The organism is Dactylosporangium sp. NPDC049140, from assembly GCF_040648435.1.
The window spans coordinates 1-115,343 of the sequence record NZ_JBEZDS010000040.1; the positions used below are offsets into that span (position 1 = coordinate 1).

Sequence of the window (115,343 nt, forward strand, 5' to 3'; positions counted from 1 at the left end):
ATGGTGGTGTACGTCGAGTCGCCGAGCCGGCCCGCCGCGATCGCGGTGCCGAAGTACCGTCCCGACTGCGCGGCCGCCGCACCCAGCGTGCTCGCTGCCGCGTTCGCCGACGGCATCATCGTCGCGGCCGTGGCTATCGCCACGACACCGACCACGCCGGCGATCAACGCTCTGACGGTGAGTGGTCTCACCTTGGCCTCCCTACCTCCGGTAATAAATGCGTCGCGTTAGCGCTAACATGTTCGGCCGCGCCTAAGTAGGCGAGGCTGCCAGACCCCCGCAAAACATTCAAGTGAGTCGACGTCAGAATCCGGCCCGGTCGAGCCCAGCGGATGCGCTGGTGACGTATACACGCAGGTAGAGGCGTCACGGAAGGCGAGGAAAACCGAATCCAATTCCCGGTACATCCCCGAAAATTTCGCGCTCGACTCGGCGACAGACCCGTTCATAACGGTTTCTCGAATGCAATTTTCGCCGCTGTTTCGAAAATGACCGTGGACTCGCCATACCGACGATTGCCGACGACGACGTCAGCCCACTCCGGGCGGCACCGAGCGCCCACCGCTCCGGCAAACATCTGATGTATCTATAGTTGGGCCGTGGCACTGACCGACGAGGCGATCGCGAAGATTCGAAGCATGATCCAGAGCGGAGAGCTGCCGCCGGGCGCCCGGCTACCCCCCCGAGCCGCAGCTCGCCGCGCAGATCGGTCTCTCGCGCAGCGGCGTACGTGAGGCCGTGAAGGTGCTGGAGTCGGCCCGCGTGCTCGACGTCCGCCGCGGCGACGGCACCTATGTCACGAGCCTTGCCCCCCGGCTGCTGCTGGAGGGGCTCGGCCTCGCCGTGGAGCTGCTGCAGGACGACACCCTGCCATTGGTAGCCGCGTTCCGGGCGCCACAGGTGGTGGTGCGCGTCGACGATCACGCCGTCGCCCACTCCGGACCGTCCGGGAAGCGGTAGGCCGCCAGCGAGGCCGGGACCATCTCGGCGCTCATGCCCGGCGCCGCCGGGGCGAGGTACCGCCCGCCGCGGATGCGGACCGGGTCGGCAAAGTGCTCGTGCAGGTGGTCGACGTACTCGATGTACCGGTCCTCGGTGGTCCCGCTGACCACCAGGTAGTCGAACATGGCCAGGTGCTGCACCAGCTCGCACAGCCCGACGCCGCCCGCGTGCGGGCAGACCGGCACGCCGAACTTGGCCGCGAGCAGCAGGATGGCGAGGTTTTCGTTGACGCCGCCGACCCTGCAGGCGTCGATCTGCACCACGTCGACGGCGCCCGCCTGCAGCAGTTGCTTGAACATCACCGCGTTGTGCACATGTTCGCCGGTGGCCACCTTGATCGGGGCGAGCGCACGGCGGACCGAGGCGTGCCCGAGCACGTCGTCCGGCGACGTAGGTTCCTCGATCCAGTACGGATCGAAGGTGCTCAGCTCGCGCATCCAGTCGGTGGCGTCCGGAACGCCCCAGACCTGGTTGGCGTCCACGGCGATACGCACCTGCGGGCCGACGGCATCGCGGGCGATGCCCAGGCGGCGCACATCGTCGGCCAGGTCCGCGCCGACCTTGAGCTTGATGAGGTGGTAGCCGTCCGCCACGGCCTCCTTGCACAGGCGGGCCAGCTTCTCGTCGTCGTACCCGAGCCAGCCGGGCGTGGTGGTGTACGCCGGATAGCCCTCGCCGAGGAGGTGTTCCTCGCGCTCGGCCCGGCCGCCGGCGGCGGACCGCAGCAGCGCCAGAGCCTCGCCCTCGGTGAGCGCGTCGCGGAGGTAGCGGAAGTCGATCTGCGCCACCACCTGCTCCGGCGTGAGGTCCGCCAGGTGCTTCCACAGCGGCCGGCCCGCACGGCGCGCGGCGAGGTCCCACGCGGCGTTGACCAGGCCGCCCGCGGCCATGTGCACGACGCCCTTGGCCGGGCCGAGCCAGCGGATCTGGCTGTCGCCGATGAGCTGGCGGGCCAGCGCCCCCGGATCGGCCACGAGCTCGTCGACCGGCCGGCCGACGACCATGCCGGCCAGGGAGCGCAGGGCGGCGACCTGGATCTCGGTGCCGCGCCCGACGGTGAACACCAATCCGTACCCCTCCGCGCCCGCGGTGGTGCGCAGCACGACATAGGCGGCCGAGTAGTCCGGGAAGGGGTTCATCGCGTCGGACCCGTCGCGGTGCCGCGAAGTGGGGAACCGCACGTCGACGGCGTCCACGGACAAGATTCGCTCAGTCACCGATGCTCCTCGGAGTTGGCGCCGCTCCGGAATGGGACGTTGGGGTGGGATCACGCCTGTGGACACTGACAGCCCGAGACATCTGACGTTAGGACGAGGTTCCGGCGGCCGTCAATACGATGTCTCGGTCGTTATGGGGCGTTTTCTGCGTATTACAGCGGGGTATCTGGTCGTCGACGTTGACGAATGAGTCCGACCGGCGTATCAAACATCTCATCACTGGCGTCCCGCCCGACGCATGACGAAGGAGTAGCCGATGGCGCTCCGCACCGCTCCCGACCCCCTCGCCACCACCGGACCACCGCGGCCGGGGCGAGCCGACGGGGCAAGGGCCGCCCTCGCCCTGATCCGCACCGGCCCGCTGTTGATGCTCGTCGCGATCGTCGCCGTGGCCGCGGCGCTGTCGCCGGTCTTCCTCACCACCCGCAATCTCGGCAACGTGCTCGCCCAGAGCGCCGTCATCGCCTTGCTGGCGATCGCGCAGCTGCTGGTCATCATCACGCGCGGCATCGACCTGTCGGTCGGCTCGACCGTCGCGCTCGCCGCGGTCGTCGGCGCGCTGGTGTTCGAGGCGGCGCCGTCGGCGACGCTCGTCGTGCTGGCGATGCTCGGCACGGGGCTGGCCGTCGGCACCGTCAACGGTGTGGCGCTGGTCTGGGGCCGGCTGCCGCACCCGTTCATCGTCACGCTGGCCACGCTCAGCATCGCCCACGGCTTGGCGCTGTGGCTCGCCGGCGGCCAGCCGCACCGGGGCATGCCGCGGGTCATCCAGCTGATCGGCGGCGAGTCGCTCGGCTGGCTGCCTTACTCGACCCTGCTGGTCGCCGCGCTCGCCCTCGCGGTACTGCTGCTGACGACCCGGCTCGTGTGGGGCCGGTGGATCTACGCGGTCGGCGGTAACCCCGACGCCGCGCGACGGGCCGCGATCCCGGTCAACGGCGTGCTGGTCTCGGTATACGTCATGAGCGGCCTGGCCGCCGGCGTCGCCGCGTTCATCACGGCCGGCCGGCTCAACGCCGGCTCGCCGACGTTCGGCGAGCTGGCCGAGCTCGACGCCATCGCCGCAGTGGTCATCGGCGGGGCGAGCTTCCTCGGCGGCCGCGGCTCGGTGGCCAACGCGCTGATCGGCGCGCTCATGATCGGCGTGATCCGCAACGCGATGAACCTGCTCAACGTCGACGCGTTCATCCAGCCGATCGTCATCGGCGCGGTGATCCTGCTGGCGGTCGAGCTCGACGTGATCCGCGGCTCGCTGGAGCGCCGCTTCCAGGTGATACGTGCGGTGCGGGCATGAACGGGGCCGACGCCGGCACGGTACCGGCCTTACGCATCACCGGGGCCACCAAGCGCTTCGGCGCCGTGCTGGCGCTGGACTCGGTCGACCTCGACGTCGCGCACGGGGAGGTCGTCGCCCTGCTCGGCGACAACGGCGCGGGCAAGTCGACGCTCATCAAATGCATCAGCGGGGTACATCGGCTCGACGACGGCACCGTCGAGATCGACGGCTCGGTGGTCGAGATCGGCACCCCGGCGGACGCCCGCGCGGCCGGTATCGAGACCGTCTACCAGGACCTCGCGCTCTTCGACAACCTCGACCCGGCGGCTAACTTCTACGCCGGCCGCGAGGACGCCCGGCCGCGCTGGCTGCCGCGCGGCCTGCGGGTGCTGCGGCGGCGATCCATGGCCGACGCCACCGCCGAGGTGCTCAACCGGCTGCAGGTCAGCCTGCCCGACCGGCACGCCGGCGTCGGGCTGCTCTCCGGCGGCCAGCGGCAGGCCATCGCGGTCGCCCGGGCCGCCGCGTTCGCCGCCGGGATCGTCATCCTCGACGAACCCACCGCGGCGCTGGGGCTGCGGGAGTCCCGCCGCGTGCTCGACCTGATCCTGCGGCTGCGCGACGAGGGCCGGGCGGTCGTCGTCGTGTCGCACGCGATGGACCACGTCATGGAGATCGCCGACCGTGCCGTCGTGCTGCGTCGGGGCCGCAAGGCCGGCGAGGCCGTCCCGACGCCGCAGCACCAGCAGCTGATCGTCTCCCTCATCGTCGGCGGGTCCTGACCCGCCCGCCAGAGGCACACCGAAGGGACCCCCCATGCAACGCACCGTTGGCTTTGCCGTGCTCGCGGCGGCGCTCCTGGTACCGCTGGCCGCGTGTGGCGACGACGACGCCCCCGGCGGAACGTCCGCCGTGAAGGTCGGGCTCATCACGAAGTTTCCCGTCGACTTCTACGACACGATGGTCGACGCGGTGAAGCAGTACGACGCCGCGCACGCCGACGTCGAGGTCATCTACGGCCAGGGCAAGAGCGGCACCGATGACGAGGGCGAGATCGCCATCATCGAGAACATGATCACGCAGGGCGTGAAGGCGATCGCGATCACCCCGAGCAGCCCGAACGTGCAGGGCGCGCTGGACAAGGCGGTGAAGGCCGGCATCAAGGTCGTACTCGTCGACAACGACATCCCCGGCTGGTCGGGCAAGTCGTCCGTCGTGGCGACGGACAACCTCGCCGGCGGCAAGCTCGCCGGGCAGTGGCTGGCCAAGCACTTGCCGCCGGGCGCCACCATCGCCATCCTGCAGGGCCGGCTCGGCAACCCGTCACTCGACGACCGGGTCAAGGGGCTGAAGGACGGCCTCGGCGGCGCCGCGAAGGTGGTCGCGGACCCGGCGACGGACTGCGACGAGACCAAGGGCCTCAACGCCGCGCAGGACATCCTCACCGCGAACCCGGACGTCACCGCCATCTACGGCGCGTGCGGCCCGCCCATCACCGGGGCCCTGCAGGCGGTCAAGGCGGCCGGCAAGAAGCCCGTCGTCGTCGGCTTCGACGCCTCCCCGGGCGAGCTCAAGGCCATCGAGGCCGGCGACCAGGCCGCGTCGGTGGCGCAGTTCCCGGCCAAGATGGGCTCGCTGGGCATCGAGACCGCCGTCGCCGCGGCCAAGGGCCAGCCGGTCCAGCCGACCGTCGACACCGGCACGGAGATGGTGACGAAGGACAACGTCGCCAAGTTCAAGTAGCCGTTCGCGGGCCCGGCCGTGGCCGGGCCCGCGGGCGCCGAGACTACGCACTGATCAGCGAGGCGATCAGCGCGGCGTGAAGTCCTGGTTGGTGGCGGAGGCGTTCTTGCACTGCCACTGGTCGAGTTGCTGTCCGAGCGTGCTGTTGGCGCCGTACACGTCCAGGCACAGGCCGCTGTTGCGGTTCTTGAAGGAGTACGAGCCGTCGGACTGCTGGACCGGGAGCCAGAGGCTGTTCGGCGCGCTGTTGGGTACCTGCTGGATGGCGTTCGGGACGCCGGCGGCGGTTGAGCTGTTGGCCACGGCCACGTCGTAGCCCGAGTGCTGCGCCTGCAGCCGGCCGTAGCCGTCCGCAACCGGCACGAACTGGAACTGCTGGTTGGGCTGACCGTTGCAGGTCCACTGGGTGACCGCCGCGCCGGCCGCCGTGGACGCGCCGCTCACGTCGAGGCAGAGGCCGTTGTTGGCGATCGCGAGCCGGTGATAGCCGGTCGGGTAGCCCACCGGCTGGGTGGACCCGGCCGCGAACTGCCACCAGTTGAGGTTGAACAGCGACCCGCTGCCGCCCGCGAACCGAAGGTACAGATCGTGGGTTCCGGTCGCGTTGCTGACCGGGCACGAGACCGTGGTCCACGTCTGCCAGCCGCCGGTGCCGGACACGTTGCACGTGCCGACGAGGGTGCCGGTCGCACTGTCCAGATGCGCCTCGATCCGGCCGCCGGCGGCACCGGAAGCCACTCTGGCGCTGAGCGAGCCGGCACCGGTACCGAACGCGACGCCCTTGACCTTGACGTAGTCGCCGTTCTCGATCCAGCCGACGTTCATCCCGCCCTCGCTGGCGGGCTCGGTCTCGATGCCGCTGCCCCAGGCGATGGTCTCGGCCTCCTGGCGCACGTACGGGTCCAGCGTGCCGACCTGCGGCGCCCCGGTCGTGGTCATGTTGATGGTCGGGAAGGTGCCGTCGGCGTTGTAGTTGAACTTCTCCACGGCGACCGAGCGGGTGTAGCCGCCGCCGCCCGGCAAGGCGCCGTTGTGGTAGAAGAAGTACGAGCCGCCGTTGAAGTCGATGACGCCGGGGTGGTTGGTGAAGCTGCTGCCCTGCGTCGGCATGATGGTGCCGCGATAGGTCCATGGCCCCGTGGGTGACGGCGCCGTGGAGTAGGCGATGAACTCTGAGCAGCACTTCGCCGCGAACACCATGTAGTACAAGTTGTTGCGCTTGTAGAACCAGGGCCCCTCCTCATACAGCGTCGGCCGGTTGGCGTCCCCGGCGCGGGTCCCGAACCCCGCGGTGGTGAGCGGAATCTGCGTCGGGCTGCCCGAGTACGACGTCATGTCGGCGTTGAGCTTCACGTACCACAGGTGGGGGTTGCCGTAGAACAGGTACGCCTGCCCGTCGTCGTCGATGTACACGGTGGGGTCGATCTCGGCGTTCTGGATCAGTGGCCGGCCGAGCGCGTCGTGGAAGGGCCCGGTGGGGCTGTCGGCGACCCCCACGCCGATCGCCTGGGCGCCGTTGGCCATCCGCACCGGGACGTACCAGTAGAACTTGCCGTTGCGTTGCACGGCCTGCCCGGCCCACGCGTCCGAGCTCGCCCAGCTGAACGTGGCCAGGCTCATCGGCGAGCCGTGGTCGGTCCAGTTCACCATGTCGGCCGACGACCAGACCCGCCAGTCGCGCATCGTGAAGTAGGTCGAGCCGTCTTCGTCGTGGCCGGTGTACAGGTACACCCGGCCGTCGTAGACCAGCGGCGCCGGGTCGGCGGTGTAGATGTGTTGCACGATCGGGTTGTCCGCCTTGGCGACGCCCGGCAGCAACGCCGTGAGACAGAACAGGACAGTCGCCAACGCGAGCGCGCGCCTCGAGCGACGTCGAGATGTGGATGTCATGGTGCCGCTCCCCTATCCGGCCGGGACATGAACAGTGGTGTCGCCGGCGCCGCCGGTCCTCCAGCTGACCGGAGGACCGGCGCCGCCGGTCCTCCGGTCAGCTGCGCAGGTTCCATTGCTGGTTGGAACCGCCGTGGCAGGTCCAGAGTTGAAGCTTGGTGCCGTTGGCGGTTCCGGCGCCGGCGGCGTCCACACACAGTCCGGACTGGACGCCGGTGATGGAGCCGTTGGCGCCCAGGTTCCACTGCTGGTTGGCCTGGCCGTTGCAGTCCCAGATGACGACGGCGGTGCCCGTGCCCGTGCCTTGGCCGCTGGCGTCCAGGCACTTGTTGCCGTACACCATCAGCTGCCGGCCGGTGGTGTAGGTCCAGCGCTGGTTGATCCCGCCGTGGCAGTCCCACAGCTGCACCTGCGTGCCGTTCGTCGTGGTGGAGCCGGGCACGTCGATGCAGCGACCCGACGCCGCACCCGCGATCATGACGTTCGACTGGCCGACCGGCGGGCTGCTGCTCGACGAGGGCGAGCTCGACGGGGGCGAGCTCGACGGCGGGGTGCTGGCGAACGAGGAGATGAACCGCCAGGCCTCGCCCTTGGTCCACGTCCGGACGCCGTCCTCACAGCCGGAGCATCCGTCGACCGGGCCGGGCCCGTGGCCGCCGTCGAACGCGGCCCACTGCACCGGATAGCCGGCCCGGCATGAGTAGGCGGTGGTGATGTGCCGGCCGCTGCCCGGCGCCGGCTCCGCGGGAGTCTGCGGTGTGCAGCCGTTGTTGCGCACGAACGTGTCGCGCAGCGCCCGTCCGTTGCTGATGTTGAGGACGTTGTCGGAGACGCCGTGGATCCCGAAGTACCCGATCGGCTGGGTGCCGCCGCTGCAGCCGGACAGGTTCGCGCCGGAGTACACGACGACCGCCCGGAAGACCGTGGCCCGGCCGCACGCGATGGCGTAGCTCATCCCGCCGCCGTAGCTGAACCCCATGGCGAACAGCTGCGTGGTGTCGACGCAGAGATCGTTCTCGATCATCCGCACCATGTCGTCGGTGAAGGTGATGTCCTGGCCGTTGGTGTTGGCCCAGCCGTTGCCGATGCCCTGCGGGGCGACCAGGATCGCGCTGTTGCTGGACTGCTCCTGCATGCCGTAGTAGGACCACGCGGCGCCGCTGGTCCCACCGGAGGAGACGTCCTGCATGGTGCCGCCCCGCCAGTGGTACCCGAAGATCAGGCGGTACGGGCGCGTGGTGCTGTAGCCGTCGGGAATCCGCAGGATGAAGCTGCGGCTCTGGCCACTGCTCTGGATGGTGTACGAACCGCTGTGCAGTGTGGGGGTCTTGCCGCAACCGGCTGTCGTCGCCGCGGAGGCGGACGGAACCGTCGCCGTCATGACGGCGAGCGTTCCCGCGGCGACCATGGCGACCGCGCCGAGCACCGCGACCCACCGGGGAACCAGACGTCTTCTCACAACTGTGACTCCTTGTTTGGGAGCGAATGACCCGCCCTTCGGAGGTGCGCGAAATCGGAACATAGGTCGTATGACGTATGGTGTCAACCGATGAAGCCCATCGATGGCTGGATGGGGCCACGACTTCGGTAAGTTTCACGACCGCGGACACCGGCGAATCGCAAATTGCGCACCGGAGCGCCACACCACGCGCCGGGTGCGAGCGGAAGAGCGGCTCAGCCGGCGGCGGCCTGCAGGACCAGGTCGCGGGCGTCGTTCAGGCCGACCGCCAGTGCGCCCAGCAGGACCGCGTCCGTACCGAGCCTGGACACCTCGATGCGGGGCGGGCGCAGGGCGACCAGGTCGCGCAGACGTTCCGCGATCGGGGTCGTGAGCAGGTCGCCCGGCTGGCCGCCGACGCCGCCGCCCAGGACGACGAGCTCCGGGTCCAGGACCGCGGTGATGCCGGCCAGGGCGTGGCTGAGGTGATCGACCTCGCGGGCCACCGCGCGGCGGGCCGTCTCGTTGCCGGCGCGGGCGGCGTCGAAGACGTCCTTCGCGGTCTCCACGCTCGACAGGCCGAGGCGGCGGGCCATCGCCACCACGCCGTCGGCCGAGGCGACGGACTCGAACAGGCCGCGGCGGCGGGCCGCGGGCTGGTCGGCGAGCGGGTCGTCCTCGCCCACCGGGAGGTAGCCGATCTCGCCGGCCGCGCCACGGAAGCCGCGGTACAGCTTGCCGTCGATGATGATGCCCATGCCCGTGCCGGTGCCGACCGACACGTAGACGAAGTGGCGCACGCCGCGGCCCAGACCATAGGTGGCCTCGCCGACCGCGGCGAGGTCGATGTCGTTCTCCACCACGTAGGTGTGGCCCGCGATGCCGGCCAGGCGTTCGACGCTGCCGCGGCGGTTCCAGCCGGGCAGGTTCGGCGCCAGGTGCAGGGCGCCGGTGGCCTTGTCGTGGATGCCCGGGGTACCGAAGACGGAAAGGATGATGTCGTCGCGGCGGATGCCGGCCGCGGACGCCAGTTCGTCGGCCAGGCCGGTCAGCTGGGCGACGAGGTCCTTGGCGCGCAGGCTGCGCGACGGGGAGTCCTGGCGAGCGACGATCCGGCCGACGAGGTCGGCGAGGGCGACGCGGACATAGGAGCGGCCGACGTCGACCGCGTACACCCAGCCGGCCTCGGGGCGCACCTCGTAGAGCACCGCGGAACGGCCGGCCGACCCGGCGCGCAGGCCGACCTGGCGCAGCAGCCCGGCGCGCTCCAGGTTGGCCAGGGCGCCGGCCACGGTCGGCTTGGACAGGCCGGTGTACTGGGCCAGCTCGGGGCGCGAGACGGCGCCGCGCCGGAAGGTCTCGGCGAACACGGCGCGCTCGTTCATCACCCGCAGCACGCTGGTCGTGCTGGCGGTGGCGGCCTGCCTGTCGGTAATGCTCTGCACGGTGTACAGCCTGCCACAGGCCTTCAGAAAGGTCCTTTATCAATTTCGTAAAGGTCCTTGCCAAGCGTGGCGGACAGGGTCGACGATTTCCAGCCATGAGAACCAGATGGTTCGTGGCCGTGCTGACCGCCGCGGCGGTCCTGGCCGGCGGTTGCGGAGGCAACGCCGGCGACCAGCAGTCGAAGGACGCGCCGACGATCGCGCTGTTCCTGCCCGAGTCCAAGACGACCCGCTACGAGGCGTTCGACCGGCCGCTGTTCGAGGCCAAGGTCAAGACCCTCTGCGCCGCGTGCAAGGTGCTGTACTTCAACGCCGACCAGGACGCCGCCAAGCAGCAGCAGCAGGTCGAGGCCGCGCTCACCCAGGGCGCGGACGTGCTGGTCCTCGACGCCGTCGACGCCGGCGCGGTGGCCTCGCTGGTCAACCAGGCCAAGCAGAAGAAGATCCCGGTCCTCGCCTACGACCGGCTCATCTCCGGCATCACGTACGAGTACTACGTCTCGTTCGACAACGTCCGCGTCGGCGAGATGCAGGGGCAGGCCCTGCTGGACGCGATGGCCAAGACCGGCAAGACGGGCCAGATCGTCATGATCAACGGGGCGCCGACCGACCCCAGCTCCGCCGACTACAAGAAGGGCGCGCACAACGTCCTGGACGGCAAGGCGCAGATCGGCCGCGAGTACGACACCCCCGACTGGAGCCCCGACAAGGCCCAGCAGGAGATGGAGCAGGCCATCACGGCCCTCGGCCGCGACACGGTCGTCGGGGTCCTGTCGGCCAACGACGGCATGGCCGGCGGCGCCATCGCCGCGATGAAGCGTGCCGGCTACGCCACCCTGCCGCCGATCACCGGGCAGGACGCCGAGCTCGCCGCGGTGCAGCGAATCCTCACCGGCGAGCAGTACATGACCATCTATCTCGACATCCGCCAGGAGGCCGAGAAGTCCGCCGAGCTCGCCGTCGCGCTCGGCCGCGGCGAGCGTCCGGCCGCGCCGACGAAGGTGAACAACGGCACGGGCGACATCCCCACCGTCCTGCTGTCCCCGACCGCGGTCACCGCCGACAAGGTCAAGGACACGATCGTCAAGGACGGGTTCTACAAGGCGTCGGAGATCTGCACCGGTGCCGTCGCGACCGCCTGCACCAAGGCGGGAATTCAGTAGTGCTCGCCGCCACCGACGTCAGCAAGCGCTACGGCGCGGTCCAGGCTCTCGACAGCGTGAGCCTGGACCTGCCGGCCGGGCAGGTCGTCGCGCTCGTCGGCGACAACGGCGCCGGCAAGTCGACCCTCGTCAAGGTGCTGTCCGGCGTCGTCGCCCCGGACGGCGGGGCCCTCGAGCTCGACGGCCACCCGGCCCGCATCGCCAACCCGCACGACGCCCAACGCCTCGGCGTGTCGACCGTCCACCAGGACCTCGCGCTGTGCGAGAACCTCGACGTCGTCGGCAACCTGTTCCTCGGCGCCGAGCGGCACCGGTTCAGCCTGCTGTCGCACATCCGGATGGAACGCGCCGCCCGCGACCTGCTGGCGTCGCTCGACGTGCGCATCCGCGACATCCGGGTGCCGGTCGCGTCGCTGTCCGGCGGCCAGCGCCAGTCGGTGGCGATCGCCCGCGCGCTGATCGGCGAACCCCGGGTCGTCATCCTCGACGAGCCCACCGCCGCGCTCGGCGTCGAGCAGACCGCTCAGGTCCTCGGCCTCATCCGGCGGCTGCGCGAGCGGGGCCTCGCCGTGCTCGTCATCTCGCACAACCTCGCCGACGTCCGCGCCGTCAGCGACCGCATCGCGGTGCTGCGCCTCGGCCGCAACGCCGGCGAGTTCGTCACCGCCGACACCACGCCCGAGGCCGTCGTCGCCGCGATCACCGGGAGCGCCGCATGAACCGTCTCCGGACGACCGACCTCGGGTCCTGGCCCGTCGCCGGCGGCCTCGTCCTCATCGCGATCGTCTTCGGCTCGCTCAACGAGCACTTCCTGTCCGCCGAGAACCTCGCCAACCTCGCCCTGCAGATGGCCGCCACCGGCACCATCGCGCTCGGGGTCATCATGGTGATCCTGCTCGGCGAGATCGACCTGTCGGCCGGCTCCGTCAGCGGCCTCTGCGCGGTCGTCATGACGATCCTGTCGGTCCGCCACGGCTGGAACCCGGCCGCCGCGGTCGCCGTCGCCCTCGCCGTGGCCGCCGGCATCGGACTGCTGCACGGGTGGATGTTCACCCGGCTGCGGATGCCGTCCTTCGTCGTCACCCTGGCCGGACTCATCGGATGGCAAGGGCTGATGTTGTACCTGCTGGGCCGCGGCGGCACCATCAACCTCCCGTTCGACGGTTTCATCGCCGGGCTCGCCGACACCTGGCTGCCCCCGTGGGCGGCGTGGACGCTCGCCGCCGCGATCGTCGGCGGCTGGACGGCCGGCTCGCTCCTCCAGCGCCGCAATCGCCGCGCCGCGGACCTGCCGGTCGGCCCGGCCGGGTGGCTGGCGCTGCGGCTGGGCGGCCTGGCCGCCGCCCTCGCCGTCGCGGTGACGGTGCTGTCGGCCGATCGCGGGGTACCGCTGCTGCTGGTGCTCTTCGGCGCCCTCGTCGTTGCGCTCGACCTGATGCTGTGCCACACCGTCTTCGGCCGGCACATGTACGCCGTCGGCGGCAACGCCGAGGCGGCCCGCCGCGCCGGCATCGGCGTCACCCGCATCCGGGTGCTCGCCTTCACCGCCTCCGCGATGCTCGCCGCGGCCGGCGGCATCCTCGCCGCCAGCCGGCTCGCCGCCGTCAACCAGAGCTCCGGCGGCAGCGACACCCTGCTCATGGCGATCGCCGCCGCGGTCATCGGCGGCGCGTCGCTCTTCGGCGGGCGCGGCCGCGCCTACGCCGCGCTGCTCGGCATCCTCGTCATCCAGTCGATCACCAACGGCATGCTGCTGCTCAACGTCGACTCCTCGGTGCGGTACATGGTGACCGCCGGCGTCCTCGCCGTCGCCGTCGCGATCGACTCGCTCGCCCGGCCGGGCCGCCCGCGGTGACGGAACAGGTTCTCGCCATCGACTTCGGCGGCACCAAGGTCGCCCTCGCCGTGGCGGACGCCGGCACGGCCGAGGCCCGCCCCCACAACACCGTGCGCCTCGACACCCGGGCCGCGGAGGGCACCGCCCAGGTCGTCGCCCGGGCCCTGGCCGCCGCCCGGGACCTCGTCGCCGACCCGGTCGCCGTCGGCGTCTCCACGTTCGGCGTCGTCCGCGACGGCGCCGTCCGTCTCGCCCCCAACGTCCCCGGCTGGGACGGGCTGCGGCTGCCGGGCCTGCTGGCGGCCGCGTTCGGCGGCGTGCCGCTCGCGGTCGACAACGACGTCAACGCGGGCGCCGCCGCCGAGCTGCGGTGGGGGGCGCTGCGGGGCGTCGACACGGCGCTGTACGTCAACGTCGGCACCGGCCTCGCCGCCGCCCTCGTCGCCGGCGGCCGGGTGCTGCCGGGCGCCAACGGCGCCGCCGGTGAGATCGGCTACCTGCGCGACGCGCCCGGCGCCGCCGCGTTCGCCGACGGCCGCGCGCCGCTCGAGGAGGCCGTGTCCGGCAGCGCCCTGGCCCGCCGCGGCTCGGCCCTGCTCGGCCGGCCGGTCACCGCCGCGGAACTGTTCGCGCTGTACTCCGACCCGGCCGTCGCCGCCCTGCTCGACGACGCCCTGGAGGTGCTCGCCCGGACCGTCGCCAACCTCAGCGTCGTCCTCGACCCGCAGCGGGTCATCCTGGCCGGCGGCCTCATGGGCGCGGCCGAGCACATCCTGCCCCGAGTCTCGGCCGCCCTGGCCCGCGCGGTGCCGTTCCCGCCGGCGCTGGCCGCCGCCCGCTTCGTCGACGATGCGCCGCTGCTCGGCGCGCTGTCCGCGGCCCTGGACCTCGCCGCGGCGTGACCCCGGTGGGCTAGGCCGAGGGTTCCGACTCGCTGTGGGCGCGGAGCCCGTCCAGCAGACCCTCACGATCGCTGAGGAGGGAGCCGAGGATACGTCGCCCGACGGCGAGCAGTTCGGCCAGGTCGGTGGTGCTCAGCGCGTACATCACCAGGGAGCCGTCGCGGTAGGAGGTGACGACCCCGGCCCGCCGCAGGACCGCCAGCTGCTGCGAGAGGTTCGACGCCTCGACGTCGATCGCGTCCAACAGGTCGCGGACGGGCCGCGGACCGTGCTGCAACAGCTCCAGCACCCGGATCCGCACCGGGTGGCCGAGGGTGCGGAACAGCTCCGCCTTCGCCTGATACAGCGGTACCGACATATCTCGTCCACCCCGGCCCCGCGTCATCGCAGCAACGCTAGCAGCCCGTGCAGGCAGGTTCCGCCGGCACGAGTGCGGCGTCACGGCTCCGCCCATTGACTTGAAGACTTTTGCAACTGCTAAGTCTTCATTTGAGAAGACCGGTGCGGCGGAGGTGATGGCATGGCGGTCCGCCCGCCGGCTGTGCGTCGCGCCGCCGTCCGGGTCGGCGGCCTGTTGCCGCGGCCCTCGGACTGGACGATGGCGCGCCGCACGCTGCGCCGGGACCTGCCGGCCGGGCTTGCGGTAGCCGTGGTGGCGTTGCCACTCGCCCTCGCCTTCGGTGTCTCCTCGGGGCTCGGCGCCGGGGCGGGTCTCGTGACCGCCGTCGTCGCCGGAGCGGTGGCCGCCGTCTTCGGCGGTTCGAATCTGCAGGTGTCCGGGCCTACCGGCGCGATGACCGTCGTACTCGTGCCGGTGGTCGCAGCCTTCGGGCCGACCGGCGTACTCATGGTCGGGGCGATGGCCGGCGCGATCCTGATCGTCCTGGCACTGGCGCGGGTCGGGCGATACGTGCGGTACCTGCCGGCCCCGGTGATCGAAGGGTTCACCGCGGGGATCGCCGTGGTGATCGCGCTGCAGCAGGTGCCGGCCGCGCTCGGGGTCGCCGGCGCGCACGGCGCCAAGGTCTGGGCCGTCGCCGCCGACGCTGTGGTGCGCTTCGTGGCCGATCCCGCGCCCGCACCGGTACTGACGGCTCTCGGCGTTGCCGCCGCGATGCTGATCGGCGGTCGCTGGCGTCCGCAGCTGCCGTGGTCGCTCATCGCCGTCGCCGCGGCGACAGCCCTCGCCGCGCTCCTGCATGCCGACGTCGCCCGCATCGGCGCGCTGCCGGGCCTGCCCGGCCCGTCGCTGAGCTTCCTCGACCTGCACGCCGTGTCCCGGCTGGCCCCGTCCGCGCTGGCGGTGGCCGCCCTCGCCGCGCTGGAGAGCCTGCTGTGCGCCACGGTCGCCGACGCCATGAGCGTCGGTCAGCGTCACGATCCCGACCGGGAACTCTTCGGTCAGGGCCTGGCCAATCTCGTCGTCCCGATCTTCGGCGGGGTTCCGGCCACCGCGGCGATCGCGCGGACCGCGGTAAACGTCCGGGCGGGTGCCGCCTCGAGGCTGGCGGCCCTCACCCATGCCGCCGTACTGGCCGGCATCGTCCTCGCCGCCGCGCCCCTCGTCGCCGGTATTCCGCTGGCGGCGCTCGCCGGGGTGCTGCTCGCCACCGCGATCCGGATGGTCGAGGCCAGCGCGCTGCTGGCGCTTGCCCGCTCGACCCGCGGCGACGCCCTGGTGCTGGGCCTCACCTTCGTGGTCACCGTCGCCGTCGACCTCGTCAGCGCGGTCGCGGTCGGGCTCGGTGTGGCCGTCGTGCTGGCGTTGCGTGCCGTGGCCCGCACCGCGCCGATCGTCACCACCGCCCCGAGCAGTAACGCTGCCGGTTCGCCCGGACGTAACGTGCCGGACTGCGCGCCGATGGTCGCCGCGGCCACCGGCACCCCGAGTTGTGCACTCGTGAGCCCGGTCAGAGGGAGCGGCTGCCCGGTCAGGCGCATCGCCGCGTGGATGAGCGCTGCGCCCGCGCCGAGTGCCACCCCAAGACCGATCAGCGCCGGATGTCGTCCCAACGCTCGCATATCCAACGATGCGCCCAACCACACGAAGAACACCGGCCCGAAAAAGCCCTCGGTGACGGCAAACAGCTGCTTGGCCAGCCGGCGCGGCTCACCCACGGCCGCGACCACCAGACCGAAGCTGAATCCGGCCAACATGACCGATACGTGAGTGCGGGTGGCGAGTGCCGCCAGCGAGAAGAGAACCATCAGGTTGATGCGCAGCTCGAGGGCAAACTTCCGGCGCTCGGATACTCGATGCACCTGCTTGCGGATCCCGGAACGCTCCAGGTAACGCAAGATCCAAAATAGCAGCGCTGCGACGGCCAGTACCACGAGCGCCCCGGCAGCAGCACGCTCGGCGTGCCCGGGGTCGACGGCCAGCGGCAACGCCACCACGCATGCGGCGTCAGCGACCGCCACCTGCGGCAACATCTGCAACACCGGTCTGCCGGTGAGGCGTAACGAGTCCACGATCGGCAACACCAATGCGGCTGACGAGGATGCCAGCAACACGCTGTACAGCGCGGCATGTCCGGTGCCGAACAGGTGCGCAAGCAGCCCCCCGGCGCCCGCTGCCAGCGCCCCGACCGCAAGCGCACGCAGCACCCCGCCGGGCAGGGCCGCCCGCAAACGGGTGTCCCGGACGGGTACATGCGATCCGGCCACGAACATCACCAATGCGAACCCGACGTCGGCGAGCAGCGTGAACGCCGGGTCCTGTGCGTGCAGCACGCGCAGGACGGTCGGCCCGAGCAGAATCCCACCCGCCAGTTCCCCCAGCACTACCGGCAGGCGCCATGCGGGCGAAAGCGCCAGCAGCGGCCCAGCCAGCGCCACCATGGTGACCAACGCCAACGTCCCAAAACCCACACCCCACCGTATTCGGCGCCGGACGGACTTTTGTCCGCAACGCGACTGCGGTTACGAGCGGATCCTCGCGCTGGCGGTCATCTTGAAGTACGACAGCGTTTCTGATCGGGTAGGCGGGACCACCGGCCGACGCATGCGGGGTCCCCCGACCCCGATGCACACGGGCCATCGGACGCCCAGCGGCCGGGACCTTCGGCACTGCCGCGTGCCCGAACGCTCGGGCAAGGTCATGGCAGTGAACCGACCGGAGGTGTGTCATGTTGCGCAACCTGTTCATCCCCACCGGCGTCTCTTGCCTCGCGACGTTCGACGCGCCGGCCGCAACACACCCGAGGCCAAGGACGCGCCAACCGGTGCGCCCCGTGGCGCCCGCCGTGCGCGGAGGGCACCTCCGTGGCTGACCGGCTCTCCGGGGCGTTGCGCTCGTTGCGCCGAACCGAGCCGGCGACGCAACCACCTTTGCGTCTACATCTCTCGCCGTCGCCCAGGCAGGCGGCCGAGCGGCCCATCGACGCGACGGTCTATCGGGATGGCCATCCCGTGCACACCTCGGCGACCCTGGCCGACACGCACCAGCATCTGCACGGGCGGACCGACACGATGGCCTGGATCGGCCTGCACCAACCGGCCGACGCCCAGTTGCAGGCGGCCGCGGAGGAATTCGGCCTGCACCGGCTGGCCGTGGACGACGCGATCGCCGCCCATCAGCGGCCCAAGCTCGAGCGCTACGGCGAGACGTTGTTCGTGGTGTTGCGGGCAGCCCGCTACCTCGACGAGGCCGAAGAGGTCGAGTTCGGCGAGATCCACCTGTTCGTCGGGCCCGGGTTCGTGCTGACCGTCGGGCACGGCTCAACCCCGGACGTGGCCGCGGTCCGGCAGCGAATGGAGGGCGACCCCCAGCTGCTGGCTCACGGCCCCGAGGCGGTGTTGTACGGCGTACTGGACAGCGTCGTCGACGGCTACGCGCCCGTCGTCGCCGGGCTGCAGAACGACATCGACGAGATCGAGACCGAGGTCTTCCGCGGCGACGCACGCGTGTCACGGCGCATCTATGAACTGTCCCGTGAGGTGATCGAGTTCCAGCGGGCCACCCATCCCCTGCGCGACGTGCTCCAAGGGCTCATGGCCGGATTCGAGAAGTACAGGATCGATGAGGAGCTCCAGCAGTACCTGCGGGACGTGGCCGATCACGCGACCACCGTGGCCGAGCGGGTGGACGGGTTCCGGCAGATGCTCGGCGACATCCTCGCGGTTAACGCCACGCTGGTCTCCCAGGCGCAGAACGACGAGATGAAACGGCTGACCGAGGCCAGTTACGCCCAGAACGAACAGGTCAAGAGGATCTCGGCCTGGGCTGCCATCCTGTTCGCCCCGACTCTCATCGGCACCGTCTACGGCATGAATTTCACTCACATGCCGGAAATTCGATGGACCCTCGGCTACCCGATGGCGCTCGTCCTCATGGCACTCGTGTGCGTCGCCCTCTACGGCTTGTTCAAGAACCGCGACTGGTTGTGAGACACGCGTTGCGCGTCATGCCGAACCTGCTAAGTGCGGCACAGCCCTGCAAAGAATCGCGACTCGTCGGCGAAGAACGGGTCTTCCCGCTCGGCCTGCTCACGCCGCAGCGCCACCAGTTCGCCGGGGAGATCGTGCGGTGCGGCGCTCGCGTGATCGCGCCGAGGAGGTCGAACAGGTGCGCGCCGGAATGCGACATCGTGCGAGCTCCAGGATCGCCGATGGACGGGCTTGCGTGCGATGCTCACGAGCACTCGCCGCGCCGCTGCCCGGCCGCCGCGAAAGCCGGCAGCGAGGCGACGGCGCAAGGCCCGGAGCCGGTGGCTCCGGGCCTTGTCAGTGTCCTGACGCGCGGGCCTGGTTCGTGCCGTCGGTCAGGGGCTGGTGCACGAGATGTTGCTGGGCGCCGCGTTGGTGCTCCCGTTGACCAGGAAGCCGAAGCTCGTCGAGGCGTTCGCGCCGAGGGAGCCGTTGTACGTGGCATTGCGGACGCTGATCGTGCCGGTGGTGCCGGTGTTGACGCCGCTCCAGATGTTGGCCAGGGTCTGCCCGCCGGCCAGCGTCAGGCGCACGGTCCAGCCGTTGAGCGTGGCGGAGCCGTTGTTGGCCACGGTCACCTCGCCCTGGAAGCCGCCGCCCCAGCTGTTGATCATGCGGAACGTCGCGGTGCAGGCGCCCGGCTGGCCGGAGGCGGGCGGCGAGCTGCTCGGCGGAGAACTGCTCGGCGGGGAACTGCTCGGCGGGCTGCTGCTCGGCGGGCTGCTGCTCGGCGGGGAACTGCTCGGCGACGTGTTCGTGCCCGGCACCGTGGTCGAGGCGGCGTTCAGGGCGTTGAGGACGGCGGTGTACGCGGGCTTGGGGCTGCTGTTGCGGTCGAACAGCAGCGGGTTCTCGCTGCCGCGCCAGGAGTCGCTGTCCCGGATGCCCCACGTCGTGATGCCGACGCAGCGGGGGACGTTCGCGCAGGCCTGGGTCAGGCCCTGGTACTGGCTGGTCGAGGCGTTGGTGACGTCGGCCTCGGTCAGCGCCACGTCCACGCCCAGGGCCGCGAAGCTCGACAGCGTCGTCTGGAAGTTGCCCGGCAGCGAGCTACCACCGGTGAAGTGCGTCTGCAGCCCCACACAGTCGATCGGCACGCCCCGGGACTTGAAGTCCTGGATCATGCGGTACACGCCCTGCGTCTTGCCGTACGACCAGTTCTCGATGTTGTAGTCGTTGTAGCACAGCTTCACCGACGGATCCGCGTTGCGCGCCGTGCGGAACGCGACCTCGATCCAGTCGTTGCCGGTGCCCTGCAGGTTGGACTGCCGGCGGCTGCCGTCCTCGTTGAACGCCTCGTTCACCACGTCCCAGTAGGCGAGCTTGCCCTTGTAGTGCGCCATGACCCCGTTGATGTGCTCGATCATCGCGGCGCGCAGGCTGCTGCCGCTGAGGCTCCCCCAGAACCTCGGCTGCTGTGCGTGCCAGGCGAGGGTGTGGCCCCGCACCCGCATGCCGTGCTGGGTGGCCCAGTTGTAGATCGCATCGCCGGCGGCGAACGTGAACTGGCCGCTGTTGGGTTCGGTCGCGTCGGGCTTCATCTCGTTGACGGCCGTCATCATGTCGAACTCGCGGTTGGCGATCGCGAGGAAGCCCGAGTCGCTGAGGCGGTCTCCACCCATGGCGGCGCCGAAGTACCGGCCGCTGCGCTCGGCGGCCGCCTTCAAGGTGGTCCCGGGCGGGTCGTTGAGGTCGGCGTGGGCGAATGTGGCGATGGCCACCGAGGACACGGCGATCACCACGCCGCAGACACCGCCGAGAAGTAGTCTGGCGCGACCGCCCTTATGGCGTTTCGGTCGATCGGGAACGTCTTTCATCGGAGCGCTTCCTCCTCGAGGTTCTGTCTGAACCGTTGCCGCGCGAGGCTCACGCTTGGACGGTCACCCGGGAGGCAATGCCGTGGGTCCGTTGCGTTGAGCGCTCCCTCGTCGGAACGGCGCGAATGGCGAAGGATCTTGGCCAGTCCGACAGAACGTATTTCGTATGATGTCTGCTGTCAATGTCCAGATATCGAGGGCTATCGAATAGGCGGCCGGGCGCTTGTAAGTTCCACGCGCCACGCGGGAGCCCGGGCGTTCAGGCGTTGCGGACGAGTCGCCACCGGTTGTCGGCGGTCCCGTTGTCCGAGTCCTGAACCGCGAAAGCGCCGTTGGCGGTGGAGTTGTTCTGGATGGCGAGCAGCTTGCCGCTGTTGACGTTGCGAATCTTGTACGTCCCGTCGCCCTGGTCGAGCAGCGTCCATCGGTGGTCGGCGGTGCCGTTGTCGGCCCATTGCAGGACGGTGGCGTTATCGGCGGTGGACATGTTCTGCACGCCCAGGACCTTGCCGCTGTTGACGTTGCGGAACCGGACCGCAGTGCCGTCGGTGATCATTTCCCAGTTGTGGTCGGCGGTACCGTTGTCGGCCCACTGCAACGCCAGGCCGCCGTCGGCGGTGGACATGTTCTGCACGCCCAGCACGAGCCCGCTGGCCGCGTTGACGAGCCGGTAGCTGCCACCTCCGGACCCCTGGCCGTTCGTGGCCCAGTAGACGGTGTAGTTGAAGCCCTGCGCGTCGTAGAACGGGCCCAGGTTGACGGACGAGCTGTTCGCGGTGGCGGTGAAGGCCAGTGTGCTGTTCGAGGTGCGGACGACCGACGATGCAGCAAGCGCCGGCAGCGACGAGAGCGTGCTGTTGCCGTAGTTGCCGGCGAGCACGGCCGGGCCGTAGGTGAGGGCTACGACGTTGGGGTTGTCGTTGGTGGGGCGGGCGACCACCTGCATGGGCAGCCGCACGGTGACCGTGTCGCCGGACGACCACGAGCGGGTGATCGTGGCGTAGCCACCGGCAGTGGCGACGCTCTGGGCGACGCCGTTGACGCTGATCGTGGCGCCGGTGGCCCAGGCGGGGATACGGATGCGGATCGACCACGCCTCGCTCATGTCGCCGGTGATCTGCAGCGTGGTGGTGTCGGTCACCGGGTACGAGGTGGTCTGGGTGACGGTGATCCCGCGTTGGCTCCAGTTCAGTACCGATGGCATGAACAGGTTCACCGTCAGCGTGGTGCCGTTGTAGAAGTAGATCGAGTCCATCAGCTTGGTGTTGATCTCGATGCCTGTGCCCTGGCAGCACCAGAAGCTGTTGTAGTCGGTGCTCCACGTGCCGCCGCCCCACGCCGGGCCCACGCCGCGCCGGCCGCCGGGTTTGAGCGGCGTGAAGTAGGTGATGTGCCCGTGGGCGTCGGCCGGGTTCTGCGCGCCGATGACGTGGTTGAGCAGCGCCCGTTCGTAGAAGTCGAAGTAGGCGGCGTTGTCGGGGTTGAGCAGCCACAGCTCGCGGGTCAGTTTCAGCATGTTGTAGGAGTTGCAGTGCTCGCACGTGTCGTTGGCGAGGTAGCCGGCGATCGCGTTGGGCGGCCGGAAGTGCTCGGCCTGGCTGTTGCCGCCGATCACGTATGTGTGGGCGCTGACGGTGAAGTTCCACGCGTTGGCGGCGATGTCGCGGTAGCGCGTGGTGCCGGTGGCCTTGTACTCGCGGGCCGCGCCCACCCACTTGGGGATGTTGGTGTTCGCGTGCTGCCCGTTGAGCTGGTCCTGATTGGACGCCAGCGGGTTGAACGCCGCGGCGTGGTCGAACCGCTGGGCGGTGGCGAGCCAACGGGCATCGCCGGTCTGCTGGTAGAGGTCCGTCAGCACCGCGTTCATCCCGCCGAATTCGGTGTTCAGGACCGTCTGCATCTGGCTGTAGCTCAGCCGGCCCGTACGCCAGTCGACCCAGCCGGCGAGCCGCAGCAGCACGTCGCGGGCCTGCGTGCTGCCCACGTAGCGCCATACGTCCAGCAGGCCCGCCAGCGTCTTGTGGACGCAGTAGTACGACACGCTGACCGCTTGACCGGCCTCGAGACCGTTGAAGTCGGACTCCGGGAAGCCGGACAGATAGCCGGTGTTGAACCCGGCGGCGCTGTTGTTGGCCTGACACTTCGCCAGCTCGGCGACCATGGAGTTGGCCTTGTCCCGGCACACCGTGTCACCGAGCACGGCGTAGGCCTGGGCCCAGGCGGACAAGAAGTGGCCCTGCATGTGGGTGCGGAATGGAAAGTTCGGGGCGTCCCAGCCACCGTTCGCCGCGGCGCCGTTCGTTGACAGCCGGTGGTTGGCCCGGAAGTTGTACAGCAACCGGTCCACATCGACGAACCGCAGGTACGACAGCGTCCGGTTCTGATTGTCCAGCCATCGGCTGGCCGTCAACCGCACCTGCCCCAGGTCGAACGCGTAGGCCGACACGCCGATGTCAGCGCGGACCGGCGCCACTGACGCCTCCGCGCTCCGGACATCCACGACGCCGGCCGTCGCGGCGAGACCAGCCACCACGCCTCCGCCGGTCGCCTGCAACAACCGACGGCGGCTCAGGGGTATCGAAAACACATGAACCTCCTGGAAAGAACGGGAACGTACCGACGCGGCGATTGTTAGCGCTCACATAGCGGTGTTCAAAAGGTTGCCAAACAACATGGCAAGGCTCAAAGCGCCGGACAACGAAAACCATCCCGTGTACCCCGCGAAATGATCGGCTGGCCGCATATGTGCAGCTCACGTCGGTTATCGAGTAATCCGTGACGTCCGCCGACGGGACGGCTCCGGATGTGAAAGTTTCGACGCCGCCTTTACTCGACGGCGCCGTAACGCTTTTTTCCACAACAACCGATTTCGTTATGAGACCGACACCCGGAGCATTGCGATCACATCGCCAGAAGGACCCGCCGGCCGTCGGCGAGCAGGTCGAGGTCGACCTGCTCGCCCGAGTTCGGGGACCTCCGCGCGCCGGCCGCCCGGCCGGGGTGCGGAGCCCGGTCAGCCGAAGCTGTGGGTCGCCACCGCCTGGACGGCCGGGAGCGTGGGTGGCTGGGCCGGGTCGCCCGTCGGCACCAGGCGGGTGACCGCCTCCGGCATCGCACCGACCGTGAAGGCGCGGACGGTCGCTCCGGCGGACACGGTGACGAACGACGCCACGGCCGGCACCGCGTCGGGCAGCGGGACGACGTGCTCCCCGGCGTCGAACCGGGCGTCGAGCACGCGCAGCGAGGTGCTCGTCGGCTCGGGCGGCGCGAACGAGGTGCCCCACCAGGCCTCGACGACCACCCGGGCCGGCTCGGGCAGGGTGAGGCGTACCGACCGCCGTGCCGCGTCGTACGCCACCGCGTCGTCGTCCCCGGACCCCGGCACGGCCGCCTCGACCTGGGCGGCGATGAGGCCCGCGATGCCGGCGAGTCCCTGCACGAACGCGACGTGCCCGTTGTCCTTGGCGATTTCCTCCCGGAGGTACTGCTTGGTGCCGGGCGGCACCATCCCGCCGAAGACGACGATGTCGAGACTCGCGGTGTCGTACTGCGACAGGACCTCGTCGAACTGGTTGGTCGCGTCGGCGTGGAAGCCCCGGCCGCGAAGGATCTCGGCGACGTCGAGAATGACGCCGGGGCTGCGGCCGATGATGAGGACTCGTCGGGACATGCGGTGGCCTCCTGCTGGTGTTGATGTTGGCAATGCCAACAACTGGTAAAATCTGGTCATGGAACATCCGCCGAGCCTCCCCGCCCGCATCGGGGACCGTCCGACCTGGCTCATCAGCCGGACCTTCGCCCGCTCGTCGGGCCTGCTGGCCGCCGGGTTCGAGGCGTCCGGCCACGGCCTGCGCAGTTACCACTACCGCCTCCTGGCCGCGCTCGAGGAGTTCGGCCCGGCCAGCCAGGCGGACCTGGGCCGCGGGACCGGGATCGATCGCAGCGACGTCACGGGCGCACTGTCGGAGCTCGAGTCGCGCGGGCTCGTCGAGCGCTCGGTCGACCCGGAGCACAAGCGGCGCAACGTCGTCACCATCACGCCGGCCGGCCTCGAACAGCTCCTGGAGCTCGACCAGGTCATCGACGACGTCCAGGAGCAGGTCCTGAGGCCGCTGACGGACGCTCAGCGGCGCCAGTTCATCGCCCTGATGACGACGCTGCTCACGGCCGAGGACCAGTCGCCGCACGGATGAACCCCGGCGACGTGGCAATCGCCCCGGCGATGGCCCGCATGCCCGCGTCGTTGGGATGCACGCCGTCCCCGCTGTCGAACTCCGCCCGCATCCGGTCCGGATCAGCCGGATCGGCGAACACGTGGTCCAGGTCGACGACGGCGTCGAAGCCCCCGCCGCCGCGGATCCATTCGTTGACGGCCGTGCGGACCGCCTCGCCGCGCTCGGTGTAGTAGGCCGGGATCGCGGCCCCCTTGGTCGGCATGAGCGTCGCGCCGACGACGCGGATGCCGCGCCGGTGAGCGGCGTCGATCAGGGTCCGGTATCCGTCGATGAGCGCCGCCGCGCTCACCGGCTCGCCTGTGGTCAGCGTGCTGATGGCGATGTCGTTGATGCCCTCCAGGAGGATCACGCACCGCACGCCCGGCTGTTCGAGCGCGTCGCGGCGGAACCGGTCGAGGGCGCTCGCGCCACCGCCCGGGAAGGTGCCGAGCACCTGGTTGGTCGCGATGCCCGCGTTGAGCACGCCGATCGGGCGCCCCGCGGCGACCAGCCGGTCGGCGAGCTCGTCCGGGTAGCGGTGGTCGGCGTCCGTCGTCGAAACGGCCCCGTCCGTGATCGAGTCGCCGAACGCGACGACCGCGCCGCCGCCGTTTCGATCCGTGGCCCCGGCCACGTCCACGCCGGTCAGGTAGTACCAGGAGGTCGTCGTCTCCGCGAACGCGGCCGCGCCCTCGTCGCGCCGGTGGTCGCCGGCGGCCTTGTAGGACGTCGCGAACGAGCGCAGGTGGAAGGTCGCCGGCCCGGTCGGCCGGGCGAAGTACAGCGTGACGGACAGGCGCTGCAGCGGCGCGACCCGCATGCGGACGGCGTCCGACGCCGCCTCCCCGCCGGGCGGCACCACCGTCGAGCGCGACCGGTCGAAGGTCAGCGCGCGCATCGTCTCCGGCCGCACCGTCGCCCCGTCGCCCGCAAGGCCGATCGAGGCACCGGCGAGGAGCAGGGGCGTTGTGCCGTACACATTGGACAGTCGGATCCGCACGTCCGATCCGCCCCGGCTGACGCGAACGACCTGCCGGACGGACTGGTCGGCGAATCCGTCCATGGACCAGTTGGCCGGCCCCTGTCCGAACGGCGGGGGTGCCGCGGCGATCATCGAGGCCGCCCACACACCGCTCCAGCGGGTGTCGGACCCGGGCGGGGCCGCGCCGGCGGCCGAGGCGGTCAGGACCGTCGACGCCACGATGACGGCCCCGGCGATCGCGGTCTTCTGCCGGAATCGCACGTCAGCTCCTGCTCAGCGCGTTGATGAAGGTGTACTCGTTGGTCAGGCCCTGCGCGAACGTGTACCCGGACCGGAAGCCGCTGAGGTGCCGTCCGTCGTCGGTGACCAGCGCCCAGTAGCGCAGCGACCGCGTGTTCTCGCCGACCTGGCAGCTTTGGGTGGCCGGGTCGAGCAGCTCCGCGGTGTTGCCCTGCACGCGTAGCTCCCAGCGGCAGCCGTCAGGGGTGTGCGCGACGATCCGGTCGCCGCCCGCGCGCTCGATCCGCACCACGCCGGTCTCCTGCGCGGCGCCGCCCTTGTCGGTGACGGTGACGTTGGTCAGCGTCCGGAAGCTGAACGGGTCGTGGGCGAACGAGCCGGTGAACCGGTTCACCGGGGCGCCGGTGGCGCGGTGCCGCGAGGGCCGGCCCTTGGTGTTGAAGTTCATCGTGGTGTAGAGGATGTCGCCGTTGGGCTGGATGCTCTGCGAGACGATCTGCTCGCGTTCGGCGTCGCCGTCGACCTGGACCGACCACTGCTTGATGCTGTAGTACTGGCCGATGGTCGCGTTGAAACACAGCTGGGTCGGCGACGACAGCTCCAGGCCCGCACCCGACACCGAGAAGTTCCAGGTGCACCCCTGGTCGGTGTGCCCGTAGACCGTCCCGCGCGGGCCCGGGGTGAAGTCGATCCAGCCGACCTGGGGGATGCTCAGCGGCAGCGGCAGGTCCGGGTTGTGGTTGCAGGCGACCCCGCCGCCCGGGCACGCCAGGACGGCGACGTTGTTTCCGGTGGCCGAGTCCGGCTGGTCGTAGTTCCACCGGCCGAGGTACTTGTCCCGCGGCGGCGATGCCGTGGCCACGCCGACCGGGACGGCGACGGCGAGCAGGGCGGCCGGGGCGAGCAGCAGGGCCGTCCAGAGCCGGGTGCGGCGCCTCATCGTGACTCCGCCGGCGGAGTACTCGATGCGTTGAGGATGTCGAGGAATGCCACGACGCAGAGCGTGAGCAGGATCGCCCGGCCCTTCGTCGTGGCCGGCGCGATGCGCGCGTCCACTGCCTGCATGTTCTGAACCCTCCGACAAGTGTTGGTCTAGCCAACATAGCACGAATGTTGGCAGCGCCAACACTTGTCGGAGCCGGGCCGAGCCTGGGACACGGGTCGGATCAGCGGACCTCCGCGGACGGTTGCTCCACGAAGCGGTACAAGCGTGGTTATCGGCTCTCCTGAAGGGATGTCAGGTAGGCGCGCCAGCCGCCGTGGGCGGTGATGTCGGGGGCGTCATCGACGGCCACGGCTTCGCAGAGGAAGCCGGTGACGGTCGATCCGTCGTCAAGACGCACCTTTCCCAGGACCATGGGGGTGGGCAGGGCGGCCAGGAACGGGCCGACGGCGGCCGGCGGCAGTTCCCACAGCTCGCCTTCGATGGCGGCGCCCCCGTTGGTGACGCGGAGCAGTCCCGGTTTCGGTGGATCGGTAACCAGGGCGTGCAGGCGATAGTCCGGTGCGGTACGGACCTGGCGGAGCAGGCGGCCACCCGCCTGGGTGAGCTGGTGGTTGAGCGGCTGTCCGGTCAGGTGCCCGCCGACCACCATCATCGGCAGTCCCCGGTTGTCCGCGGCCGCCGGGGCCTCGCCGGCCAGCAGCGCGGCGACGTCGCGGGCGACCGCATCGGCGAAGCCGCGCGCGATGACCTGGACGCCGAAGTTGGTGGCGTCGGCCTCGCCGGCCGGCACGGCGACGGCGCTGAGGCCGAAGAGGTTGCAGAAGTTGGTGTAGGTGCCGACGGTGGCGTTGACACCGATCGGATCGGCGGTGACCTCGGCGATCGTCGGGTGGATCGGGGCGGTCGGCAGCAGGAGCGCGTCCGCGTCGCCCCATGCGGTCATGGCCTCACGGCGCAGGTGCGCCAGCTTTTCGGTGTCGGCGACGAGGACGTGGGCGGGGATGTCGCGGGCGGCACTGATGATCGCCCGGACGGTCGGGTCGACCTCGCCGGGGTGCCCGTCGATGAAGGCGCCGACGGCGGCGTACCGTTCGGCGACGAACCCGCCGTTGTAGAGCAGTTTCGCGGCGGCGAGGAACGGCGCCAGCCGGATCGGCCGCAGCCGGGCGCCGTGGGTCTCGAGGGCCTTCGCGGCCTGCTCGAACGCGTCGAGCCACGCCGGCGACAGGCCGGTCAGCTCGTCGCGGTCCGGCACCGCGACGATCGGGTGCGGCGGCGCCGCGAGCGGTGCGTCCGCCGGGTACACCGGATCGCCCATGAGGGCGATGGCCCGGGCTCCTTCGGCGACGGTACGGGCGAAGACGGTGACGCAGTCGAAGCTGCGGCAGGCCGGCACCACCCCGTCGGTGGGGACGAGCCCGGGTGTCGGCTTGATCCCGACGATGCCCTGGAACGCGGCCGGCACCCGGCCGGAGCCGGCGGTGTCGGTACCGAGAGCCAGGTCGGCGATGCCGAGCGCCACGGCCACCGCGGAGCCGGAGCTGGAACCGCCGGCGACCCGGGCGGGGTCGCGCACGTCGCGGACCGCGCCGTACGGGCTGCGCGTGCCGACCAGGCCGGTGGCGAACTGGTCCAGATTGGTCTTGCCCAGGATCAGCGCACCGGCGTCGACGAGCCGCTGCACGGCCGGGGCGCTGCGTTCGGGCCGGTAGGTGTACGCCGGACAGGCCGCCGTGGTGGGCAGGCCCGCGACGTCGATGTTGTCCTTGACCCCGACGAGCCTCCCGGCCAGCGGCAGGTGCTCTCCAGCGGCGAGACGGGCCTCCACGGCGGCGGCGTCGGCGAGCACGTCGCGCTCAGGGCGCAGTGTGATCCACGCTTCGGGTCGTTCGCCGAGGGCGAGGCGTGCGTAGGCGGCGCGGACGCGGTCGGTCGGTTTCACGCAAGCACCACCAGGGGACTGCCCGGAGCGACCTGGGCTCCGGGATTGACGAGGATGTCGGTGACCGTACCCGCCTGCGGTGCGGTGATGACGCTCTCCAGTTTCATCGCTTCCAGGGCGACCAGCGGCTGTCCCGCGGCCACGCGGTCGCCGGGGCGCACGTCGACACGCCACACGCTGGCGACGAACGGGGCCTGCACCAGCGCGCCGCCCTCCGGCACGGACACTGCTCCGGCGGCGGGCGGCGCCTCCGGTTCGGGGCGGGGGTCGAACTCACCGGCCGCTGCCCAGGCTTCGCGTTCGGTACCGAACGCGGCGGCCTGCTTCGCGCGGAAGGCGGCGATCGAGGCGGCGTTGCCGGCCAGGAAGGCTTCGTGGTCGGCGAGACGGAAGGTGCCGTCGTCGATGCGCAGCCGGTGCCGCCCGGCGGCGACGTCGGCGCGCAGGTCGAGCAGCTCCTCGGCGCCGACCGGGTACCACTGGATGCGGTCGAAGTGGCGCAGCAGCCACGGGTCACCGGCTTCTCGCTGCCAGCGGGACCAGACCTGCACGGTACGGCCGACGAACTGGTAGCCGCCGGGGCCTTCCATGCCGTAGATGCACAGGTAGGCACCGCCGATGCCGACGGCGTTCTCCGGGGTCCAGGTGCGGGCCGGGTTGTACTTGGTCGTGACGAGCCGGTGTCGCGGGTCGAGCGGGGTGGCGACCGGTGCGCCGAGGTAGACGTCACCGAGGCCGAGGACCAGGTAGCTGGCGTCGTAGACGGTGCGGTACACGTCGTCGACCGACGCCAGGCCGTTGACCCGGCGAATGAACTCGATGTTCCACGGGCACCACGGGGCGTCGTCGCGGACACCGTTGATGTAGCGGGCGATGGCCTCCCGGGTGGCCGGGTCGTCCCAGGACAGCGGGAGGTGCACGGTCCGGCTGGGCACGGCCAGGTCGCGGGTGGCGGGCAGGTCGGCCTGCAGCGCGCGGACCAGTCCGAGAAGCTTGCGCACCGGCAGCCGGGCCGGGTCGACGTGGACCTGCAGCGAGCGGATGCCCGGGGTGAGGTCGACGATGCCGTCGAGGCCCTCGGCGCGCAGCCGGTCCATCAGGGCGTGGGCGCGCATCCGCAGGCCGAGGTCCAGGGTCATCGGGCCGTACTCGATGAGCAGGTTGTCGTCGCCGGAGCGCCGGTAGGTGACATCCTCGTCGCGGGCCAGGACGCCGTCGTCGGCTGGTTTCAGCAGCGGTGTGAAGTCGAGGTCGGACACGGGCACGAAGCGCACGGTGTCGCCGGGGGCGAGCTGGCCGAGCTTCCACCGGTCGGCGGTGATGACGGTGGCCGGGCAGACGAACCCGCCGAGGCTCGGGCCGTCCGGACCGAGCAGGATCGGTACGTCGCCGGTGAAGTCGACGGCGCCGACCGAGTACGGGGTGTCGTGAATGTTCGACGGGTGCAGCCCCGCCTCCGCGCCGTCGGTGCGCGCCCACCGCGGCTTCGGGCCGACGAGCCGGACGCCGGTGCGCGCGGAGTTGAAGTGCACCTGCCACTGCGCGGCGTAGAACGCGTCGATGTCCTCGCGGGTGAAGAACTCGGGGGCGGCGTGCGGCCCTTCGGTCACCTTGATCTGCCAGTCACGGCGGATCACCGGTCGCTGCGCCGCCGCAACGGCAGCGGCGGCTGCTCCGGTCGGCGGTGCGGTGCGCAGGACGTCGCCCAGGCGCAGGGCCCGGCCGCCGTGCCCGCCGAACTGCCCGAGGGTGAACGTCGCCGCACTGCCCAGGTACGCCGGGACGTCGAGCCCACCGGCGAAGAGCACATAGGCGCGCAGGCCGCCGTCGGTCGCCCGACCCACGTCGAGGACCGAGCCGGCGGGCACCCGTACCGGCTCCCAGCGGGGCACCGCGACGCCGTCGACGGTGACCGGCATCGCCGCTCCGGTGACGCAGATGGTGGTGTCGGCCGTGCATCGCAGCGCCGGCCCGTCGACGGTGCACTCCAGGCCGGGGGCGCCTTCAGGATTGCCGAGCGCCTCGTTGCCGAGCCGGAACGACAGGTCGTCCATCGGCCCGGACGGTGGCACGCCGACCTCCCACAGCCCGGTGCGACCCGGCCAGTCCTGCACGGTCGTCAGCGTGCCGGCCCGTTCCACGACGACGCGCGGCTCCGTGTCGTGCACGCCGGCGAGGGTCGCGGTCGAGTGCCGGGCGGCGAGTACATCGCCGTGGCCGGTCGCCGCCCGCAACAGGCCGAGGTTCGTTTCGATGCCATCGACGCGAGTGGCGGCCAGGGCGCTGCGCAGGTTGGCGAACGCCTCGTCGCGGGTCGACCCGGTCACGACCACCTTGGCGAGCATCGGGTCGTACGCCGTGCTCACCTCGGTGCCGGCCTCGACCCAGCCGTCGACCCGCACGCCCGCCGGGAACTCCACGTTGGTGATGAGGCCCGCGCTGGGCCGGTGGTCCTGGGTGGGGTCCTCGGCGTAGACGCGGGCCTCCACAGCCGCGCCGGCACCGGCCCGGCGGGGGGTGTCCAGGACGGTGTCGTCGCCCTGGGCCAGGCGCAGCATCCACTCGACCAGGTCGACGCCGAGGACTTCCTCGGTGACCGGGTGCTCGACCTGGAGGCGCGCGTTGACCTCGAGGAAGGATGCCTGTTCGCGCTCGGCGTCGTAGACGAACTCGACGGTACCCGCCGACCGGTAGCTCACGGACGCGCACAGGGCCGCCGCCGAGGTGTGCAGCCGCTCGCGTACCTCGTCGGACAGTCCCGGCGCGGGCGCCTCCTCGATCACCTTCTGGTTGCGGCGTTGCAGGCTGCAGTCGCGGTCGCCGAGCGCGACGACGCGGCCGTGGCCGTCGCCGAAGACCTGTACCTCGACGTGGCGGGCGCGCTGGACGAAGCGCTCCAGGAAGACGCCGCCGCTGCCGAAACTGGCCACGGCGAGGCGTTCCACGCGATCGTAGGCGGCGGTGAGCTCGGCCGGCGTGTGGCACGCCTGCATGCCGATGCCGCCGCCGCCACCGGTCGCCTTGACCATCACCGGGTAGCCGATCCGGTCGGCGGCGGCGAGGGCCTCCTCGAGGCCGGACAGCAGACCGGTGCCCTCGATCATCGGTACGCCGGCCGCGCGGGCCAGCTCGCGCGCGGTGTGCTTGGCGCCGAAGGCGGTGAGCTGAGCGGGTGTCGGCCCGACGAAGGCGAGCCCGGCCGCTTCCACGGCGGTGGCGAAGGGCGCGTCCTCGGAGAGGAATCCGTAACCGGGGTGCACCGCACCGGCGCCGCTGGCCAGCGCCGCGTCGAGAACGCGGTCGACCACCAGGTAGCTCTGCCGGGCCGGGGCCGGCCCGAGCCGTACGGCCTGGTCGGCCAGGCGCACGTGCGGGGCGCCGCGGTCCGGGTCGGAGAAGACCGCGACCGTCTTGAGGCCGAGCCTGGCGGCGGTGCGGATGATGCGGCAGGCGATCTCGCCGCGGTTGGCGACCAGAAGGGTGTCGAACACGCGGCTACTCCCCGGTGACGATCATGCGGACCGGCGTCGGATCGAAGCCGTTGCACGGGTTGTTGATCTGCGGGCAGTTCGACACCAGGACCAGCACGTCCAGCTCGGCGCGCAGCGCGACACGCAGGCCGGGGGCGGAGATGCCGTCGACGATGCCGAGGCTGCCGTCCGGGTCGACCGGCACGTTCATGTACCAGTTGATATTGCTGACCAGGTCGCGTTTGCCGAGTCCCCAGCGGGCCCCCTCGATCAGGAAGTTCTCCACGCAGGCGTGCTGGTGCTTGGTGTGTTGCCCGTAGCGCAGGGTGTTCGACTCGCGGCTGCAGGCGCCGCCGACGGTGTCGTGCCGGCCCACCTCGTCGCCGACGACGGTCATCAGCGCCCGGCCTTCGTTGGAGCGCAGCACGCTGCCGGTGGTCAGGAAGATGCCGCCCTGCGCGGCGATCGTGTCCGGCGCCGAATAGCGTTCGACGGTGTCGTCGGCGTTGTAGAGCAGGCAGTCGACGGCCTGGTTGCCGTGCAGGTCCACAATGGTCAGGACCTGGCCGCGGCGCACGATCGCCGACCAGGGCGCGCGGGCCGCGACGGTCTCGTCCAGCACGATCCGGCCGGCGACCAGAGCCGGTGATGCGGCGGCGGTGGCGGTCATGCGATCCCCCGGGCGGTGAGGTATTCCGCGGTGTTGAGCAACGCGCGCTCGCCTTCGGGCGACCGCGACCACAAGGCGTCGGTGGGCGCGGTGGCCGGGCCGGGCCTGGCCTCAATGCGTGCGGGCGTGCAGGTGTACGCCTCGCGCGGATCGAGCGGGTGTGGCACGTTGGCCAGCAGCACGATCAACGGCATCTCGGCGCGCAGCTCGACCGTCGCCCCGGCCCCGGACGACCCGAGCCAGGTGAACGCGCCGTCGTCGCCGACGCGCACCCCCTGGAAGAACGAGATGCTCGGCGGCAGGTCCCGGCGGGTCAGGCCGTGTTTGGCGGCGGCCAGGGTGAACAGCTCCCGCCCGGCCGGTGTCGGGCTGTGCGGCGAACCGTCGCCGTACCTGCCGGTGTTGCCGGCGAGTGTCGAGGTACCGCAGAAGGTGTCCGAACGGTCCTGGGCGCCCGCCGTCACCGAGGCGAGGACTCGGCCCTGGTCGGACAGCAGCAGGTGACCCTCGCCGACGTACGCCTGCCACAGGACTTTGACGGTGTCGGCGACGTTGAGGCGCTCCCACGGCTCGTCGGCGTTGAACAGCAGTACCGACACGCAGGCGTCGCCGTACAGGTCGGTCAGTCGCAGCGTGGTGCCGCGGGCCAGCCGCTTGCCGGCGTAGCCGCCGCCCGGGACGGTCTCGGCCCAGCTGAGGCCGTCACCGGCCGGGACGGTGGGCATGCATTCCACGACGGTACCGCCCTGGGCGCGCGCGTGTTCGCGCGCGCCGGCCGTGGTGGCGGTGCTCATGCGGTCTCGCCCGCGGCGACGGGCGTGGCGAAGTTCAGCTGCGGGTGGGGGGCCGTGCTCCGGGCGCGGTAGCGCAGGTAGGCCGCGGCTCCGGCGAGCAGGGTGGCGCCGACGAACAGCAGCGAGAAGTAGTGCAGGTACCAGTGGGCGCCGGCCGGGTCGTAGACCTCCGGCCGGGGCCAGCCGAGGTTGAGGATCATGCCGATGCCGTAGAGGACGGCCAGGGCGTTGACGACGATGCCGAACCGGCCGAGGGAGAACAGCTTGCCGCCGCGCTCGGTGGCGGCGGCTTCCTCGCTGCTCGGCCAGCCTTTGCTGCGCCGGACGAGCAGCGGGATCGTCACCAGGGCGTAGGCGATGTAGAGCATGACGATGCAGACGCTCGTCAGAGCGGTGAACAGGGCGGGCTGGCCGATGTTGACCAGCAGGACCGCGGCCGCGCCGACACCGACGACGATCGCCGGCAACGCCGGGGTACCGGTGCGGGGGTTGACCTTGCTGAGCGCGCCGGAGAACGGCAGGACGCCGTCACGCGCCATCGAGAAGATCATCCGGCTGCCGGCGGTCTGGATCGCCAGGGTGCAGACCGCGACCGCGATCGCCACGTCGATCAGCAGGATCCGGCCGCCGGTCGCACCGAGGCGGCTCGTCAGCACGTACGGCAGGCCCTCGGTGGCCAGCCGGCCATCGGTCAGGCTCGGCGCGGCCATCAATGCGACGAGCAGCATCAGGCCGCCGCCGATACCGGAGGCGGCGAGCGCCCGCAGGATCGTCCGCGGTGCGACGTGCCGGGGGTCGCGGGTCTCCTCGCTGAGCTCGCCGGCGCTGTCGAAACCGACCACCACGTACGCCGCCATCAGCGCCGACACCAGGAACGGACCGACGTAGGACAGGCCGCTGCCCAAACCGCCGGTGTTGAAGACAACGCCCGGTCCCCGCTCGATGTTGAACAGCAACAGGATCACGACGGCCGCCACACCGATGATCTCCAGGGTCACGCCGGCGCTGTTGATGATCGCCATGAACCGGACGCCGATGATGTTCACCAACGTGGTCAACGCGATCAGGATGGACCCGAGGACGACGGCGTTTGTCGCACCGCTGGTGGAGGTGAGCGCGGGATCGCCGCCGACGAGCTGGAATCCGGACCAGATCTGCGGAAGCACGACCTGCAGGGCGATCGCGGCGGCGGCGACCGTGACGATCTGCGCGACGATCATGACCCAGCCGGCGAACCAGCCGATCATGGCGTTCGACAGCCGCCGCGACCACTGGTAGATGCAGCCGGAGAGCGGATAGCGGGCGGCCAGCTCGGCGAAGTTGAGCGCCACCATGAACTGGCCGGCGAAGACCAGGGGCCAGGTCCAGAAGAAGGCCGGGCCGCCGAAGGAGAAACCGAACGCGAAGAGCTGGAAGACCGTCGTGAGGATCGAGACGAAGGAGAACCCGGCGGCGAACGACGCGTAGCTGCCGATACTGCGGCGCAGTTCGGGTACGTAGCCGAAACCACGCAGGTCCACGGCGTCGGCTCGGTCGCTCGCCGGCGGTGTCGCCAGGGTGGGGGTAGTGGACAAGACCGCCTCCTCGATGCAGGCGGCGGCGGGTGCTGACCGACCCGCCGCCCGAATACCTGTCGGCTGACAGATTTGTTGACGTGAGATCGACGGTCGTTTCTCGCCCGTAAACCTTCGATTGCCGGATGTGTCGGCGCGGTTACGTCGCGGCCGGTCGACCGGGACGTCGACGGCGTGGGACGATGCGAGCGTGAGCTCCGCACCTTCAGTCGGTCGTCCCCGCTCCGGAGCCCGGCGCCTGCCTGTCGGTACGGCGCGGGAAGAAATTCTCGACGCCGCAGCCGAGCTCTTCGCCGAACGCGGGTACGCCGCCACCTCGACCCGCATGATCGCCGAGATGGTAGGGGTGCGGCAGGCCTCGCTCTACTACCACTTCAGCACCAAGGAACAGATCCTCGCCGAGCTGCTCGAGTCCACCGTCCGCCCGTCGCTCGCCTACGCCGGGCAGCTCGCCCTGGAAGCGCTGAGCCCCGCCGAAGCGCTGCAGGCGCTCGTCCGGTACGACGTCGGGATTCTGCTCGGTGCACGATGGAACGTCGGCATCCTGTACGCCCTGCCCGAGATCGCGACCGAACCGTTCACCCGCTTCCGCGCCGAGCGCGAGCAGCTCAGGATCGTGTACCGCCGGCTGGTCGCCGCCGTCGCGGGCGCGGCTCCGGCGCACGCCGACGTGACCGGCGACCTGGTCTTCGGGATGGTGGAGAGCGTCATCGGCATGCGCCGGGACCTGCCGGCGCTGCCGCCGCCGGAGCAGCTCGAACAATCGGTGGCCGAGGCAGCACTGCGCCTCGCCACCACCTCCTGAGCCGAGCCGGAGGGCGGGACGCCCGGGCCGCGGAGGTGGATGTTTCACGCGTTTGCCCCGGCCGCACGCTCGCGCCGGTCGCCGGAGTAGACCATGCGCGGGCCGGTGGCGATGATGGCGCCATCCCCAATCGCTAAACGCGAATCGCTGTCATGTACTGAAGGAGCCTCTGTGTCCATACGTCGCCTCCGCCGGCGCCGAGTTGTAGCCGTCGCGGCAGCGTCGGCATGTGTCGCCTTCGCCGCTGGCTGGTTCGTGAGCGGCTCAGCCTCGGCGGGCACGCTGTCCGGCGCCCTCTACCGCGACCCTGACTCGCAGGTCGTTCGCTGGGTCTCGGCGAATCCGAACGACTCGCGCATGCCCGTCATCCGCGACAAGGTCGCCAGTCAGTCGCAGGCGCGCTGGATGTCGAACTTCAACCTGTCCACCGTGCAGTCCGAGGTGTCCGCGTTCGTGAGCGCGGCCAACGCCGTGAACCAGGTACCCGTGCTGACGTCCTACGCGATCCCGAACCGCGACTGCGGCGGGGCGAGCGCCGGCGGCGCCCCCGACCTCAACCAGTACCAGCAGTGGATCTCCGGGTACGCGCGGGGCCTCGGCAGCCGGACCGTCATCGTGATCATGGAGACCGACGCGCTGGCCCTGCAGACCTGCCTGAGCGCCACCGAGATCCAGCAGCGCGACCAGGCGATCAGTACCGCGGTGCAGACGCTGAAGGCGGCGAACCCGAACGCCAAGGTGTACCTCGACGGCGGCCATTCCGCCTGGAACTCCGCGTCGGAACAGGGATCGCGGCTGGCCGCCGCCGGCGTCCAGTACGCCGACGGATTCTTCACGAACGTCTCGAACTTCCAGCCGCTCGGAAACGAACTCTCCTACGGCCGGTCGATCATCTCGAACCTGCAGGGCCGTGGCATCAGCGGCAAGCACCAGGTCATCGACACCAGCCGCAACGGCGGCGCGGCCGGCGACTGGTGCGCCGACGACAACACCGACCGCCGGATCGGCAACTACCCGACGCTGAACACGGGCGACGCCAACGTCGACGGATATCTGTGGATCAAGCCTCCGGGCGAGGCCGACGGCTGCAGCTACGCCGCCGGCAGCTTCCAGGCCGGCCTTGCCTACAGCCTGGCCGCCAGCGCGCCGTACCCACCGACCGGGTCCCCGACCGCCTCGCCGTCGGCCAGCCGCTCCAGTTCCCCATCGGCGTCGCCGTCGAGCTCCCCGTCGGCGTCGCCGTCGGGCTCGCCGTCGGCGTCCCGCTCGCCGAGCGCCTCACCGTCGCCGAGTCGCTCGTCCGGCGGTGGTGGCGGTGCGTGCAGCGCGACGTACCAGACCATCGGCTCCTGGCAGGGCGGATTCCAGGGCAACGTCACCGTCACCGCCGGGGCGTCCCCGATCAGCAACTGGACAGTGACCTGGACGCTCGCGAGCGGTCAGTCGATCACCCAGCTCTGGAACGGCACGCTCACCACCAGCGGCTCCAGCGTCACGGTGCGCAACGTGTCGTACAACGGCTCGCTCGGCGCGGGCAGCTCGACGCAGTTCGGCTTCACCGGAACCGGCAACGTCACGACGCCGACGCTGAGCTGCACCGCCTCCTGACCGATTGCCCGGGGCGCGGACCGAACACGGTCGGCGCCCCGGCCCGCAGGATGCCATAGCGGCCGCCGACGCCTTCGGCTCGTAGACGCGGCTCGCACGGGCTCATCGATCCGGCTGCCCGCCGAACCGCCGGCCGACCCGCCATGGGCCAGGACGGCCGGAGGGACACATCAGTCGAGGTCAAGACCCACTTCCGCCCCTCAGCCGAAGGGTCGATCGTCCTCGACATTTCCGGCCGATAACCCGCCGGTACCATCGACCTCCCTCAGCACCCGAACGTTCCTTCCGAGGAACTGCCAAGCTCCTTACGATGCAGACGAACGTGCATCCGAACGCGCCAGGCCGGGTCGGGAGGAGGACGCCGATGGCTGGCGACGAATCCTGGGGCCGCGTGGAAGCGGGGACGGCCGGAGCAGCCGGACGCGTCGCACCGCCCACCGTCGATGTGGCCCGGCCATGACGGACGCCTTCGTCATCCTCACCCTGGCCGAGAACGACTACCTGTACGGCACCGGGACGATCACCATCCGGGTGCGGCAGATGCACAGCGGAGAACTGATCTCGTACCACGACGAAACCTGGTACGAGATCCACGGCGTGCAACTGGGCCCCACCGGCCGGGAGCTCGGCGAGCGCACCGTGCTGGTCCGCGCCGCCCGGCTGCGCTGATACTGCCGAGGACGCATCCGAGGTCGGAGTGCGCCGCATCGAAGCCCGCCCGCTGCTCGATCGAGGCTCGGCCGGCGAGGTCGCCGTTCGATGGGCCGATCGCCGCGAGCCCGGAAAGTTTCACGATCGCGCGACGGCGTACAACCGCCACACCCAATCGAAATTGACCGATGAAACGCGGCCACCTAACGTAAGACGTCTGATGTATCCGGGACGACGGAGAGGCTAGATCAGATGTTGCAAAGAGCGAATCGCCGGCGCGGGCGCGTAGCGGTCGCGATCGGCATTGCGCTGACGGCCGCGAGCGTGCTGGTCGGATTCCCGTCCGCCGCACAGGCCGCGACGTCGATCACGATCAACGGCTCGTCGGGCGGCCGGGTGTTCGACGGCGTCGGCGCGGTCAGCGGCGGCGGTGGCAACAGCCGGCTGCTGGTCGACTACCCGGAGCCCCAGCGCAGCGACATCCTCGACTACCTGTTCAAGCCCGGCTACGGCGCGGCGATGCAGGTCCTCAAGGTGGAGATCGGCGGGGACACCAACTCGACGTCGGGCGCCGAGCCGAGCCACGAACACACGCGGGGCAGTGTCAACTGCAACCGGGGCTACGAGTGGTGGTTGATGGAGCAGGCCAAGGCCCGCAATCCCAACATCAACCTGGTGGGCCTGGCGTGGGGCGCCCCCGGCTGGATCGGCAACGGCAACTTCTGGTCCAACGACTCGATCGACTACCTGCTGGCGTGGCTGGACTGCGCCGGCACGCACGGGCTGACGATCAACTACCTCGGTGGCTGGAACGAGAAGGGCTACAACGCCACCTGGTACAAGAACCTGCGCTCCGCCTTGAACTCGCGCGGGTACACCGGCGTGAAGCTCGTGGCGTCGGACGACTTCGGGTGGGCGGCCGCCGACGAGTCGCTGCGCGACCCGGCGTTCGCCAGCGCCGTGTCGGTCTTCGGCAGCCACTACGTCTGCGGGTACCGCAGCTCGCAGGCCAGCTGCCCGAGCTCCGGCAACGCCGTTGCGACCGGCAAGGCGCTGTGGGCCAGCGAGAACGGCTCCGACGACTACAACGCCGGCGCGCCGGCACTCGCCCGCGGTGTCAACCGCGGCTACATCGACGGGAAGATGACCGCCTACATCAACTGGCCCGTCATCGCCGCCATCACCCCCAACATTCCCTGGGCCACCACCGGCGTGGCCGTGGCGCAGCAGCCGTGGTCGGGTTACTACTCCCTCGGCAAGAGCGCCTGGGTGATGGCGCAGACCACCCAGTTCACCGCCCCGGGCTGGCGTTACCTCGACAGTTCGAGCGGCTACATCGGTGGCAACCGCAACAACGGCAGCTACGTCTCGCTCAGGTCGGCCGGCAATGGCGACTACAGCACCATCGTCGAGACCATGGACGCCACCGCGGCGCAGACGCTCAACTTCAGCGTCGCCGGCGGGCTGTCGACCGGCACCGTGCACGTATGGTCCACCAACGTCCGGTCCAGCAACCCGGCCGACAACTTCGTGCGCGGCGCCGACATCACGCCGTCCGGCGGCGCCTTCTCGCTCACCGTCCAGCCCGGCTACGTGTACAGCATCACGACCACCAGCGGGCAGGGCAAGGGCTCCGCGGCCAGTCCCGCGCAGGGCAACCTGCGGCTGCCGTACAGCGACAACTTCGACGGCTACGCGACCGGCCGCGAGGCGAAGTACCTCATGGATCAGCAGGGCTCCTTCGAAATCACCGGGTGCGGGGGCGGGCACACCGGACAGTGCGTCCGCCAGATGTCGGACCAGGCGCCCATCTACTGGACGTCCGGCCACGCCGAGCCCTTCGCCCTGCTGGGCGACCTGACCTGGCGCAACTACACCGTCTCGTCGGACGTCATGCTGGAGAAGTCCGGCTACGCACAGCTCATCGGCCGCGGCAACACCTACAACCATCAGGGCCCGCAGAACCTCAACGGCTACTACTTCCGCGTCTCCGACACCGGCGCGTGGTCCATCCTGAGCAACAACACCAGCGGCAACTGGCGGACGTTGGCCAGCGGTACGACGTCGGCGTTGGGCATCGGGCGCTGGCACACGCTGTCGCTCACGCTGAACGGAAGCGCCCTCAGCGCCGCCATCGACGGCACCACCGTCGGCAGCGTCTCGGACTCCACCTGGGTGGCCGGCCAGATCGGCTACGGCACCGGCCAGGGCGTGACCGCACAGTTCGACAACCTGTCCGTCACCGCGGCCGGCGGCTCGAGCGGCCCCACCGGCGAGCTGCGCGGCGCCGGCGCCAACCGATGCCTGGACGTCAACGCGGCCAGCCAGGCCGACGGTGCCGTCGTGCAGATCTGGGACTGCAACGGCGGGGCCAACCAGCAGTGGACGCTCACGTCGAGCAACCAGCTGACGGTGTACGGCAACAAGTGCCTGGAAGTGCCCGGTACCACGTCGGGCACGCGCGCCCGGATCTGGACCTGCAACGGCGGCACCAACCAGCAGTGGCGGCTGAACGCCGACGGCACCATCGTGGCCGTCGGCTCGGGGCTGTGCCTGGACGTCAACGGCGCCGGCACGGCCAATGGCTCCGCCGTGCAGATCTGGACCTGCAACGGCGGTACCAACCAGCAGTGGATCCGCGGCTGACACCCTGAAGGCAATCCGGCGCACGGGATGCGCCCCTGGGGTCGGCCGGCAGTCGCCGGCCCCGTGACCATCACGCCCGCCGGCCGCAGCGCACGCTCGGCCGGCGGGCACCCGCATCCCCGCTCCCCCGTCGGCCGGCGCGCGACCGGATTGCCTGCAGCCGGATCGTCCATACACTGATCCGGTGAATCGGAGGCAGCACGGCGAATGCTCGCGCTGATCTGTCGGGCGCTCGTCGCCCGCCGAGTGGTGTCCGCGGCCATGTTCCTGCTCGCCACGCTCGTCACCACCGGGCTGAGCCTCGCGCCGTGGTACACGTCGCGGGCGGTCGACACCGCCACCGCCGCGCGCATCGCCGCCACCCCGCAGGCGCAGCGCACCGTCTCCGCGAACAGCACCGTCTCGGTCGACCTGGCCGGAACGACAGTGCTGCAGACGTTCGCGGCCTCCGCCCAGCGCGCCCTGGCGCTGCCGGTCGAGGGCCAAGCGGCCGGCATCGAGCTGGCCGCAACGGTCACCGCCGGTGACCGGCGACTGCTCATCCCGCTGCGGTACCGCGAGGAGCTGTGCGCCAACGCCGTCGTCGACGGGCACTGTCCGCAGGCGACCGGCGACGTGGTCCTCAGCGGGCAGAGCGCCGAGCGGCTCGGCGTACGCGTCGGCGACACCCTCGAGGTGTCCACCGGGCCGGCCTCGCCGCCGCGGTCGCTCCGGCTGGTCGGCATCTACCGGCCGGCCGACCCGCTGTCGTGGTACTGGGCCACGGCCACCGACGCCGCCTGGACGACGTTCGACACGGTGGCCGCCGCCGGTGCCACCGTCCGGGCCACCTTCGACGCGATGCTCAGTCCACCGGTGTTCAGCCACGACGGTGACCTCGCGCCCGCGATCGACCGCATCCATCGCGTACCGCTCCAGGTCAGCACCACCGGCGGGGCGCTCGCCGAGCGGATCGCCGCCGACCGGCGGGCCGTCGAGCGCGGCGTGCTCGTCGCCGCCGTGCAGCTGGCCGTCATCGGCTGGCTGGCGATGACGGTCGCCGCACGGTATGCCGCGGAGGAGCGCCGGTTCGACGCCGCGCAGCTCGCGCTGCGGGGCGCGCGGCGCTGGCGGGTGCTGGTGGCCACGAGCGGGCAGAGCGGCGTGCCGCTTGCGGCCGGGGCCGTGGTCGGCGGGCTCGTCGGAGCCCTCACCGGCGGCCCGGACCGGCTGCCGATCGCCGGCGGCGTCCTGGCGGCCGCGCTGGCCGGCGCGGTGCTCGCTGACTGGCGGACCACCCGGCTGCCGGTCGAGCGGCTCCTGCACACCGCGACCCCGAAACCGCCGCGGCTGGGCGCGGCCGTCGTCGAGGTGTGCGTGCTCGCGCTCGCCGGGGCGAGCACCTACCAGAGCCTCGCGACGAGCGACACGATCGGCGTGCAACTGTTCGCCCCGGCGCTGCTGGCCGCGTCGGCGGCGATCCTCGTGGGCCGGCTCCTGGTGCCCGCCGCGACGGCCGTCGGCCGCTCGGCGCTCGTGACCGGACGGCTCGCGGCCGGTTTTGGCGCGCTGCTGCTGGCGCGGCGCTCGTCGGCGTACCGCATGCTGCCCCTGCTCGCCGCGGCCAGCTGCCTGTTCATGCTCGCCGCCCAGGACTGGGCCGAGGCGCGCGACGCCCGGCACCAGCGCTCTCAGGTCGAGGTCGGCGGCCGGCGGGTACTCACAGTCGCCTCGGGCGACCGGGTCCGCCTGCTCAATGCGGTCCGCTCGGCCGACCCGGGCGGCCAGGAGGCGATGGCCGTCGTCGCCGGAGCCGGCCCGGGTGGCGAGCCGGTGCTCGCGGTCGACTCGCCCCGGCTGCCGTATGTGCTCGCCGCGCCGGCGGCCCTGGACAGCCGCCGGCTGCGGCCGGCGGTCCCGGAGCCGATCACGTTCGCCGGCACCAGCCTCACGCTGACGGCGAGCGTGCCGGCCGCGGACGCGCTGCCCGACGTCGGCGCCCACCCACCGACCGGACCACCGGTGTTGCTGGCCACGCTCGTCGTCGCCGCCACCGGCCTGCCGGTGACCGCCCGGTTCGCGCCCGTCGACGGTGCGGGCGGCACGGTCGGCGCGAGCGTGCCGGACTGCCGTCCCGGGTGCCGGCTCGTCTCGTTCGAGCTCGTCGGTGGCCGAGCGGTCGAACTGCGCCAGCTCGACGCCGACGGCCGGGCCGTGATCACGCCGGCCGTCTTCGCCGACCCCGGCCGCTGGCGCACCGGTGCCGGCAACATCGCCGCGACCGTCAGCATGCGCTCGTACGACGGGCGGCTCGCCCTCGCCGCCGTCACGGCCGGCCTGTCGAAGCTGCCGATCGACGACCGGCTCTACGTCGTCGACGCGCCCGTGCCGCTGCCGGTCGCGGTGGCCGGACGGCTGCCCGAGCCCGACGGGCGGGGCAACGGCACGCTCGATCCCTTCGGGAGCCGGGCCGTGCCCGTCGAACCATTCGCCGTGCCGCTCCTGCCGGGCATCGGCACGCGCGGGATCCTCGTCGACCTCGAGTACGCCGAGCGGGTCGCCGGCGGCGCCCCGAGCGCCGAACGGCAGCAGGTGTGGCTCGCCCCCGGCGCGCCGGCCGACCTCACCGACCGGCTCCGCGCCGCGGGGCTGACCATCGTCGGCGAGGACTCGGTCGACGCGGCCGATGCCCGGCAGGCGCGGTTCGGCCCGGCGGCAGCGGCGCGCTTCGGCCTGCTGATGGGCCTGCTCGGGCTGATTGCCGCCGCGATCGCGCTCGTGGTCATCGCGGCCGTCCAGCGCCGTGCCCGCAGCGACGAGTTCGTGGCCCTGCGCCGCCAGGGTGTGCCGGCCCGGGCGCTGAGCGCCGCCGGTCGCTGGGCCGCGCTGGTCCCGACCGTGCTGGCTGCGCTGATGGCCGCGCTCATCGCCACCGTGGCGCGCGTGCTGACCCATTCGCCGGTGCCGGTGTTCACCGATGGCTGGCCCGACCGGGCCGCCGCCCCGGGCGTGCGCGCGCTCGCGCTGCTCGTCGGCGTGGCGGTCATCGCCGCGTTGTTCTCCGTCTGCGCGCTGGCCCCCCAGTACCACAGAAGCGGGCGGCAATGGCGGCGCTGATGCTGGCGATGCTGCGTGCCCGGCGCGGCCAGGCTCTGACCCTGTGGCTCCTCGCGGTGCTGGCCACGGCCGCCGCGGTGGCGGCGCCGATCTACCTCACCGCGATCGACCGGGCGGTGGTCGCCGGAGAGGTCGAGCACGCCAGCAACGCCGAGCGCACGGTGTGGGTGTCGGCACCGGTCGAGCGTGCCTCGGGTGGTGCGATGCCCGACGAGTTCGAGCGGCTCGCCGCCGAGAAGGTGCAGCTGAACGGGTTCGTCAGCGTGTTCAACACGGAGTTCCTGGCGATGCCGGCCGGCCGGGACACCGCCGGCAGCGACCAGGTCCGCCGCATCGCCTTCCGCGAGGACCTGTGCGCGCATGTGGTCGTCGTGGCCGGGCGGTGCCTGATGGGCGGCGGCGAGACGGTCCTCACCAAGGCGGCCGCCGCGCGACTCGGGCTCGCCGTCGGCGACCGGGTGAACAACCAGGCCACCACGTTCAACAGCGCGCTCAACACGTTCGTCCCCGCCGGCCAGTCGTGGACGATGACGATCGTCGGGCTGGTCGCGGCCCGCGACCCGGCCGAGCTGTACTGGGGACGGGCCATCCGCAGCGAGCAGGACTACCAGAACGACCCGATGTACGTCGCGCGCAACACGCTCGCCGGCACCGACCACCCGCGCGAACTGCAGTCGTTCGAAGCCTCCGCGACCGACGGCGCCATCACCATCGACCGGCTGGCGGCGCTGCGCGGGTGGCTCGCCGCCGCGGCCGAGGACGACGACAACGGACGCGTCAGCGTCAGCACGGCGCTGCCTGACCTGCTCGACCGCATCGACCGGAGCCGCGAGCAGGCCCACCGCGTCATGCCGCTGGCCGCGATCCCCGTCGTGGTCCTCGCCTGGGCGGTGATCCTCTTCGCGGTCGCCAACGCCGCCCGCGCGCACCGCCACGAGTACGGCGTCGTCGCGTTGCGGGGCGTACCGAGGCCGGTCCTGTGGTGGCTCGCGGCCGGGGAGACGATCCTCGCCGTGCTCGCCGGTGCGCCGGTCGGCCTGCTCGTGGGCCGGCTGCTCGTCGGCGCGGCCGCACCAGCCCCGGCCCACCTGGACGCGGCCGTGCTCCCCTACGCCGGGATCGCCGTCCTCGGGGCGCTGCTCGCCGGCCTCGCCGTCCAGCTGCGGACGGTCAGCGCGCCCGTCGTCACGCTGCTGCGCGAGGTGGACCGCGGCTCCGCCCGGGTGCCGACACTGGCCCTGGAGACCCTTGTCCTCCTGCTCGCCGCGGCCGCGGTGTTCCAGCGCCGCAGCGGCGTGCTGACCGGGGTCACGCTCGTCGCCCCGGCTTTGGTCATCGCCGCGCTCGCGCTGGTCGCGGCGCGTCTGCTGCGGCCGCTGTCGTCCCGGCTGGCCGGGCGCAGCCTGCGCCGCGGCGCCCTCGTCCGCTCGCTCACCGCGTTCCGGCTGGCCCGGCGGCCGGCCGCGCAACGGCTCCTGGTCCTGCTCGTCGTGGCGTTCGGCTCGCTCGGCTTCGCCGGCCTCGAAACCGTTGTCGCCGACCGCGACCAGCAGTACCGGGCCGAGCTGACGGTTGGCGCGCCAACCGTGCTCTCGATCGGCCAGACCACCCGGACCGAGCTGCTGAAGGCCACCCGGACGGCCGACCCGGACGGCCGCTATGCGATGGCGGCCGTCCCGATCCAGGCCGTGAGTGCGAACCTGCCGTCGTCCCTCGCCGTCGACTCGACGCGGCTCGCCGCGGTGGCCTACTGGCGCGCCGACTACTCGTCCGAGCCGGTGTCGGCGCTCGCCTCGCGGCTCCGGCCGGCGGCCGGTACCGGCCTGACGCTCACCGGTGCCACCGTGGACCTCGACCTGACCGCCGTTGACCTCGCGGGCCGGCCGGCGACGGTGACGGCGCTCGTCGCGCCGGCCGGCGGCGTCCAGCGGGCCGAGGTCAACTTCGGGTCCCTGTCGCTCGGCCGGCACGTGTACACCGCACCGTCGCCGGCCTGCACCGCCGGCTGCCGGCTCGTCTCGTTGCAGTTCGGGCTGCCGAACTATCTCGGCCCGCCGGTCCGGCTCACGCTGCACGCGATCCAGGGAACGCCGTTCAGCGTCGACTGGCGGATGCCGTCCGGGGCGACCGCCACCGCCGCCGGCGACGGGCTCGGGGTCACACTGCCGCCGTCACCGCGCCGCGAGGCCGGCAGCCTGCTGCCGCCCGACGTACCGCCCGCCCTCCCGCTGGTGTCGACGGGCCCGCTGCCGCCGGACGGCGCCTACGCCTCCTTCGACGGAGCGGTCGGCGCCGCCGTGGTCGGGCACGCCGAGCGGCTGCCCCGGCTCGGCCGGCGCGGCACGCTCGTCGACCTGGAGGCCGCCGACCGGGCGGCGCCCGGCTCGGAGCTCACCGGCCTCGGCGAGGTGTGGCTCGCCCGCGACGCCCCGCCGTCGATCGCCGCGGCGCTCACCGCCGCCGGGCTGACCATCGTCGGGCGGCGCGCCGTCGCCGACGAACGCGCCGTCCTGGCCCGGGCCGGTTCGGCGCTGGCCCTGCGTTTCTTCGTCCTCGCCGGAATGCTTTCGGTGCTGCTCGGCGTTGCGGGGCTGGCCGTCACGACCATCACCGCGCCGCGCGGCGAGCTCGCACCGCTGCGCATCCAGGGCCTGCCGGCCCGCGTAACCCGCCGGGTCGCGTGGTGGTCCCCGGCGGCACTCGTCATCGCCGCGTTGCCCCTCGGCGCCGTCTGCGCCGTTGCGGCGTGGCTGCTCCTCGGCACCGCCGTACCGCAATAGCGTGAGGTACCTCCCGACCGGCAGCGTCACACCTGGTTCTGCCCGCCGTCGACATACAGGTTCGATCCGGTCACGAACGAGCTCTGATCCGAGGCGAGGAACGCCACCATGTCGGCGACCTCTTCCGGCCGTCCCATCCGGCCCATCGGTACCTGATCCGTCAGGTCGGACTTGAGCTGGCCGACGCGTTCCGCGCTGGGGGCCAGACCCTCGATGCCGGGAGTGTCGATCGGGCCCGGCGCGACGGCGTTGACCCGGATGTTGCGGGCCCTGAGTTCGTTGGCCCATGTGCGTACAAAGGAGCGCAGAGCAGCCTTCGACGCGGCGTACACCCCGAACGACGCCTCGCCCCGGTCGGCCGCTGTCGAAGCGTTCACGATGACCGACGCGCCGTCGTTGAGCAACGGGAGCGCCTTCTGCACGGTGAACAGCACGCCCTTGACGTTGATGTCGAAAATCTTGTCGATGTGCTGCTCGTCGACCTGCTCCAGCGTGGCGAACGAGCCGACACCGGCATTCGCGAAGAGCACGTCCACCCGGCGACCCTGCTCGCCGACCGTTGCGTAGAGCCGGTCGAGGTCGGCCAGATTCGACACGTCCGCCTGAACACCTGTCGCGTTGGCGCCGATGTCCGAAACGGCATCGTGGAGTTGCTCCTCGCGCCGTCCGACGACGAAGACGTGGGCGCCGTCCGCGGCGAGGCGCCGCGCCGACGCGAGACCGATGCCCGTGGTGCCACCGGTGACGACCGCGGTCTTGCCGACAAGCTTGGCCATGAGTACTCCCTGCGGCGAATCTGTACCGTCCGGAATCGGGACAACGCGACGACCGGACGGCTCCCGCGACCAGTACCCGTGAGGGCCCGGCCTATGCCACCGCCGCCCCGGCCCTTCCGGTGGGCCCACCGTCGGCCGAGGAAGGTGTTCACCACGCGGGATGAGGTGGCTTCCCGGCGATCGGCCTAGCGTAAGACCATGCGACTGGTGGTCGATCTGACCCGGTGCCAGGGGTACGGGCAGTGTGTCTTTGCCGCGCCCGGGGTGTTCCAGATGCACGGCGACGAAGCACTGCTCTACGAGCCGAACCCGGACGACGCACAGCGGGAGAAGGTCCTGCGAGCCGCAGCGGCATGTCCGGTGCGGGCAATCGTGCTGGATCCGCGACCGCAGGAGGCGACCCCGGCCGCCGCCGGGACGCGACCCGCCAAGACGCCCACCGGCGTAGAACGGATCGTGATCGTCGGTGCGTCCCTGGCCGGACTGCGCGCTGCGGACACCCTTCGCCGCGAAGGCTTCACTGGGTCGTTGACGCTGATCGGCGACGAGCCCGACAAGGCGTACGACCGGGTGCCGCTGTCCAAACAGGTGCTGACCGGATGGGTGTCGGCACAGCACACGGCGCTGCCCCGCGGCGAAGGGCTGGACGCGGAATGGCGGCTCGGGCAGCCGGCCGTCGGGCTGGACCGGCGCAACAAGCGGGTGCTGCTCGCCGACGGCGAGGCGGTGCCCTTCGACCGGCTGCTGATCGCGACCGGGGTGCGGGCCCGGCCCTGGCACAACGCCGACGAGGCGAAGCTGGACGGCGTGTTCACGGTACGCGCCCGCGCAGACGCGGCCGGGCTGCGGCAGCGGCTGGCGGCCGGACCGGGGCACGTGCTGGTCATCGGCGCCGGGTTCATCGGCAGCGAGGTCGCCTCGGACTGCCGTGAGCTGGGGCTCCCCGTCACCGTCGTCGACCGTGGACCGGCACCGCTGGCCGGCGCGCTGGGCGCCGCGGTCGGCCGGGTCGCGGCCCAGATGCAGCGGGACGCCGGCGTCGACCTCCGCAGCGGCACGTCGGTGCTCGCGATCGAAGGCGACGGGGACGGGCGTGTTCGCCGGGCGCGGCTGTCGGACGGCAGCACGCTGGACGTCGACGTGGCCGTCGCGGCCTTGGGTAGCGAACGAAACGTCGAATGGCTCCAGGGGTCGGGCCTGGCCGCCGGTCACTGGGGTGTGGCCTGTGACGCGGGCTGTCGTGTGTTTGACGTCAACGGCGTGGTGACCGACGACATCTTCGTCGCCGGCGACGTGGCCCGATTCCCACACCCGCTCTACGAGTATCAGTTCATGGCCCTGGAGCATTGGGGGAACGCCGTCGACCAGGCCGAGATCGCGGCGCACAACATGACCGGCACCGGGCCGGACCGCTGGGCGCACCTCGCCCTGCCGGTGTTCTGGTCCACCCAGTTCGGCACCGAGATCAAGTCGATCGGGGTTCCCACGTTCGCCGACGAGATCGTCGTCGCGCAAGGCTCCGCGGCCGATCGCCGGTTCGTGGCCGCGTACGGCCGCCGCGGCCGTATCACCGCCGCGGTCGCCTTCGACCACGGGATGTGGCTCGACTTCTACCGCGACCTGATCGAGCAGGCCGCACCGTTCCCGCCGCGGATGCGCACCGTCGACCCGTCGCCCACTCGGCAGCCGGTTCCCGTGGAGATGCGGCCGGAGCCGTCCTTCCAGGCCACGGTGGTGCTCACCGGCCACCAACCGAGCGAGCGCCGCGCGGTGCTCGTGCACAGCGGCTGAGCGTTGCCGGGATCGTCGATCAAAGGACGGGAAGGAAACCGTGATGGCAGCGGCCAGCGTATTCGAACAGATCCTGGACCCCATGCACCGGGCGGATCCGTACCCCTTGTACCGGGAGTTGCGCAAGACCCCGGTCGTCCGCGAGACCGACGGCAGTTTCGTGGTCAGCAGATACCGCGACATCGTCGCGTTGCTGCACGACCCTCGCACCAGCTCGCGCGAGGTCGTCACGCTGCCGGGTTTCATCTCGAAGGATTCGCCGGAGCATGACCGCATCCGCAGGGTGATCGGCCGGCACTACGGCCCGCCGCACACACCCGAGCGCATCGACGGCATGGCGCCCGACCTGCTCGACGTGGTGACCGGGCTGATCGACCGTCTGGCCGGCAGGACCGAGGTCGACCTGGTGGACGACTTCGCGTACCCACTGCCCGTGACGGCGATCTGCCGCCTGCTCGGTGTGCCGCTGGAGGACGAACCCCGGTTCCACGCCTGGGCCGACGCCATCGTCGAGGGAGTCGATCCGCAAGCCAGGGACGAGCCGGCACGTCGTAAGGGTGCTGCCGCCGTTGCCGAAATGAGCGGCTACTTCGACACATTGGTCGACGCTCATCGCGCGATGCCGGGCCAGGATCTGCTCTCGGCGATGATCACCGACGCGCACACCTGGGAAGGAATGTCGCGGTCGGAGTTGCTGTCCAACGCCTGCCTGCTGCTTGTTGCCGGGCACGAAACCACAGTCAACCTCATCGCCAACGGGATGCTGACATTGCTGCGCCATCCGGAGATGCTCGACCGGATCCGCCGGGAACCCGACTTCGTCATCCTCACGGTCGAGGAGCTGCTGCGCTATGAACCGCCGGTGCACATCCTGATCCGCAAGGCACTGGACGACATCGACACCACCGGCACCACAATCCCGGCCGGCGCGACGATCCGGCTGGTCCTTGCTTCCGGCAGCCGGGATCCCGACCATGTACGCGAGCCGGACCGGTTCGATCCGGACCGCCACGATCTGGAGCGGGTGGAGTTCCGCCCCGACGAGAGCCAGCATCTGGGCTTCGGCGGCGGCGTCCACCACTGCTTCGGTGCGCCGCTGGCCCGGCTGGAGACCCAGATCGCGCTCACCGAATTGGCCCGGCGGCTGGAGCATCCCCGCCTGCTCGCCGACCCGCCGCCGTACCGGCCCAATCCCGTCCTCCGCGGTCCGCGACACCTGCCCGTCGCCCTCGACGGGGTCCGCACGGCCGAGGATCGCCGCACGCGAGGCACTACCGGGCTCGTGGAGTCGGTCTCCTGAGGAGGCCGGGCCGCAAGACTGACTCGGACCCTATGGAACCCACGCCGGAACGCAGCGCCGACGAGCTGAGGTGGCTCGCCGACGAACAGGCGTCGATGGGGCGGATCGCGATGCTCATCGCGCGGGGATCGCCGTCGCCGGTGGTGTTCGCGACAGTCGCCAAAGAGGTGGGCCGCCTAATGGACGCCGAGTCCGCGGCCGTGGCCCGGTACGACGCCGACGGCGCTGTGCCGGTCGGCGTTTGGGACCCGGCCGGGAACGCCGCAGCGACCGGCGAGCGGATCCCGCTCGGCGGGCAGGACGTTACCACGCGGGTCCACGAGACCGGCCGACCGGCGCGGATCGACCGGCGCTGCGCCGACGACGCCCACGCCGCCCGGTCGGAGCTCGGCGCGCCGATCACCGTCGAGGGCCGCCTCTGGGGAACGGTGGTCGCGTGGTCGCCGCGCGAGGCGGGCATTCCCGCCGACGCGGAGGGCACCCTGACGGATTTCGCCGACCTCATCGCGGTCACGATCGCCAGAACCGAAGCGCACGACAAGCTCCTCCAAGTCGCCGAAGAGCAGGCCGCGCTGCGCCGGGTGGCGACACTTGTCGCCCAGGGAGTGGGCCCGGAGCTGGTGTTCGCCGCGGTGGCCGAGGAGGTCGGCGCGCTCTTCGACGCCGACACTACGGTGATCGTGCGGTTCGAGCCGGACGGGGAGGCGACCCTGATGGGACGCGCCGGCTGCATCAACCTCGAACCGGGAGCGCGCCGGAAGCTCGACGAGCGCGCCCCTCAAACGCCCGTGCGCGAGACCGGCCACCCCGTCCGCTTCGATGTGGACGACCCGGCGTCGCCGGGCGTTCCCGCAAGCGCCCGCGCAGAAGGAATCCGCTCCGCCGTCGACGTACCGATACCGGTCGAGGGTCGCATCTGGGGCACGATCGGCGTCGGCTCCCGAGGTCGGCAGTTTCCTGCAGACACCGAGCACCGGCTGCACGAATACACCGAACTGATCGCACAGGCGATCGCGAACGCCGAGGCGCGCAGCGAACTGGCACAGACACGCGCGCGTCTCGTCGCCACCGCCGACGCAACACGCCGACGCATCGAGCGGGACCTGCACGACGGAGCCCAGCAACGGCTGGTATCGCTGGGGCTGCAGGTGCGGGCGGCGCAGTCCGCGTTCGGTGCGGAGCTCGACGGCATCGCGACCGGGCTGACCGAGGCGCTGGACGAGCTGCGCGAGATCGCGCACGGAATCCACCCCACGATCCTCGCCGAAGGCGGTCTGGTTTCCGCCCTCAAGGCGCTCGCCCGCCGATCGTCCGTGCCTGTGGAGCTGAACATGCAGACGTCAGTGCGGCTGCCTGAGCCGCTCGAGGCCAGCGCGTACTACGTGGTCGCCGAGGGGCTGACCAATGTGGCCAAGCACGCGCAGGCCTCCGTCGCCACGGTCACCGTCGAGGTCGTCGGCCAGCAGGTACGTGTTTCGGTCCGCGACGACGGTACCGGCGGGGCGACCTTCACCGGCAGCGGCCTTGCCGGCCTCAAGCAACGCGTCGAGATGCTCGGCGGACGGATCTCCCTTGACAGTCAGCCCGGGGCCGGGACGACCCTGCAGGCAGAGCTACCACTCACTGTGGCCGACGGCGGCATCGGCACGAGTTCCGCATGACCCTCTCAACGGCAGGGCGGCGCACAGGCCCCGCAGGTCGCGCCGAGCACGCATCACCGTGCCGTCCGGGCGCACGACGGCGGCGCATGCGCCGCCTTGCATCAGCCACCGGTGCAGTTGACTGCCGGGTGGGGCGGCGACCATCACCGCGCCGCGCCGTTCGATCTCGGCTCGTTGCGCAACGGACGGCACGATGGACGTGACCAATGCAAACCGGCCTGCTGCCACGTCGTCGAAGCGGCCGGCGCCGTCGACGACCGCGTTCGGGCACAGCGTGCCCGCCAGGCTGCGGCGCAGCCGTTGCCGCAGCACCAGGGCGGATCGGCGCAGCGCCGGTGTCGCGCTGTGCATGACCTGCTGCCTGAGGCCGGGTATGAGGCGCCACCGCGGCGTCACCACGCGGCGGATGATGTTGCCCAGCCGGCCGCCGCCCGTCATCGCGGTGCCGAGCAGTATCGCCAGCCTGATCATGGCGCGAGCGTGGGCCTTGCGTTCGATCTGGTAGGTGTCGAGCACAGTGTCCGGCAGGGTCCCGTCGAGCACCCCGGCCAGTTTCCAGGCAAGGTTCATCGCGTCGCGCAGCCCGGCGGACATGCCTTGACCGATGAACGGCGGGGTGAGGTGGGCGGCGTCGCCGAGCAGAAACACTCGCCGGTCGCGCCACCGGTCGGCAACCTGCCCGCGGAAGGTGTACTCGGCCACTCGCAGGATGTGCAGCGCCTCGGCCGGGATGTCCCTGGTCCACGGCATGATCAGCGGACGCAGGTGGGTGATGTCGCGGAAGTCCTCGTCCGTCTCACCCGGCGTCAGGCGGAACTCCCATCGGTAGCGGGTGCTCCCGACACGCATGTACGTGGCCGCGCGGGCGGGATCGCAGACCTGATGGACGCCTTCCCAATGGCCAAGGTCGACGTCGGTGGCCACGTCGACGACGAGCCACCGCTGCGTGAAGCGCAGATCCTGCATCCTGGCGCCGACCGCGGCCCTGGTGAGGCTGTTGGCGCCGTCGCAGCCCAGGACATAGTCGGCGACGACGTGGTACCGCGTGCCGGTGATCCGGTCGGTGACGTCGACCCGCACGCCGCCGGCCCCCTGGGTGAGCGCGGTGACCTCGGTGCCGCCGCGCAGGGTCACACTGCCGTACCGCCTCAGGTTCCCGCGCAGGATCGCTTCCAGCTCAGGCTGGTCGAACATGCTTCCCTCGGGATAGCCGTGCCGACCGTGCTCGCCGTCGCGCCGGAACTCGGCCAGCACCCGCATGCTGCGGTCGACGAGCCGCAGCCCTCGGTGCGGCCTGGAGATCGCGGCGAACTCCTCGCGCAGCCCGAGGCGCGCGAGGATACGGTGGACCTCGTCGTCGAGGGCGACCGCACGCGGCTGCGGGTAGACCGACTCCCACCGCTCCAGCAGCAGGCACTCGACGCCGTACTGGCCCAGCAGCGTCGCGGCGGTGAGCCCCGTCGGGCCCGCGCCGACGATGACCACGCACACCGCGCTCACCGCGTCACACCGAAGTGGAGCGCGAGAGCGGCATCCGTCCGTGTCATGACAGCACCACCAATCGCCATCCGACGGCATAACGATCAACGACGGCCTTGACGGCCGCAACGTCGGCGGACGCAGAGACCTTCACGGTGGCGACGATGGCGCTGCCCTCGATCATGGCTTCGACGTCGCGCACCCCGGCGATCTCGTCGAGCGCGGCGAGGAGCTCCCTACGGGTGGCGTCCGTCCGCAGCGCGAGCCTGTACAGCTTGCCCACGGCGGTGACGGGTAACGCGTCGAGGACCGTCACGGCCTTGGGTGCTGCGGCAGGGTCTGATACCCGCTCGCGTGCCCACTCACGCAGGTCGTCCTCGGTGACCGCAGCACCGGGCGCAAGGGTGACGTAGGCGACGGGTACCTCGCCGGCGTAGGCGTCGGGGCGCCCGACCGCGCCGGCCGCGGTGACCTCGGCGTGGGCCAGCAGCGCGTCCTCGATGACGGCGGGGTCGATGTTGTGCCCGCCGCGGATGATGAGGTCCTTGGCCCGGCCGGCGAGGTAGACGAAGCCTTCGCCGTCGATGCCCGCGAGGTCACCGGTGTCCAGCCAGCCGTCGACCAGCTTGCCGAGCCCGTCCAGGACGTGGCCGTGCTCGCCGCGGCCGATCACGTAGCCGGGGAAGACGCAGGGGCCGCCGATCGCCAGCAGGCCGGTCTCGCCGGCGGGCAGGTCCTCCCAGGACCCGTCCGCCGCGGGACGGACCACCCGCATCTGCTGGTACGGCAGGCGCTGCCCGACCGCCCGCGGCCGCGGCGCGTCCGGGAAGCTGCGCGCGCTCGCGCAGGTCGCCTCGGTCAGCCCGTATCCCTCGACCAGGCTCGCCCTGGTGTGGGCCTGGAAGCCGTTGCGCACCGCGGTGGGCAGCGGCGCGGCCCCCACCATCGGCCACCGCAAGCTGCTGATGTCGGCGTCGACCGGGCACTGCGCCAGCGTGGTGTACACGGTGGGCACGGCGCTCATGGCGGCGATCCGATAGTGCTCGACGATCTTCCAGAACTCGCCGTACAGGGCAGGATCCCGATAGCCGGGCGGCCCGGCCCACACCACCGTCTGCCCCTTGAACAGCGGCGCGAGCAGGGTGACGACGAGTGCGTTGACATGGAACAGCGGAAGGGCCGCGAAGACCACCGTCTCCGGGTCGAACAGGTTGCTGGCGGCCAACATCCACGCGTCGACGACCTCGTTGGCGTGCGTGTGCGCGGCCAGTTTCGGGGCACCGGTGGTGCCGCCGGTGTGGAACATCGCGGCAAGATCCGATGAGCGGGGCGAGTCACCCTCGAACACCGACGGGTCCATGGCTGCGGCGAGCTCGCTGAGGTAGCCGCTGCGTACGCCCTCGACGGCGGGCAGCGGCGCGGGCGTGCCGGCGGCGCCCGTGGGCCGCAGTACGAGGATCGTGTCGAGCAGGCCGTCGCGGGCGAGCGCCAGCGCGGTGTCCCAGGTGTCCGGCGCGAGGTCGGGCCCGGCCGTGACCAGCACCCGGGCACCGGACTGCCGGAACAGTTCGGCGAGGTGGTGCCGGGACAGGCCACCGCTCAGCGGCGCCGCGATCCCGGCGAGCTGCGCGGCCAGCGTCCCGATGATCAGCTCGGCGCAGTTCGGTGCCATCAGGGCGACCGCGTCACCGCGCCGCACCCCGAAGTTGCGCAGCAGGTTGGCGTATTGGTGGACGTCGCGCAGAAGCTCGGCGAAGGTGCGGCGCAACGGTTCCCGCCAGCGGGTGGCGTCGGGCAGGACGTTGACCGCCGTACGGTCGGGCCAGTGTGTCGCTGCTCGCGCGAGCAGCGCATACGTCGATTCGGGCAGGCCCCGTGCCTCGAGCGGTACGGCTTCGATCGTGGCCAGGTCGTCGGGCGTGGCGTAGTCGGGCCACAGCAGGTCTTCGGTCATCGGGCGTACTTCACGACCGTGCGCTGCCGGCCGAGGTCGATCGCGTCGTCGTCGGTGGCGATCGCGGTCTCGACGACATCGCCGTCCTGAAGATACCGAGAGTTGCGGGCCTGGCCGCGGAAGAAGAGCTTCCATTTCACCGCGGGTGGCAGCAGCGAGACGACGAACATGACCGGCTTCGGCGGGGCACTCAGGGCGGTCCCGACGGGCGTGCCGGTCAGCAGCAGGTCGCCGGGGTCGAGTCGCTGGAAGCGGGTCAGCGCCTGCAGCGTCTGGACGGGCTGGTAGATCATGTCGGCGGCCGTCATGTCCTGCCGGAGTTCGCCGTTGACCCGCAGCTGCAGCCGCAGGTCGGTGAACCGCTTGAGCTCGTCGGCGTCGAGCAGCACCAGCGCGGGGCCGACCGGGGTGAAGGTCGGGTACGACTTGGCCTCGTAGAACTGGGTCTGCGGAAGCTGGACGTCCCGTGCCGAGATGTCGTTGGTGATCACCAGGCCCGCGACGTAGTCGGCGATGTTGTCCGCGGTGACGGTCGTGCCGACGGGCATCTGCCGGCCGAGGACGAGCCCGATCTCCGCCTCGTAGTCCAGCAGCCGCACGTGGCCGGGGCGGACCACGTCGTCGAACGGGCCGCTGATCGAGCCCGACGTTTTGCGGAAGAATGTCAACGGGACCGTCTCGGGATTACCGTTCGTGTCCCGGACGTGCGAGGCGAAGTTCGTCATCTGGGCGACGACGCGGCAGGGTGCCGTCACCGGGGAGACCAGGTCGAGGCCGTCGACCGGGACAGTGTCCCTGCTCGTCGTGGCCGCGAGGATTGCCGGCCGGTCGGCCAGCAGCCCGGCGGTGGTCGTGGCCATGGTGTTCACCTTGGCGGCGCCGGTGGGGGTGAGCACCCACCAGGCGTCGGCGGTACGGAGGACGGAAATGCTCATGAGGTGGCTACTTTCAGCAGGCCGCGGAGGCGGTCGAGGTCGAACTCGTTGTCCTGGCGCAGCGCGCCGATGACGGCGCGAAGCTCGCGAAACGCCTCCCGGCCCGGTTTGAGGCCGAGGAAGTCCCTGGTCACGGGCGGCCCCCACTGGGCAAGCCCGGAGGCGCTCATCGGCGCCCAGCCCGGCTCGAGCGTGCAGTCGAACAGGTCGCCGTCGCTGAAGTGCTCGACGAGGAAGCCGTCCGGGTCGCGCCAGTAGTCGAAGAGCTGGCTGCCCTGGATATGCCGGCCGATCCCCCAGGACCGCTGGTAGCCCCGTTCGAGCAGGTACTGCCCGCCGCCGGCCAGCGCGTCGAGGTCGGCGACTTGATAGGCCGAGTGCACGTAACGGTTGGCCGGTCCGAGGACCATCGCGAGTGTGTGGTGATCGGTGGGCGTGCTGCCGCGGTCGCAGCGGATGAAGCTCATGACCGGGCCGCGCTCGCGCTGCCCCTGGTAGTGGAGGAAGTCGCTGACGATCAGGCCCAGGTGCTCGAGATACCAGTCGAGCGTCTGGAGGTACTTCGTGGTCTGCAGCACGACGTGACCGAGCCGCTGCACCGCAGCCGGCTCCCGCGGCGGCCGTTGGGTGGCGTTCACGCGCGCTACGTCGTGCCCGACGTTGAACGTCAGCGGCAGCTGGGCGGGTAGCGCGGGGAGTTCGTGCGTGTCCGCGACGACGCGGACCCGCACGCCGCTCGGGTCGAGCAGCTCCACACCCACCCCACCCAGGCTCTCCGGCAGCGCGGCGACCGTCCTGCTCGTGGCGTCCGCGAGCCGTAGTACGTCGGTGGGGTCGGCGGCCTGGAAGGCGGCGCCGGCGAACCGCGACCGGGCGCCCCGGCGGATGAGTACACAGGGGGCACCCGCGTCGGTACCCCGCAGATGCAGCTCATCGGCGGTCCGTAGCGACGCGGTGAAGCCGAAGGCCCGGGCGAACACCTCAGCCCGGCCAAGATCGGGCTTCTCGAACTCCAGCCAGGCCAGGTCGTGCACCTTGACGACCGGGTTACGAGCTCTCCCCGGGTGCTCGCTCCGCAGGGCGCCGTGCTCGCTGTGCAGACCGGCGTGCGGGTCATGTTTGTCGATCACCGTGACCTCCCCCTTCGCGAAACTGACGAAATCTTCACTTCCGAAGGTAGCGTCAGTCAAGTGCCTCTTTCCGGACCCGGGAAGCGCAGTAGCCGATCCCGTACGCGCCCACGCCGCGGATGCGCCGCCACACGAGCAACGGCGCTCAGGTGATCATCTGGGTCTGCGACGGCCGGGCCGGCCCAGCACGGGAACGCCAACGCACGAAGCACGATCACCGGGCGCGCAGCCCGGGCACGGTGCCGCGACGGCCAGCGGCGACCGTTATCTGGTTGAGCAGTGGCGGCACTCACCGCAACGGAGCCGCCGCCGGTGACCCCAGCACCGCGCCGGATGACGGGGGGCTGCCCATGCCACCCGCGGGGGCTGGTCCGGCGCGCAGGCCCAACCGCGGTGCGCGCTCAGGTGAGGTCGGGTAGCGGTCGCCGGCAGATGTCGTGGGCCTGGTCGGCGGGCAGGCCCAGCATGCGGAGCAGGTCTTCGGTGACCTGGTCGGTGGCTTGCGCGTCGTCGCGTTCCGGGTGGTCGTGCAGCAGTTGGCCGAGGCACAGCGCGGCGCCGGCCACGATGGTCATGGCCAGTTCCGGGTCGCGCACGCTGAAGCGTCCAGCGCGCACGCCGTCTTCGATGTCGCGGCGGGCCCGTGGCGCGAGTCCCCGGTCAGAGGCTGCCAAGACCAGGCCGTTGGCGAGCAGGACCTTGCTCAGCTCGGGACTGCGCCGGTGGAGGCGCCCGGTCAGGCGGAAGCTCTGGGCAAAGACGTGGGCCGGGTCGTCGAGATCCTGGGTCAACTCGTCGAGCAGGGCACCGTGGCGTTCGAAGGCGTCCTCCACGGCGGCGTTGAAGAGCTGTTCCCTGCTGTCGAAGTGGTTGTAGAACGAGCCCATGCCTACGTCCGCGGTCTGCGTGAGCTCGAGGATCGGCACGTTGAGCTTCCCGGCGGCCATGAAGGTCTGGGCGGCGCGCACCAGCGCGGCCCGGGTGCGGGCCTTGCGCCGCTCCAGCCGGTTCGGCGTACTGCTGGTCGGCTGAGCCATGCGGCGTACTCCCGTGCAGGTCGTCGTCGCCCGCCACCTTACCAGCGATCTTCAGCGGTGAGGAAATCGTCAGGAAGGCCAGACTGACGCTAGGCTCGTGAGTGACGATTTCGTCAGCAACGTTTGATCGAACGGAGCCCCACTATGTACGCGGCCGTCGTCCACGAATTCGCCTCGCCGCCACACCACAAGGAGATTCCCGATCCGCAGCCCGCCGACGGTACGGTGCTCGCCCGCGTGGAGGCGAGCGCCGTGCACCAGATCGTCCGGTTGATCGCGTCCGGCAGGCACTACAGCGGCGCGGCGCGGCCACCGTTCGTGCCCGGCATCGACGGCGTCGTGCGGCTGCCCGACGGCCGTCGCGTCTACACCGGCGGATTGCCGCCGCCGTACGGCATGCTCGCCGAGCTCGCCGCCGTACGGCCGCAGGGCATCGCGGTCCCCGACGGGCTGAGCTCCGCCGTGGCGGCGGCGATCGTGAACCCGGCGCAGTCGTCGTGGCTGCCGCTCACCGCCCACCTCGCGCCCGGCGCCACCGTGCTCGTGCTCGGCGCCACGGGCGTCTCCGGTTCCCTCGCGGTACAGGCAGCCCGCCTCAAAGGCGCCGCAAGGGTGATCGCCGCCGGCCGCAACGCCGCGGGGCTGCAGCGCTGCCGCGAACTCGGCGCCGACGCGGCCGTCGAACTCGGCGACGGATTCGCCGACCGCCTGCGCCACGCCGCACCCGACGGCGTCGACCTGGTGCTGGACTACCTGTGGGGCCCCGCCGCCCTCGCCGCACTCGCCGCACTCGACAAGCTCGTCGCCCCGTCGTGGCGCGAGACGCGGTGGCTGCAGATCGGATCGGCCGCAGGCGCGTCGATCGAGTTCGATGCGGCCCTGGTACGCAGCCGTAACCTCCGACTCAGCGGACACGGCATCGGCAGCGGCGATCCGGCCGCCGCGCTTCCGGCGATCGCGGAGGTGCTGCAGGCCGCGGCCGAGGGACGGCTCACGATTGACCTCGAGTCCGTTCCCCTGCGCGACATCGAGCAGACCTGGGACCGTCGCGCCCGCCTGGTGTACGAGCCGTGATGCACAGACCGGTTCCCGGGTCAGGCGATGGCGGGTGCGCGGGCGCTGCCCAGGCGTCACGGATGCCGGTAGCGCTGAGGGCGACGATCCGCTGAACCCCGGCGGCGGCTTCGCTCGCGGGCGCCGGGCGCCGCCCGCGCGTTCCCCGCCCAGCAGTCGAGCACGGCGGGCGTGGCGAACCACGACCTCACCCGGCGTGCGCGAACGGTTGGTGGGCGCCACCACGGGTATGCATGCGGGGTTTGCCGTACCGAGGCGAGGGGGAAACGCGATGAGCGAGCAAGCTCCGCCGGTACTGTTGCTGGTCGGCGGCGACCGCGAGCGAATCGGCACGATGCAGCAGGCACTCGATCGGCGCTTCGGCGCCGACTACCGCGTCCTCACTGAGACCGCCCCAGAGCGGGCGCTGTCCGCGCTGGCCCAGTTGAGAGACCGCGACGAGCAGGTCGCGGTGCTGGTCGCGGACCTGGCTCTGCCCGGCATGACCGGCGAGGAGTTCCTGCGGCGAGCCCACGAGCTGCACCCCTTCGCCCGCCGGGCGCTGGCGGCGCCGATCTTCGACCGCCCGGCCGAACAGGCGATCTTCCGCGCGATGGCGCTCGGGCGGGTGGACATGATCCTGGTCCGACCGTGGGACCCGGCCGAGCATTGGCTGTACCCCCGCATCGGCATGATGCTCGACGAGTGGGTCCAGGAGACCCAGCCTTCCGGGGTCAACGCGATGCGGATCGTCGCGGAACCGGGCGCGCCGCGCAGCCATGCGTTGCACGACCTGCTGTACCGCAACGCGGTCCCGTTCCAGACGTTCTCGCCCAGCTCGCCGGAGGGCCGGCGGCTGCTCGACACGGCCGGCCGGGACGAGCAGCGGCTGCCGGTCTGCGTCTACTTCGACGGGCGGGTGCAGGCCGACCCGTCGGTGCCGCAGATCGCCGAGATGCTGGGGTTCCACAGCCGACCCCAGGCCGACCACTACGACATGATCGTCATCGGAGCCGGCCCCGCCGGACTGTCAGCCGCCCTGTCCGGTGCCTCGGAGGGACTGCGCACCTTGCTGGTCGAGCCACAAACGGTCGGCGGGCAGGCCGGCGCCACGTCGCTGATCCGCAACTTCCTCGGCTTTCCGTTCGGCGTCAGCGGCAAGATGCTCACCATCCTCGCCCGCGGCCAGGCGCTGCTGTTCGGCGCCGAGCTGGTCTTTGACCGCGCCGTAGGCCTCCACACACCCGGCCGACAGCACCTGGTCACCCTGGCATGTGGCAGTGAGGTGACCGGCGACGCCGTCGTGCTGAGCATGGGCGTGCGGTACCGCCGGCTGGACGCGCCCGGCGTCGAGGACCTGCTCGGTGCCGGCGTCTTCTACGGCGCCGCGCTGTGCGAGGCACCGGCCGCTCGGGGCCAGTCCATCTACATCGTCGGCGCCGGCAACTCGGCCGGCCAAGCCGCCGTCCATCTCGCGCGGTTCGCCGAACACGTCACCCTCCTGACCCGCGGGAAGTCGCTGTCCACCAGCATGTCGACGTACCTCATCGAGCAGATCAGCGCGCGTCCGAACATCACGGTCCGCGCCAACATGCAGGTCGTCGGCGCCGCGGGCGCCGGGAGGCTGGAGCAGCTCACCCTGTACGACGCGGCCGTCCGGCGCACCGAGGCGGTCGCCGCATCGGCGCTGTTCATCCTCATCGGCTCCCAGCCCACTACCGACTGGCTGCCCGCCGCACTCATGCGAGACCCAGCCGGCTTCCTCCTCACCGGGCCGGACCTCGTGGCCTACCGGCAACTCTCCACCAGTTGGCCGTTGACCCGCCCTCCGCTGCCGATGGAGACCAGCGTTCCCGGTGTATTCGCCGCCGGCGACACGCGCCACGGATCCACGAAACGCGTGGCGGCGGCCGTCGGTGAGGGTGTCGCCGCCGTGCAATTCGCCCACCGGCACTTCGAGGACCTCGCCGAGCAGCGGCCGGCAAGGCGGTAGGTGCGCCGGCTACCTGGTTGAGACGCAGCTGCGGCCGAGTCAGACTCGTGTTGTAGGGACGATGATCGGAGGCGGCGATGTGTCGGTGGCTCGCGTACTCGGGCTCGCCAATTCTGCTCGAGGAGATCCTCTACAAGCCGGACCATTCGCTGATCGACCAGAGCCGCCACGCCCGCCTCGGCGTGGACACCACCAACGGCGACGGGTTCGGCGTCGGTTGGTACGGCGTGGGCGATGTCCCCGGGCTGTTCCGCGCCGTCGGCCCGGCGTGGAGCGACCGCAACCTCCACGAGCTGGCCGCCCATGTCAGATCGCCGCTGTTCCTGGCGCACGTCCGCTCCTCGACCGGAACGTCGGTCCAGCAGACGAACTGCCACCCGTTCCGGTTCGAGCGATGGCTCTGGATGCACAACGGCTCCATCGCCCAGTTCGCCACGTTGAGACGCGACCTCATGCTGGCCGTCGACTCCGGGCTCTTCCCCGCGATCGAAGGATCCACCGACTCCGAGCTGATGTTCCTCCTGGCGCTCACCTTCGGCCTGCGCGACGACCCACCCAGCGCGGTGGCCCGCATGGTCGGGTTCGTCGAGGCCGTCGCGCGCCGGCACGACGTCGCGAACCCGGTACAGATGACCGTCGCCACGTCCGACGGATCGACGGTCTGGGCGTTCCGGTACTCCACGCGGCACGAATCCCGGTCGCTGTTCTACAGCACCGAGACCCGGTGCCTGCGCATGCTCCACCCGGAAATTCCCACGCTCCGGCTGGTATCGGACGAGTCCCGGCTGATCGTCTCCGAACCGTGGGGCGACCTGCCGGGCGTCTGGAACGAGGTGCCGGAATCGACGTGCAGCGTTATCAGGGACGGACAGGACGTGATCCACGCCTTCCACCCGGAGTCGCCGAAATGACGCCGGCAATTTCACCGCGATGCGGCAGGACGACACCGGAAGCGCACTTCGAATTCAAAGCAAGTACGATCATGGGGTGGTTGACCCGGCGCCCGGCCTGAGCTCGGAGCAACTCTGGGCGTACTTCGCGCTGATGGAGGTCAGCAGCCTCCTGCAGTACGCGGTGGACGAGCACCTGCGCGCGGACGGCGACCTCAGCTATGTGCAGTTCCAGATCCTGGCCCGGCTGGTTGACGCGCCCGAGGGCAGACTGCGAATGACGGACCTGGCCGACGGCGTCGTCTACAGCCGCAGTGGGCTCACCTACCAGGCCGGGTTGCTGGACAAGCGCGGCCTGGTCACCCGCTCACCGTCGCCGGACGACGAGCGCAGCGTCGTCGTGACCGTCACCGCCGCCGGCCGGGACCTGATCGTCCGCGTGTTGCCCGGGCATGTCGACCGCGTCCGGCAGCTGCTGTTCGAACCGATGACCGGCAAGGATCTCGCCGCCCTCAGTACCGTCCTCGGCCGGGTTCGCGACCATATGCGCGCCGCCCCGCCGCGCTCGGCGGCGGGGCGGCGGGGCGGCCGTAAGCGAACCGACTGAAAGGGCGGAGTGAGCGATGGACCGAGCATTGCTGGCCGACTTTCTCCGGCTGCGCGCCGCGCCCTGCGCGACGAGCAGGTCAGTCCGGCCATGAGGCGCATCGTCTAGCACCTCCCGGACACGCCCGCGACCGTGTTCTCCGCTTCGGCGAGGTGCTGTTGCAGACCCGTCCGGCGGCCGCCCTGTTCGGCGACTACCCCCGGCTCGGCGGGGCGTCGCCCTACCTGGTACAAGGCTGGTTCACCGACCCGGCGGCACGCCTCCGACGCTACCGGCTTGCCGAGCTGGGCGAGCTGGGCGAGCTGGGCGAGCTGGAGCTGTACCGCCAGGCTTTGTTGGATCCCGTGGAGCGGCAGCTGCTGCTGGTCTTCACAGCCATCCCCGGCTCCCAGAGCGACGAGAAGCTCCGCCTCCTGGCGGCCGCGGGCGACTAGGTTCCGGCGGCTGTCGGCCGGCTCACACCGTACACCAGTTGCTTCGAATTTGAAGCGTGCTATGGTCAGAAAGTGCTTCGAATACGAAGCACTTGGCCAAGGAAGAGACGAGGGCTCGCGATGAAGGCAGTGCGTTTCCACGAGTACGGCGACCCGGGCGTCCTGCGTTACGAGGACGCCGAGCAGCCCGCCCCCGGCACCGGGCAGGTGCTGATCCGGGTCGCCGCGACGTCGTTCAACGGCGTCGACGGCAACATCCGCGCAGGTTTCATGCAGGGTCCGATCCCGGTGACGCTGCCGCACACGCCGGGCATCGACGTGTCCGGCACGGTTGCCGCGCTGGGCGAGGGCGTGGAGGGTTTCCAGGTCGGCGACCGGGTCGTCGGGTTCCTGCCGATGGTCGGCAACGGCGCGGCCGCGGAGTACGTCGTGGCTCCCGCCGAGATTCTCGCGCCGGCGCCCACGAGCGTCCCCTTGATCGACGCTGCGGCACTGCCGATCGTGGGCCTTACCGCGTGGCAGGCGCTGTTCGACCACGCGAAGCTGGCCGCGGGTCAGCGCGTGCTGATCAACGGCGCGGGCGGCGCGGTCGGCGGCTACGCCGTGCAGCTGGCCAAGAACGCCGGCGCGTACGTGATCGCCACGGCCGGCCCGCACAGCAGCGACCGGGCCAAGGCGGCCGGCGCCGATGAGGTCATCGACCACACCACCGCCGCGGTGACGTCAGCGACGGACCCGGTCGACGTGGCGCTCAACCTGGCGCCGATCGAACCGGCGCAGCTGAGCGCGCTGCTCGACCTGGTCCGTGCGGGCGGTGTGCTGGTCAACACCACGGTGTGGATGCCCGCGCCCAGCGACGAGCGGCGCGACGTCCGCGGCATCGACCTGTTCGTCCGCAGCGACGCCGCCCAGCTGGCACATCTGGTCACACTGGTCGACTCCGGCGCATTGCGCGTCGACGTCGCCCAGCGGGTTCCCCTCGCCGAACTGCCGGCCGTACACGCCCAGGCCGCCGCGGGTGCGCTGCCCGGCAAGACCGTCATCGTCGCGCCCGCGGCCTGAGCATCAGCCCCCAGCCCACATCCCAGGACAGGAGAATCCTCGATGGCTCACGACAACGTGATCGCGGTGCTCGGTGCGACCGGCACGCAGATCGCCGCGGCGCTCGGCACGGCGATCGGCGAGCCGGTGGCCTACCGCCCGCCCACCCACGACCAGGTCCGCGGTCTCGGGTTCCCGGGGGCGGACGAGCTGGGAAACATGTTCCAGTACTACGCCGAGTTCCCCGGGTCGTACCTCGGCCGCCGCGACCTCGAGGCCGCACGCGCGTTCAACCCGGATCCGCTGAGCCTGACCGGCTTCCTGGCCGCGCACCGTGCCGAACTCACGGCCTGACCGACCGCCCCTCGACTCACCTGACCCGACGGCCGCCCTGAGACGGACGACCGTCGGGGAGTGCAGCGGTGCGGCGCCGGCCGGGGCGACCGGCTACTCGTAGGCGAGGGTGTCGCTGACGGTCAGCGGCGGGTGCATCGAACCCGCCGAAGACGTCGACCGGATGTTCCGGACCGCCGCCGCGCCAGCCGTCCGCGGGACTGCGCCACATGCCCCCGGCAGCCGTGAACGGGCTGCGCAGCGGATCCACGTCGCTGCCGGCGGCCGCCCCCTGACTCGATCGGATCGCGGAGAACTGGAGGCCGCCTCGCCGGCCGGCGCCGGAGTGACGCCGAGCTGACCGCGGACCTCCCATTGTCGCGCGGGCGTACGGTTGAGGCGGCCACCAGTGGGATCAGCGGACCTGGCTCCAGGCGGGTGCGACGCCGGGCTCGAGGATGCGGGCGTCGGGCAGGCCGTCGAGGCCGGTCTCGGCGCCGCCCGGGGTGTAGACGACCACGAGCCGCAGCGGGCGCCAGGTGGTGTTGTAGGTCGAGTGCAGCGTGTTGGCCGGGATGTACACGGCGTCGCCCTCGCGGATCGGGAACGCCGGGCCGTCGCCGACGGTCTGCTCACCCTCGCCGGAGATCACGTAGATGACCTCCTCCTCGTTCGGGTGCACGTGCGGCGCGTGGCCCTGCGCCGGGTAGACGATCACCTCGCCGGTGGTCAGCCCGGCACCCTCGTCGAGATGCGGGGTGACCAGCCACTTGATGGTGCCCCAGTCGAACACGCGGGTGGGGTTGTCGTCGGGGCGGCGGAATGTCGTCATGCGGGCTCCTGATCCGTGGCCGTGATGGACTTGAACGCCACCAATTGGGCCTCGATGGCCCGCTCGGTGGGCAGGCGCTCGACCGAGGAGGCCCCGAAGAAGCCGACGACGCCGGTGGTGTTGGCGAGGATGTAGCGGGCGTCATCCGGCTCGGCGATGGGACCGCCGTGGCAGAGCACGATGATGTCCGGGTTGACGGCGACGGCGGCGTCGCGCATCGCCTGCACCCGGGCCGCGGACTCCTCCAGGCTCAGCGCCGTCCGCGCTCCGATCGAGCCGCTCGTGGTCAGCCCCATGTGCGGCACGAGCACGTCGGCGCCGGCGTCGGCCATGGCCGCGGCCTGCTCGACGTCGAACACGTAGGGCGCGGTGAGCAGATCCCGCTCGCGGGCCAGCCGGACCATGTCGATCTCGAGCCGGAAGCTCATTCCGGTCTCTTCCAGGTTCTGCCGGAAGACCCCGTCGATCAGCCCGACGGTCGGGAAGTTCTGCACCCCGGCGAAGCCGAGAGCGGCGAGCTCGTCGAGGAAGCGGTCCATGACCCGGAACGGGTCGGTGCCGTTGACGCCGGCCAGCACCGGGGTGTCCCGGACGATCGGCAGCACCTCGCGGCTCATGTCCACGACGATCTGGTTGGCGTCGCCGTAGGCCAGCAGGCCACTGAGCGAGCCGCGGCCGGCCATCCGGTAGCGGCCCGAGTTGTAGATGATGATCAGGTCGGCCCCGCCGGCCTCGGCGGCCTTGGCCGAGATGCCGGTGCCGGCCCCGGCGCCGATCACCGGCTTCCCGGCCGCGACGGTGTCCCGGAGCCGGGCCAGGGCGGTCGTACGGTCCATGTCAGGCCACCATCGTCGGGCGCCGCGCCGCGATGAGCGCGTGCAGCCGGTCGGCCGCCGCGATCGCGAGCTCCGGTTCGTTGACGTGCAGCCGGGAGTCGACGACCTCGACACCGCTCCCCGCGACCGCGCCGAGCACCGCGTCGAACAGCGCGGCCGAGGCCTCCGGGTCCTGGAACGGCATGCCGGGAGCGTCCAGCGCGGAGACCCCACCGCGGGGCGCCACGAGCACCGTCGGGCCGGCGGCGTTCGCGAGCTTGCGGCCGATCCGCCGGCCGAGCTCGGCGTTCTCCTCCGCGGTGGTGCGCATCAGCGTGACGGTCGGATTGTGCTCGAAGAAATGCCGGTCGGCGAAGGCCGGCGGCACCGTCTCCCGCGGGCCGAAGTTCACCATGTCCAGCGCGCCGAGGCTGACCACCTGCGGTATCCCCGCGGCCCCGGCGGCGGTGAGGCGGTCCGGCCCGGCGGTGAGAACGCCGCCGACGAGGTCGTCGGCGAGCTCCGTGGTCGTCAGGTCGAGCACCCCGGCGAGCAGGCCGGACCGGGCGAGGCCCTCCAGGGCCCGGCCGCCGGAACCGGTGGCGTGGAAGACGAGCACCTCGTAGCCGAGCTCCTCCAGACGGGCGCGGGCGGCCTCGACGGCGGGCGTGGTGACGCCGAACATCGACGCGGCGACCAGCGGCCGGTCGCCCACCTCCGGCGCCCGCCGCGCGTAGGCGGTCGCCATGGCGGCGATCCCCGCGGCGGCGTTGCCGAGGATCGCGCGGGAAATCTGGTTGATGCCGGAAATGTCAACCACGCTGTACATCATGGTCACGTCGGCCGCCCCGACGTACGGCGACACATCTCCGGCGACCATTGTGGACACGAGCAGCTTCGGCAGGCCGATGGGCAGGTCCCGGACGGCCCGGGCGGCGACGGAGGAGCCACCGCTGCCACCGAGCGCGAGCACGCCGTGCACGGCGCCCCGGGCGGCGATGGGGCCGAGGACGGCGGCCGCCCCCTCGCCCATCGCGGTGACCGCAACGCCGCGGTCGTTGCCGTCACGCAGCGCGGCGATGCTGGTGCCGGCCGCGGACGCCAGCTCGTGCTGGCTGATCACGGTCGACGACGCCGCCGGGAGGACGACGGGCGGGCGGATGCCGGCATCGAGCACGAGCACGCCCACGCCGTGGGCCGCCAACCGCTCGGCCACCCATGCGTATTCGGCGCCCTTGGTGTCGAGCGTGCCGACCAGAGCGACGGTCGGCTGTTCGGGGGGTTCGGTCATGTCCGGGCTCGCTGTGTCGTCGGTATGAGTAGCGTCACGGACCCATCCTGAATCCCGTTTTGAAACGTGTCAACAAATCGGGGCGGCGCGCCCGTCCCGCAGCGGCTCAGAACTCCGTCGCCATCGGGCGGTTGTTGAGGAACGCGATCATCTGCAGGACCAGGAAGTTCCAGTTCTGGAAGTTCCTGGTCATGATCGGTTCGCCGCTGTCCGGATGGTAGAACTCGTGCAGGCAGCCGGTGGTCTCCAGGTCCTGCCCGAACAGCCGGACCGTCTTCTCGGCCAGGTCCCGCGCGTCGTCGGTGAAGCCGTACTTGAGCAGGCCGCGGAACACCAGATAGTTGCTGATCCCCCAGATCGGGCCGAGCCAGTTGGACGGGTTGTTGGACGCGCGAAGGTCGTACATCTTCTCCAGCCTGGACAGGGACCGGATCCCGTAGGTCGCGGCGAAGGTTCGCGGGTCACGGATCCGCTCGACCATCCGCTCCGCCTGTTCCCTGGACGCGAGTCCCGCCCACATCGGCAGGAAGCTCGACCAGCTGTCGATCCGCAGCAGCAGCGACGACCAGGCCCGCGGCGCTCCACTGTGGAGCCAGTCGGCCGGATCGACGGGCCGCAGCCCGAGGTCGGCGCTGTAGAAGGTCCCGTCGCGCTCGTCCCAGCAATGCCGGTTGATCGCATCCGCGAGGTCCTGGGCGCGGCGCCGCCACCGCACCGACTCCTTCGTCTCGCCGAGCCGCTCCAGCAGTTCCCCGTACGCCAGCAGCTCGCGGTACATCAGGCTGTTGAGGTAGATGGCGGCGGTGCTCTTCGCCGGTCGGAAGTAGACCGACGGGTCGTTGTCGACGCCGATCGCGAAGTCGGTCTGCCAGTACACGAGGCCGGTCTCCTCGTGGTGATGACGGGTGAGGTATCCGGTGAGGAACGCCTCGAGCTTGCTGAGATGGGGGCGCAGCCACTCGGCATCCCCGCGCCGCCGCGCCAGGAGGGCGGCGTGCTGTACCAACACAGGCTTATGGGTGTTCTGATGCCGGACGTAATCCTCCTCACTGCCGAAGTCACCGTGCCGGAGGCTGCCCTCGGGGTTGAGCTGGATCGGCACGAAGCCGTCGTCGGTGGCGTGGTCGAGGAAGTTGAGGATGCTCCCCTCCTCGTACTGCGCGAACCGCCCCGGCTGCCCGGTCTCCGCCTCGACCTGGGCCAGCACGACGCTCACCCACCAGGAGTCCCAGTCCCACAGGTGGCCGCTGTAGTACGGCGAGTCGGGGCTGCTCGGGACCAGGAACGGGTGCCGGAGGATGCCCACCGGCTCGCGCGTCATCTCGTCGCTCTTCGCGAGGATGTGCGCGCTGAGGAGTGACGCGTAGCGGTCGATCATGTTGTTCCTTCCATCAAATGAGCGCGCGCAGGTCTCCCGTGTCCACTGTGGATCAGATGAGCTCGGCGGCCGCGACCGTGAGGAAGTCGGCGAGCTCCTCATCGAGCACGAGTCGCTCGACGACGGCGACCGCCTGGTCGACGTGCTCGGCGGCGCCCCCGGCCAGTTCGGCCCGGGCGGTCGCGGCCTCCTCGGCGATGTACCGCCGCACCAGGTCCGCCGTCACGGGCCGGCCGTCGCTCAACGCGACGTTGTTGCGCCGCCACTGCCATATCTGGGACCGGGCGATCTCGGCGGTCGCGGCGTCCTCCATGAGGTTGTGGATGGCCACCGCACCGTTGCCCGACAACCATGTCGCCAGGTACCGCAGCGCGACGGAGACATCGTTGCGAAGTCCCGCTTCGGTGGCCGCCGCCCCGGTCCCGGCGATGGTCACGAGGTCCGCCGGCGCCACGTCCACATCGGAGCGCTGCCGGTCGACCTGGTTGTCCCGGTCACCGAGCACGGCCGCGAACTCGGTGGCGCACAGGGGAACCAGGTCCGGATGGGCGACCCAGGACCCGTCGAACCCGTCGGTCGCCTCCCGCCGCTTGTCCTCGCGGACCTTCGTGAGCGCGGTCGCGTTGACGGCCTCGTCGCGGCGGCTCGGGATGAAGGCGGCCATGCCACCGATCGCCATCGCGCCGCGCCGGTGGCAGGTCGAGACGAGCAGTTCCGTGTAGGCCCGCATGAACGGGGCCGTCATGGTGACCGCGTTGCGGTCGGGCAGGACGTACTCCGCACCGGCGTCCTGAAACACCTTGATCATGCTGAACAGGTAGTCCCAGCGGCCGGCGTTCAGGCCGGCGATGTAGTCGCGGAGCGCGTACAGGATCTCCTCCATCTCGAACGCCGCCGGCAGGGTCTCGATGAGCACGGTGGCTCGGACGGTCCCGGCCGCGACGCTGAGCGCCTCCTCCGCGTGGCGGAAGATGTCGGCCCACAGGCGCGCCTCTTCCGCGCTCTCCAGCTTGGGCAGATAGAAGAACGGGCCGTCGCCCCGCTCGGCCAGGAGGTGCGCGTTGTGGAAGAAGAACAGACCGAAGTCGACGAGCGCACCGGCGACGGGCCGGCCGTCGACCACGACATGCCGCTCGTCGAGGTGCCAGCCGCGCGGCCGGACGACGATGACGGGCAGGCGCCCCTCGTGCAGTCTGTACTCGCGCCCGTCCGGGGAGCGGAAGCTGATCGTCCGTGCGGCCGCGTCCCGGAGGTTGACCTGGCCGCTCACCACGTTGTCCCAGTGCGGTGTGTTCGCGTCCTCGAGGTCGGCCAGCCACACGTCGGCACCGGAGTTCAGCGCGTTGATCGCCATCTTGCGCTCGGTCGGCCCGGTGATCTCCACCCGTCGACGGCGCAACGCGGGCGGAATCGGCGCGACCCGCCAGCTCGCGTCCTCGCGGATGTGCCGCGTGTCCGCGCGCCATTGCGCGCCGTCGCGGCCGGCTTCCGCGATACGGCGCCGCCGCGCCGGGCGCTCGGCCAGCAGCGCCGCGCGCCGCTCGCCGAAGGTCCGCTGCAGCCGCGCGACGAACTCGAGGGACCCGAGAGTCAGCACCGAGCCGCTTCCCGCGACCTCGCTCGCCGTGACCTGCATGTCCGCCATGTCGCACTCCGTTTACTGCTATGGCCGCCTCATCGGCCCGCGCATTGCGCGTCCGTCGTGGCGGTCCGAATCCGATAGAGACTCGTCGAAGCGGTGATGTACAGCGTGCGGCCGTCGCCACCGCCGAAGCACAGATTCGATACCTTCTCGGGTACCGGTATCGCGGCCAACCGCTCGCCGGTCGATGAGAACACCTGCACCGAGTCCGCACTGGAGCTCCAGATGCGACCCTCGGCGTCCACCCGCATACCGTCCGTGGCGCCCGGGCGCACCTCGACAAGGTCCCGGCCGCCCGTACACCGCGCGCCGTCGACGACGTCGTAGGCGCGGATGCCGCGCGGGGCGCCGGGCACCTGCAGATAGCCCGTGTCGGCCACGTACAGCACCGATTCGTCCGGCGAGAACGCGAGGCCGTTGGGATGCACCATGTCGGTGATGACCGGGTCCACCGTGCCGGACGCCTCGTCGAAACGGAAGACGAAACATCCGTCGTACTCGGGCCGGCCCGGGTGGCCCTCGCGCCCGCTCTCGTGGATGCCGTACGGCGGATCGGTGAACCAGATTGTGCGGTCGCGCGCCACCACGACATCGTTGGGCGAGTTGAACCGTCCGCGCGCCCAGCGGTCGACGAGGGTCTGCGGGCCGTCGTCCGACTCCCGCTCGATCGCCCGCCGGCCGTGACTGCACTGTACGACGCGGCCCTGGCGATCGAGGGTCCGCCCGTTCGGATATTCGGCATCGGTCCGCAAGACGTGGGTGGCGCCGCTGGCCTCGTCGTACTCGAGGATGCGGTTGCCGGGAATGTCGCTCCAGCGCAGCCGGCGCAGCGCCGGCAACCACACCGGACCCTCACCCCACGTGGCCCCGGTGAACAGGTGCTCGAGGACCGCATCGGGCGGGAAAAGGTCCGTCACGGTGGCCAACGTACAGGCCGTTGATACGTTTTAAAAGCCACCCGGCGCAGATTTGACACGTTTCATTTCGGCGTGACCGGCGCCCGGCGGGTCAGCGGGCGGGCGACTCCGCCGTGCTCGCGTCGGCCAGCAGCCGCCGGCCCGCCGTGACCATGTGCACCGCCATCGCCGAGGCGGCCGCGTCACCGCCGCCCGCCACGATCGCATCGTGGATCGCGACGTGCTCGGAGATGGCCAGGCTCACGTGCTCGGGCTCGTGCACGGCCCGATCCACCCACACCCGCAGCAGCGACCGGATGATCCGGAGCAGGTCGACCAGGGTCGCATTGCCGGTCGCGTCGGCCAGCTCCTGGTGGAAGCGCTGATCGGCCTCGACGAACGCGGGGATGTCCTCCTGGGAGCGGCGCATCTGCTGCAGGTGGCCGCCGAGACGGGCGACGCTGTCCGGACTCATCCGCTCCGCGGCCATGCGGGCCGCGTAGATCTCGAGCGCGCCGCGGAGCTCGACCAGATCCTCGGTGCTGCGCCGCCCGATCAGCATGCCCCAGCTGAGACTCTGCGGCAGCAGCTCGCTGGTGCTGCCGCGCAGGAAGGTGCCGGCACCGGCCCGCACCTCGACGATCCCGAGGATCTCGAGCGCTGCGAGCGCCTCGCGGACGGCCGACCGGCCCACGCCCAGCGTCGCCGCGAGCTGCCGCTCGGGCGGCAGGCGCGTGCCGGGCTCCAGGCTGCCGCCGGTGAACAGGTCGAGCAGGCTCGTCGCCACCGCCGACACCGCGCTCCCCGACGGCAGCGTGCCGAGCGCGGCACCGATCTCCGCCGAGCGGTCATCGCGGTACGCGGGCATGCCAACACGATAGCGGAGCGTGCGGTGGCAACTGCGTCTTCCCAAAACCGGTCAACCGGTTGCTATGATCGCCGCACGTCCGCTGAGGAGGGTCCATGACCCGGTTGTTCAACGACCCCGTCGAGTTCGCCGACGAGATGACCGACGGATTCGCCGCCGCCTACGCACGGTTCGTACGCCGGGTCCCCGGTGGCGTGGTCCGCCGGGACGGCACCGCCGGCGAGGTGGCCGTCGTCGTCGGGGGCGGCTCCGGCCACTATCCGGCGTTCGCCGGCCTCGTCGGCCCGGGCCTGGCCCACGGCGCCGCCATGGGCGACCTGTTCGCCTCGCCGTCCGCCGCGCGGGTGCACTCGGTGGCCCGGGCCGCCGACGGTGGTGCCGGCATCCTGTTCTGCTACGGCAACTACGCGGGCGACGTCCTCAACTTCACCGAGGCCCAGGAACGGCTGCGGGCGGAGGGGGTCGACGCCCGGACCGTACTCGTGACCGACGACGTGTCCAGCGCACCGCCCGAATCACCCGAGCGCCGGCGCGGCATCGCCGGCGATCTGGCGGTGTTCAAGCTGGCCGGCGCCGCCGCGGCCCGGGGCGCCTCGCTCGACGATGTGGAACGGGTCGCGCGACGGGCCAACGACCGCACGCGCACACTGGGCGTCGCCTTCTCCGGCTGTACGCTGCCCGGCGCGTCGGCGCCGCTGTTCCGCGTGCCCGCCGGGCGCATGGCGGTCGGCATGGGCATCCACGGTGAGCCCGGCATCTCCGACGACGACCTGCCGACCGCCGACGAGCTGGCCGAGCTGTTCGTCGACCGGCTCCTCGGCGAGCGGCCCGGCGACGTCGGCCCGCTCGGCCGCGGGCGCGTCGCCGTGATCCTCAACGGTCTCGGCTCGGTGAAGTACGAGGAGCTGTTCGTCGTCTACCGCGGTGTGGCCCGGCGGCTCGCCGCGGCCGGCGTCACGGCCGTCGATCCCGACGTCGGCGAGTTCTGCACCAGCTTCGACATGGCCGGCGCCTCGCTCACGCTGACCTGGCTCGACGACGAGCTCGAGGAGCTCTGGCTCGAACCGGCGGATACTCCCGCCTACCGCAAGGCCCCGAACGCCTTCACCCGGCGGGCCGGCACGTCGGCCGCCGGCGGGACGACGGGCGAGCCGCCAGCCGTGGGCGGGACGACGGCCGTGGGCGGGACGACGGCCGTGGGCGGGACGACGGGCGAGCCGCCAGCCGTGGGCGGGACGACGGCCGTGGGCGGGACGACGGCCGTGGGCGGGACGACGGCCGTGGGCGGGACGACGGCCGAGCCGCCGGCCGCCGCTGAGCCGGCACTCGGGTCCGCCGCGTCCCGTGCGGCCGCCGCGACGGCCTGCGCGGTGCTCGACGCCGTCGCCGCGGCGGTGGCCGGCGCGGCCGACGAACTGGGCCGCCTCGACGCGGTGGCCGGCGACGGCGACCACGGCATCGGTATGCGACGGGGGTCGCTGGCCGCGGCCGCGGCGGCCCGGGCCGCGCACGACCAGGGCCTGGGCTGCGGTCCGGTCCTGGCCGCCGCCGGCGACGCCTGGGCGGACAAGGGCGGCGGGACCTCCGGCGCCCTGTGGGGTACGACCTTGCGCGCGGCCGGCCGTCGCCTCGGCGACGTGGCGGCGCCCACGCCGGGTGTGCTCGCCGAGGCGGTCGCCGACGCCCTCGCCGCCGTCCGGCGACAGGGCGGCGCGGCCCCGGGCGACAAGACGCTGGTGGACGCCTTCGCACCCTTCGCGGACGAGCTGTCCGGCCGAATCGCCGGCGGGAGCGCCCTCGCGGCCGCCTGGCTCACGGCGGCCCGGGCGGCCACCACCGCGGCCGACGCCACCGCCGACCTGCTGCCCCGGCTCGGCCGGGCCCGCCCGCACGCCGAGCGCAGCCTCGGCACCCCGGACCCGGGTGCGCGGTCGTTCGCCATCGCCATGACGGCCGCCGCCCTTTGCCTGGCGCAACTCGAGGAGGAATCGTGACCGATCGCCTGCGGATCGTCGTCGGCGGCGACGACGCCGGGTACCGCTACAAGGAGCTACTCAAGGCGGACCTGGAGGCGAGCACCCTCGTCGCCTCCGTCGTCGACGTCGGCGTGGGCGCCGACGGCCACACACCGTACCCCCGCGTCGCGATCGAGGCCGCCGAGATGATCGCCCGCGGCGAGGCCGACCGGGCCCTGCTGATCTGCGGTACCGGTCTCGGGGTGGCGATCTCGGCCAACAAGGTGCCCGGGATCCGGGCCGTGACGGCGCACGACAGCTTCTCCGTCGAGCGGTCCGTGCTGAGCAACGATGCCCAGGTGCTGTGCCTGGGCCAGCGGGTCATCGGCATCGAGCTGGCCCGCAGGCTCGTCCGCGAGTGGCTCGGGTACCGCTTCGACCCCACCAGCGCGAGCTCCGACAAGCTCGCCGTGCTCGGGCGGTACGAGATGAAGGAAGCCTCTTGACCGGGCCGCTGGTCATCGGTGTGAGCCTCAAGATGTATTTCGGGCTGCGCGCCGCCCACGACTGGTGCCGCGCCGTCGCGGCCCTGGTCGCCGACCGGCCGGAACTGGCGGAAGGGCGCACGGTGCTGTTCGTCGCGCCGAGCCATCTCGCCATTCCGGGGGCCGGCAATGCGTTCGCGGGTACGCCGGTCCGCGTGGCCGCCCAGGACGTGGCCGCCGACGAGGCCGGGCCGTACACGGGCGAGGTGAGCGCGGCCGAGCTCGCCGAGGCCGGCGTTGCCGTGGTCGAGATCGGCCACGCCGAGCGCCGCCGGTTGTTCGGTGAGACCGACGTGACGGTGGCCGCCAAGGTCGCGGCGGCCGCCCGGCACGGCCTCACCCCGCTCGTCTGCGTCGGTGCGCGGCCGCACGAGGACGCGGCGGGCGTCGCCGAGGGCCAGCTCCGCGCGGCGCTGGCCGGAAAGCCCGCCGGACCGGTGTGGGTGGCGTACGAGCCGCTGGCGTCCATCGGCGCCGCGCAGCCCGCGCCGGCCAGCGAGGTCACGCCCGTGACCCGGCGGTTGCGCGAGGTGCTCGCCGAGGTTACCGGGCGTCCGGACGGAGCCGTGCTCTACGGCGGCAGCGCCGGCCCGGGCCTGCTCGGCGAGCTCGCCGACGGCGTCGACGGGCTGTTCCTCGGCCGCTTCGCGCACGATCCGGCCCGCCTGGCCCAGGTACTCGACGAAGCCGCGGCCCACCTCGCAACGGGAGGACGGCGTTGATCGGCCTCGGCACCTACGCCTATTTCTGGCAGTTGTCCGATCGGATGCCACAGCCGCTGACCCTCGGCCAGGCCCTCGAACAGACGGCGGCCCACGGGGTCGGCATGTTCCAGATCTGCGACTATCCGAGGATTCTGACGTTCTCGCCCGGCGAACTGCACGACCTGCGCCGGCGCGCGGACGACCTCGGGCTCCGGCTCGAGCTCGGCACCCGGGGAACCGGCACCGACCATCTGACCACCTTCCTGCGGCTCGCCGGCGTCCTCGGGGCCGGGGTCGTGCGGACGATGCTCAACCCGGTGGGCGACGAGTCGACGCTCGGAGAGTCGGAGCGGCGGCTGCGTCGCGTGCTGCCGGATTACGACCGGGCCGGTGTGACGCTCGCGCTCGAGACGTACGAACGGGTACCGGTGCGCGACCTGGTCCGGCTCGTCGAGACGGTCGGCTCGGACCGGCTCGGCATCTGCCTGGACCCGGGCAACGGCGTCGCCGCGCTCGACCTGCCCCGCGACACCGTCGACCTGTGCGCCCCGTACGTAGCGGACGTCCACGTCAAGGATTTCGCGTTCACCCGCAGCGAGGGCTGGGTCGGCTTCCAGTACACCGGGGCCCCGCTCGGCACAGGGCTGCTGGACTACGCACACATGGCGCGTGCGGTCGGGCCGCGGCGGCGGGGCATCGCCCAGATCGTCGAGCACTGGCTCCCCTGGCAGGGCGATCCCGCGGCGACCGCGGCCGAAGAACAACGCTGGACGGAGGTCGCACTCGAATACCTCCGCGACTATCAGAAGGAGCACGGCAATGAGTAGTACCGACGCCTTGAAGATCGCGGTGATCGGGGCCGGCGGGAAGATGGGGATGCGGGTCTCCAACAACCTCGTCAAGACGGCTCACCAGGTCTGGTACAGCGAGAACTCACCGGCCGGGCAGGACCGGGTGACGGCGGCCGGCCGCACGCTCACCGACTCCCCCACCGCGGTGGCCGACGCCGACGTGGTGATCCTGGCCGTCCCCGACCTGGCGCTGGAGGCCGTGTCGGCCGAGCTGGTCCAGCTGATGAAGACCGGCAGCGTCCTGCTCACGCTCGACCCGGCGGCCGCGTACGCCGGCCTGCTCACCCGGCGCGACGAGGTCGTCCAGGCGGTCACGCACCCGTGCCACCCGTCGGTCTTCGTGGAGCGACACACGCCCGAGGAGTACGCGGACACGTTCGGCGGCATCGCGGCCCGTCAGGACGCGATCGCCGCCGCCGAGTCGGACGACCCGGCCGTCAAGGACCGGGTAGAGACGGTCGTGCGGGCCATCTTCGCCCCGGTCGGCGATGTGCACTGGGTGACGGTGAAGCAGCTCGCCCAGCTGGAGCCGACCCTGGTCGAGACCATCGCCTGCATGGTCGGCTCGCTGCTGAAGGAGGCGCTCGACGAGACCGTGGCCCTCGGCGTTCCGGAGCCGGCGGCCCGGTCGATCCTGCTCGGCCACACCCAGGTCGCGCTGGCGAACACGCTGAAGGGCGACAACCCGTTCAGCGACGCCTGCCTCATCGCGATGGACTACGGACGCGAATCCATCCTCCGCGACGACTGGAAGAAGGTCTTCCGCGACGACGAGCTCGACCACGTGCTGGCCCGCATGCTGCACCTGAGGGCGATCGCCCGATAAAGAACGGCGCCGGGCCGGATCGCAATGACCGGCCCGGCTCAGGCGGGCGCCGGACCGCTCGTGCTGGACCGGATGACGAGCTTCGGGGTGAACACCTCATGGCGTACCGCACCGGACTCGATGTTGTTCAGCAGCAGGTCCACGGCCACCGATCCGAAGTCCTCGTGTGGGGTACGGATCGAGGAGAGCGGGACGATCGAGGATTCCGCGTACTCGATGTCGTCGTAGCCGATCACGGCGATGTCCTCCGGGATCCGTACGCCGCCCATGACGAACGCGTGCAAGATGCCGATGGCCAGCAGGTCGTTGACCGCGAACACGGCGTCGGGCCGCAGCGCGGGGTCGCGGGCCAGGATGCGGTGCCCGACGGCTCGACCGGCCCGGATCGTGCGCTCCGGGATGTCGACCACCTCGAGGGTGGCCGACCCGGCCTCCCGCACAGCGAGGCTGGCCCCCTGCAACCGGCCGGCCACCTGCTGGATCGACAGCGGTCCACCGACGAAGGCCAGCCGCCGGCGCCCGAGCGACAGCAGGTGCTCCCCCGCGAGCCGGCCGCCGACGACCTCGTCCACCGAGACGGACGGCTGTTTGTCGGAGACGGCACGGCCGCCGATCAGCACGTTGGGCGTGCCGCGCCGGCGCACCTCCGCCAGCCGGTCCTCCAGCCGTTCGAACGAGGCCACCAGCATGCCGCGCACGCGGTACCGCTCGAACAGCCCGATGTACTGGTCCTCTCGCTCGCGGTTGCCGTGCGCGTTGACCACGAACACCGCCAGCCCGTGCTCCGCCGCCCGCGCCTCCACACCCTCCACGAGCGTGAAGAAGAACGGGTTGCTGAAGTCGGGCGCGATGTACGCGATGGCGTTGCTCTCGCCGAGACGCAGCTGCCGGCCGACGATGTTCGGGACGAACCCGAGCTCTTCGATGGCGAGGCGGATGCGCTCCGCCTTCTGCTCCGACACCCGCTCCGGATGGTTGAGGTAGTGCGACACCGTGCCCAGCGCGACGCCCGCGTGCCTCGCCACCTCGCGAATGCCGACCTTGCTCACCGCGCCGCTGCCTCGTTCGCTCACCGTCGGTCTACCCCACACCGTCTCACGGAGAACCGAGCTCGCGCGGCACCAGCCGGTAGCGCGGACGCACCCCGGCGAGGACGCGCTCGACGTCGTCCACCATGTATTCGAAGAACCTCGGCTCGGCGGCGTCCGTCACACCGGCGATGTGCGGACTGAGAAACACGTTAGGCATTGTGCGCAGCGGCGAGTCCATCGGCAAGGGCTCCGGCTCGACGACGTCGAGGCAGGCGATCAGGTCGCCCTGCCGCAGCCGCTCGACCAGCGCCTCGGTGTCCACGACGGCACCTCGGGACACGTTGACGAATACCGATCCAGGGCGCATCCGGGCGATCTGTCCGGCACCGATCATACCCGTCGTGGCCTGCGTCAGCGGCACGAGGCTGATGACGACGTCGGACCGCTCCAGCACGTTGTCCAGGCTCGTCAGGTCGATGTCGTAGGCGTTGGCGAGAACATCTGGGGCGCCCGGGTCGTGGGCGAGCACGCGCACCTGGAACGGCCGGAGGAGTTCCAGCAGCCGGCGTCCGACATTCCCCAGCGCGATGAGGCCGACCGTCTTGCCGGTGAGCTCGCCGCGCAGATATCCGGGATCCTCCAGGAACACGGTCCGGTCGGGCCAGAGCAGCTCACCCGCGATCAACCGGCGAAACAGCGCGCCCGCATTGCGCAGGCCGATCATCGCGAGCGCGAGCGCCCACTCGGCGACCGGGTCCGACGATCCGTTGGTCGTGTCGGACACCACGATCCCCCGGCGGTGCGCGGCATCCACGTCCACCCGGGCCGCGAAGCGGTCGCCGTGGGTGTCACCGATCAGGCGCAGCCGCGGGGCCGCGGCCATGATGTCGTCGGTGATGCGCGGGCATCCGTAGCTCACGACGAGCGCGTCGAGGTCCCGGGCGAACTCGGTGACGCGCGCGTCGAGGGCCGGGTCCTGCGGCGGCGGCCCGAACACCCGGTCGGGGCCGTCGAGCTCGAGCCAGACGACGTCGGCGAAGCGCTCGAGGCGCGCGACGTGCTCGGGGAAGAAGTAGCGGCGGCGGCCCGCCGCGGTCACGACGATGCCGACCCGTGGCCGTGGCGCGCTCATTGCAGCCGTCCCCGTTCACGTAGCAGTGTCTCCAGGGTGCCGCCCTGGATACGGGCGATGTCGTCCTCGCTCAGGAACTCTGCATGGTCCCGCAGCACCTGCAGCGCCTGGCGGTAGCTGTGGTGCGGCAGCAACGACGGCCAGTCGGACGACCACACCATCCGGCCCGGGCCCCAGCTCTCGGCGAACGCCTTGACGATGGGCATCCGGTCGTCATACGGGTAATCCCAGGGGCGGTCGTGCCCATAATAGTAGCCGGAAACCTTCACGAGCAGATTTGGTACCTCCTCACGGTCGAGGACGAGCCGCAGACCCGCGTCGATCCCGTCGGGATGCAGCATGACGACCGCGAGATGGTTGACCAGGATCGGCACGTCCGGGAACCGGCGGGCGGTGTCGCGGAGGTCGTCGTACCACGCCGGCGGCGCGGCCAGGCTCACGAGCAGCCGGGCGTCCTGCGCGACCTGGAAGAATTCCCGCGCCGCATCCGAGCGCAGCCAGCCGTCGTTCTCTGCGGCGAGGTAGTGGGACACGCCGACCGGCTGATACCGCTCGATTGTCGCGCGGAGGCGGTCCGCCGCGCCCGGCCGGTGGTAGTGCGGCCCGAACCGGCTGTCGATGTCGGCGACCTGCAGCAACCGTCCTTTGTGGACCGTCGCGGCCTCGGCGCCGTAGTCGTTGTTGTCGTCGGCGTGCTCGATCCGCGCGTTGACCACGAGCGCCGCGTCGACACCGGCGCGGTCCATCTCCAGCAGCAGGTTCTCCGCCCGTCCCCGGGAATCGGAGTCGGGCACGTCGGGCCGGTAGGGCCAGCGCGGCCAGACGTGGGTGTGGGCGTCGACGATCATCCCTTCACCGACCCGGCCGTCAGGCCGCGCATGACCTGCTGGTTGAGCACCAGGTAAACGGCGAGGGTGCCGAACACGGTGATGCTGATGGCGGCGAACAGGGGGCCGTAGTCGACGGAGCCGTACTCGTCGCTGAAGTGCAGCAGGCCGACCTGGATCGTCGACAGCTTCGAGTCCACGTTGAACGTCAGCGCGATGAGCAGGTCGTTCCAGATCGAGAAGAACTGCAGGAGCCCGATCGTGAAGAGGCCGTTGCGGATCAGCGGCAGCCCGATCGAGAAGAACGCCCGGAACGGCCCGCCGCCCTCCATCGCCAGCGCCTCGAACAGCTCCCGGGGCACCGATCGGAAATAGGTGGCCATCATGAAGACGGTCAGCGGGAGCCCGTGGCCGACGTACGTGATGATCAGCGGCAGATAGCTGTCCGAGATGTTGAGGTTGAAGTAGATGGTGAAGAGCGGCAGCAGCACCATCTGCAGTGGCACCATCATGCCGCCGACGATCAGGAAGAGCACGGTACTGCGGCCCTTCCAGACCATCACCTCCAGGGCGAAGCCGGCCGCCGCGCCCAGCAAGAGGATGAGCACCAGGGACGGCACCGTGACGATGAGGCTGTTGAGGGCGTTGTGGCCCAGGCTGCCGGTCGTCCACGCGTCGACGTAGTTGTGCCACTGCAGCCCGCCCGGCATCGACCACAGGGGCTCGTCGACGATCTCGTTCTTCGTCTTGAACGAGTTGGTCAGGATCCAGAACAGCGGGTAGATCTCCGCGATGACGATCACCGCGATGAGCACCTTCACGAGCGTGCCGCCGGTGAGCCGGCGCGCGAGCGAGCCGGACCCCCGGCGCTGGGTCTCCCGCCGCGCGGGCGGAGCTGGGTCGACGTTGATCGCGGTCACGGTTCAGTCCTTCATGAGGTCGCGCCGGGAGGAGCGGAAGACGAACAGGGTCACGAACAGGCACACCACCGTGATGACGAGCGCGAGCGTGCTGCCGTAGCCGAAGTCACCGAAGCTGAATGCCGTCTTGAACATGAGCAGGTTCAGCGGCGTCGTCGCGTAACCAGGCCCGCCGTTGTTGAGGGCGACGATCGAGTCGAACACCTTGAGCGACGCGTTGAGGCTGAAGATGACGGTCGCCAGCAGCACGGGCATCGACAGCGGCAGCACGATGTGCCGCACGAGCCGCCAGGTGCCCGCGCCGTCCAGGCGGGCCGACTCGAGGATCTCCTCCGGGATCTCGATGAGTCCCGCGTACAGCAGGACCGCGAAGAAGCCCATGGTGCGCCACAGGTCCATGATCACGATGACGATGAAGGCCTTGTCGCCGTCGGCGAACCAGTCGATGCTGCCGGCTCCGAAGAAGCCGAGGATCGCGTTGACCGGCCCCTCCTGGGGCGAGGACGCGAACATGCGGTTGAACAGGAGGCTGACGGCGACGGTCGGCACCACCACCGGGAAGAACACGAGCGTGCGGATGAACGTCGAGGCCCGCCGCAGGACGAAGACGTACAGCAGCGCGAAGGCGTAGCCGAGCACGATCTGGCCCACGCTGATGACGACGGCGTACTTGAGCGTGAAGAGCAGCGCGTGACCCGCCTGGGGATCGCTGAACAGCCGGTTGATGTTCTTCAAGCCGGTGAAGTTGAACCCCCGGACCGGGTTGCCGTGCATGAAGGCCAGAAAGAGAGACCAGATCGCCGGGACGACCATGACTCCCACATAGATCAGAAGCGCGGGAAGCAGGAAGGCCGCGATCGCCTTCTTGTTCCCGAAGACATGCTTCACGGGAGGACCTCTCCGTTGGGGTCCGCTCGAAGGGTGGACCGCGGCTCGGGGGTGTGGGCGGGGTGGGGCGGCGGGTCCGGGTCGGACACCGCCGCCTCGCCGGTAGAGCTGGGGACGCGGCAGACGGATTACGACTCGGCGTCGAGGTCCGACTGGATGAGCGTCATGAAGTCCTTGGCCGACATCGCGCCGGTGAGCAGCGGCGCGGCGTTCGCGCTGGAGTCGTTGTTCGCCTTGGGAGTGAAGAGGCCCTCGAACCACAGCACGCTGGCCGGCGCCTTCTCGATGTCCTGCTGGATCTCGGTCGTGAGCTTCGGCAGGTTGTCGACCGGGGTGTTCACCTTGAAGCCGGAGAATGTGCCCTGCTTCTTCAGCGACTCCGAGCCCCAGTTCTTGGCGATGCAGGTCAGCCACGAGCCGACACCGTCGTTGTACAGCTTGGCGTTGATGGCGTTCGGGGAGCCGACGTTCGCCGGATACCCCTTGATGCCGGGGACGCCGAAGAACCCGATGTTGTCGCCGACCTTGTTCTGCTTGGGATCGTTCACCGCGGCGAGGAACCAGGTGCCCATGTACATCATGGCCGCGCTGCCGTTGAGGATCTGCGCGTTCATGGTGTCGTAGTCGAGGTTCGTGATGCCGTCGATGAAGTATTTGCCCAGCTCCTGCAGCTTCTGGGCCGCGGCGACGTACTGCGGGTCGGTGAGCTTGGCCTTCTTGTCCTTGACCTTCTGCAGCGCGTCCGGTCCGAGCTGGCTGTAGATGATCGCGCCCAGCCACCGGCTGATCGTCCAGCCGGTCTTGCCGGAGGCGACGAACGGGGTGACGCCTTCCGACTTCAGCTTCGCGGCGGCGGCGGTGAGCTGGTCGAGCGTGGTCGGAATCTCGATGCCGTGGTCGGCGAAGATCTTCTTGTTGTAGAAGATGCCCTCGATGTTGAACTGCAGTGGCACCGTCGGGAAGCTGCCGGCGTAGAGCTGCTCGATCACGGACTGCGCGGCCGGGGTCACCTGGTCCAGCACCCCGAGCTTTTGAAACGTTTCTTTGAGGTCCAGCACCTGGCCGGACGCCTGCAGGTCCCCACCGGGCGCGATCAGCGACTGCGTGCCGGCGTACATCACGGGCAGGGCCTTCTGGCCGCCGAGCAGCTGCACCTTCGACTGCATGTCAGCGCTGGACGTCTGCGACAGCGTGTACGGCAGCTGCTTCTGAGCATCCGAACACTGGTTGGCCTTCAGGTCGTCGAACATCGGGCCGGTCTGGGTGTTCTCCGTCGTGACCAGCACGGAGAACTCCTTGGCGCCACCCGATGCGGTGTCGTCGTTACCTCCTGAGCATCCCGCCAGGAGAAGGCTGGTCAACGCGGCGAACGCGATGGGAACGCTCGCACGGCGGTGCTTGATGCGCATATCCACGTTCAGGCTCCTTCAAGGTCCGCGTCCGGCGGAGGGGCTCACGGCTCGGGCGCGTGGGGTGATGAAACGTTACAAGCTGGTTTCGGTCCGGTCAACAACCTCGTACTGGTTCGCGATCAGGCGTTGCGGGAACGCACTTCCTCGCCCGCCGCCTCAAGATTGGCGAAGGTCATCTCTGAGTACTTCCGGGACAACAGAATGCCGTCGGCACCCCCGTCCAGCGCGGCCCGGACCGACTTGCGCACCTCGTCCGGCGTTGTCTGGATGACGTGCTCCGGCGTCGGGATGTTGATGTCGAGCCCCGGGTACACCGCCACGTTGCCGGCGGTCGCCGCGACCGTTCGCCGCGTCTCCCGCAGCACGTAGTCCGGTGTGAGGCCGACGCTCGGCAGGTCGTCGAACGCGACGGACTCGTCGTAACCGAGCGAGGTCCGGAACAGGTCGTACACGGTCTGCTCCGGCACCCCGCGGAAGACGCGGCTCGCGACGGTCCGGATGTAGTGATGCAGCCGGTAGCCGGCGCAGTTGTTGTACAGCACCGGTTTGATGAAGTCCGAATAGGACGACATCTTCGCGAAGTCCATCTGCGACCGGTACCAGGGCGAAAACGAATTGTGGTGCCAGATGTGCCAGCCGACCCGCACGTCGGGATTGAGGAACTTGACGGTCCCGTAGAGCCGGGCCTGGAACTCCTCGTACCCCTCGTGCCAGAGCCGGTCCCAGGCGATGATCTCCGGATAGGTGCCGAGGAGCCGCAGGAAACGGATGAAGGACGTGTCGCCGACCGGCACGTCGGGGGCCTCGTCGTTGAGCAGGCGGTCCAGTTCCAGATAGCCCTGGCGCGCCCGCCGGACGTCGATGCCCTCGCGCTCGCCGGCCTCGGTACACCAGCGGCAGAAGCAGTACGGGTTGCCGTTGCGGGCGAACCCGCCGTCGCCCAGCGCGTTGTCCAGGGGTCCGTTGCGCTCCGATCCCCACATGACGCCGTCGAGCTGGTAGCTCTTGACCTGGTCCTCGACCAGCGACAGCCACCAGTTCTGATAGTCCGGGTTGCGCAGGCACGCGTACGCGTCGGCGCGGCCCCAGGCATCGACCTGCAGCACCTTCGGCCAGTTGGGAACGTGTCGGGTCAGGCCGGAGTGGGTGTTCTCGAGCAGGAAGGCGTATACGGCGATGCCGCGTTCGGAGGCGGCCGGAATCACGTCGGCGAGGGCGTCGAAACCGTCCACCTCGGCGTCCCGGGCCCGGTGCGGGCCGAGCACGGTACCGCCGTAGAACTCGGGGTGCTGGTCGACGAACGATCCACCGAGGTGGACGTCGTCGTTCTCTTCCGGGCCGTGGCCCGGCCACGGCCGGTACCAGGTCTGGCGGCCGGCCAGCCCGCGGTCGAACGCCTGCGTCGCGACGAACACGGTGTTGACCGCCGCCTTCTCCGCGACCGTGTCGAGCACCGTCTCGACGCCCTCGTCGGCGAACGAGATGGCGCCGATCTGGATCCCTATGAGGGGTGACACTCTGCCTCCTTCATTTTGTTCAATCGCGTGGCCGGTCGGTGTCCGGGCCCAGCGCGGGGGGAATCTCCACGCCCAGCTCGATGAGCTGGTCGGTGACCACCCGGATGGCGTTGAGCGCCTTCGGGAAGCCGCAGTACTGCACGACGTGGATCACCGTCTCGAGGATCTCGGTCGGCGTGCAGCCGACCCGGATCGCGCCCCTCGTATGACCCCTGAGCTGCGGCTCCAGGCCGCCGATGGTCACCAGCGAAGCCAGCGAGAGCAGCTCCCGCTGGGCCAGCGTCAGGCCCGGGCGCGAGTAGATGTCGCCGAAGTTGAACTCGACGCCGAACCGCGCCAGATCCTGTGCGAGGCCCGTCTGCATCTCGACCAGGCCGTCGGCCTTGCCCGCGCCGTAGACCTCTTCGAACCAGTGCGCGCCCTTTTCGAACCGTTTCAAACTGACCTCCCGGTCGCGAATCCCTCAGATGGAGTGGCCGCCGTCGAGCGGCAGGACGACGCCGGTGACGTTGACCCCGGCCGGGCCGGCCAGGAACACGATCGCCTCGGCCAGGTGCTCGGGCCGGCCGAGCAGTCGCGTCGGGATCTGGGCCAGCAGCGCTTCGCGCCGCTCCGGCGTGTCCCGGTCCCGGCCCGGCGTCGCCTGGGCGCCCGGCGCGATCGCGTTGACCGTGACGCCCTGCTCCGCGACCTCGATGGCGAGCGCCTTGGTGAGCCCGATGACACCGGCCTTGGCGGCGGCGTACGCGGTCGCCCCGCGCACCAGCCGGCCGCCCGACACGGCGGCGATCGACGCGATGTTGACGATGCGGCCCGATCGCGCGGCGAGCATGGCCGGCAGCACCGCCCGGGTCGCGTTGAAGACCTGGTCGAGGTTGCGCGCCATCTGCGTGCGCCAGGTGTCCGGGGTCATTTCGTGGAAGAAGCTCACCGCCCCGCCGCCGGCGCAGTTGACCAGGACGTCCACCCCGCCGAGGCGGCCGACGAGACCCGCGGTCGCATCCTGGACCGCGTCGAAGTCGGTCAGGTCCACGGCGGCGCCGGTCCATTCCCGGCCCGCCGCCCGGACCCGCTCACCGGCGGCGGCGAGGCCGTCCGCGTTGAGGTCGAGCCCGCCGACGTCCGCGCCCTCGCGCGCGAGGACCTCGCAGATGACCGTGCCCAATGCGCCCGCGGCTCCCGTGACGATCGCCCGCCGGCCCTCTAGCTGTGCCACATCGTCTCCTTCGACCGGCCGGCTCACGCCGGGCGGTACTCGTCTCTCCAGCGGTGCTGCGCGGTGAAGCCCAGCTCGTCACGTGCCTTCCTGGTCGACATCAGCGACTCGAACTCGCCCAGGTCCGCGGCGACCGCAACGCCCGGAAACCACCGGGCGGCCAGCTCGGCCGACGGGATGTCGAGACCGGTATCGGGCGCCGCGACGTTGTAGACCGCAAAACCCGGCTCGCCCTTGGCCAGGGCGAGGGACACGGCCAGCGCACCGTCGCGCGCGTCGACGTAGGACCCGAGCAGGTCGCGGCGGTAACCGGGATCGGACGCCCGCGCGAACCCGGCGTACTCGCCGGCCCCGACGACGTTGGTGAATCGCAGCGCCGTCATGGACAGCCGCGGCTGCCACGTGACGAGCTGCTCGGCCATCGTCTCCTCGAGGACCTTGCCCAACCCGTACGTGTTCCGGGCGGCCCGGTGGTCCTCGGTCACCGGCAGCCCGGGGGGCGGCTGGTCGAACGGAAAGCCCATCGCGGTGATGCTCGAGGCGAGGACGATCCGCCGGATGCCCGCGCGCAGTGCGGCGAAATGCACGTTGAACGACGCGATCATGTTGTTGTGGAAGGTCGTCGCGTCGGGCACCAGCCCGTTGACCGGGATGGCGGCGAGGTGCACCAGCGCGTCCAGCCCGGTGTGCCGGGCGGTCACGCCGAGCAACGAGTCGAGCACCTGGCCGTAGTCGGTCAGGTCGACGCGGGTGAAGCCGGACCCGGACGCGCCGTCGAGGTCGAGGCCGAGCACCTCGTGCCCCTCGTCGCGCAGCCGGGCGGTGGTGGCCCGCCCGAGCTTCCCGGAGCTCCCCGTGACCGCGATCCTCATTCCGCTACCTCCTGCGAAGCCCTGTCCCGGTAACGGGTCGGGAAATCGTCGGGTACCGGCCGGGCCGGGACGTCGTGACCGGCGGCCATCTCCGGGCCGGTGTGCCGGTGGCCGCCGCGGCCGCCCGGCGGGACCGGGCCTTCCACGAAGAAGCCGCGCACGGCCTCGTACACCTCGAGGAAGTCGTGCACGTCGCCCGCCACCGTGAGCACGATGTCGCCGGACTGGACGTACCGCTCGGCCCCGTCGACGAAGATCTTCGCCCGCCCCTCGGCGACGAACCACAGCTCCGCCGTGTCGTGGAAGTGGCGGTCGAACCGCCCGGCCTCCAGCGGCACGGCGAATCGCCCGGCGGAGGCGAACACGGCGGCGGCCGGCCGGGTCTCGTCGTTGAGCCAGTCTCCCGGCGCGTAGATCGGCACGGGGTCCATCTTGTTTCGCCGGTTGAAACGTGTCAAGAACTGTTGTTAGAGTGCGGTCCCCCAGCCGTTTCGATGAAAGGGCAACGCATGCCGGGCACGCCCACCGCGCCGCGGATCGAACATCACCGCGAGGCCCGAGGCATCGGCGAGCCCGCTCCGCGCATCTCGTGGACGACCACGGCCGAACCGGACTGGCGCCAGCGCGCGTACGAGGTCGAGGTCTCCCGGGGCGGTACCGTCGAGGTCGTCCGGGTGGAATCGGCCGAGCAGATTCTGGTTCCCTGGCCCTCCGCCCCGCTGGCGTCCCGGGAACGGGCCGCCGTGCGGGTCCGGGTCGCCGGCGACGACGGTGTGTACGGTCCGTGGTCGGCGACGACCGGGCTCGAGGCCGGGTTGCTCGAACCCGGCGACTGGGTGGCCGTTCCCGTCGGCGCGGCGTGGGACGAGGACCCCGACTCCGACGACCGGCGCCCCTCCCTGGTCCGCCGGGAGTTCGAGGCCGGCGCCGGCCTGCTCTCGGCGCGCCTCTACGTGACGGCGCACGGCCTCTACGAGGTCGAGCTCAACGGCCGGCGCGTGGGCGACGACGCCATGTCCCCCGGTTGGACCGCCTACGGCAAGCACCTGCGCTACTACACGTACGACGTGACGCCGTTGCTCCAGGAGGGCGGCAACGCCATCGGGTCGTGGCTCGGCGACGGCTGGTACCGCGGGCGCCTGGGCTGGCGAGGCGGGTTCCGCAACGTCTTCGGCTCGGACCTGTCCCTGCTGGCCCAGCTCGAACTGCGCTACGACGACGGCCGGACCGAGACGGTGCCCACGGACGCGTCCTGGCGGGCCGCGCCGAGCCCGATCATCCGGACCGGCAACTACGACGGCGAGGACTACGACGCCCGCGCGGAGCAGCCCGGGTGGTCGTCAGCCGGCTTCGACGACGCGCGATGGACACCGGTCGCGGTGCACGTGCAGGACCCCGCCGTACTCCGGGCGCCGACCGGCCCTCCGGTGCGGTGTACGCAGGAGATCGCGCCGGTCGCGGTGCTCACCTCGCCGACCGGCGCGCGCATCCTCGACTTCGGGCAGAATCTCGTCGGTCGCCCCCGGATCCGGGTTCAGGGCCCGGCCGGCACGACGGTCCGCATCCGGACCGCCGAAGTCCTCCAGGAGGGCGAGCTGTACACCCGCCCGCTGCGCTCGGCCCGCTCCACGGACCACTACACGCTGGCCGGTCCCGGCCCCGGCGCGACCCCGCGCACCGAGGAGTGGGAGCCGCGATTCACGTTCCACGGCTTCCGCTATGCCGAGGTGACCGGCTGGCCGGGCGACCTGGACGCCGCCGTCGCCGCGGGAGACATCGTCGCCCGCGTCTACCACACCGACCTCGAGCGCACCGGCTGGTTCTCCTGCTCCGACCCGATGCTGGAGCAACTGCACAGCAACGTCGTATGGGGCATGCGGGGGAACTTTCTGGACATCCCCACCGACTGCCCGCAGCGCGACGAGCGCGTCGGCTGGACCGGCGACCTCCAGGTGTTCGCCCCGACGGCGACGTTCCTGTACGACGTGTCCGGCATGCTGGACGGCTGGCTGCGGGACGTGGCCCGCGAACAGCTGCCCGACGGCACGATCCCCTGGTACGTCCCGGTGATCCCGTCGAAGCACATGTGGACGCCGATCCGGCCCGGCGCGGCCTGGGGCGACGCCGCGACGCTGACGCCGCTGACGTTGTTCGACCGCTACGGGGACCGGGCGATCGTCGATCGGCAGTTCGACAGCGCCCGGCGGTGGGTCGACCTCATCGACCGCCTCGCCGGCTCGGACCACCTGTGGAACGAGGGATTCCAGCTCGGCGACTGGCTCGATCCCGCCGCGCCGCCGGAGGATCCGGCCGACGCGACGACGGACCGCTACCTCGTGGCCACCGCATACTTCGCCGCCTCGGCGCGCGCCGTCGCCCGGATGGCCGGGCTCCTCGGCCGAACCGGCGACCAGGCGCGGTACGCGGACCTCGCCGGCGCGGTCCGGAAGGCCTTCGCCGCCAGGTACGTCCTGCCGGACGGACGGATGACGAGCGACGCGCAGACCGCCTACTCGCTCGCGCTCGCGTTCGACCTCATCCCCGACGCGGCCGGGCGCGCAGCGGCGGCCGACCGGCTGGCCGAGCTCGTCGCGCAGGCCGGCAACCGCATCGCGACCGGATTCGTCGGCACGCCGCTCGTGACGGACGCGCTGTCCGCCAACGGGCACCTCGACACCGCGTACGACCTGCTGCTCGAGCGGGAGTGCCCGTCGTGGCTCTACGCCGTCACCCAGGGTGCGACCACGGTGTGGGAGCGTTGGGATGCCCTGCGCCCCGACGGAACGGTCAACCCGGGCCAGATGACGTCGTTCAACCACTATGCCCTCGGCGCCGTGGCGGACTGGATGCACCGGGTCGTCGCTGGACTCGCCCCGGCCGCGCCGGGCTACCGCGAGATCCTGTTCCGGCCGCGCCCCGGCGGCGGGCTGTCGTCGGCATCCGCGCGCCACGTCACGCCGTACGGCGAGGCCTCCATCGCCTGGCGCCGGACGGCCGACGGCATCGAGGTCGACACGACGGTGCCGATCGGCACCACGGCGATCCTCGACCTGGAGGGAGTGCAGCCGCAGCGGCTCGGCCCCGGCCGGCACCGGTCGACGGCGCCCGACCCGGCCGGAGCGGCCCGATGACGCGCGTTGCCGTGGTCGTGCGGGGCCTCGGGCTCGACGACGCCGAGCGGCAGGAGCTGCGCGACGCCGCCGGTCCCGGACTCGAGCTGCGCTTCCCGGCCGAGGGCGAGAACGTCGGCTTCGGCGACGTCGGCGCGGTGATCGGCCGGATCTCCGATGCCGAGCTGGCCTCGGCGCCGGCTCTGCGCTGGATCCACCTGTGGACCGCCGGCGCGGACCACGCCTTCACCGCCGGCCTGGCCGCCCGCCCCGGGGTCACCCTGACCGCGTCGGTGGGCAACGGCGCGATCGGGCTGGCCGAACACGCGATCCTCCTGCTCCTGTTGCTCGACCGCGGCGGCTGGCACTGGGCCCGGGCCCAGCAGGAGCACCGCTGGGACCCGGCCATGCACGGTGAACTGGCCGGCCGGACCCTCGGCCTGGTCGGGCTGGGCAACGCCGGCCGGCACCTCGCGGGAATCGCCCGGGGCATGGGTATGCGACTGCTCGCGACCCGCCGCACACCCGGCGCCGCCCCCGAGGTCGACGCGGTGTATCCGCCGGGCCGGGTCGCGGAGATGCTCGCCGGGTGTGACGCCGTCGTCGTCACCGCGCCGCTCACGCCGCAGACGCGGGGGATGCTGGGCGAGGCCGAGTTCCGCGCGATGAAGCCGACCGCCTACTACGTCAACGTCTCGCGGGGCGAGGTCGCCGACGAACGGGCCCTCGAACGGGCGCTGCTCGAAGGGTGGATCGCCGGCGCCGGCCTCGACGCCCATCACGTCGAGCCGCTCCCGTCGCGCAGCCCGTACTGGGATCTGCCCAACGTGATCGTGACGCCGCACAACGGTTCGACCTCGCGGCAGTCCCGGCGCCGGTCGTTCGACACGGTCGCCGGCAACCTGCGCCGGTTCGCGGCCGGCGAACCACTGGCCTCGGTGGTCGACCGCGAAGCCGGCTATTGAACCGGTTCACAGGACGAGCGCAGGTACCGCGGCCGCTGAGCGGGTCACGCTGGGTACCGCTTGGTCCCGACGTAGTGGATACCTGTCGCCCGGATCTCGCCGGCGTCGATGGCCGCCTGCTCGTCGGCTTGGCTGACCGGGTGCAGGTCGGGGAAGAAGTACGGCGCGCGGGTATCCAGCCGGGGGTCGAAGCGGGCCTGGAGCGCCTGGATGATGGCTTCCCCGCGGTACAGCCGCTCGCGCCCGGCCCAGTCCTGCAGGTAGCTGTGCCAGGGTTGTCCGGAGGCTTGCCACTGCTCTCGGTGGCTGTGCAGCCAGCCGCGCTCGCCACTGTCCGGGAGCCGGTCGAAGCTCCAGCGTGCGGTCGCTTCGTCGAACCGTTCGTACGCCCACTCCACCACGATGAACGCGCCGCCCGGGGTGAGCGCGGCCGCGGCTCGATTCAGAACCTCGTCCAGGTCGTCGACGTGGTGCAGTGAGGTGCAGGCCACGATCGCGTCGACGGGGCCGCCGAGTTGGTGCTTTTCGAACTCGGTTTGGTGGTAGCCGGGTCCGGACGGTGCCGCCGGGTCCACGCCCACGGCGTCGTAGTCGCTCCTCCACATGGCCGGGACGAAGCCGCCGGCCGGGCCGCATCCGATCTCCAGCACGCGGGACGGCGCCGGCGGCAGGTGGGCGCGCACGAAGGGCCAGAGGCCGTCGAGCCAACGCTGCTTGACGGTCGTCATGTCGATCATCAGTGCGCTCCTCTGGGAGTCAGGGCCGAGTGTGGCCCGGGAGGACTGGAGCGGGTCATCGGGTCCAGCCGTCCTCGGCAACCAACTCACCCTGTTCCACGGTGGCGTCGCGGGCGACGGCGAACGCGGCGGCGGCCTCCGGCAGGTTCGGCGCGCCGGCCAGGGCGGCGCTCAGGATCTCCGGCGAGTCCCAGCGCCACATGTCCACCCAGGTCCGCTCGTCGACGCGGATCAGCCGGGTTTCGCCCGGGCCGGCGTACTGCGCCCTGATCGCCGCGATGAGCTGCCCGCGCCGTTCCAGCACGAGGTCGGCATCCGCGGGGTCGGCCGTGAACCGCGTGGTCCGAATGACAGTCATTCCTGCACTCCTTCTCTAGACTTCATTTTTAGAGTTGGACTCTAGTGTTACAGTACAGCCATGCAACTGGTCAAGAGCACCGGCAAAAAGGGCGAGAAGTCACGGCAGACCCGGCGGCGCATCCTGCAGGCCGCACACGAGCTGTTCGTCAGCCAGGGCTACGGGGCCACCACGCTGCAGGGCATCGCCGAGCGGGCCGGTGTCGCCGTGCAGACCATCTACTTCGCCTTCGGCAACAAGCCGTCGCTGCTCAAAGAGCTGGTCGATGTCACCATCGCCGGCGACGACGAGCCGATCCCCACGCTGCAGCGGGACTGGTTCCGCGAAGCCCTCGCGGCCGACACCGCCGAGGCTCATCTACGGGCACACGTACGCGGCACCTGTGTCGTACTCGCGCGGGTGGCGCCCATCATGGACGTCCTGCAGGCCGCCGGCGCGCAGGACCCGAACTTGGCCAGCCTGTGGCAGCAGGACACAGATCCGCGCCTGGAGGTACAGCGCGCCGCCGCGCGCAGCCTCATCGCCAAGCCCGGCGCCCGAGCCGACCTGACCGTCGAGCACGCCGCCGACCTGCTGTACGGCCTCCTGAGCCCGCAGCTGTACCTGCTGTTCACCCGCGACCGAGGCTGGACGGCCGACCGTTGGGAACAATGGGTACACAACACCCTGCACTTGCAACTTTGCGGTTAGCACCGGCCACTCGTCCAGCGCCTCGCAACAGCTGAGGCAACCCTGCCGGGGCTTCGTCTCGTGTCTTATCCGACCGAGGAAGCGAAGGGGCCGGGTTGATTCCGATGGGACTGCTGCGCCGAGGCGTGCCACCAGCGAGCGAAGACGAGTTCATCGCCTACTACACCGCTCGCGCGTCGCACCTACGCAACACGGCATTCCTGCTGTGCGGCGACTGGCACCTCGCTGAGGACCTGACCCAGCTGACCTTCACCAAGTTGTACCGGGCGTGGCCGCGCATCGAGCGGCATGACGTGCTGGACCAGTACACCCGCAAGGTGTTGCTGCGCACGTTCCTCGACGAGCGGCTGCGGCCGTGGCGGCGGGAGAGACCGACCCTGCCCGAAGACGCGGTGCTGGACATCACGGCCCCGGAGGTGCACGGGCCGGAGGACCGGGAGGTGCTGTCCAACGCGCTGCAGTCGGTGCCCAAGCGGCGCCGTGCCGTGCTGATCCTGCGCTTCTGGGCCGACCTCTCAGTCGAGCAGGTCGCCGAGGTGCTCGGGTGCACGGCCGGCACGGTGAAGAGCCAGACCTCACGCGGCCTGGCGGACCTGCGCGCGGCCCTCGGCGACGCCGTCGGAGACCTGAAGCAATCGACCACAGGAGGACCGCGATGAACGACGTCAAATACCTCTGCGAGCAGCTCCTTGACGGTGCCCCACCGCCGTTGCGGGAAGGCGCCGAGGTACTGGCCGTCGCGCGCCGCTCGACGGCTCGGCGCTCGGCGGTACGGACCACCGGCGGCCTCGTCGCCGTGGCCGCGGTCACCGGTACCGCGGTGCTCGTCGCGCCGGCGCTCGCGAACGACCACCGGGCCACGAACGTGCAGGTCGGCGGGCCTCCCGCGCCGGTCTCGCCGAGCCCGTCGAGCGTGCCTTCGCCGCCGGACGTGCCGTATGCGCAGGCGCCGGGTACGCACGAGAAGACGATGCTCGAGACGATCCAGCGAGCGCTGCCGCCGGGCTACACCGCCGCCCCCGAGTATCCCCTTTCCACCAACCCGACGCCGTACCCGACCGACCCGCAGGCGGCGGCACCGGGCGGCGGCGTCGCCCTGACCGCGAACGTGAGCGTGCTGGTGTCGCAGGACGGCCGCGTGGGATGGCTCTCCGCGCACATCTACAACGACGGCAAGCCCCTGCCGACCGGCGACCTGTGCGGCCCCGACGTCACGCGGCCGATCGGCGACCAACCGGGTTGGAGCTGCAGGGTCGTCGACGTCAACGGCACGAAGATCCGGGTGACCAGGGAGCACTGGACCAACACGGCACCCGAGATCGACGTGATCACCGTGACGAAGTTCCTGCGGAACGGCGCCCTGAGCCTGACCGAGAGCCGCAGCGTGCCGGACTTCCAGTCGGAGAAGCAGACGCCTCCGCCGGACGCCGTCAACGCCCACCCGCAACAGCAGGCGCCGACGTCGGCGCTGGGCGACTGGTTCCTGACCGAGGATCAGCTCGCCGCCCTCATCGCCGACCCGGCCATGCTGCCCTAGTTTCCTGATTCGCTGCCGAAGGTCAGTGCCGATCCAGCTCAGGCGGCGTGTTCGCGTCGGCCGTGCTCGGCGTGACCTACGAGCGGCGGTGGACGGCGTGGCCTGGGGTACCGGCCGGCATCCGCAGGGCCCCCTGGCCATCGGCATGGCCCTGCGGATGCCGGTCCGGGACGTGGACCGGTTGCCGCCGGCGAAGGTCGCCTGCTTGAGCGGGGCGGCGGGCCCGCAGGACGCGGGCCACGATCGCCGGGGCGAACAGGGTCGGCGGCGCGGCCACCAGGTTGGCGACCCGCAGAAACGCTCGGCCGACCACCGGGTCGTGCTCCGCGGCGCGGTAGACCCGGCCGATGTACGCGTTGATGAGCTTCGTCTTGCGCGTGCGTACCCCGTCGACGTGGGCGAAGCGCAGGTCGCCGCCGACGGCGATCTCCCACGGTGCCTGGAGCAGCCGCGCCGTCCGGGCGTAGAACCGCCGCGGCAGGCCCCGGCGTCCGCGGGCCAGGCAGTCGCGCAGGGCCAGGGCCTCGGCGGCGGCGACGGTCATGCCCTGCCCGTACGCCGGGTTGAACGAGCACACCGCGTCGCCGACCGACACGAACCCCTCGGGCAGCCGGGTGAGCCGCTCGTAGCGGCGCCGGACGCTGACGGGCAGCCGCATCCGGTGCGGCGGGCCCAGCGGCTCCGCGCCCGAGATCAGGTCGTGCACCCGCCGGTCGGGCAGCCGGCCGGCGAAGGCGACGAACTCGTCGACCTCGCTCGGCAGCGTGATGCCCGGACCGCAGCCGAGGAGGGTGACCTGCCGGCGGTCGCCCTCGACATCGATGGCGACGACTCCGTAGGGCTGGCCCGGCCACGGGCTCTGCACGATCGCGGCGTGCGGCGCGTCGCCGGTCGTCCGGCGGAACTCGCGCGTCACGTACACCATGTTCGCGTCGATCGTCTCCTCGGGCGCCGGGTCGTACCCGAGCATGGCCAGCCACGTCGGGCCGCGGTTGCCGCGCCCGGTCGCGTCGACGACGAGATCGGCGTCGATCCGGTGCACGGCGCCGCCCTTCGGCAGCACCTCAGCTCCGGTGACCCGGGCCTGGTCCGGCGTGCTCAGCAGGCCGACGGCCTCGTGCTGGGCCCGGATCTCGACGTTCGGCAGCGCCGCGACCCGGGCTCGGACGTAGCCCTCGATCGCGGGGCGGCTCAGGCACAGGCCCCGCAGCCCCGACTCGGCGTTGCGCAGCGGGTGCCCGTCGCTGATCCAGAGGATGTCGCGCTGGATGTCGACCGGGACGCCGCCCAGCCCCGCGGCATCGGCCGGGAAACCGTCGAACAGCTCGGCCAACGCCGCGTGGCCGGCGGCGAGCAGGCCGTGCCCGTGCTCACCCTGCGGCACGCAGCGCCGTGGCACCGCCGCCTCCGGCAGTTCGTCGCGGTCGACCACCGTCACCTTGGCGAACGCGTCGCTGAGCACCCGGGCGGCGAGCAACCCCGAGATACTGGCGCCCAGTACGACGGCGTGGCCGGAGCGGTCCCTGCTTGCCATGGCGGCTCTCCCTGCGTCGGTGGCGAGCCGATTGCCCGCCGTACCTGAAGCACAACCCGGACCGGGCTCCTCGCGCCTGAGCAACGATTGCTCAGGTGCGGCGGTCGCCGAACCGACTACTCACCCGCGCTGTCGGGTTTCGTCCAGTCCGGGCCAGACCGGCCGTGTCATGCTGATCGGCATGGCGCACGACCGATGCGTGTCGCGGCTGCGCCGGCCGGGTTGACCCACAGTGGACGGTCGCTCGGCCCCGGTGGCGGGTCCGGACGGGTGGTGTCGGTGGGCAGTGCCGTAACTGCGTGGCCGTTCGTGAGCCGGCACCGGGAGCTGGAGCGCATCGCCGATGCCCTGGCCGAGTCCGACCACGGCGCGGTGATCATCACCGGCCGCTCGGGGGTGGGCAAGTCACGGCTGGCGCGGGAGGCGCTGCGGCGCGCCCGCGACGACGGATGGCCGGTGCTGCACGTGGCGGTGTCCGTCGCCGCGGCCGCGATCCCGCTCTCGGCGGTCGCGGCGCTGCTGCCGGCCGGCGCAGGGCTCGACGATCCGGTCGCGCTCCTCGTCGCGTGCCTCGACCACCTGCGCACGACGCTCGGCGGGCAACGGGTGGTGGTCGGCGTCGATGACGCGGACCTGCTGGATCCGGCGTCGACGGTACTGCTGGGCCACCTGCTCCAGCAGCGCGCCATCTTCGTGGTGGCGACGGTGGCGACCCCGGCCGTGCCGCCGGAGCCGCTCGACGCGCTGTGGCGAGCCGGGCACGCCACCCGCATCGAGCTCGGCGCGCTCGACCGCGGCGCCTGCGAGCGGCTGCTGCACCTGAGCCTGCTCGGCCCGGTGACGGCCCCGGCCGCGCTGGCGCTGTGGGACGCCAGTCAGGGCAACGTGCTGTACCTCCGGGAGCTCGTCCTCGGGGCCCTCGAGGACGGCGCGCTGGTCGGCACCGGCGGGGTTTGGGTGTTGCGCGCCCCGCTGCGGCCGGGCGCCGGGGTGGCCGCCATCGTCCGGCGCCGGCTGGCCGACCTCCCCGCGCACGACCGGCAGGTGCTGGACCTGCTGGCCGTCTGCGGTCCGCTCGGCGCCGACGACATGGCGGAGCAGTTCCCGGCGGCCGACCTGCCCGGGCTCGAGGCCCGCGAATGGATCATGGTGCGCGTGGACGGGCGCCGACACCAGATCGCGCTGGCCCATCCGCTGCACGGCGCGATCCTCCGGGAGGGCATCCCGACGCTGGCCGCCCGGCGGATGCTGCTCGACCAGATCGACCGGGTCGTCGCCCACGGCGCCCGGCGCGCGGCCGATCCGCTGCAGCTCGCGACGTGGCGGCTGGACGCGACGGGCGCCGGCGACGCGGCGCTGCTGGCCGAGGCCGCGGTCGCCGCCCGGGCCGCGCGCGACAACGCGCGGGCCAAGCGGCTGGCCGGCGCGGTCCTGCAGACGGAGCGGCACCTTCGCGCGAGCATCGTGCTGGCCGAGACGCTGGTGGACGAGGGGGACCCGGCCGGGGCCGAGGCGGTGCTGGCCGCCGCGGACGACCCGGCCGCGGACCCGGAGGTCTACGCCGCCTGGGCGGTGACCCGCAGCCTGAACCTGGCGTACCGGCTCGGCCGCCTCGACGACGCCGGCCGGAGCCTGCAGGCCGCGGCCGATGTCGTCGGACCCGCCCACGACGGACGGCTCCTCGCCACGCGGGCGATGCTGTCGGCGTACGCCGGGCGGCCCCGCGAGGCGCTGGACCTGGTGAACTCGGTCGATCCGCCCGGCCGCGACGCCGGGCCGGCCGCACCGCCCAGCCGGTCGCTGGCCTGGCACGTCCGCTCGGCGAGCCTGGCCGAGCTCGGCCGGCTGGACGAGGCCGAGGAGCTGTGCCGGCTGGCGCACACCCGGCCGGAGCTGGAAGACGGGGCGCCACCAGCGGCGGTGCATCTCTCGGTGCTGGCCACGGTGTTGGACCTGCGCGGGCAGTTCGGCGCCGCGCTTGACGTCTGCGCCCAGGGACAGGAGGAGGCCGTCGCGGCCGGGGACCGGTCCCTGAGCGCAGTGTTCGCGACCATCGCGGGCTGGACGCAGCTCGACCGGGGCGACGTCGCAGCGGCGATCGTCGCGTTCCGGGCGGCGCTGAGCGAGACCGGGCCGGTCGCCACCTCCGATGCGGTCCGCGGCCCGGTGGCCGGCCTGGTGATGGCGACCGCGCTCGCCGGGGCCGTGGACCGGCCGGCGCTGGAGCGGCTGACCGCCGGCCTCGACGCCGCCGCATTCGACACGGCCGGCCCGGTCATCCAGCAGCAGCGGGCCCTGGCCTGGGTCGAGGCCCAGCACGGCAACGTGCCGGCCGCGTTGACCCGGCTGGTCCGCGTGGCCGGGCGGTGCGCGCAGGTCGGTGCGTACACCCGCGAGTTCCGGCTCCTGCACGACGTGGTCCGGCTCGGCCGGCCCGAGATCGTGCTGGAACGCCTCCGCGAGCTGCCGTGGGCGAGCGAGATGACCGTGACGGTGCGGGCACACGCCGAGGCCGCCGTCCGCGGCGACGGTACCGGGTTGCTCACGGCCGCGCACCGCTACGCCGACCTGGACGCGCTGCTCGCCGCCGCCGAGACCGCCACCCACGCCGCCGCCGCGGGTGACGGGCGGCTCCGGTCGCGAGCCGGTGTGCTGGCCACGCAGTGGCTGGCCCGATGCCCGGACGTGCGCACCCCGGGCCTGCTGCGGCCGGTGACCACGTCGCCGCTGAGCACCCGCGAACGCGAGATCGCGGTCCTGGCCGCGAAGGGCCATGCCAGCCGGACGATCGCCGATCAGCTGTTTCTGTCGATACGGACGGTCAACAACCATCTCCAGAGCGCGTACACCAAGCTCGGGGTCTCCAACCGCGGCGAACTCGCCGCGGCGCTGCGACTCGGGCCGGTGCCGGAGGAGGACGTGAGATGACACCGGAGCAGGTAGGCCTGGTGCTGGAGGGCATCGAGCGGATGCGGCCGCGGCTGTCCCAGGTCGCCGACGCCTTCTACGCCGAACTGTTCGACCGTCACCCGGACCTGCGCCCGATGTTCCCGGCCGACCTGACCCGCCAGCGCGCCAAGTTCGCCGGCGAGCTGCACGCCCTGGTGGTGGCCCTGCCCGACCTTCCGGCGTTCCTCGACAGCGCCGCCCGTCTCGGCAACCGCCACGCCGGCTACGGCGTCCGGGTGGCCCACTACAACCAGGTCCGCACCGTCCTCATCACCACGATCGCCGCCGAAATGGGGTCGGCGTGGACCGAGCAGCACGAACACGCCTGGACGGTCGCCTACGACATGATCACCGAGGCGATGCTGCTCAACCGCCGGTGAGCAACGCCGTTCACGGGAATGAGCACGGCTTGCTCAGGCGCCCGCGGCCCCGTTGCCGCAAGCATGGGTGGCAGCGAAAGCCGTCACACCAGGGAGGTACACCATGAACATCCGCCGCGCCGGCGTCGTCCTCGCCGGCCTCGTCCTCGCCGTCATCGGCCTGGCCAGCCCCGCACAGGCCGGCGTCATCATCCACGACATCGCCTACCCGCCGGGCCCGACCGTGACCGGCGTCATCGGCCCCGAGATCTGACGATCCCCGGCGTCTCGCCGATCGACGGCCCGTCCGCGCTCGCGGGCGGGCCGGCTGAGACCTCCGATTATGGCACTGGACAATGGCGGCGCGGCCTGTCAGAACGATCATATGACGTTCGATGTGGCCGCGCTCCGCCGGCAGTTCCCCGCCCTCGACACCGGGATCGCCTACTTCGACGGGCCCGGGGGCACGCAGACGCCCCGGGCCGTCGGCGCCGCCATCGCCGGCACGTTGACCGGGCCGCTGTCCAACCGCGGGCGCACCGGGCCGTCCCAGCGCAACGCCGACGACGCCGTGACCGCGTTCCGGGCCGCCTACGCCGACCTGCTCGGCGTGCCCGCGGCCGGGGTCGTCTACGGGCGCAGTGCGACGCAGCTGACGTACGACTTCTCCCGCATCATCGCCCGGACCTGGCAGCCCGGGGACGAGGTCGTCGTGACCCGCCTCGACCACGACTGCAACGTGCGGCCGTGGGTGCAGGCGGCCGAGCGGGCCGGCGCCGTGGTGCGCTGGATCGACTTCGACCCGGTGACCTCCGAGACCGACCCGGACTCGGTCGCCGCGGCGATCACCGAGCGCACCCGGCTCGTGGCCGTCACCGGCGCGTCGAACCTCATCGGTACCCGCCCGCCCGTGCGCGCCATCGCCGACACCGCCCACGCCGCGGGCGCCCTCGTGTACGTCGACGGCGTGCACCTGGCCGCGCACGCCCTCATCGACGTGGCCGAGCTGGGCGCGGACCTGTTCGTCTGCTCACCGTACAAGCTGCTCGGCCCGCACTGCGGGGTGCTCGGCGCGGCCCCGGCGCTGCTGGAGACGCTGCGCCCCGACAAGCTGTTGCCGGCCACCGATGACGTGCCCGAACGGTTCGAACTGGGCACGCTGCCGTACGAAATCATGGCCGGCGCGACCGCCGCCGTGGACTTCATCGCCGGCCTGGCTCCCGGCGGGACGACGGACCGCCGGGAACGGCTGCGTCACTCGTGGCACGCGGTCGAGGTACACGAGACACGGCTTTTGCGTTTGCTCGAGGCCGGGCTGGCCGAGCTCGACGTGGTCGTGCATTCCCGCGCCGCCGAGCGCACGCCCACGCTGCTGCTCACCCTGCCCGGCCGGCGGGCCTGGGACGCGTTCGAGTTCCTCGCCGCACGCGACGTGCTGGCCCCGGCCGGTTCGTTCTACGCCTACGAGCCGTTCCGCCGCCTCGCCGTGCCCGACGAGCACGGGCTGCGCCTGGGCCTGGCCCCGTACACCGACGAGGAGGACATCGCCCGCCTGCTCGACGGGCTGCGGGCCTTCATGGCGTGAGCCACACCGTGGAGATCCGGGCCCGGCACGCGAGCAAGCTGTTGGTGCCGGCGGCCGGATCGTTGCCGGCGGCGGAACCGGGCCGGCCGCCACGAGTCATTCAGCCGGGGTAAGGGGTCCGAGGTCCCGGATGGTTCGGGCGAGGGCGCGGATGAGGTCGTTCTCCGACTCGCTGCGCCACACCGCCGCGTACGCCAGCGGGGCGATGTCCCGGATGGGCAGGTAGGCGATGTCGGGGCGGGGCGAGTACCGGATCATGTGGACCGGATAGGGCGTGACGATCTCCCCGGTGCTGATCAGGGCCAGGACTTCTTCGTTGTTGGCGACGAGAAGGCTGCGCTCGATTCTGCGGCCGCCCGGGCTGTAGGGCGGAATGTAGGCGTCGAACCAGTACTCGGGTGCGATTCCAGCGGTGGGAAGGCGGTAGTCGCTGACCATCTCCAGGGTGACCGAGGCACGCCGGGTGAGCTCGTGCCCGGCCGCCACGGCGAGGATCCGGGGCTCGGCGATCAGGATCGGCCCCACGGTGATGTCGGGTTCCTCGACGGGAAGCCAGCTGACCAGAACGTCAACGTCACCGCGGCGGAGCCCGGCGAACGGGTCGATGAAGGGCGCGTGCCGGATTCGCAGCTTCCACTGTGGATGGCGCGATCGGAACGTCTCCCAGTAGGGCCGGAAGTCGTGGGCGTTGACGGGCAGCATGCCGACGCGGAGGAACGCCGTGATGCCCTGGGCGGCCAGGCGGGCGCGTGCCAGCGTGTCTCGCAGCCCGGCGTACACCGGCTGCAGGTCGTCGCGCAGTTGCCGGCCGAACGGGGTCAGGTGGATCTGACGGCGGTTGGCCCGGTCGAACAACTGGGCGCCGAGGCGCCGTTCCTGGCGGCTGATCGCCTGGCTGACCCGGGCCTGGGACACGTGCAGCCGAGCGGCGGTCCGGCCGAAGTGCAGCTCCTCGGCCAGGGTGAGGAACATTTCGATGTCCCGCAGCTCCACCCGTACCCCTCATCCGGTTCCGTTCGACCGCACAGACGCTTTCGTGCAGGAGCGGCACTCGCTATGTGGCCGGACCAACATCACCGTGCATTCCGCCGACGGCGGCGAGCATCCAGCGCCAGCGGCGGAACTGAAGAATGCAGGCCGCCAGCGATGCCACGACCACGAGCGACGCCACGGCGGTCGGCCAGGCCGCGAACGCCGCCACGCAGGCGGCGACCGGCTGGAGCAGCTCGAGCGCGATCGCCGGCCGGGCCGGGATCGAGACCGGATTCTTCTGCTTCTTGGCCCCGGGCATGCCGAACACCGTCGGCAGGCCGATCAGCAGGACGTCAGCCAGTACGGCGAGCCAGATGGAATGGGGGGCGAGCGCCCAGGGCGCGGCGACCCACGCGATGATCTCGACCAGGAACCGCGGCGCGGACACGCTCAGCGGGTCCGCAGCGGTGGCGCTGTGCGCCGGCTGGCCATGCTCGGTGCTCATGTGGGACCGGCTTTCGTCTGTTCAACCGGGTTCTCCCCCGGACGGTTCCTAACAGCGTTAGGCCAGGTACCCTAACATCGTTAGGATGCGGCCCGGAAGGGGAGTGCGGCGCGCTGATGGCGACCCGAGTGCTTGATCGACTCACGCCCCGGGCACGGGAGATCGTGCAGGTCGCGCGGGAGCTCCTGGAGCGGGAGGGCTTGGCCGCGCTGTCGATGCGCCGCCTCGGTGACCAGATCGGGATACGCGCCTCCTCGATCTACGAACACCTGCGCGACAAGGAAGCACTGGAGGCCACGCTGATCTCGCTGGGCTTCGAGGAACAAGCCGAACTGTTCGCCCGGGCCGCCCAGGGGTCCACCGACCCGATCGCCTCCCTCGCCGCCGCCTACCGTGATTTCGCGCGCCACCAGCCGAACCTGTACCGGCTGATGACCGAACGGGCGCTACGGCGCGACCTGCTCACGCCCGGCGTCGAGGAGGCGGCCATGACGCCGCTGTTCCAGGCGACCGGCGGCGACCGCGAACGGGCGAGGGCCATCTGGGCCTTCGCGCACGGGATGGTGATCCTCGAGCTGAACCGCCGATTCCCGCCCGGCGCGGACCTCGACACCACGTGGCGCAGGGGAATCGAGGGGTTCTGCAGCGCACCCTGACGCCTGCCGGCCGTGCGCAGGGAGCGGCGCCGGCCGGGTTCAGAGCCAGCCGGTCTCGGTCGCGATACGGATCGCGTCGACCCGGTTACGCGCGTTGAGCTTGGTCACCGTCGACGTGAGGTGGTTGCGGACGGTACCGACGGACAGGTGCAGGCGCTGGGCGATCTCGGCGGCGGACGCGCCGGATGCGGCCAACCGCAGGACCTCGGCCTCCCGGCCGGTGAGCGGGTTGCCGGGCGTTTCCCAGGCGATCAGCGCCAATTGCGGGTCGATCACCCGCTGACCGGCCGCGAGCCGTCGGATGGCGTCGGTCAGGTGTTCCGGCGCGGCGTCCTTGAGCAGGAAGCCGGTGACCTGCGCCTCGAGCGCGCGGCGCAGATCACCGGGGCGGGCTACCCCGGTCACCAGCAGCGATCGGCACCGGGGAAGCTTGGCGCGTAGTTCGATGGCCGCGCTGAGCCCGTCGAGGCCGGGCAGGTTCAGATCCAGCACGGCCACGTCCGGCTGCGCGGCGAGCGCCGTCGGGACGATCGCGGTGCCGGTGTGTACCTGCGCGACGACCTCGATGTCGGGTTCGAGGCGCAGCAGGGCGACGAACGCGCCGCGTATCAGATGCTGGTCCTCGGCCAGGAGCACCTTGATCACAGCGGGTCCCGCACGGCCACATCGTGCGAACCGGCGGCTACCGCACGCAGGTCGGCCGCGGCGGCGCGGGCGAGGCTCTGGGCCGTCGCAAGCCGCTGCGCGGGCAGGGGTTGCCCGTTCGGGGCGAGCGTGCGCAGGGCCTCGCGCAGCCGCTCGTCGAGCCGGCCGCCGAGCGTGTCGGCGAAGCGCAGGCGCTCCTTCGCCACCGCCGTCGCGGCGAGCCCGGTCCGGGCCCGCGCGAGCGCGGCGGTGAGCAGCGGCAGCTGCACCAAGGCGAACAAGGCGACCGCGTCGTCGATGTCGGCGGCGAGGTGGTAGACCACCGTCGCCGCGGGTGTCACGCCGGTGACGGCGAGCAGCACCTCGGCGGCCAGGATCGCGCCGGCGCCCAGCCAGCGCGTCCGGCCGTGGAACAGCAACAGCACGCTCCCGCCGACGTAGTGCCGCGCCGCCCACGCGTCGGCCGAATAGTGCAGCAACGGCGCGTACGCGAGCAGCACCTGCGCGGCGAGCACCAGGCGCCAACCGGTTGGCCGCCCGCCGGGCGGCCGGGGCCGGCACAGGTGGCCGACGCAGGCGCCGAATACGAGGGCCAGCACCAGGAACGGCGCATCGATCCGCTCGGGGAAGGTGAACATGACGGCGAACATCGCGACGAGCGCGGCGACGCCGACCGCCGGCACGAACGGGGTGGCCGGTCCGGCACCGGCGTGGCGGCGCGCGGGTACCCGCACGTCGAGGGTGAAGACACCGCCGTCGTTCGTTGCGCTCAGGGTGCCGCCCAGCGCCGCGACCCGGCCGGTGAGGCTGGTCAGCCCGGTGCCAGGAACCGGGTTCGTCGTCGCCGTCGCCGCGCCGTAGTTGGCGACGACCAGGCGGACCGCGCGCCGGTCCACGGTGAGCGCGATCGAGCAGCGCCGGGCCGTGCTGTGCCGCACGACGTTGGTGGCCGCCTCGCGCAGCACGGTGGCGAGTACCAGGTCGACCTCACGGGGCAGCGTCGGCGCATCCCGCGGCGCGTCGAACTCGATACCCGCCGCCGACAGCAGCGCACCGGCCGCCGCGCACTCGGCGGTGAAGCTCAGCTCCGGCCGCTCGGCGGTGAGCAGGCGTGCCTCCGCGAGTGCCGCGCGGGCGTGCGCCCGGGCCTCGGCCAACTCCTCCTCGGCGCGCCGGCCGTCACCGCGCCGAGCCAGCTCGATCTTGAGTACCAGCGCGGACAGCCGGAAGCCGAGCACGTCGTGCGCGTCGTTGAGCAGCCGCCGGCGCTCGCGGGCCACTTCGATGGCGGCCAGACGCGCCTCGGTCACCGGAAGGTCGGTCGCGAGCCGGTGCAGCCACGCCATCGCGTACAGCAGGAAGCCGACGGCCGCGACGGTGAGCAGCGTGTACACCTGCGCGCGCACCGACTGGTCGTACGCCCAGGACAGCGGCAGCGTAGAGACCGACACCGCCGCGTAGCAGAGCCAGGAGTACGGCGGGCGCAGGCGCACGAGGCAGGAACCGGCGAGGAAGACGCTGAGCCCCCACAGCGTCGGAACCTCGGGCCACAGCGCGACGGGCAGGTAGGTCAGTACCACCTGGGCGCACAGTAACCAGCCCGACCGGCGGGTGGTGCCGAGCATGGTCGGCACGAGCAGCCCGGCGTGTGCGGCGAGGACCGCGAGACCGGCGACGGCGGCCGCCGCCGAGCGCGCCGAGACGACCAGGTCCACGGCGATCAGCCCGAAGTACGCGCAGATCAACACGGTGACGACAGCCCGGGCGAGGCGTGGCGCCACGATCTCGGGCCGGCCGGCAGGCACTGCCAGCAGTACCTATCCGAATGTATGGTTCGGACATGGACCCTGAACTGGTCAAACGGGCCCACTGGGGCGACTTCTCAGGCATGAACTTCGCCGGCCTCGTGCGCCTGTCGTTTGAGTTGCCAACCGCGCTGGCGCCTTCTGCGGACGGCCCAACGCTCCCCCTGACGGGACGCGACATCCGAGGCCGTGACGAACAGGCGAAGGATTGCAGGGGATACGTGGAGCACCGTCGCGGCAGTTACGTTTACACGTACGAGGAGCCGGACACGAGCGCGTTCAAGAGGAAGGCAGTCCGGCTGCCGGACGGGCGACGGGTGTATCGGGTTGTCCGGCCAGTGTTCGAAGGTGCGTTGGAAGATCTGAAGCGAGGCGTCGCCCCAAACGGTGAGCGGCTTGACGGCCTTGTCGTCTACGACATTGACCGGCTGACGCGGGACAACCGGCATCTGGAGGATGCGATTGAGGTCGTCGAGCACTTCCGACGCCCGATCGTGGACATCACAGGCACGCTTGATCTGCTGACGGACAACGGCCGCACCGTCGCTCGGATCGTGGTGGCGGCGAACAACAAACAGTCGGCCGACACCGCCCGGCGGGTTGCACGTAAGCATCGGGCGTTGCAACAAGCCGGTATCCCGGCCGGAGGTTGGCGTCCGTTTGGCTGGAAGGCTGGCAAGCGGGAGCTCGAACCGGTGGAGGCGGAAGCGATCCGGGTCGCGGCACGGCGGGTCATCGGCGGCGCGCCGGTGAATGCTGTGGTTGCGGAGTGGAACCGTCTGGGCCTGTTGACGCCGCGGGGCAACAGCTGGCAGGCGTTGACGGTGAAGACCGTGCTGCGAGCCCCGCGTTTGTGCGGCTATCGGGCGCGGACGGTGCGGGATCCGGATCCGGCGACGGGGAAGGAGCACTGGCGTTACGAGGTGGTGCTCGGGCAGGACGGTCGGCCGGTTGTTGGGCAGTGGGAGCCGATTCTGTCGGTCGCCGAGTGGGATGCGTTGACGGCTGTCATCGGGTTGACGAGTGTGCACAACCGCGGGGTGAATGTCCGGACGTATCTGCTGAGCGGGCTGTTGAAGTGTGGCAAGGGGGCGTGCGGGCAACCGCTTCGGGTGGTGAAGACGGCGCCTTCTCGGCTGAGCCGGCAAGGGGCGCCGTTTACTTATGGTTGTGCGCCGTCGTCGCAGGGCGGTTGCGGGGGCGTCAATATTCACGGTCCGCGGACCGACGCAGCGGTGTCGGAGTTGGTGCTGCGTAAGTACGAGCTGGAGGCCGAGCGGCGGGATGCTGCGGCCGAACCCGCGCTGTGGCCCGACGAGGATGCGTTGGCGGGCGTGCGGTCGCAGATTGAGGAGTCGACTGCTGCGTGGCGCGGGCGGTTGCTGTCGGGTGCTCGGTACTTCGCGTTGCTGGCTGAGTTGGAGCAGGAGGAGCAACGTTTGCTGGGTGAGCGGCGGCGGTGGCTGGCTCGGGAGCATGGTGTGGCGGGGCGTCCGGTTGATATTCGGGCTCGGTGGGGTTCGGAGGAGGTGACGCGGGTGGAGCAGCGCGCGTTCATCGACGATCAGCTGGTCGCTGTGCTGGTGCATCCGAGGGTGCCGGGGCGGGGCAAGTGGAATCCCGATCGTTTGGAGCCGTTGTGGCGTTCGTGACGGGCAACCGGCATCTGCTCGGTTCGCTGGCCGCTGGCTCTCGCCTGGGAGGTGTGCGGATGACGGGGCACATGGATGGTCGGCAGGGCAGTGGGGCTGCGTATGCCGGGGAGGTGTCGTGTCCGGGCGGCGCCGGTCATGCGGTGCGTTCGGTTGCGGTGCTGTACGGCTCGGGTGTCACCGCGGTTGGATTCTCGATGCGGTGGAGGGTCGGAGGGATCCGTGGATCGGCGTGCGGTAGCGGCGGCGGTTCGTCGTGGTTGGCTGACGCGCTCGCGCCGCCGGCTGCGCTGGCGTCGTGGCGGCGTCCGATGCTGGCGGCGATTGCATCGGGGATGGTCGGCATCTTGCTGGCGTTGGGGATGCTCGATGATCTGTCGCAGCAGTCAGTTGCTGCGGTGCAGCTGTGCTCGGCTTGCGCGGGGCTCGCATGCATTGTCAGCGTTGGTATGGCGGTGCTGCGCTGGCGCAGGGTGCAACGTGTCGGCGGTGTCTACGCGATGGCGTTGAACGCATGGCATCGTGCAGTGTTCTGTCTGCAGTGTGGTCATTCGTGGGTACCGGGCGTCGCTGGCGTTGTTCCTGCGGACCGCCGACTTGGGCTGGTACTGGTGCGGCGTGCCGCGACTGTCTCGAAGGCTGAGCCGTCACGTTGACATGCCCGTCCACGGGCAGGTGCTGTGTTTGTCTCGACGGATGATGGTGGGCGCGGCTGTACCCGGGCGACGCCGTCGGTCCAGAGCCGGTCCGGTTCGTCGAATCATGATACAGCTGGCTCACATCGGCCAACTGTCGAGGCGGAAGCCGCAATGTCAGCGTCGGAGCATGCCGGCCTCGTCGATACCTCCGCTAGACCCAGGCGGCGACCTTCTCCAGTCGGCCATCGGCGCGGGCAGCGAAGCCGACGGTGCGATCACCGCGTGGGCCGACATGCACGCGCAGCGCGCACCTGCTTGGACGGACGAACGTTGGCGTCGCGCGTGCGCGGTGCTCCGCGTACGGGTCGCACCGACGTCGAGTGGGAGTCACGGATGCGCGGCGGCGACGCGCGTGGAGGAGGGCGACCCGAGTGAGGCTGGTGGCGTCGACAAGCCCGGATCGCGTTCTGTTGCGCGGCCGTTGCTGCGGCCACCCTCGTAGATGCGCGTGTGTCATACGACTCTGTGCGCGAGCGCGACCCGCCGGATTTGGCTGCGATCAACGCTCAGATATTGAGGAGCTGCCGCCGTTTACCGGCTCGGCTGTCGTGTGCGACGCGGGGTGTGGCGCCGGTAGGCACTGACGGTGGGATCGCCGGCTATCCAGAACCGCCATGGCACGTCGTGAGCGCTAGCGACACCGACACGAGGGCCCGATTTGATGGCCTCGGCAAGTACCGGGTCGGCCGATGGCGTGAGCGTCAGGGGGCCCTTCCCGTCGATCATCGAAGTGCCGTTTGCTTCACGCCCGACGCCGAGCGCGGTGACCAGCAGTGCAGGCCCCCGCGCCAGTTCGTGCGAGGCCACATTGCCGCGTCGGCCACGCGCGGCGTCGATGCCGTCGACGACCTCGCCAGCACGCAGCAGCACGGCGGCCGCCTCTCCCTCCCGGCCGCAGATGATGTTCAAGCACCAGTGAACCCCGAAAACGAAGTAGGTGTAGGCATAGCCGGGCGGCCCGAACATCACCTGGGTCCGCGGGGTGAGCCCTCGATGCGCATGTGATGCCGGGTCCTCGCCGGTACCCGCGTATGCCTCGACCTCAGTCAGCCGGATCGTGACGCCGTGCGCCGACACACGCCACCCGAGTAGTGATCGCGCGGTATTCGGGATCTCGGCTGCTGGCGCGTCGAGCCACGGGAACGTCACCAGACAAGAAAACTGCAAAAGGCGCATTCGCGCCACTTTGACGACGTCGCGTCGCGGCTGTCCGCGGGGGCCGCACAGCCTCCAGGTACACCAGGGAGTCCTCGCGTAGTCCCCTGCGAGCCGCGGGTCGACACGAGCGTGCTCTTCGAGCCAGCCCGGTGTTTGGCTGGACTGGAGGTACCGCCGATCACACGAACATAAACGGGTTCAAACTACCCCCAGCTTGCCCCTCATGCGAGCCGCTCGCAAGCCTTGCCACCCCGCCTCGCGTACGGCGACTGTCGCGCGCAGCCAGCCTTGAAGCCACTCAGCAGACGCCCATGCAGGTCGACTGTCGTCACGCAGCGACGGCAGCACGGGAACAGCCCGTGTTCCATGCCATGACCGCGTGAAAGAAGCATCCGAGCTGGAGATCACCAATGCCCCAGCGTGATCGAATAGATCACCCGCTTCGTCTACTGAGGGTAATGGCGCAGGGGCCAGACAGCGCGCACTCATGCCGATAGGTGCGCAGCTGATCTTGCGTGGTGACGATCGGCGCCTCTCCCAACCATGCAGGCCGCTAGTCGACTCCGTCAAAAGGACCGACATCGTCGTGCACTGATACTGAAATCAACCCGACGGAGGGTCGTATCACCGCGCGCTTACGGATACGATGATGCCGGAATTGCGCCGCTGCTGAGCCTATCGGACCGGGTGACGACATGAGCAAGGAACTCATTATCGGGGTAATTTCTAGCATGCTCGCCACCGCATTGGTAGTCCTGACGGCCGCGGCATATCGAAGATACGCCACACCGATGAATACCTTGCGTCGACGGATTCGCCTCGCTCGTCAGATGGACGAAGCGGGATTACTTTTCTTCTTTGCATCAAGGTCGGATTATCAGCGGTTTCGTGTCACGCCAACCACGGCGACGTATTTTCGACTGGCGAAAAGAAGGATCGAGATGGTCGCCCATTCATTAGCCTATGGCCAGCTCTCGCAGGGAATCGCTGGTGAACTCGCATCCATCCTCGAGGAAAATCCTTCCTTGGAAATCGTTTTGTCGACGCTAAGCCCACGCAGTGCTCACGTCCGGCCGCTCGCTCAATATTTGAAGGGCGCACCGAGTGGGGACGAATCGCATGGCGACGAGTTGGAGCGACGTCTCCGTTCGGACTTGATCGAGACGCTGACCGCGCTTCATGCCGCACGGGAAGCGATGCCCAGCGCCGCGCGATTTCGGTTTACGATTAAGGTGTATGACACCCTGCCGGTAGCATCCGTAATCATGCTGGATAGGGGCAGTTCCACCGGTCGAACGCAGGTCGATCTGAAGTTGTTTGGAAGTCCGCTCCACAAGAGCATCTCATTTGAGATTGGCAATGGAAGCGCACTGTACAATGCGGCAACGACGGCCTGGGGAACTTTACTGGACGGGGCTGAGATATTTGATCCGGCGCGGCATCTGGCTTCTTGAGGCAGCCGGGCGGCGGATTACGGGTCTAGTTATAGTGCGGATGGCGATGTGAGAACCGGCCGACACGTGTCTCCATCTTCTGCTGATTGTGTCGGCACTCGGCTCTTCGTAGTTGGATTTGTCGGGCCTCACAAACCTGTAGTATTTGCTACTTGCCGTGTACCGGGTCGGTGCCATCAAACGCAACTCAGGTCGCGAACTGGCAAGCTGAACGCACTCTTGCCGGCGTCGGGACCGCGCGCATCTGCCGCCGACCGTGCGTCGGCGTTCGTGCCTCTGTTCCGCCACGTAGGGGTTCGCAGGTTTCGTACAGCCCTGGCGGCGACCATGATGTCGTGCCATGGGGTACGAGATGCTCGTCGTTGTTGACGTGGCGGGTCGGCCGGCGAGTTACTCGTCGGCGGCTGAAGCCGCTTGGAAGGCTGCGGTCCGTGAAGCATTCCTCGCGACGGGCCTCGGCCCGTGGGCCGAACGGTTCTCGGTGATGATCGAGTTCCGAACCCCCGAAGCGCGCAACGCGAACGAGGTCTGGGATCTGGACAACTTGATCAAGCCGACCCTGGATGCGATGGAGGGCGTGTTCGGGTTGCGGCCGTGGCGCGGGCTGACGCAGGCGGCCGACGACCGCGTGGATCACTTGGAAGCCAGTAAACGCACTATCCGCGGTGCCGAGGTGCCGGGAGCACGTATTGAGGTACGGCGGCTCGTTGAGTAGCGCAGGTCGACGCGTTCTCATGCTCGCGATGCGAGCGGGCTTGGAAGCGGCTCTCCGCGCCCTCATTCAAACGCGCGCTCCTTCGCCAGATCATCGATGATCCAGCGCAGTGCCGATACGGCGTTCGAGTAGCGGAGGTAGCGCGGGTTCTGGTTTGACTTCGGCTCGCACCGCTCACGCATCCGGCGGAGCTCATCGATCATCTGCTGGAGTCTCTGCTCGTCTGTCACGCCGAGTATCGTGCTCCCGCAGAGGTCGACAGTGGCCGAGGATCGCGGCCCGCGGCGGGTAGCAGTTGTTGGCCGCCGGGTGTTCACGTCAGCCCGCCGGGTGATGCCGACATGGTGGTTGGTGTTGGCGTGGCTCGGCGGGGCTACGCCGCGCGCAATGCGGCATGGACCCAGTCTGGCCAGCGTCCTCGGCCAGCATGAGCAGTGGCTCGGACCGGCCCCGTACTTTGGTGGGCCGCCGTCATCCCGGCGTACCGATGTGGCGGGCGCCGTGGCACGCGCCGTAGTCCCGCCGCGCGAACGCCGCCAGGCACTGCTCCAAGCCGGCCTCGTCGGTCATGCGATCGTCCCATCCCGGTCGGGGTGCACATGTGGCGCCTACCAGGGATTGACGGTTACGAGGGGCCCGCACCATGTCCATAGTGCGGGCCCCTCGGTGTTGCCTCCGGCTACGGGGTGGTGGAGATGATCACGCGGTAGGTCGTCGTCGGGGAGAGGTTGAAGGCGCGGTCGAAGCTGCGCACGCTCAACCGGGCGAGGGGGCTCGGTGGGGTCAGGGTGAGCGTTGCGCTGCCGTCGGGCTGGGCGGGGATGACGTCGGGCATCGTGAACGGGTCGATCCACTCGGGGCCGTTGGGGCCCCCGTTGGCGCCGAAGGAGGAGAAGATGCCGGTCCAGCTGTACTGGTAGCCGTACACGTCGTCGGAGCCGTTCGGGGACAGCGTGTAGGTGATCGGGTAGCTCGTGGACGTGGAGGTCACCGTGGGGGTGGCCGGCGCGATGTCGTCCGTGGTGAAGTAGCACGTCTGTGACCACGGCGACGTGTCGGTGCCGTCGTTGACGCGGGCCTGCCAGGCGTAGGTCGTGTTGTCGGTCAGCGCGCCGGACGGCACCGCCGCCCCGCCGAAGCCGCCGTTGTAGTTCTGCGCGGTGAACGTCGTGCGCTGGTCGGGGTGGGCGACGGGCCAGACCGCGAACTCGTTGGTCAGGTTGAAGTCGTCCGGGTCGGCGTCGCTGGCCTTGGCGAGCAGGTCAGGGGTCAGGCCGCTCAGGTACGGATACGGCGCGGCCGTCACGCATGCGCGCAGCGAGTTGAACAGCGGAGCCGGCGCGGACGGCGGGGTGTTGTAGCCGACGTACAGGGCAGGTGCGCTGATCCGGCGGCCGAGTGGCACCTGCTGCTCGAGGGACTGCGGCAGGCGGATCTCGAACGAGGCGTGCGAAGGCAACTGGACGCCGCCCGCCTGGGCCCGGGTGACCAGGTCGATGAGGTCGAGCAGCGGGTAGGTAGTCGGGCACTGGTCGATCGGGCCGAGGGTGCCCAGCTTCGCCAGCTCGCGCGGCGGGTTGCGCCACGTCGGGTGCGTGGACTCGGCCGTCGCCCAGACCTCGATCCGGCGGTGGGCGCAGTCGGTGGCCTGGGTCTCCGGCACGGCGAGCTTCGCCGACACGATGTGCTTGCTCAGCAGCGCGGCCACGTCGAAGGTGACGTAGACACGCGAGACGTGCTGGCGGTTGGCGCTGTCCCGCCAGGCCCCCAGGGGCGCGTCGCCGGTGGGGTTGAGGTAGGTCTCGTTGGGGTGCACCGAGTCGGTGTAGGCCCACGAGATGCGCGGCGCATCGGTGTTGGTCTGGCCGGCGTGCGCCGGTGTGGCGGTGGCGAACAAACCCGCTGCGGTGGAGAGCACCACGGTGGAGAACAGCACACCGAGGCGCGGACGTTGTGACACAGATCCTCCCGTTACCGCGGGTGGCCAACCCTCCCGCGGTCGGTGGTGATCGTATGTCCAGCAGTCGATCCGGCGCTGTCCCGCACAGACAAAAACTCCGCGCACCAGAACCTCTTCCAGAGCGTCGACGACGAGGCCGATCTCCTCCTTCGTGACGACCAGCGGCGGAGCCACGGCGCAGCGTGGAGCGGTGGCTGCGGTACTGACTGCCCAGCCGCACCAGCATCCGCCTGACCACGAAGCGGCACCAGACCCGCGACGTCGAACGCGTCCTGATCCGACACCGTGCAGACGCTGTACGACGACTGGCTGATATCCCGGGAGCAGGAACTGCAACCCAACACCATCTATAACTACGGCCGCCTGCTCAACCTCATCTACCCGCACATCGCCGGGTCCGCGCCTCCCGGCTCAGCGCCCGCATGACCGAACACGCCTACTAGCAACTCGAGACCGCCGGCTACTCACGCACCACCCTACGAACCCTCCACCTCGTCCTCGCCAAAGCATTCGCCGAACGGCGCTGTTGCGTATGCCGATCGGAGGACGCGTTGAGCGGCGTGGCCGGTCTCAGATCGCGGCGGCGAGCTCGGTGAATGCCGCAGCGATGCGCAGCCCGCGTGGGGCATCGACGCCCAGTTCGTAGTGGCAGCGGCGGAGGTTCTGCATGAAGGCGTGTCCGGTGATGATGGTCTGTGCGCTGTGGTCGGTGTGCAGGCCGCGCATCGGTCTGAGCCGGTGTTTGAGCTGGCCGTGATCGGCCTCGATCCGGTTGTTGGCGTACCGCTCGACGTGATGCCACGCCGACGGGACCAACTCGTCGAGCACCGCCGGGTACACCTGTGCCGCATCGGTGACCACCTCGGTGGGCGTCACCTTCAACGTGACCAAGGCGCGGCGGAAGAACCGGCGCGCGGCGGCAGCATCGCGGCGTACAGAGACGAGCACGTCGATGACCTGGCCGTACTGGTCGACGGCGTGGTAGACGTACCGCCAAACACCGCCGACCTTGACATATGTTTCGTCGACGAACCACCTGTCACCGGGCGCGTGACGGCAAAACCGGGCTGCGTCGGCCAATAGCTGCGTGAACCGTTGCACCCAACGGAATACGGTGACGTGGTCGACCTCGACACCACGCTCAAGCAGAAGTTCCTCGACGTCACGGTAGGAAAGGTTGTAGCGCAGGTACCAGCGAACGGCGACCACGATCACCTCCGGTGGGAACCGGAACCCGGCGAACGCAGACCGTGGCGGTAGGGCTGGACACCGGCGGTTCGAGAGCTTCACCGTTCATCCGACTGTCGGTAGCCGAAGCGTTACTCGCAATAGCTCACTGCCCTCGACCCAGCGGACAACATCTTCAAGGACGTCGGTGTGATCTACGGACTCCGTTCCAAGTTGGTCCACGGCGGCGCGATGAAGAAGACGGAACTGCTGAAAGAGATCCGAACGCAAGCCCCAGCAGTGCGCTAGAGTCCGGCGCACGGCGGACTTCGGTTGTTTGGGATTGCTGTAATGGCGGTTCAGGCGGTTCAGAGGTCAGGACGTCGGAAGCTTGCACGTGACCACAACGGCAGACGGGCCGCCACGAGAAAGTCGGGCGACGGAAGGAGCCTAGCGAGGCTAGTGGCCGAACCCTTCGGCCCATTCGTCTGTGTCGAGGATGCTTTCGGCGATGTAAAAACAGTCGGGTTCGTCCCGGAATCCCGGCAGGAGGCGGGCCCGCTCGATGCGAGCTTGGGCCTTCGCCTCCGAGCTGTAGGTTCCGAGTCGCCGAACCTCGTCGCCGGCCTGTTCGTCCCAGGTCAGGACGCCGTTTTCGTCGGTGTGCCGCACCGACCCGTCGTCCTCGAACGCGTGCTCGATGTGGAACAGGATGTAGACGTTC

Annotated in this window: 98 protein-coding genes and 3 pseudogenes (1 of these 101 running past the window's edge); 47 read left to right on the top strand and 54 right to left on the bottom strand. The window is 70.9% G+C overall.

The annotated features are described in order from the left end of the window. Positions 1-191: pseudogene (locus tag AB0B76_RS42500) on the bottom strand (1,4-beta-xylanase); the annotation flags it as partial. Positions 192-705: 514 nt separating this feature from the next. On the opposite strand from AB0B76_RS42500, the gene AB0B76_RS42505 reads away from it, so the two are divergent. Continuing rightward, on the top strand, positions 706-960 hold the full coding sequence (locus tag AB0B76_RS42505) for a hypothetical protein (RefSeq protein WP_360386846.1): 255 nt from the start codon (positions 706-708) through the stop codon (positions 958-960). Here AB0B76_RS42505 and AB0B76_RS42510 read toward each other — a convergent pair. Continuing rightward, entirely contained in the window at positions 921-2,219 is a 1,299-nt protein-coding gene (locus AB0B76_RS42510; RefSeq protein WP_360386586.1) for an enolase C-terminal domain-like protein, read from the bottom strand. The two genes, AB0B76_RS42505 and AB0B76_RS42510, sit on opposite strands and share 40 nt — an antisense overlap. A gap of 256 nt (positions 2,220-2,475) precedes the next feature. Between AB0B76_RS42510 and AB0B76_RS42515 the strand changes: the two genes are divergently transcribed. From AB0B76_RS42515 to AB0B76_RS42525, 3 genes are read left to right on the top strand one after another with little or no spacing between them, the layout of a single operon-like run. Next, positions 2,476-3,513 carry an ABC transporter permease gene (locus AB0B76_RS42515; protein ID WP_360386588.1) on the top strand — a complete coding sequence of 346 codons (1,038 nt, stop codon included), beginning with the start codon at positions 2,476-2,478 and terminating at the stop codon, positions 3,511-3,513. Next, entirely contained in the window at positions 3,510-4,277 is a 768-nt protein-coding gene (locus AB0B76_RS42520) for an ATP-binding cassette domain-containing protein (RefSeq protein WP_360386591.1), read from the top strand. The genes AB0B76_RS42515 and AB0B76_RS42520 overlap by 4 nt, the downstream gene beginning before the upstream one ends. A 34-nt stretch (positions 4,278-4,311) precedes the next feature. Next, positions 4,312-5,238, top strand: a complete 927-nt coding sequence (locus AB0B76_RS42525; RefSeq protein ID WP_360386593.1) for a sugar ABC transporter substrate-binding protein — start codon at positions 4,312-4,314, stop codon at positions 5,236-5,238. Positions 5,239-5,304: 66 nt separating this feature from the next. On the opposite strand, the gene AB0B76_RS42530 is transcribed toward AB0B76_RS42525, so the two are convergent. From AB0B76_RS42530 to AB0B76_RS42540, 3 genes are all read right to left on the bottom strand, one after another. After that, complete coding sequence (locus AB0B76_RS42530; RefSeq protein ID WP_360386596.1) at positions 5,305-7,128, bottom strand: family 43 glycosylhydrolase; 1,824 nt, start codon at positions 7,126-7,128, stop codon at positions 5,305-5,307. 97 nt (positions 7,129-7,225) lie between these two features. Beyond that, positions 7,226-8,536, bottom strand: a complete 1,311-nt coding sequence (locus tag AB0B76_RS42535) for a ricin-type beta-trefoil lectin domain protein (RefSeq protein WP_360386849.1) — start codon at positions 8,534-8,536, stop codon at positions 7,226-7,228. A 266-nt stretch (positions 8,537-8,802) separates the two neighbouring features. Further along, positions 8,803-10,011 carry an ROK family transcriptional regulator gene (locus AB0B76_RS42540; protein WP_360386598.1) on the bottom strand — a complete coding sequence of 403 codons (1,209 nt, stop codon included), beginning with the start codon at positions 10,009-10,011 and terminating at the stop codon, positions 8,803-8,805. A gap of 95 nt (positions 10,012-10,106) precedes the next feature. On the opposite strand from AB0B76_RS42540, the gene AB0B76_RS42545 reads away from it, so the two are divergent. The 4 genes from AB0B76_RS42545 to AB0B76_RS42560 are packed head-to-tail and all read left to right on the top strand — an operon-like array spanning position 10,107 to position 13,913. Beyond that, on the top strand, positions 10,107-11,174 hold the full coding sequence (locus AB0B76_RS42545) for a sugar ABC transporter substrate-binding protein (RefSeq protein ID WP_360386601.1): 1,068 nt from the start codon (positions 10,107-10,109) through the stop codon (positions 11,172-11,174). Next, a complete protein-coding gene (locus tag AB0B76_RS42550) occupies positions 11,174-11,893 on the top strand; it encodes an ATP-binding cassette domain-containing protein (RefSeq protein WP_360386603.1) in 720 nt (239 codons plus the stop codon). The genes AB0B76_RS42545 and AB0B76_RS42550 overlap by 1 nt, the downstream gene beginning before the upstream one ends. Continuing rightward, a complete protein-coding gene (locus AB0B76_RS42555) occupies positions 11,890-13,029 on the top strand; it encodes a sugar ABC transporter permease (protein ID WP_360386606.1) in 1,140 nt (379 codons plus the stop codon). Before AB0B76_RS42550 ends, AB0B76_RS42555 begins: the two co-directional genes overlap by 4 nt. Then, entirely contained in the window at positions 13,026-13,913 is an 888-nt protein-coding gene (locus tag AB0B76_RS42560; RefSeq protein WP_360386609.1) for an ROK family protein, read from the top strand. The genes AB0B76_RS42555 and AB0B76_RS42560 overlap by 4 nt, the downstream gene beginning before the upstream one ends. A gap of 10 nt (positions 13,914-13,923) precedes the next feature. Here the strand turns inward: AB0B76_RS42560 and AB0B76_RS42565 are convergent, their stop codons facing one another. Then, the gene (locus AB0B76_RS42565) at positions 13,924-14,271 is read right to left on the bottom strand and encodes a metalloregulator ArsR/SmtB family transcription factor (RefSeq protein ID WP_360386612.1); all 348 of its coding nucleotides are present in this window, start codon (positions 14,269-14,271) and stop codon (positions 13,924-13,926) included. Between the two features lie 162 nt (positions 14,272-14,433). Here AB0B76_RS42565 and AB0B76_RS42570 point away from each other — a divergent pair. Continuing rightward, positions 14,434-15,708: pseudogene (locus tag AB0B76_RS42570) on the top strand (SulP family inorganic anion transporter); the annotation flags it as partial. Positions 15,709-15,770: 62 nt separating this feature from the next. Here the strand turns inward: AB0B76_RS42570 and AB0B76_RS42575 are convergent. Then, positions 15,771-16,754, bottom strand: a pseudogene (locus AB0B76_RS42575) (cation:proton antiporter); the annotation flags it as partial. Positions 16,755-17,177: 423 nt separating this feature from the next. On the opposite strand from AB0B76_RS42575, the gene AB0B76_RS42580 reads away from it, so the two are divergent. Beyond that, on the top strand, positions 17,178-18,302 hold the full coding sequence (locus AB0B76_RS42580) for a magnesium and cobalt transport protein CorA (protein ID WP_360386615.1): 1,125 nt from the start codon (positions 17,178-17,180) through the stop codon (positions 18,300-18,302). Between the two features lie 374 nt (positions 18,303-18,676). On the opposite strand, the gene AB0B76_RS42585 is transcribed toward AB0B76_RS42580, so the two are convergent. From AB0B76_RS42585 to AB0B76_RS42595, 3 genes are all read right to left on the bottom strand, one after another. Further along, positions 18,677-20,083: an endo-1,4-beta-xylanase gene (locus tag AB0B76_RS42585; RefSeq protein WP_360386617.1), complete on the bottom strand. Its 1,407-nt coding sequence runs from the start codon at positions 20,081-20,083 to the stop codon at positions 18,677-18,679. 334 nt (positions 20,084-20,417) lie between these two features. Next, positions 20,418-22,745, bottom strand: a complete 2,328-nt coding sequence (locus AB0B76_RS42590; RefSeq protein WP_360386620.1) for a beta-L-arabinofuranosidase domain-containing protein — start codon at positions 22,743-22,745, stop codon at positions 20,418-20,420. Positions 22,746-23,171: 426 nt separating this feature from the next. Beyond that, positions 23,172-23,828 (bottom strand): hypothetical protein, encoded by a 657-nt coding sequence (locus AB0B76_RS42595; protein ID WP_360386623.1) that lies wholly within the window; start codon positions 23,826-23,828, stop codon positions 23,172-23,174. A gap of 58 nt (positions 23,829-23,886) precedes the next feature. Here AB0B76_RS42595 and AB0B76_RS42600 point away from each other — a divergent pair, with 58 nt between their 5' ends. Continuing rightward, the gene (locus tag AB0B76_RS42600) at positions 23,887-24,351 is read left to right on the top strand and encodes a MarR family winged helix-turn-helix transcriptional regulator (protein WP_360386625.1); all 465 of its coding nucleotides are present in this window, start codon (positions 23,887-23,889) and stop codon (positions 24,349-24,351) included. Here the strand turns inward: AB0B76_RS42600 and AB0B76_RS42605 are convergent. The 8 genes from AB0B76_RS42605 to AB0B76_RS42640 form a co-directional block, all read right to left on the bottom strand. Further along, positions 24,320-25,615 carry an SGNH/GDSL hydrolase family protein gene (locus tag AB0B76_RS42605; RefSeq protein ID WP_360386628.1) on the bottom strand — a complete coding sequence of 432 codons (1,296 nt, stop codon included), beginning with the start codon at positions 25,613-25,615 and terminating at the stop codon, positions 24,320-24,322. The genes AB0B76_RS42600 and AB0B76_RS42605 overlap by 32 nt on opposite strands. A gap of 1 nt (position 25,616) precedes the next feature. Further along, on the bottom strand, positions 25,617-26,534 hold the full coding sequence (locus AB0B76_RS42610; protein ID WP_360386630.1) for a hypothetical protein: 918 nt from the start codon (positions 26,532-26,534) through the stop codon (positions 25,617-25,619). Further along, on the bottom strand, positions 26,531-26,659 hold the full coding sequence (locus AB0B76_RS42615) for a hypothetical protein (protein WP_360386633.1): 129 nt from the start codon (positions 26,657-26,659) through the stop codon (positions 26,531-26,533). Before AB0B76_RS42615 ends, AB0B76_RS42610 begins: the two co-directional genes overlap by 4 nt. Positions 26,660-26,808: 149 nt before the next feature. Next, a complete protein-coding gene (atzF, locus tag AB0B76_RS42620; RefSeq protein ID WP_360386635.1) occupies positions 26,809-28,482 on the bottom strand; it encodes an allophanate hydrolase in 1,674 nt (557 codons plus the stop codon). Next, positions 28,479-31,973: a 5-oxoprolinase/urea amidolyase family protein gene (locus AB0B76_RS42625; protein ID WP_360386638.1), complete on the bottom strand. Its 3,495-nt coding sequence runs from the start codon at positions 31,971-31,973 to the stop codon at positions 28,479-28,481. Before AB0B76_RS42625 ends, atzF begins: the two co-directional genes overlap by 4 nt. A 4-nt stretch (positions 31,974-31,977) precedes the next feature. After that, positions 31,978-32,622, bottom strand: a complete 645-nt coding sequence (locus tag AB0B76_RS42630) for an urea amidolyase associated protein UAAP2 (protein ID WP_360386640.1) — start codon at positions 32,620-32,622, stop codon at positions 31,978-31,980. Further along, positions 32,619-33,416 carry an urea amidolyase associated protein UAAP1 gene (locus tag AB0B76_RS42635; protein WP_360386643.1) on the bottom strand — a complete coding sequence of 266 codons (798 nt, stop codon included), beginning with the start codon at positions 33,414-33,416 and terminating at the stop codon, positions 32,619-32,621. The genes AB0B76_RS42630 and AB0B76_RS42635 overlap by 4 nt, the downstream gene beginning before the upstream one ends. Further along, on the bottom strand, positions 33,413-34,990 hold the full coding sequence (locus tag AB0B76_RS42640) for an amino acid permease (RefSeq protein ID WP_360386646.1): 1,578 nt from the start codon (positions 34,988-34,990) through the stop codon (positions 33,413-33,415). The genes AB0B76_RS42635 and AB0B76_RS42640 overlap by 4 nt, the downstream gene beginning before the upstream one ends. A 190-nt stretch (positions 34,991-35,180) precedes the next feature. Between AB0B76_RS42640 and AB0B76_RS42645 the strand changes: the two genes are divergently transcribed. The 6 genes from AB0B76_RS42645 (at position 35,181) to AB0B76_RS42670 (ending at position 46,576) form a co-directional block, all read left to right on the top strand. After that, positions 35,181-35,795 (top strand): helix-turn-helix domain-containing protein, encoded by a 615-nt coding sequence (locus AB0B76_RS42645; RefSeq protein ID WP_360386649.1) that lies wholly within the window; start codon positions 35,181-35,183, stop codon positions 35,793-35,795. A gap of 357 nt (positions 35,796-36,152) precedes the next feature. Then, positions 36,153-37,403: a glycoside hydrolase family 6 protein gene (locus AB0B76_RS42650; protein ID WP_360386652.1), complete on the top strand. Its 1,251-nt coding sequence runs from the start codon at positions 36,153-36,155 to the stop codon at positions 37,401-37,403. A 456-nt stretch (positions 37,404-37,859) separates the two neighbouring features. Next, a complete protein-coding gene (locus AB0B76_RS42655) occupies positions 37,860-38,072 on the top strand; it encodes a hypothetical protein (RefSeq protein ID WP_360386655.1) in 213 nt (70 codons plus the stop codon). A 234-nt stretch (positions 38,073-38,306) separates the two neighbouring features. Beyond that, the gene (locus AB0B76_RS42660; RefSeq protein ID WP_360386658.1) at positions 38,307-40,700 is read left to right on the top strand and encodes a ricin-type beta-trefoil lectin domain protein; all 2,394 of its coding nucleotides are present in this window, start codon (positions 38,307-38,309) and stop codon (positions 40,698-40,700) included. A 207-nt stretch (positions 40,701-40,907) separates the two neighbouring features. Next, on the top strand, positions 40,908-43,796 hold the full coding sequence (locus AB0B76_RS42665; protein ID WP_360386661.1) for a hypothetical protein: 2,889 nt from the start codon (positions 40,908-40,910) through the stop codon (positions 43,794-43,796). Continuing rightward, positions 43,784-46,576: a hypothetical protein gene (locus tag AB0B76_RS42670; RefSeq protein WP_360386665.1), complete on the top strand. Its 2,793-nt coding sequence runs from the start codon at positions 43,784-43,786 to the stop codon at positions 46,574-46,576. Before AB0B76_RS42665 ends, AB0B76_RS42670 begins: the two co-directional genes overlap by 13 nt. Positions 46,577-46,602: 26 nt before the next feature. On the opposite strand, the gene AB0B76_RS42675 is transcribed toward AB0B76_RS42670, so the two are convergent. Then, positions 46,603-47,352 carry a glucose 1-dehydrogenase gene (locus AB0B76_RS42675; RefSeq protein WP_360386667.1) on the bottom strand — a complete coding sequence of 250 codons (750 nt, stop codon included), beginning with the start codon at positions 47,350-47,352 and terminating at the stop codon, positions 46,603-46,605. Between the two features lie 198 nt (positions 47,353-47,550). Between AB0B76_RS42675 and AB0B76_RS42680 the strand changes: the two genes are divergently transcribed. The 3 genes from AB0B76_RS42680 to AB0B76_RS42690 are packed head-to-tail and all read left to right on the top strand — an operon-like array spanning position 47,551 to position 52,104. After that, on the top strand, positions 47,551-49,143 hold the full coding sequence (locus AB0B76_RS42680) for an FAD-dependent oxidoreductase (protein WP_360386670.1): 1,593 nt from the start codon (positions 47,551-47,553) through the stop codon (positions 49,141-49,143). A gap of 43 nt (positions 49,144-49,186) precedes the next feature. Next, on the top strand, positions 49,187-50,443 hold the full coding sequence (locus tag AB0B76_RS42685; protein WP_360386672.1) for a cytochrome P450: 1,257 nt from the start codon (positions 49,187-49,189) through the stop codon (positions 50,441-50,443). 32 nt (positions 50,444-50,475) lie between these two features. Then, the gene (locus AB0B76_RS42690) at positions 50,476-52,104 is read left to right on the top strand and encodes a GAF domain-containing protein (RefSeq protein ID WP_360386674.1); all 1,629 of its coding nucleotides are present in this window, start codon (positions 50,476-50,478) and stop codon (positions 52,102-52,104) included. Here AB0B76_RS42690 and AB0B76_RS42695 read toward each other — a convergent pair. From AB0B76_RS42695 to AB0B76_RS42715, 5 genes are all read right to left on the bottom strand, one after another. Beyond that, positions 52,057-53,604, bottom strand: coding sequence for a bifunctional 3-(3-hydroxy-phenyl)propionate/3-hydroxycinnamic acid hydroxylase (locus AB0B76_RS42695; RefSeq protein WP_360386677.1), 1,548 nt, complete (start codon positions 53,602-53,604; stop codon positions 52,057-52,059). The genes AB0B76_RS42690 and AB0B76_RS42695 overlap by 48 nt on opposite strands. Before the next feature lie 43 nt (positions 53,605-53,647). Next, complete coding sequence (locus tag AB0B76_RS42700) at positions 53,648-55,537, bottom strand: acyl-CoA synthetase (RefSeq protein ID WP_360386679.1); 1,890 nt, start codon at positions 55,535-55,537, stop codon at positions 53,648-53,650. Then, complete coding sequence (locus AB0B76_RS42705) at positions 55,534-56,472, bottom strand: fumarylacetoacetate hydrolase family protein (protein ID WP_360386682.1); 939 nt, start codon at positions 56,470-56,472, stop codon at positions 55,534-55,536. The genes AB0B76_RS42700 and AB0B76_RS42705 overlap by 4 nt, the downstream gene beginning before the upstream one ends. Beyond that, on the bottom strand, positions 56,469-57,602 hold the full coding sequence (locus AB0B76_RS42710; RefSeq protein ID WP_360386685.1) for a VOC family protein: 1,134 nt from the start codon (positions 57,600-57,602) through the stop codon (positions 56,469-56,471). The genes AB0B76_RS42705 and AB0B76_RS42710 overlap by 4 nt, the downstream gene beginning before the upstream one ends. A gap of 401 nt (positions 57,603-58,003) precedes the next feature. Next, positions 58,004-58,639, bottom strand: a complete 636-nt coding sequence (locus tag AB0B76_RS42715; protein ID WP_360386688.1) for a TetR/AcrR family transcriptional regulator — start codon at positions 58,637-58,639, stop codon at positions 58,004-58,006. Positions 58,640-58,783: 144 nt separating this feature from the next. Between AB0B76_RS42715 and AB0B76_RS42720 the strand changes: the two genes are divergently transcribed. The 7 genes from AB0B76_RS42720 to AB0B76_RS42750 all read left to right on the top strand — a co-directional run bounded on the left by AB0B76_RS42720 (position 58,784) and on the right by AB0B76_RS42750 (position 65,011). Continuing rightward, positions 58,784-59,713 carry a zinc-binding alcohol dehydrogenase family protein gene (locus tag AB0B76_RS42720; protein ID WP_360386690.1) on the top strand — a complete coding sequence of 310 codons (930 nt, stop codon included), beginning with the start codon at positions 58,784-58,786 and terminating at the stop codon, positions 59,711-59,713. 271 nt (positions 59,714-59,984) lie between these two features. After that, positions 59,985-61,685, top strand: a complete 1,701-nt coding sequence (locus AB0B76_RS42725) for an FAD-dependent oxidoreductase (protein WP_360386693.1) — start codon at positions 59,985-59,987, stop codon at positions 61,683-61,685. Between the two features lie 77 nt (positions 61,686-61,762). Beyond that, the gene (locus tag AB0B76_RS42730) at positions 61,763-62,596 is read left to right on the top strand and encodes a class II glutamine amidotransferase (RefSeq protein WP_360386696.1); all 834 of its coding nucleotides are present in this window, start codon (positions 61,763-61,765) and stop codon (positions 62,594-62,596) included. Positions 62,597-62,672: 76 nt separating this feature from the next. Then, positions 62,673-63,182, top strand: a complete 510-nt coding sequence (locus tag AB0B76_RS42735) for a MarR family transcriptional regulator (RefSeq protein WP_360386698.1) — start codon at positions 62,673-62,675, stop codon at positions 63,180-63,182. Positions 63,183-63,334: 152 nt separating this feature from the next. Then, positions 63,335-63,616 carry a hypothetical protein gene (locus tag AB0B76_RS42740; protein WP_360386700.1) on the top strand — a complete coding sequence of 94 codons (282 nt, stop codon included), beginning with the start codon at positions 63,335-63,337 and terminating at the stop codon, positions 63,614-63,616. 120 nt (positions 63,617-63,736) lie between these two features. After that, positions 63,737-64,678 carry an NADP-dependent oxidoreductase gene (locus tag AB0B76_RS42745; protein ID WP_360386702.1) on the top strand — a complete coding sequence of 314 codons (942 nt, stop codon included), beginning with the start codon at positions 63,737-63,739 and terminating at the stop codon, positions 64,676-64,678. Positions 64,679-64,720: 42 nt separating this feature from the next. Next, positions 64,721-65,011 (top strand): hypothetical protein, encoded by a 291-nt coding sequence (locus tag AB0B76_RS42750; RefSeq protein ID WP_360386703.1) that lies wholly within the window; start codon positions 64,721-64,723, stop codon positions 65,009-65,011. 394 nt (positions 65,012-65,405) lie between these two features. Here AB0B76_RS42750 and AB0B76_RS42755 read toward each other — a convergent pair whose 3' ends face one another. From AB0B76_RS42755 to AB0B76_RS42785, 7 genes are all read right to left on the bottom strand, one after another. Further along, on the bottom strand, positions 65,406-65,822 hold the full coding sequence (locus AB0B76_RS42755) for a cupin domain-containing protein (RefSeq protein WP_360386705.1): 417 nt from the start codon (positions 65,820-65,822) through the stop codon (positions 65,406-65,408). Then, positions 65,819-66,658: a phosphoenolpyruvate hydrolase family protein gene (locus tag AB0B76_RS42760; RefSeq protein WP_360386707.1), complete on the bottom strand. Its 840-nt coding sequence runs from the start codon at positions 66,656-66,658 to the stop codon at positions 65,819-65,821. The genes AB0B76_RS42755 and AB0B76_RS42760 overlap by 4 nt, the downstream gene beginning before the upstream one ends. Before the next feature lies 1 nt (position 66,659). Beyond that, entirely contained in the window at positions 66,660-67,928 is a 1,269-nt protein-coding gene (locus tag AB0B76_RS42765; RefSeq protein WP_360386708.1) for a Tm-1-like ATP-binding domain-containing protein, read from the bottom strand. A gap of 106 nt (positions 67,929-68,034) precedes the next feature. Next, positions 68,035-69,306 (bottom strand): trehalase family glycosidase, encoded by a 1,272-nt coding sequence (locus tag AB0B76_RS42770; protein WP_360386711.1) that lies wholly within the window; start codon positions 69,304-69,306, stop codon positions 68,035-68,037. Positions 69,307-69,358: 52 nt separating this feature from the next. Next, the gene (gene aceB / locus AB0B76_RS42775; RefSeq protein WP_360386714.1) at positions 69,359-70,951 is read right to left on the bottom strand and encodes a malate synthase A; all 1,593 of its coding nucleotides are present in this window, start codon (positions 70,949-70,951) and stop codon (positions 69,359-69,361) included. 29 nt (positions 70,952-70,980) lie between these two features. Beyond that, complete coding sequence (locus AB0B76_RS42780) at positions 70,981-71,865, bottom strand: SMP-30/gluconolactonase/LRE family protein (RefSeq protein WP_360386717.1); 885 nt, start codon at positions 71,863-71,865, stop codon at positions 70,981-70,983. A gap of 91 nt (positions 71,866-71,956) precedes the next feature. Then, on the bottom strand, positions 71,957-72,712 hold the full coding sequence (locus AB0B76_RS42785) for an FCD domain-containing protein (RefSeq protein WP_360386719.1): 756 nt from the start codon (positions 72,710-72,712) through the stop codon (positions 71,957-71,959). Between the two features lie 95 nt (positions 72,713-72,807). Here AB0B76_RS42785 and AB0B76_RS42790 point away from each other — a divergent pair, with 95 nt between their 5' ends. Genes AB0B76_RS42790 through AB0B76_RS42810 form a run of 5 tightly spaced genes read left to right on the top strand, consistent with a single transcriptional unit; the run spans position 72,808 to position 77,593 of the window. Beyond that, on the top strand, positions 72,808-74,706 hold the full coding sequence (locus AB0B76_RS42790) for a dihydroxyacetone kinase family protein (RefSeq protein WP_360386722.1): 1,899 nt from the start codon (positions 72,808-72,810) through the stop codon (positions 74,704-74,706). Further along, complete coding sequence (locus AB0B76_RS42795) at positions 74,703-75,173, top strand: ribose-5-phosphate isomerase (RefSeq protein ID WP_360386725.1); 471 nt, start codon at positions 74,703-74,705, stop codon at positions 75,171-75,173. The genes AB0B76_RS42790 and AB0B76_RS42795 overlap by 4 nt, the downstream gene beginning before the upstream one ends. Further along, a complete protein-coding gene (locus tag AB0B76_RS42800) occupies positions 75,170-75,934 on the top strand; it encodes a triose-phosphate isomerase family protein (RefSeq protein WP_360386727.1) in 765 nt (254 codons plus the stop codon). Before AB0B76_RS42795 ends, AB0B76_RS42800 begins: the two co-directional genes overlap by 4 nt. After that, on the top strand, positions 75,931-76,743 hold the full coding sequence (locus AB0B76_RS42805) for a sugar phosphate isomerase/epimerase family protein (protein ID WP_360386730.1): 813 nt from the start codon (positions 75,931-75,933) through the stop codon (positions 76,741-76,743). Before AB0B76_RS42800 ends, AB0B76_RS42805 begins: the two co-directional genes overlap by 4 nt. Continuing rightward, positions 76,736-77,593: a phosphogluconate dehydrogenase C-terminal domain-containing protein gene (locus AB0B76_RS42810; protein ID WP_360386733.1), complete on the top strand. Its 858-nt coding sequence runs from the start codon at positions 76,736-76,738 to the stop codon at positions 77,591-77,593. Before AB0B76_RS42805 ends, AB0B76_RS42810 begins: the two co-directional genes overlap by 8 nt. A 38-nt stretch (positions 77,594-77,631) precedes the next feature. Here the strand turns inward: AB0B76_RS42810 and AB0B76_RS42815 are convergent, their stop codons facing one another. The 11 genes from AB0B76_RS42815 to AB0B76_RS42865 form a co-directional block, all read right to left on the bottom strand. After that, on the bottom strand, positions 77,632-78,666 hold the full coding sequence (locus AB0B76_RS42815; RefSeq protein ID WP_360386735.1) for a LacI family DNA-binding transcriptional regulator: 1,035 nt from the start codon (positions 78,664-78,666) through the stop codon (positions 77,632-77,634). A gap of 22 nt (positions 78,667-78,688) precedes the next feature. Next, positions 78,689-79,756, bottom strand: a complete 1,068-nt coding sequence (locus AB0B76_RS42820) for a hydroxyacid dehydrogenase (protein WP_360386738.1) — start codon at positions 79,754-79,756, stop codon at positions 78,689-78,691. After that, complete coding sequence (locus tag AB0B76_RS42825; protein ID WP_360386740.1) at positions 79,753-80,604, bottom strand: amidohydrolase family protein; 852 nt, start codon at positions 80,602-80,604, stop codon at positions 79,753-79,755. The genes AB0B76_RS42820 and AB0B76_RS42825 overlap by 4 nt, the downstream gene beginning before the upstream one ends. Further along, complete coding sequence (locus AB0B76_RS42830) at positions 80,601-81,503, bottom strand: carbohydrate ABC transporter permease (protein ID WP_360386742.1); 903 nt, start codon at positions 81,501-81,503, stop codon at positions 80,601-80,603. The genes AB0B76_RS42825 and AB0B76_RS42830 overlap by 4 nt, the downstream gene beginning before the upstream one ends. A gap of 3 nt (positions 81,504-81,506) precedes the next feature. Further along, positions 81,507-82,391: a sugar ABC transporter permease gene (locus AB0B76_RS42835; RefSeq protein ID WP_360386744.1), complete on the bottom strand. Its 885-nt coding sequence runs from the start codon at positions 82,389-82,391 to the stop codon at positions 81,507-81,509. A gap of 128 nt (positions 82,392-82,519) precedes the next feature. Then, a complete protein-coding gene (locus AB0B76_RS42840; protein WP_360386747.1) occupies positions 82,520-83,677 on the bottom strand; it encodes an extracellular solute-binding protein in 1,158 nt (385 codons plus the stop codon). 245 nt (positions 83,678-83,922) lie between these two features. Further along, entirely contained in the window at positions 83,923-85,320 is a 1,398-nt protein-coding gene (locus tag AB0B76_RS42845) for a hypothetical protein (RefSeq protein ID WP_360386750.1), read from the bottom strand. Between the two features lie 19 nt (positions 85,321-85,339). Next, a complete protein-coding gene (locus AB0B76_RS42850; RefSeq protein WP_360386752.1) occupies positions 85,340-85,759 on the bottom strand; it encodes a carboxymuconolactone decarboxylase family protein in 420 nt (139 codons plus the stop codon). Positions 85,760-85,783: 24 nt separating this feature from the next. Next, positions 85,784-86,536: an SDR family NAD(P)-dependent oxidoreductase gene (locus tag AB0B76_RS42855; RefSeq protein ID WP_360386755.1), complete on the bottom strand. Its 753-nt coding sequence runs from the start codon at positions 86,534-86,536 to the stop codon at positions 85,784-85,786. A 23-nt stretch (positions 86,537-86,559) separates the two neighbouring features. Beyond that, positions 86,560-87,408 carry an NAD(P)-dependent oxidoreductase gene (locus tag AB0B76_RS42860; protein ID WP_360386758.1) on the bottom strand — a complete coding sequence of 283 codons (849 nt, stop codon included), beginning with the start codon at positions 87,406-87,408 and terminating at the stop codon, positions 86,560-86,562. Next, on the bottom strand, positions 87,405-87,830 hold the full coding sequence (locus tag AB0B76_RS42865) for an AraC family ligand binding domain-containing protein (protein ID WP_360386761.1): 426 nt from the start codon (positions 87,828-87,830) through the stop codon (positions 87,405-87,407). Before AB0B76_RS42865 ends, AB0B76_RS42860 begins: the two co-directional genes overlap by 4 nt. An 87-nt stretch (positions 87,831-87,917) precedes the next feature. Between AB0B76_RS42865 and AB0B76_RS42870 the strand changes: the two genes are divergently transcribed. Next, positions 87,918-90,539 carry a family 78 glycoside hydrolase catalytic domain gene (locus AB0B76_RS42870; RefSeq protein ID WP_360386764.1) on the top strand — a complete coding sequence of 874 codons (2,622 nt, stop codon included), beginning with the start codon at positions 87,918-87,920 and terminating at the stop codon, positions 90,537-90,539. Continuing rightward, positions 90,536-91,483, top strand: a complete 948-nt coding sequence (locus AB0B76_RS42875) for a D-2-hydroxyacid dehydrogenase (protein WP_360386766.1) — start codon at positions 90,536-90,538, stop codon at positions 91,481-91,483. The genes AB0B76_RS42870 and AB0B76_RS42875 overlap by 4 nt, the downstream gene beginning before the upstream one ends. Positions 91,484-91,527: 44 nt before the next feature. On the opposite strand, the gene AB0B76_RS42880 is transcribed toward AB0B76_RS42875, so the two are convergent. Both AB0B76_RS42880 and AB0B76_RS42885 read right to left on the bottom strand, forming a co-directional pair. After that, positions 91,528-92,220, bottom strand: a complete 693-nt coding sequence (locus tag AB0B76_RS42880; protein ID WP_360386768.1) for a methyltransferase domain-containing protein — start codon at positions 92,218-92,220, stop codon at positions 91,528-91,530. A 55-nt stretch (positions 92,221-92,275) separates the two neighbouring features. Further along, entirely contained in the window at positions 92,276-92,578 is a 303-nt protein-coding gene (locus tag AB0B76_RS42885) for a hypothetical protein (RefSeq protein ID WP_360386771.1), read from the bottom strand. Between the two features lie 60 nt (positions 92,579-92,638). Between AB0B76_RS42885 and AB0B76_RS42890 the strand changes: the two genes are divergently transcribed. The 3 genes from AB0B76_RS42890 (at position 92,639) to AB0B76_RS42900 (ending at position 94,805) form a co-directional block, all read left to right on the top strand. Beyond that, positions 92,639-93,268, top strand: a complete 630-nt coding sequence (locus tag AB0B76_RS42890; protein ID WP_360386774.1) for a TetR/AcrR family transcriptional regulator — start codon at positions 92,639-92,641, stop codon at positions 93,266-93,268. Positions 93,269-93,372: 104 nt separating this feature from the next. After that, positions 93,373-93,927 carry a SigE family RNA polymerase sigma factor gene (locus AB0B76_RS42895; RefSeq protein ID WP_360386777.1) on the top strand — a complete coding sequence of 185 codons (555 nt, stop codon included), beginning with the start codon at positions 93,373-93,375 and terminating at the stop codon, positions 93,925-93,927. Beyond that, positions 93,924-94,805, top strand: coding sequence for a hypothetical protein (locus AB0B76_RS42900; RefSeq protein WP_360386780.1), 882 nt, complete (start codon positions 93,924-93,926; stop codon positions 94,803-94,805). The genes AB0B76_RS42895 and AB0B76_RS42900 overlap by 4 nt, the downstream gene beginning before the upstream one ends. Before the next feature lie 76 nt (positions 94,806-94,881). On the opposite strand, the gene AB0B76_RS42905 is transcribed toward AB0B76_RS42900, so the two are convergent. Next, positions 94,882-96,339, bottom strand: coding sequence for a squalene monooxygenase (locus AB0B76_RS42905; protein ID WP_360386782.1), 1,458 nt, complete (start codon positions 96,337-96,339; stop codon positions 94,882-94,884). A gap of 309 nt (positions 96,340-96,648) precedes the next feature. Between AB0B76_RS42905 and AB0B76_RS42910 the strand changes: the two genes are divergently transcribed. The 4 genes from AB0B76_RS42910 (at position 96,649) to AB0B76_RS42925 (ending at position 101,232) form a co-directional block, all read left to right on the top strand. After that, on the top strand, positions 96,649-99,267 hold the full coding sequence (locus AB0B76_RS42910; RefSeq protein ID WP_360386784.1) for a LuxR C-terminal-related transcriptional regulator: 2,619 nt from the start codon (positions 96,649-96,651) through the stop codon (positions 99,265-99,267). Beyond that, the gene (locus AB0B76_RS42915; RefSeq protein ID WP_360386787.1) at positions 99,264-99,668 is read left to right on the top strand and encodes a globin domain-containing protein; all 405 of its coding nucleotides are present in this window, start codon (positions 99,264-99,266) and stop codon (positions 99,666-99,668) included. The genes AB0B76_RS42910 and AB0B76_RS42915 overlap by 4 nt, the downstream gene beginning before the upstream one ends. A 103-nt stretch (positions 99,669-99,771) precedes the next feature. Continuing rightward, complete coding sequence (locus AB0B76_RS42920; protein ID WP_360386790.1) at positions 99,772-99,921, top strand: hypothetical protein; 150 nt, start codon at positions 99,772-99,774, stop codon at positions 99,919-99,921. A 111-nt stretch (positions 99,922-100,032) separates the two neighbouring features. Further along, positions 100,033-101,232, top strand: coding sequence for a cysteine desulfurase-like protein (locus tag AB0B76_RS42925; protein WP_360386793.1), 1,200 nt, complete (start codon positions 100,033-100,035; stop codon positions 101,230-101,232). Between the two features lie 96 nt (positions 101,233-101,328). Here AB0B76_RS42925 and AB0B76_RS42930 read toward each other — a convergent pair whose 3' ends face one another. Together AB0B76_RS42930 and AB0B76_RS42935 are read right to left on the bottom strand one after the other, a co-directional pair. Next, positions 101,329-102,225, bottom strand: a complete 897-nt coding sequence (locus AB0B76_RS42930) for a LysR family transcriptional regulator (protein ID WP_360386795.1) — start codon at positions 102,223-102,225, stop codon at positions 101,329-101,331. Between the two features lie 61 nt (positions 102,226-102,286). Next, entirely contained in the window at positions 102,287-102,709 is a 423-nt protein-coding gene (locus tag AB0B76_RS42935; protein ID WP_360386798.1) for a hypothetical protein, read from the bottom strand. A 128-nt stretch (positions 102,710-102,837) separates the two neighbouring features. Here AB0B76_RS42935 and AB0B76_RS42940 point away from each other — a divergent pair, with 128 nt between their 5' ends. Beyond that, the gene (locus AB0B76_RS42940) at positions 102,838-103,365 is read left to right on the top strand and encodes a TetR/AcrR family transcriptional regulator (RefSeq protein ID WP_360386801.1); all 528 of its coding nucleotides are present in this window, start codon (positions 102,838-102,840) and stop codon (positions 103,363-103,365) included. A gap of 39 nt (positions 103,366-103,404) precedes the next feature. Here AB0B76_RS42940 and AB0B76_RS42945 read toward each other — a convergent pair whose 3' ends face one another. Further along, positions 103,405-104,010 carry a response regulator transcription factor gene (locus AB0B76_RS42945; RefSeq protein ID WP_360386804.1) on the bottom strand — a complete coding sequence of 202 codons (606 nt, stop codon included), beginning with the start codon at positions 104,008-104,010 and terminating at the stop codon, positions 103,405-103,407. Next, positions 104,007-105,815, bottom strand: a complete 1,809-nt coding sequence (locus AB0B76_RS42950; protein ID WP_360386807.1) for a histidine kinase — start codon at positions 105,813-105,815, stop codon at positions 104,007-104,009. Before AB0B76_RS42950 ends, AB0B76_RS42945 begins: the two co-directional genes overlap by 4 nt. 35 nt (positions 105,816-105,850) lie before the next feature. Here AB0B76_RS42950 and AB0B76_RS42955 point away from each other — a divergent pair, with 35 nt between their 5' ends. Next, positions 105,851-107,467: a recombinase family protein gene (locus AB0B76_RS42955; RefSeq protein ID WP_360386809.1), complete on the top strand. Its 1,617-nt coding sequence runs from the start codon at positions 105,851-105,853 to the stop codon at positions 107,465-107,467. Continuing rightward, positions 107,455-108,123, top strand: coding sequence for a hypothetical protein (locus AB0B76_RS42960; protein ID WP_360386812.1), 669 nt, complete (start codon positions 107,455-107,457; stop codon positions 108,121-108,123). The genes AB0B76_RS42955 and AB0B76_RS42960 overlap by 13 nt, the downstream gene beginning before the upstream one ends. Positions 108,124-108,696: 573 nt before the next feature. Here the strand turns inward: AB0B76_RS42960 and AB0B76_RS42965 are convergent. Continuing rightward, positions 108,697-109,314 (bottom strand): DNA-3-methyladenine glycosylase, encoded by a 618-nt coding sequence (locus AB0B76_RS42965; RefSeq protein ID WP_360386851.1) that lies wholly within the window; start codon positions 109,312-109,314, stop codon positions 108,697-108,699. 704 nt (positions 109,315-110,018) lie between these two features. Here AB0B76_RS42965 and AB0B76_RS42970 point away from each other — a divergent pair. Continuing rightward, complete coding sequence (locus AB0B76_RS42970) at positions 110,019-110,777, top strand: hypothetical protein (protein WP_360386814.1); 759 nt, start codon at positions 110,019-110,021, stop codon at positions 110,775-110,777. A 340-nt stretch (positions 110,778-111,117) separates the two neighbouring features. Further along, positions 111,118-111,492: a hypothetical protein gene (locus tag AB0B76_RS42975; RefSeq protein WP_360386816.1), complete on the top strand. Its 375-nt coding sequence runs from the start codon at positions 111,118-111,120 to the stop codon at positions 111,490-111,492. A gap of 62 nt (positions 111,493-111,554) precedes the next feature. Here the strand turns inward: AB0B76_RS42975 and AB0B76_RS42980 are convergent, their stop codons facing one another. Both AB0B76_RS42980 and AB0B76_RS42985 read right to left on the bottom strand, forming a co-directional pair. Next, on the bottom strand, positions 111,555-111,722 hold the full coding sequence (locus tag AB0B76_RS42980; protein ID WP_360386818.1) for a hypothetical protein: 168 nt from the start codon (positions 111,720-111,722) through the stop codon (positions 111,555-111,557). A gap of 449 nt (positions 111,723-112,171) precedes the next feature. After that, on the bottom strand, positions 112,172-113,452 hold the full coding sequence (locus tag AB0B76_RS42985; protein ID WP_360386820.1) for a hypothetical protein: 1,281 nt from the start codon (positions 113,450-113,452) through the stop codon (positions 112,172-112,174). A gap of 285 nt (positions 113,453-113,737) precedes the next feature. Here AB0B76_RS42985 and AB0B76_RS42990 point away from each other — a divergent pair, with 285 nt between their 5' ends. After that, positions 113,738-113,878 carry a hypothetical protein gene (locus AB0B76_RS42990; protein ID WP_360386823.1) on the top strand — a complete coding sequence of 47 codons (141 nt, stop codon included), beginning with the start codon at positions 113,738-113,740 and terminating at the stop codon, positions 113,876-113,878. Between the two features lie 144 nt (positions 113,879-114,022). On the opposite strand, the gene AB0B76_RS42995 is transcribed toward AB0B76_RS42990, so the two are convergent. Continuing rightward, positions 114,023-114,742 (bottom strand): IS6 family transposase, encoded by a 720-nt coding sequence (locus tag AB0B76_RS42995; RefSeq protein WP_360386825.1) that lies wholly within the window; start codon positions 114,740-114,742, stop codon positions 114,023-114,025. 336 nt (positions 114,743-115,078) lie between these two features. Further along, on the bottom strand, positions 115,079-115,343 hold the 3' portion of the coding sequence (locus tag AB0B76_RS43000) for a hypothetical protein (RefSeq protein WP_360386827.1). The gene runs 2 nt beyond the window's last position; only the last 265 of its 267 coding nucleotides appear in the window; only part of the start codon is in view: it crosses the right edge, with 1 base visible at position 115,343; the stop codon is at positions 115,079-115,081.

Excerpts from the sequence above, each read along its gene's own strand:
- AB0B76_RS42515 (WP_360386588.1), top strand. The coding sequence starts at position 2,476 with ATGGCGCTCCGCACCGCTCCCGACCCCCTCGCCACCACCGGACCACCG.
- AB0B76_RS42520 (WP_360386591.1), top strand. The coding sequence starts at position 3,510 with ATGAACGGGGCCGACGCCGGCACGGTACCGGCCTTACGCATCACCGGG.
- AB0B76_RS42525 (WP_360386593.1), top strand. The coding sequence starts at position 4,312 with ATGCAACGCACCGTTGGCTTTGCCGTGCTCGCGGCGGCGCTCCTGGTA.
- AB0B76_RS42530 (WP_360386596.1), bottom strand. The coding sequence starts at position 7,128 with ATGACATCCACATCTCGACGTCGCTCGAGGCGCGCGCTCGCGTTGGCG.
- AB0B76_RS42535 (WP_360386849.1), bottom strand. The coding sequence starts at position 8,536 with ATGGTCGCCGCGGGAACGCTCGCCGTCATGACGGCGACGGTTCCGTCC.
- AB0B76_RS42545 (WP_360386601.1), top strand. The coding sequence starts at position 10,107 with ATGAGAACCAGATGGTTCGTGGCCGTGCTGACCGCCGCGGCGGTCCTG.
- AB0B76_RS42555 (WP_360386606.1), top strand. The coding sequence starts at position 11,890 with ATGAACCGTCTCCGGACGACCGACCTCGGGTCCTGGCCCGTCGCCGGC.
- AB0B76_RS42565 (WP_360386612.1), bottom strand. The coding sequence starts at position 14,271 with ATGTCGGTACCGCTGTATCAGGCGAAGGCGGAGCTGTTCCGCACCCTC.
- AB0B76_RS42595 (WP_360386623.1), bottom strand. The coding sequence starts at position 23,828 with ATGTCCCGACGAGTCCTCATCATCGGCCGCAGCCCCGGCGTCATTCTC.
- AB0B76_RS42600 (WP_360386625.1), top strand. The coding sequence starts at position 23,887 with ATGGAACATCCGCCGAGCCTCCCCGCCCGCATCGGGGACCGTCCGACC.
- AB0B76_RS42610 (WP_360386630.1), bottom strand. The coding sequence starts at position 26,534 with ATGAGGCGCCGCACCCGGCTCTGGACGGCCCTGCTGCTCGCCCCGGCC.
- AB0B76_RS42615 (WP_360386633.1), bottom strand. The coding sequence starts at position 26,659 with ATGCAGGCAGTGGACGCGCGCATCGCGCCGGCCACGACGAAGGGCCGG.
- AB0B76_RS42630 (WP_360386640.1), bottom strand. The coding sequence starts at position 32,622 with ATGACCGCCACCGCCGCCGCATCACCGGCTCTGGTCGCCGGCCGGATC.
- AB0B76_RS42635 (WP_360386643.1), bottom strand. The coding sequence starts at position 33,416 with ATGAGCACCGCCACCACGGCCGGCGCGCGCGAACACGCGCGCGCCCAG.
- AB0B76_RS42650 (WP_360386652.1), top strand. The coding sequence starts at position 36,153 with ATGCCCGTCATCCGCGACAAGGTCGCCAGTCAGTCGCAGGCGCGCTGG.
- AB0B76_RS42655 (WP_360386655.1), top strand. The coding sequence starts at position 37,860 with ATGACGGACGCCTTCGTCATCCTCACCCTGGCCGAGAACGACTACCTG.
- AB0B76_RS42660 (WP_360386658.1), top strand. The coding sequence starts at position 38,307 with ATGTTGCAAAGAGCGAATCGCCGGCGCGGGCGCGTAGCGGTCGCGATC.
- AB0B76_RS42665 (WP_360386661.1), top strand. The coding sequence starts at position 40,908 with ATGCTCGCGCTGATCTGTCGGGCGCTCGTCGCCCGCCGAGTGGTGTCC.
- AB0B76_RS42670 (WP_360386665.1), top strand. The coding sequence starts at position 43,784 with ATGGCGGCGCTGATGCTGGCGATGCTGCGTGCCCGGCGCGGCCAGGCT.
- AB0B76_RS42675 (WP_360386667.1), bottom strand. The coding sequence starts at position 47,352 with ATGGCCAAGCTTGTCGGCAAGACCGCGGTCGTCACCGGTGGCACCACG.
- AB0B76_RS42680 (WP_360386670.1), top strand. The coding sequence starts at position 47,551 with ATGCGACTGGTGGTCGATCTGACCCGGTGCCAGGGGTACGGGCAGTGT.
- AB0B76_RS42685 (WP_360386672.1), top strand. The coding sequence starts at position 49,187 with ATGGCAGCGGCCAGCGTATTCGAACAGATCCTGGACCCCATGCACCGG.
- AB0B76_RS42690 (WP_360386674.1), top strand. The coding sequence starts at position 50,476 with ATGGAACCCACGCCGGAACGCAGCGCCGACGAGCTGAGGTGGCTCGCC.
- AB0B76_RS42700 (WP_360386679.1), bottom strand. The coding sequence starts at position 55,537 with ATGACCGAAGACCTGCTGTGGCCCGACTACGCCACGCCCGACGACCTG.
- AB0B76_RS42705 (WP_360386682.1), bottom strand. The coding sequence starts at position 56,472 with ATGAGCATTTCCGTCCTCCGTACCGCCGACGCCTGGTGGGTGCTCACC.
- AB0B76_RS42715 (WP_360386688.1), bottom strand. The coding sequence starts at position 58,639 with ATGGCTCAGCCGACCAGCAGTACGCCGAACCGGCTGGAGCGGCGCAAG.
- AB0B76_RS42720 (WP_360386690.1), top strand. The coding sequence starts at position 58,784 with ATGTACGCGGCCGTCGTCCACGAATTCGCCTCGCCGCCACACCACAAG.
- AB0B76_RS42725 (WP_360386693.1), top strand. The coding sequence starts at position 59,985 with ATGAGCGAGCAAGCTCCGCCGGTACTGTTGCTGGTCGGCGGCGACCGC.
- AB0B76_RS42730 (WP_360386696.1), top strand. The coding sequence starts at position 61,763 with ATGTGTCGGTGGCTCGCGTACTCGGGCTCGCCAATTCTGCTCGAGGAG.
- AB0B76_RS42745 (WP_360386702.1), top strand. The coding sequence starts at position 63,737 with ATGAAGGCAGTGCGTTTCCACGAGTACGGCGACCCGGGCGTCCTGCGT.
- AB0B76_RS42750 (WP_360386703.1), top strand. The coding sequence starts at position 64,721 with ATGGCTCACGACAACGTGATCGCGGTGCTCGGTGCGACCGGCACGCAG.
- AB0B76_RS42755 (WP_360386705.1), bottom strand. The coding sequence starts at position 65,822 with ATGACGACATTCCGCCGCCCCGACGACAACCCCACCCGCGTGTTCGAC.
- AB0B76_RS42760 (WP_360386707.1), bottom strand. The coding sequence starts at position 66,658 with ATGGACCGTACGACCGCCCTGGCCCGGCTCCGGGACACCGTCGCGGCC.
- AB0B76_RS42765 (WP_360386708.1), bottom strand. The coding sequence starts at position 67,928 with ATGACCGAACCCCCCGAACAGCCGACCGTCGCTCTGGTCGGCACGCTC.
- AB0B76_RS42770 (WP_360386711.1), bottom strand. The coding sequence starts at position 69,306 with ATGATCGACCGCTACGCGTCACTCCTCAGCGCGCACATCCTCGCGAAG.
- aceB (WP_360386714.1), bottom strand. The coding sequence starts at position 70,951 with ATGGCGGACATGCAGGTCACGGCGAGCGAGGTCGCGGGAAGCGGCTCG.
- AB0B76_RS42785 (WP_360386719.1), bottom strand. The coding sequence starts at position 72,712 with ATGCCCGCGTACCGCGATGACCGCTCGGCGGAGATCGGTGCCGCGCTC.
- AB0B76_RS42790 (WP_360386722.1), top strand. The coding sequence starts at position 72,808 with ATGACCCGGTTGTTCAACGACCCCGTCGAGTTCGCCGACGAGATGACC.
- AB0B76_RS42810 (WP_360386733.1), top strand. The coding sequence starts at position 76,736 with ATGAGTAGTACCGACGCCTTGAAGATCGCGGTGATCGGGGCCGGCGGG.
- AB0B76_RS42820 (WP_360386738.1), bottom strand. The coding sequence starts at position 79,756 with ATGAGCGCGCCACGGCCACGGGTCGGCATCGTCGTGACCGCGGCGGGC.
- AB0B76_RS42825 (WP_360386740.1), bottom strand. The coding sequence starts at position 80,604 with ATGATCGTCGACGCCCACACCCACGTCTGGCCGCGCTGGCCCTACCGG.
- AB0B76_RS42860 (WP_360386758.1), bottom strand. The coding sequence starts at position 87,408 with ATGAGGATCGCGGTCACGGGGAGCTCCGGGAAGCTCGGGCGGGCCACC.
- AB0B76_RS42870 (WP_360386764.1), top strand. The coding sequence starts at position 87,918 with ATGCCGGGCACGCCCACCGCGCCGCGGATCGAACATCACCGCGAGGCC.
- AB0B76_RS42875 (WP_360386766.1), top strand. The coding sequence starts at position 90,536 with ATGACGCGCGTTGCCGTGGTCGTGCGGGGCCTCGGGCTCGACGACGCC.
- AB0B76_RS42880 (WP_360386768.1), bottom strand. The coding sequence starts at position 92,220 with ATGATCGACATGACGACCGTCAAGCAGCGTTGGCTCGACGGCCTCTGG.
- AB0B76_RS42885 (WP_360386771.1), bottom strand. The coding sequence starts at position 92,578 with ATGACTGTCATTCGGACCACGCGGTTCACGGCCGACCCCGCGGATGCC.
- AB0B76_RS42890 (WP_360386774.1), top strand. The coding sequence starts at position 92,639 with ATGCAACTGGTCAAGAGCACCGGCAAAAAGGGCGAGAAGTCACGGCAG.
- AB0B76_RS42895 (WP_360386777.1), top strand. The coding sequence starts at position 93,373 with ATGGGACTGCTGCGCCGAGGCGTGCCACCAGCGAGCGAAGACGAGTTC.
- AB0B76_RS42900 (WP_360386780.1), top strand. The coding sequence starts at position 93,924 with ATGAACGACGTCAAATACCTCTGCGAGCAGCTCCTTGACGGTGCCCCA.
- AB0B76_RS42905 (WP_360386782.1), bottom strand. The coding sequence starts at position 96,339 with ATGGCAAGCAGGGACCGCTCCGGCCACGCCGTCGTACTGGGCGCCAGT.
- AB0B76_RS42915 (WP_360386787.1), top strand. The coding sequence starts at position 99,264 with ATGACACCGGAGCAGGTAGGCCTGGTGCTGGAGGGCATCGAGCGGATG.
- AB0B76_RS42920 (WP_360386790.1), top strand. The coding sequence starts at position 99,772 with ATGAACATCCGCCGCGCCGGCGTCGTCCTCGCCGGCCTCGTCCTCGCC.
- AB0B76_RS42925 (WP_360386793.1), top strand. The coding sequence starts at position 100,033 with ATGACGTTCGATGTGGCCGCGCTCCGCCGGCAGTTCCCCGCCCTCGAC.
- AB0B76_RS42935 (WP_360386798.1), bottom strand. The coding sequence starts at position 102,709 with ATGAGCACCGAGCATGGCCAGCCGGCGCACAGCGCCACCGCTGCGGAC.
- AB0B76_RS42955 (WP_360386809.1), top strand. The coding sequence starts at position 105,851 with ATGGACCCTGAACTGGTCAAACGGGCCCACTGGGGCGACTTCTCAGGC.
- AB0B76_RS42970 (WP_360386814.1), top strand. The coding sequence starts at position 110,019 with ATGAGCAAGGAACTCATTATCGGGGTAATTTCTAGCATGCTCGCCACC.
- AB0B76_RS42975 (WP_360386816.1), top strand. The coding sequence starts at position 111,118 with ATGGGGTACGAGATGCTCGTCGTTGTTGACGTGGCGGGTCGGCCGGCG.